The organism is Candidatus Williamhamiltonella defendens (assembly GCF_900699045.1).
Classification (GTDB): Bacteria; Pseudomonadota; Gammaproteobacteria; order Enterobacterales; family Enterobacteriaceae; genus Hamiltonella; species Hamiltonella defensa_A.
In genome coordinates, this window is sequence record NZ_CAADHL010000001.1 from 1 (window position 1) to 115343 (window position 115343).

General features: G+C 37.7%; 107 protein-coding genes and 12 pseudogenes (1 of these 119 running past the window's edge). 41 read left to right on the plus strand and 78 right to left on the minus strand.

What is annotated here, in order from left to right; genetic code table 11:
• Nucleotides 1-249: 249 nt before the first annotated feature.
• The gene (gene grpE, locus CICURV3402_RS00005) at nucleotides 250-906 is read right to left on the minus strand and encodes a nucleotide exchange factor GrpE (protein ID WP_158379354.1); all 657 of its coding nucleotides are present in this window, start codon (nucleotides 904-906) and stop codon (nucleotides 250-252) included.
• A gap of 132 nt (nucleotides 907-1038) precedes the next feature.
• Between grpE and nadK the strand changes: the two genes are divergently transcribed.
• Nucleotides 1039-1956 carry an NAD(+) kinase gene (nadK, locus tag CICURV3402_RS00010; RefSeq protein WP_158379355.1) on the plus strand — a complete coding sequence of 306 codons (918 nt, stop codon included), beginning with the start codon at nucleotides 1039-1041 and terminating at the stop codon, nucleotides 1954-1956.
• A gap of 242 nt (nucleotides 1957-2198) precedes the next feature.
• Here the strand turns inward: nadK and dolP are convergent, their stop codons facing one another.
• Together dolP and CICURV3402_RS00020 are read right to left on the minus strand one after the other, a co-directional pair.
• Entirely contained in the window at nucleotides 2199-2771 is a 573-nt protein-coding gene (gene dolP, locus CICURV3402_RS00015; protein WP_158379356.1) for a division/outer membrane stress-associated lipid-binding lipoprotein, read from the minus strand.
• A pseudogene (locus CICURV3402_RS00020) lies at nucleotides 2768-3384 on the minus strand (SIS domain-containing protein). Before CICURV3402_RS00020 ends, dolP begins: the two are co-directional and overlap by 4 nt.
• 1065 nt (nucleotides 3385-4449) lie before the next feature.
• Here CICURV3402_RS00020 and ispB point away from each other — a divergent pair.
• Nucleotides 4450-5421 (plus strand): octaprenyl diphosphate synthase, encoded by a 972-nt coding sequence (gene ispB / locus CICURV3402_RS00025; RefSeq protein WP_158379357.1) that lies wholly within the window; start codon nucleotides 4450-4452, stop codon nucleotides 5419-5421.
• A 104-nt stretch (nucleotides 5422-5525) separates the two neighbouring features.
• Here the strand turns inward: ispB and CICURV3402_RS06245 are convergent, their stop codons facing one another.
• Nucleotides 5526-5735, minus strand: a complete 210-nt coding sequence (locus tag CICURV3402_RS06245; protein ID WP_235667562.1) for a hypothetical protein — start codon at nucleotides 5733-5735, stop codon at nucleotides 5526-5528.
• A gap of 527 nt (nucleotides 5736-6262) precedes the next feature.
• Between CICURV3402_RS06245 and CICURV3402_RS06250 the strand changes: the two genes are divergently transcribed.
• Entirely contained in the window at nucleotides 6263-6397 is a 135-nt protein-coding gene (locus CICURV3402_RS06250) for a helix-turn-helix domain-containing protein (protein WP_320410055.1), read from the plus strand.
• An 897-nt stretch (nucleotides 6398-7294) separates the two neighbouring features.
• On the opposite strand, the pseudogene CICURV3402_RS00035 reads toward CICURV3402_RS06250, so the two are convergent.
• The 3 genes and pseudogenes from CICURV3402_RS00035 to sohB all read right to left on the minus strand — a co-directional run bounded on the left by CICURV3402_RS00035 (nucleotide 7295) and on the right by sohB (nucleotide 12166).
• Nucleotides 7295-8269, minus strand: a pseudogene (locus CICURV3402_RS00035) (LysR substrate-binding domain-containing protein).
• An 89-nt stretch (nucleotides 8270-8358) separates the two neighbouring features.
• On the minus strand, nucleotides 8359-10980 hold the full coding sequence (topA, locus tag CICURV3402_RS00040; RefSeq protein ID WP_158379358.1) for a type I DNA topoisomerase: 2622 nt from the start codon (nucleotides 10978-10980) through the stop codon (nucleotides 8359-8361).
• Nucleotides 10981-11119: 139 nt separating this feature from the next.
• Nucleotides 11120-12166 (minus strand): protease SohB, encoded by a 1047-nt coding sequence (sohB, locus tag CICURV3402_RS00045; RefSeq protein ID WP_158379359.1) that lies wholly within the window; start codon nucleotides 12164-12166, stop codon nucleotides 11120-11122.
• A gap of 1239 nt (nucleotides 12167-13405) precedes the next feature.
• On the opposite strand from sohB, the gene artP reads away from it, so the two are divergent.
• The 5 genes from artP (at nucleotide 13406) to CICURV3402_RS06255 (ending at nucleotide 17122) form a co-directional block, all read left to right on the plus strand.
• On the plus strand, nucleotides 13406-14134 hold the full coding sequence (artP, locus tag CICURV3402_RS00050; protein ID WP_158379360.1) for an arginine ABC transporter ATP-binding protein ArtP: 729 nt from the start codon (nucleotides 13406-13408) through the stop codon (nucleotides 14132-14134).
• Between the two features lie 104 nt (nucleotides 14135-14238).
• Complete coding sequence (locus CICURV3402_RS00055; protein ID WP_158379361.1) at nucleotides 14239-15003, plus strand: transporter substrate-binding domain-containing protein; 765 nt, start codon at nucleotides 14239-14241, stop codon at nucleotides 15001-15003.
• A complete protein-coding gene (gene artQ / locus CICURV3402_RS00060; protein ID WP_158379362.1) occupies nucleotides 14996-15706 on the plus strand; it encodes an arginine ABC transporter permease ArtQ in 711 nt (236 codons plus the stop codon). The genes CICURV3402_RS00055 and artQ overlap by 8 nt, the downstream gene beginning before the upstream one ends.
• Before the next feature lie 5 nt (nucleotides 15707-15711).
• Nucleotides 15712-16380 (plus strand): arginine ABC transporter permease ArtM, encoded by a 669-nt coding sequence (gene artM, locus CICURV3402_RS00065; protein ID WP_158379363.1) that lies wholly within the window; start codon nucleotides 15712-15714, stop codon nucleotides 16378-16380.
• Between the two features lie 565 nt (nucleotides 16381-16945).
• On the plus strand, nucleotides 16946-17122 hold the full coding sequence (locus CICURV3402_RS06255) for a hypothetical protein (RefSeq protein ID WP_235667563.1): 177 nt from the start codon (nucleotides 16946-16948) through the stop codon (nucleotides 17120-17122).
• A 342-nt stretch (nucleotides 17123-17464) separates the two neighbouring features.
• Here the strand turns inward: CICURV3402_RS06255 and CICURV3402_RS00075 are convergent, their stop codons facing one another.
• From CICURV3402_RS00075 to CICURV3402_RS00170, 20 genes and pseudogenes are all read right to left on the minus strand, one after another.
• Nucleotides 17465-18235 carry an ABC transporter permease gene (locus CICURV3402_RS00075; protein ID WP_158379364.1) on the minus strand — a complete coding sequence of 257 codons (771 nt, stop codon included), beginning with the start codon at nucleotides 18233-18235 and terminating at the stop codon, nucleotides 17465-17467.
• Nucleotides 18232-19155, minus strand: a complete 924-nt coding sequence (locus CICURV3402_RS00080; protein WP_158379365.1) for an ABC transporter ATP-binding protein — start codon at nucleotides 19153-19155, stop codon at nucleotides 18232-18234. The genes CICURV3402_RS00075 and CICURV3402_RS00080 overlap by 4 nt, the downstream gene beginning before the upstream one ends.
• A 345-nt stretch (nucleotides 19156-19500) precedes the next feature.
• Nucleotides 19501-20418, minus strand: a complete 918-nt coding sequence (lpxC, locus tag CICURV3402_RS00085) for a UDP-3-O-acyl-N-acetylglucosamine deacetylase (protein ID WP_158379366.1) — start codon at nucleotides 20416-20418, stop codon at nucleotides 19501-19503.
• Nucleotides 20419-20688: 270 nt separating this feature from the next.
• Nucleotides 20689-21840: a cell division protein FtsZ gene (gene ftsZ / locus CICURV3402_RS00090; RefSeq protein WP_158379367.1), complete on the minus strand. Its 1152-nt coding sequence runs from the start codon at nucleotides 21838-21840 to the stop codon at nucleotides 20689-20691.
• A 146-nt stretch (nucleotides 21841-21986) separates the two neighbouring features.
• Nucleotides 21987-23246 (minus strand): cell division protein FtsA, encoded by a 1260-nt coding sequence (ftsA, locus tag CICURV3402_RS00095; RefSeq protein WP_158379368.1) that lies wholly within the window; start codon nucleotides 23244-23246, stop codon nucleotides 21987-21989.
• Nucleotides 23247-23282: 36 nt separating this feature from the next.
• Complete coding sequence (locus CICURV3402_RS00100) at nucleotides 23283-24089, minus strand: cell division protein FtsQ/DivIB (RefSeq protein ID WP_158379369.1); 807 nt, start codon at nucleotides 24087-24089, stop codon at nucleotides 23283-23285.
• Between the two features lies 1 nt (nucleotide 24090).
• A complete protein-coding gene (locus CICURV3402_RS00105; protein ID WP_158379370.1) occupies nucleotides 24091-25053 on the minus strand; it encodes a D-alanine--D-alanine ligase in 963 nt (320 codons plus the stop codon).
• Nucleotides 25054-25066: 13 nt separating this feature from the next.
• A complete protein-coding gene (gene murC / locus CICURV3402_RS00110) occupies nucleotides 25067-26527 on the minus strand; it encodes a UDP-N-acetylmuramate--L-alanine ligase (protein WP_158379371.1) in 1461 nt (486 codons plus the stop codon).
• A gap of 9 nt (nucleotides 26528-26536) precedes the next feature.
• The gene (gene murG, locus CICURV3402_RS00115) at nucleotides 26537-27616 is read right to left on the minus strand and encodes an undecaprenyldiphospho-muramoylpentapeptide beta-N-acetylglucosaminyltransferase (RefSeq protein ID WP_158379372.1); all 1080 of its coding nucleotides are present in this window, start codon (nucleotides 27614-27616) and stop codon (nucleotides 26537-26539) included.
• Nucleotides 27613-28746 (minus strand): annotated as a pseudogene (gene ftsW, locus CICURV3402_RS00120) (cell division protein FtsW); the annotation flags it as partial. The gene murG and the pseudogene ftsW, both read right to left, overlap by 4 nt.
• A gap of 35 nt (nucleotides 28747-28781) precedes the next feature.
• Entirely contained in the window at nucleotides 28782-30119 is a 1338-nt protein-coding gene (gene murD / locus CICURV3402_RS00125) for a UDP-N-acetylmuramoyl-L-alanine--D-glutamate ligase (RefSeq protein WP_158379374.1), read from the minus strand.
• Complete coding sequence (mraY, locus tag CICURV3402_RS00130) at nucleotides 30119-31201, minus strand: phospho-N-acetylmuramoyl-pentapeptide-transferase (protein ID WP_158379375.1); 1083 nt, start codon at nucleotides 31199-31201, stop codon at nucleotides 30119-30121. The genes murD and mraY overlap by 1 nt, the downstream gene beginning before the upstream one ends.
• A complete protein-coding gene (murF, locus tag CICURV3402_RS00135) occupies nucleotides 31195-32556 on the minus strand; it encodes a UDP-N-acetylmuramoyl-tripeptide--D-alanyl-D-alanine ligase (protein ID WP_158379376.1) in 1362 nt (453 codons plus the stop codon). Before murF ends, mraY begins: the two co-directional genes overlap by 7 nt.
• Nucleotide 32557: 1 nt before the next feature.
• Nucleotides 32558-34066, minus strand: coding sequence for a UDP-N-acetylmuramoyl-L-alanyl-D-glutamate--2,6-diaminopimelate ligase (gene murE, locus CICURV3402_RS00140; protein WP_158379779.1), 1509 nt, complete (start codon nucleotides 34064-34066; stop codon nucleotides 32558-32560).
• Entirely contained in the window at nucleotides 34053-35804 is a 1752-nt protein-coding gene (gene ftsI, locus CICURV3402_RS00145; RefSeq protein WP_158379377.1) for a peptidoglycan glycosyltransferase FtsI, read from the minus strand. Before ftsI ends, murE begins: the two co-directional genes overlap by 14 nt.
• 18 nt (nucleotides 35805-35822) lie before the next feature.
• Complete coding sequence (gene ftsL, locus CICURV3402_RS00150) at nucleotides 35823-36179, minus strand: cell division protein FtsL (RefSeq protein ID WP_158379378.1); 357 nt, start codon at nucleotides 36177-36179, stop codon at nucleotides 35823-35825.
• On the minus strand, nucleotides 36179-37114 hold the full coding sequence (gene rsmH, locus CICURV3402_RS00155) for a 16S rRNA (cytosine(1402)-N(4))-methyltransferase RsmH (RefSeq protein WP_158379379.1): 936 nt from the start codon (nucleotides 37112-37114) through the stop codon (nucleotides 36179-36181). Before rsmH ends, ftsL begins: the two co-directional genes overlap by 1 nt.
• Nucleotides 37107-37595 (minus strand): annotated as a pseudogene (mraZ, locus tag CICURV3402_RS00160) (division/cell wall cluster transcriptional repressor MraZ). Before mraZ ends, rsmH begins: the two are co-directional and overlap by 8 nt.
• 265 nt (nucleotides 37596-37860) lie before the next feature.
• Nucleotides 37861-38813: pseudogene (gene leuO / locus CICURV3402_RS00165) on the minus strand (transcriptional regulator LeuO).
• A 1270-nt stretch (nucleotides 38814-40083) separates the two neighbouring features.
• Nucleotides 40084-40350, minus strand: coding sequence for a hypothetical protein (locus CICURV3402_RS00170; protein WP_158379380.1), 267 nt, complete (start codon nucleotides 40348-40350; stop codon nucleotides 40084-40086).
• A gap of 1117 nt (nucleotides 40351-41467) precedes the next feature.
• Between CICURV3402_RS00170 and CICURV3402_RS06260 the strand changes: the two are divergent.
• Nucleotides 41468-42021 (plus strand): annotated as a pseudogene (locus CICURV3402_RS06260) (TrmH family RNA methyltransferase).
• Between the two features lie 809 nt (nucleotides 42022-42830).
• On the opposite strand, the gene CICURV3402_RS00175 reads toward CICURV3402_RS06260, so the two are convergent.
• Nucleotides 42831-44519, minus strand: a complete 1689-nt coding sequence (locus tag CICURV3402_RS00175) for an NAD-dependent malic enzyme (protein WP_158379381.1) — start codon at nucleotides 44517-44519, stop codon at nucleotides 42831-42833.
• 33 nt (nucleotides 44520-44552) lie between these two features.
• Nucleotides 44553-46181, minus strand: a pseudogene (gene metG / locus CICURV3402_RS00180) (methionine--tRNA ligase); the annotation flags it as partial.
• 269 nt (nucleotides 46182-46450) lie between these two features.
• On the opposite strand from metG, the pseudogene apbC reads away from it, so the two are divergent.
• The 6 genes and pseudogenes from apbC (at nucleotide 46451) to uvrA (ending at nucleotide 54316) form a co-directional block, all read left to right on the plus strand.
• Nucleotides 46451-47452 (plus strand): annotated as a pseudogene (apbC, locus tag CICURV3402_RS00185) (iron-sulfur cluster carrier protein ApbC).
• A gap of 811 nt (nucleotides 47453-48263) precedes the next feature.
• Nucleotides 48264-48434 (plus strand): hypothetical protein, encoded by a 171-nt coding sequence (locus CICURV3402_RS06270; protein ID WP_235667564.1) that lies wholly within the window; start codon nucleotides 48264-48266, stop codon nucleotides 48432-48434.
• Nucleotides 48435-49086: 652 nt separating this feature from the next.
• Entirely contained in the window at nucleotides 49087-50370 is a 1284-nt protein-coding gene (gene waaA / locus CICURV3402_RS00195) for a lipid IV(A) 3-deoxy-D-manno-octulosonic acid transferase (RefSeq protein ID WP_158379383.1), read from the plus strand.
• Nucleotides 50371-51156 carry a glycosyltransferase family 2 protein gene (locus CICURV3402_RS00200; RefSeq protein WP_158379384.1) on the plus strand — a complete coding sequence of 262 codons (786 nt, stop codon included), beginning with the start codon at nucleotides 50371-50373 and terminating at the stop codon, nucleotides 51154-51156.
• 7 nt (nucleotides 51157-51163) lie between these two features.
• Nucleotides 51164-51634: a pantetheine-phosphate adenylyltransferase gene (gene coaD, locus CICURV3402_RS00205; RefSeq protein WP_158379385.1), complete on the plus strand. Its 471-nt coding sequence runs from the start codon at nucleotides 51164-51166 to the stop codon at nucleotides 51632-51634.
• A 417-nt stretch (nucleotides 51635-52051) separates the two neighbouring features.
• Nucleotides 52052-54316 (plus strand): annotated as a pseudogene (gene uvrA / locus CICURV3402_RS00210) (excinuclease ABC subunit UvrA).
• 89 nt (nucleotides 54317-54405) lie between these two features.
• Here uvrA and zapE (CICURV3402_RS07405) read toward each other — a convergent pair.
• From zapE (CICURV3402_RS07405) to zapE (CICURV3402_RS07415), 3 genes and pseudogenes are all read right to left on the minus strand, one after another.
• Nucleotides 54406-54600 (minus strand): AFG1/ZapE family ATPase, encoded by a 195-nt coding sequence (zapE, locus tag CICURV3402_RS07405; protein ID WP_407079040.1) that lies wholly within the window; start codon nucleotides 54598-54600, stop codon nucleotides 54406-54408.
• Nucleotides 54601-54702: 102 nt separating this feature from the next.
• Nucleotides 54703-54831: a hypothetical protein gene (locus tag CICURV3402_RS07410; RefSeq protein ID WP_407079041.1), complete on the minus strand. Its 129-nt coding sequence runs from the start codon at nucleotides 54829-54831 to the stop codon at nucleotides 54703-54705.
• 20 nt (nucleotides 54832-54851) lie between these two features.
• Nucleotides 54852-55310: pseudogene (zapE, locus tag CICURV3402_RS07415) on the minus strand (cell division protein ZapE).
• A 278-nt stretch (nucleotides 55311-55588) separates the two neighbouring features.
• Between zapE (CICURV3402_RS07415) and CICURV3402_RS00220 the strand changes: the two are divergent.
• Nucleotides 55589-55981: a ZapG family protein gene (locus tag CICURV3402_RS00220; protein WP_158379386.1), complete on the plus strand. Its 393-nt coding sequence runs from the start codon at nucleotides 55589-55591 to the stop codon at nucleotides 55979-55981.
• Between the two features lie 50 nt (nucleotides 55982-56031).
• On the plus strand, nucleotides 56032-57087 hold the full coding sequence (gene degS, locus CICURV3402_RS00225; RefSeq protein WP_158379387.1) for an outer membrane-stress sensor serine endopeptidase DegS: 1056 nt from the start codon (nucleotides 56032-56034) through the stop codon (nucleotides 57085-57087).
• 68 nt (nucleotides 57088-57155) lie between these two features.
• Here the strand turns inward: degS and CICURV3402_RS00230 are convergent, their stop codons facing one another.
• Nucleotides 57156-58394, minus strand: a complete 1239-nt coding sequence (locus CICURV3402_RS00230; protein ID WP_158379388.1) for an aromatic amino acid transporter — start codon at nucleotides 58392-58394, stop codon at nucleotides 57156-57158.
• Between the two features lie 228 nt (nucleotides 58395-58622).
• On the opposite strand from CICURV3402_RS00230, the gene fruB reads away from it, so the two are divergent.
• The 15 genes and pseudogenes from fruB (at nucleotide 58623) to ldtD (ending at nucleotide 74401) form a co-directional block, all read left to right on the plus strand.
• The gene (gene fruB / locus CICURV3402_RS00235) at nucleotides 58623-59756 is read left to right on the plus strand and encodes a fused PTS fructose transporter subunit IIA/HPr protein (RefSeq protein ID WP_158379389.1); all 1134 of its coding nucleotides are present in this window, start codon (nucleotides 58623-58625) and stop codon (nucleotides 59754-59756) included.
• Nucleotides 59753-60688 (plus strand): 1-phosphofructokinase, encoded by a 936-nt coding sequence (gene pfkB / locus CICURV3402_RS00240; protein WP_158379390.1) that lies wholly within the window; start codon nucleotides 59753-59755, stop codon nucleotides 60686-60688. Before fruB ends, pfkB begins: the two co-directional genes overlap by 4 nt.
• Before the next feature lie 11 nt (nucleotides 60689-60699).
• On the plus strand, nucleotides 60700-62382 hold the full coding sequence (fruA, locus tag CICURV3402_RS00245) for a PTS fructose transporter subunit IIBC (RefSeq protein ID WP_158379391.1): 1683 nt from the start codon (nucleotides 60700-60702) through the stop codon (nucleotides 62380-62382).
• A gap of 111 nt (nucleotides 62383-62493) precedes the next feature.
• Entirely contained in the window at nucleotides 62494-63723 is a 1230-nt protein-coding gene (locus tag CICURV3402_RS00250; RefSeq protein ID WP_158379392.1) for a pyridoxal phosphate-dependent aminotransferase, read from the plus strand.
• Between the two features lie 122 nt (nucleotides 63724-63845).
• On the plus strand, nucleotides 63846-65762 hold the full coding sequence (thrS, locus tag CICURV3402_RS00255) for a threonine--tRNA ligase (protein ID WP_158379393.1): 1917 nt from the start codon (nucleotides 63846-63848) through the stop codon (nucleotides 65760-65762).
• A gap of 16 nt (nucleotides 65763-65778) precedes the next feature.
• Nucleotides 65779-66339, plus strand: coding sequence for a translation initiation factor IF-3 (gene infC / locus CICURV3402_RS00260; RefSeq protein ID WP_158379780.1), 561 nt, complete (start codon nucleotides 65779-65781; stop codon nucleotides 66337-66339).
• A gap of 91 nt (nucleotides 66340-66430) precedes the next feature.
• Nucleotides 66431-66628 (plus strand): 50S ribosomal protein L35, encoded by a 198-nt coding sequence (rpmI, locus tag CICURV3402_RS00265; RefSeq protein WP_158366392.1) that lies wholly within the window; start codon nucleotides 66431-66433, stop codon nucleotides 66626-66628.
• Nucleotides 66629-66667: 39 nt separating this feature from the next.
• Nucleotides 66668-67024 carry a 50S ribosomal protein L20 gene (rplT, locus tag CICURV3402_RS00270; protein ID WP_158379394.1) on the plus strand — a complete coding sequence of 119 codons (357 nt, stop codon included), beginning with the start codon at nucleotides 66668-66670 and terminating at the stop codon, nucleotides 67022-67024.
• Between the two features lie 140 nt (nucleotides 67025-67164).
• Nucleotides 67165-68148 carry a phenylalanine--tRNA ligase subunit alpha gene (pheS, locus tag CICURV3402_RS00275; protein ID WP_158379395.1) on the plus strand — a complete coding sequence of 328 codons (984 nt, stop codon included), beginning with the start codon at nucleotides 67165-67167 and terminating at the stop codon, nucleotides 68146-68148.
• 13 nt (nucleotides 68149-68161) lie between these two features.
• Nucleotides 68162-70561, plus strand: a complete 2400-nt coding sequence (pheT, locus tag CICURV3402_RS00280; RefSeq protein ID WP_158379781.1) for a phenylalanine--tRNA ligase subunit beta — start codon at nucleotides 68162-68164, stop codon at nucleotides 70559-70561.
• Nucleotides 70562-70566: 5 nt separating this feature from the next.
• A complete protein-coding gene (locus CICURV3402_RS00285; protein WP_158379396.1) occupies nucleotides 70567-70869 on the plus strand; it encodes an integration host factor subunit alpha in 303 nt (100 codons plus the stop codon).
• 30 nt (nucleotides 70870-70899) lie between these two features.
• A pseudogene (gene mukF, locus CICURV3402_RS00290) lies at nucleotides 70900-72226 on the plus strand (chromosome partition protein MukF).
• 173 nt (nucleotides 72227-72399) lie between these two features.
• Nucleotides 72400-72567: a chromosome partition protein MukE gene (locus CICURV3402_RS07420; protein ID WP_407079057.1), complete on the plus strand. Its 168-nt coding sequence runs from the start codon at nucleotides 72400-72402 to the stop codon at nucleotides 72565-72567.
• A complete protein-coding gene (locus CICURV3402_RS07425; RefSeq protein WP_407079042.1) occupies nucleotides 72536-72745 on the plus strand; it encodes a chromosome partition protein MukE in 210 nt (69 codons plus the stop codon). The genes CICURV3402_RS07420 and CICURV3402_RS07425 overlap by 32 nt, the downstream gene beginning before the upstream one ends.
• Nucleotides 72746-72850: 105 nt before the next feature.
• Complete coding sequence (gene ldtD, locus CICURV3402_RS00305; protein WP_235667565.1) at nucleotides 72851-74401, plus strand: L,D-transpeptidase; 1551 nt, start codon at nucleotides 72851-72853, stop codon at nucleotides 74399-74401.
• Between the two features lie 8 nt (nucleotides 74402-74409).
• Here ldtD and prlC read toward each other — a convergent pair whose 3' ends face one another.
• The 41 genes from prlC to CICURV3402_RS00505 form a co-directional block, all read right to left on the minus strand.
• Nucleotides 74410-76458, minus strand: a complete 2049-nt coding sequence (prlC, locus tag CICURV3402_RS00310) for an oligopeptidase A (RefSeq protein ID WP_158379397.1) — start codon at nucleotides 76456-76458, stop codon at nucleotides 74410-74412.
• A 55-nt stretch (nucleotides 76459-76513) separates the two neighbouring features.
• Nucleotides 76514-77230, minus strand: coding sequence for a phosphoribosylaminoimidazolesuccinocarboxamide synthase (gene purC, locus CICURV3402_RS00315; protein WP_158379398.1), 717 nt, complete (start codon nucleotides 77228-77230; stop codon nucleotides 76514-76516).
• A gap of 41 nt (nucleotides 77231-77271) precedes the next feature.
• On the minus strand, nucleotides 77272-78348 hold the full coding sequence (gene bamC, locus CICURV3402_RS00320) for an outer membrane protein assembly factor BamC (protein WP_235667566.1): 1077 nt from the start codon (nucleotides 78346-78348) through the stop codon (nucleotides 77272-77274).
• 19 nt (nucleotides 78349-78367) lie between these two features.
• Nucleotides 78368-79267 (minus strand): 4-hydroxy-tetrahydrodipicolinate synthase, encoded by a 900-nt coding sequence (dapA, locus tag CICURV3402_RS00325; RefSeq protein ID WP_158379399.1) that lies wholly within the window; start codon nucleotides 79265-79267, stop codon nucleotides 78368-78370.
• 138 nt (nucleotides 79268-79405) lie between these two features.
• Nucleotides 79406-79801, minus strand: coding sequence for a 50S ribosomal protein L17 (rplQ, locus tag CICURV3402_RS00330; protein WP_158379400.1), 396 nt, complete (start codon nucleotides 79799-79801; stop codon nucleotides 79406-79408).
• 38 nt (nucleotides 79802-79839) lie between these two features.
• The gene (locus tag CICURV3402_RS00335; protein WP_158379401.1) at nucleotides 79840-80832 is read right to left on the minus strand and encodes a DNA-directed RNA polymerase subunit alpha; all 993 of its coding nucleotides are present in this window, start codon (nucleotides 80830-80832) and stop codon (nucleotides 79840-79842) included.
• 25 nt (nucleotides 80833-80857) lie between these two features.
• Nucleotides 80858-81478 (minus strand): 30S ribosomal protein S4, encoded by a 621-nt coding sequence (gene rpsD, locus CICURV3402_RS00340; protein ID WP_158379402.1) that lies wholly within the window; start codon nucleotides 81476-81478, stop codon nucleotides 80858-80860.
• Between the two features lie 30 nt (nucleotides 81479-81508).
• The gene (gene rpsK, locus CICURV3402_RS00345; protein WP_158379403.1) at nucleotides 81509-81898 is read right to left on the minus strand and encodes a 30S ribosomal protein S11; all 390 of its coding nucleotides are present in this window, start codon (nucleotides 81896-81898) and stop codon (nucleotides 81509-81511) included.
• A gap of 18 nt (nucleotides 81899-81916) precedes the next feature.
• Entirely contained in the window at nucleotides 81917-82273 is a 357-nt protein-coding gene (gene rpsM, locus CICURV3402_RS00350; protein WP_158379404.1) for a 30S ribosomal protein S13, read from the minus strand.
• Nucleotides 82274-82407: 134 nt separating this feature from the next.
• On the minus strand, nucleotides 82408-82524 hold the full coding sequence (gene rpmJ / locus CICURV3402_RS00355) for a 50S ribosomal protein L36 (RefSeq protein WP_158366417.1): 117 nt from the start codon (nucleotides 82522-82524) through the stop codon (nucleotides 82408-82410).
• Nucleotides 82525-82557: 33 nt separating this feature from the next.
• Complete coding sequence (gene secY, locus CICURV3402_RS00360) at nucleotides 82558-83883, minus strand: preprotein translocase subunit SecY (RefSeq protein WP_158379405.1); 1326 nt, start codon at nucleotides 83881-83883, stop codon at nucleotides 82558-82560.
• Between the two features lie 7 nt (nucleotides 83884-83890).
• Complete coding sequence (gene rplO, locus CICURV3402_RS00365; RefSeq protein WP_158379406.1) at nucleotides 83891-84325, minus strand: 50S ribosomal protein L15; 435 nt, start codon at nucleotides 84323-84325, stop codon at nucleotides 83891-83893.
• A complete protein-coding gene (gene rpmD / locus CICURV3402_RS00370) occupies nucleotides 84316-84519 on the minus strand; it encodes a 50S ribosomal protein L30 (protein WP_158379407.1) in 204 nt (67 codons plus the stop codon). Before rpmD ends, rplO begins: the two co-directional genes overlap by 10 nt.
• Before the next feature lie 4 nt (nucleotides 84520-84523).
• On the minus strand, nucleotides 84524-85033 hold the full coding sequence (gene rpsE / locus CICURV3402_RS00375) for a 30S ribosomal protein S5 (protein ID WP_158379408.1): 510 nt from the start codon (nucleotides 85031-85033) through the stop codon (nucleotides 84524-84526).
• A 19-nt stretch (nucleotides 85034-85052) separates the two neighbouring features.
• Nucleotides 85053-85406, minus strand: a complete 354-nt coding sequence (gene rplR / locus CICURV3402_RS00380; protein ID WP_158379409.1) for a 50S ribosomal protein L18 — start codon at nucleotides 85404-85406, stop codon at nucleotides 85053-85055.
• 9 nt (nucleotides 85407-85415) lie between these two features.
• Nucleotides 85416-85949, minus strand: a complete 534-nt coding sequence (rplF, locus tag CICURV3402_RS00385) for a 50S ribosomal protein L6 (RefSeq protein ID WP_158379410.1) — start codon at nucleotides 85947-85949, stop codon at nucleotides 85416-85418.
• Nucleotides 85950-85962: 13 nt separating this feature from the next.
• Nucleotides 85963-86358, minus strand: coding sequence for a 30S ribosomal protein S8 (gene rpsH / locus CICURV3402_RS00390; protein WP_158379411.1), 396 nt, complete (start codon nucleotides 86356-86358; stop codon nucleotides 85963-85965).
• A gap of 34 nt (nucleotides 86359-86392) precedes the next feature.
• Nucleotides 86393-86698, minus strand: a complete 306-nt coding sequence (rpsN, locus tag CICURV3402_RS00395; RefSeq protein ID WP_158379412.1) for a 30S ribosomal protein S14 — start codon at nucleotides 86696-86698, stop codon at nucleotides 86393-86395.
• Between the two features lie 15 nt (nucleotides 86699-86713).
• The gene (gene rplE / locus CICURV3402_RS00400; protein WP_158379413.1) at nucleotides 86714-87253 is read right to left on the minus strand and encodes a 50S ribosomal protein L5; all 540 of its coding nucleotides are present in this window, start codon (nucleotides 87251-87253) and stop codon (nucleotides 86714-86716) included.
• 21 nt (nucleotides 87254-87274) lie between these two features.
• Nucleotides 87275-87604: a 50S ribosomal protein L24 gene (rplX, locus tag CICURV3402_RS00405; RefSeq protein ID WP_158379414.1), complete on the minus strand. Its 330-nt coding sequence runs from the start codon at nucleotides 87602-87604 to the stop codon at nucleotides 87275-87277.
• Nucleotides 87605-87614: 10 nt separating this feature from the next.
• Nucleotides 87615-87986 (minus strand): 50S ribosomal protein L14, encoded by a 372-nt coding sequence (gene rplN / locus CICURV3402_RS00410; protein ID WP_016856748.1) that lies wholly within the window; start codon nucleotides 87984-87986, stop codon nucleotides 87615-87617.
• Nucleotides 87987-88144: 158 nt separating this feature from the next.
• Entirely contained in the window at nucleotides 88145-88399 is a 255-nt protein-coding gene (gene rpsQ, locus CICURV3402_RS00415; RefSeq protein ID WP_158379415.1) for a 30S ribosomal protein S17, read from the minus strand.
• Nucleotides 88392-88592 carry a 50S ribosomal protein L29 gene (gene rpmC / locus CICURV3402_RS00420; protein WP_158379416.1) on the minus strand — a complete coding sequence of 67 codons (201 nt, stop codon included), beginning with the start codon at nucleotides 88590-88592 and terminating at the stop codon, nucleotides 88392-88394. Before rpmC ends, rpsQ begins: the two co-directional genes overlap by 8 nt.
• Nucleotides 88592-89002 carry a 50S ribosomal protein L16 gene (gene rplP, locus CICURV3402_RS00425; protein WP_158366443.1) on the minus strand — a complete coding sequence of 137 codons (411 nt, stop codon included), beginning with the start codon at nucleotides 89000-89002 and terminating at the stop codon, nucleotides 88592-88594. The genes rpmC and rplP overlap by 1 nt, the downstream gene beginning before the upstream one ends.
• Nucleotides 89002-89703, minus strand: coding sequence for a 30S ribosomal protein S3 (gene rpsC / locus CICURV3402_RS00430; RefSeq protein ID WP_158379417.1), 702 nt, complete (start codon nucleotides 89701-89703; stop codon nucleotides 89002-89004). Before rpsC ends, rplP begins: the two co-directional genes overlap by 1 nt.
• Nucleotides 89703-90053, minus strand: a complete 351-nt coding sequence (rplV, locus tag CICURV3402_RS00435) for a 50S ribosomal protein L22 (RefSeq protein WP_158379418.1) — start codon at nucleotides 90051-90053, stop codon at nucleotides 89703-89705. Before rplV ends, rpsC begins: the two co-directional genes overlap by 1 nt.
• A 13-nt stretch (nucleotides 90054-90066) precedes the next feature.
• Nucleotides 90067-90354: a 30S ribosomal protein S19 gene (rpsS, locus tag CICURV3402_RS00440; protein WP_158379419.1), complete on the minus strand. Its 288-nt coding sequence runs from the start codon at nucleotides 90352-90354 to the stop codon at nucleotides 90067-90069.
• Nucleotides 90355-90370: 16 nt separating this feature from the next.
• A complete protein-coding gene (gene rplB, locus CICURV3402_RS00445) occupies nucleotides 90371-91195 on the minus strand; it encodes a 50S ribosomal protein L2 (RefSeq protein ID WP_158379420.1) in 825 nt (274 codons plus the stop codon).
• A gap of 16 nt (nucleotides 91196-91211) precedes the next feature.
• Entirely contained in the window at nucleotides 91212-91514 is a 303-nt protein-coding gene (gene rplW / locus CICURV3402_RS00450; RefSeq protein ID WP_158379421.1) for a 50S ribosomal protein L23, read from the minus strand.
• Nucleotides 91511-92116 carry a 50S ribosomal protein L4 gene (rplD, locus tag CICURV3402_RS00455; protein ID WP_158379422.1) on the minus strand — a complete coding sequence of 202 codons (606 nt, stop codon included), beginning with the start codon at nucleotides 92114-92116 and terminating at the stop codon, nucleotides 91511-91513. The genes rplW and rplD overlap by 4 nt, the downstream gene beginning before the upstream one ends.
• 16 nt (nucleotides 92117-92132) lie before the next feature.
• Nucleotides 92133-92765, minus strand: coding sequence for a 50S ribosomal protein L3 (gene rplC / locus CICURV3402_RS00460; RefSeq protein WP_158379423.1), 633 nt, complete (start codon nucleotides 92763-92765; stop codon nucleotides 92133-92135).
• Between the two features lie 32 nt (nucleotides 92766-92797).
• A complete protein-coding gene (gene rpsJ, locus CICURV3402_RS00465) occupies nucleotides 92798-93118 on the minus strand; it encodes a 30S ribosomal protein S10 (RefSeq protein WP_158379424.1) in 321 nt (106 codons plus the stop codon).
• A gap of 246 nt (nucleotides 93119-93364) precedes the next feature.
• On the minus strand, nucleotides 93365-93574 hold the full coding sequence (locus CICURV3402_RS00470; RefSeq protein WP_158379425.1) for a hypothetical protein: 210 nt from the start codon (nucleotides 93572-93574) through the stop codon (nucleotides 93365-93367).
• Between the two features lie 1130 nt (nucleotides 93575-94704).
• Complete coding sequence (locus CICURV3402_RS06275) at nucleotides 94705-94848, minus strand: hypothetical protein (protein WP_235667567.1); 144 nt, start codon at nucleotides 94846-94848, stop codon at nucleotides 94705-94707.
• Nucleotides 94849-95483: 635 nt separating this feature from the next.
• Complete coding sequence (locus CICURV3402_RS00480; RefSeq protein ID WP_158379426.1) at nucleotides 95484-95810, minus strand: TroA family protein; 327 nt, start codon at nucleotides 95808-95810, stop codon at nucleotides 95484-95486.
• A 655-nt stretch (nucleotides 95811-96465) separates the two neighbouring features.
• Nucleotides 96466-96858: a hypothetical protein gene (locus CICURV3402_RS00485; RefSeq protein WP_222837033.1), complete on the minus strand. Its 393-nt coding sequence runs from the start codon at nucleotides 96856-96858 to the stop codon at nucleotides 96466-96468.
• Nucleotides 96852-97007, minus strand: coding sequence for a hypothetical protein (locus tag CICURV3402_RS00490; RefSeq protein WP_222837034.1), 156 nt, complete (start codon nucleotides 97005-97007; stop codon nucleotides 96852-96854). Before CICURV3402_RS00490 ends, CICURV3402_RS00485 begins: the two co-directional genes overlap by 7 nt.
• Nucleotides 97008-97174: 167 nt before the next feature.
• Nucleotides 97175-97327 (minus strand): hypothetical protein, encoded by a 153-nt coding sequence (locus tag CICURV3402_RS00495; RefSeq protein ID WP_222837035.1) that lies wholly within the window; start codon nucleotides 97325-97327, stop codon nucleotides 97175-97177.
• A 368-nt stretch (nucleotides 97328-97695) separates the two neighbouring features.
• Nucleotides 97696-97821 carry a hypothetical protein gene (locus tag CICURV3402_RS07045; RefSeq protein ID WP_268904276.1) on the minus strand — a complete coding sequence of 42 codons (126 nt, stop codon included), beginning with the start codon at nucleotides 97819-97821 and terminating at the stop codon, nucleotides 97696-97698.
• Nucleotides 97822-97907: 86 nt separating this feature from the next.
• Nucleotides 97908-98162: a hypothetical protein gene (locus CICURV3402_RS00500; RefSeq protein ID WP_187306873.1), complete on the minus strand. Its 255-nt coding sequence runs from the start codon at nucleotides 98160-98162 to the stop codon at nucleotides 97908-97910.
• 959 nt (nucleotides 98163-99121) lie between these two features.
• A complete protein-coding gene (locus CICURV3402_RS00505) occupies nucleotides 99122-99328 on the minus strand; it encodes a hypothetical protein (protein ID WP_158379428.1) in 207 nt (68 codons plus the stop codon).
• Between the two features lie 1209 nt (nucleotides 99329-100537).
• On the opposite strand from CICURV3402_RS00505, the gene feoA reads away from it, so the two are divergent.
• From feoA to CICURV3402_RS00520, 3 genes and pseudogenes are all read left to right on the plus strand, one after another.
• Entirely contained in the window at nucleotides 100538-100753 is a 216-nt protein-coding gene (feoA, locus tag CICURV3402_RS00510; RefSeq protein WP_158379429.1) for a ferrous iron transporter A, read from the plus strand.
• 16 nt (nucleotides 100754-100769) lie between these two features.
• Nucleotides 100770-103022, plus strand: a pseudogene (gene feoB / locus CICURV3402_RS00515) (Fe(2+) transporter permease subunit FeoB); the annotation flags it as partial.
• A 32-nt stretch (nucleotides 103023-103054) separates the two neighbouring features.
• Nucleotides 103055-103303, plus strand: coding sequence for a FeoC-like transcriptional regulator (locus CICURV3402_RS00520; RefSeq protein WP_158379431.1), 249 nt, complete (start codon nucleotides 103055-103057; stop codon nucleotides 103301-103303).
• 1032 nt (nucleotides 103304-104335) lie between these two features.
• Here the strand turns inward: CICURV3402_RS00520 and CICURV3402_RS00525 are convergent.
• The 4 genes from CICURV3402_RS00525 to CICURV3402_RS00540 form a co-directional block, all read right to left on the minus strand.
• Nucleotides 104336-104479 (minus strand): hypothetical protein, encoded by a 144-nt coding sequence (locus CICURV3402_RS00525; RefSeq protein WP_187306874.1) that lies wholly within the window; start codon nucleotides 104477-104479, stop codon nucleotides 104336-104338.
• Nucleotides 104480-104907: 428 nt separating this feature from the next.
• Nucleotides 104908-105252 (minus strand): hypothetical protein, encoded by a 345-nt coding sequence (locus CICURV3402_RS00530; RefSeq protein ID WP_158379432.1) that lies wholly within the window; start codon nucleotides 105250-105252, stop codon nucleotides 104908-104910.
• A gap of 832 nt (nucleotides 105253-106084) precedes the next feature.
• Nucleotides 106085-106381 carry a hypothetical protein gene (locus tag CICURV3402_RS00535; protein ID WP_158379433.1) on the minus strand — a complete coding sequence of 99 codons (297 nt, stop codon included), beginning with the start codon at nucleotides 106379-106381 and terminating at the stop codon, nucleotides 106085-106087.
• 428 nt (nucleotides 106382-106809) lie between these two features.
• Nucleotides 106810-108093, minus strand: coding sequence for a citrate synthase (locus tag CICURV3402_RS00540; protein ID WP_158379434.1), 1284 nt, complete (start codon nucleotides 108091-108093; stop codon nucleotides 106810-106812).
• 375 nt (nucleotides 108094-108468) lie between these two features.
• On the opposite strand from CICURV3402_RS00540, the gene sdhC reads away from it, so the two are divergent.
• The 6 genes from sdhC to odhB all read left to right on the plus strand — a co-directional run.
• Nucleotides 108469-108849, plus strand: a complete 381-nt coding sequence (gene sdhC, locus CICURV3402_RS00545; RefSeq protein ID WP_158379435.1) for a succinate dehydrogenase cytochrome b556 subunit — start codon at nucleotides 108469-108471, stop codon at nucleotides 108847-108849.
• Complete coding sequence (gene sdhD, locus CICURV3402_RS00550; RefSeq protein ID WP_158379436.1) at nucleotides 108843-109190, plus strand: succinate dehydrogenase membrane anchor subunit; 348 nt, start codon at nucleotides 108843-108845, stop codon at nucleotides 109188-109190. The genes sdhC and sdhD overlap by 7 nt, the downstream gene beginning before the upstream one ends.
• Complete coding sequence (gene sdhA / locus CICURV3402_RS00555; RefSeq protein ID WP_158379437.1) at nucleotides 109191-110957, plus strand: succinate dehydrogenase flavoprotein subunit; 1767 nt, start codon at nucleotides 109191-109193, stop codon at nucleotides 110955-110957.
• Nucleotides 110958-111022: 65 nt separating this feature from the next.
• Nucleotides 111023-111739, plus strand: coding sequence for a succinate dehydrogenase iron-sulfur subunit (locus CICURV3402_RS00560; protein ID WP_158379785.1), 717 nt, complete (start codon nucleotides 111023-111025; stop codon nucleotides 111737-111739).
• 36 nt (nucleotides 111740-111775) lie between these two features.
• On the plus strand, nucleotides 111776-114580 hold the full coding sequence (gene sucA / locus CICURV3402_RS00565; protein ID WP_158379438.1) for a 2-oxoglutarate dehydrogenase E1 component: 2805 nt from the start codon (nucleotides 111776-111778) through the stop codon (nucleotides 114578-114580).
• A 41-nt stretch (nucleotides 114581-114621) separates the two neighbouring features.
• On the plus strand, nucleotides 114622-115343 hold the 5' portion of the coding sequence (gene odhB, locus CICURV3402_RS00570) for a 2-oxoglutarate dehydrogenase complex dihydrolipoyllysine-residue succinyltransferase (protein WP_158379439.1). It continues 565 nt past the right edge of the window; the window shows 722 of its 1287 coding nt (coding positions 1-722); it begins with the start codon at nucleotides 114622-114624; its stop codon lies off the right edge, out of view.

Consider the following 115343-nt stretch of genomic DNA (forward strand, 5'->3'; position numbering starts at 1 on the left):
ATTATTCACTCTCACGTCAGTGCACACACACATTATCTGATAAATTTTTAAAGAGCTTCTTCCTAATCCTAATATGACCGCGCATTCTACGTACTTATTCTATCCAGTCAACTCCTTTAGTCCATTTATTTAATTCCAATCAACATCTATATGTTAATTCATTATATTTAGCGTCTCGTATATTTTGAGGGTTATAGTTAATTCTGAAATTCTACAGAAAATCGAGTCAACTGTTGCTAAATAAATTAATTAGGCTTGAGAAATTACATTTTCTGATGTTTTTTTTGATGATACCTTAACCATAACTGGGCGCAATAATCGACCATTTAAAGTATAACCTTTACAGACGATAGAAGTAATATGATTAGGTTCATGCATATCTGATTCAACAACTCCCACGGCTTGATGAATATCCGGATTGAAAGGTAGATTGCATTGAGATTCAACCACTTCTATACCGAATTTATTGACAGTATCTAATAACGATTTTAATGTGAGTTTAATGCCTTCAATTATTGGATTTGCTCCCTTCTCAGATTGCTTCACTGTTTCTAAGGCGCGCTCTAGGTTGTCAATTACAGGCAGTAGGTTATAGGCAAATTTTTGAAGAGCAAATTTATGTGCCTTCTCTATATCTCTTTGAGTACTACGGTGAATATTTTGTTCATTCGCTTTATGCCTTAACAAATTTTCATTCTCACGCTTTAATGCATCCGTTAATTGAGATTCTAATTTTAAAATTCGAGCTTTCATTGTAATAATATCGCTACTGTTTTCACTTTCTTTTTTAATAAGATTAGATTCATCATTTTCTACTGATGTTAAAGTTTGTTGATCTATCTGATTTTTTCCTTGTTTTTCTAAATTTATATCAAAACTTTCTTCTTCAGATTGTTTCTCACTCATCTTAATTTTTCTCCTAATTCAATTTAGCATGCATGTTAAAATTTAAGTTTATTATGGGGATCGCTCGCCATGATTCAAGTGAATTAATTATAATCTACAGTAACGATAATATCGTGTGAGACAATGAAACGAATGAATAAAAAATTTAATAGCATAGGTATTCTTGGTCGCCCTAGAGATTCAGAGGCTTTAGCAACTCATCATATGTTATATCACTGGCTAAAATCTGAAAATTACACAGTTATTGTTGAGCGAGAGATTGCAGATGCTCTTTCTCTAAGAGATGTGACGACAGCTAGCCTAAAAGATATTGGTAATCAATCTGATCTCGCCATAGTAGTAGGGGGAGATGGCAATATGCTAGGTGCAGCTAGAATATTAGCGCAATATGATATCAAAGTAATAGGAGTGAACCGAGGCAACCTCGGTTTTTTAACTGATTTAAGCCCAGATAATGTACAAAAAGAACTTTCCGAAGTGTTAAAAGGTGAATATCTCAACGAACGACGTTTTTTATTAGAAACGCAATTAAAGTCTTCTCTAACATTGATTGAGGCAAACAATTATACGAGCTGCCCCGCAACACCTACTTTAACTGGAACTGCAATTAATGAAATGGTATTACATCCAGAGAAAGTCGCGCATATGATTGAATTTGAAGTATGGATTGATGATCGTTTTGCTTTTTCTCAGCGTTCTGATGGATTGATCATTGCTACTCCTACCGGTTCTACGGCTTATTCGCTCTCTGCTGGCGGACCAATTTTAACTCCTACTTTAGAAGCTATTTTGTTAGTACCTATGTTCCCTCATACCCTTTCTACTAGACCTTTGGTAATCAACAGCAACAGTAAAATTTGTTTAAAATTGAAAAAATCAAATCATGATCTAAAAATAAGTTGTGATAGCCAAACAGTTTTATCGATTGGAAATGATCAAGAAGTGGTCATTTATAAGAGCGCTCATCATCTCGATTTAATTCATCCAAAAGATTACATTTATATTAATAGACTCAATACAAAACTTGGATGGTCAAAAAAATTATTTTAAAAATAAAAAGCTATTTAAAACGCATAGATACAGATATGCTTCTGCTTGTTATCTGTGTGCCTAAACAGTTAATTATATTATATAAAGTGAGAGATAAAGTAAGAGGATAACTATGTTGCAAGCAGTGATAACAAAGCTTGTATGGGTAACGTTAAAAACCTTCTTATCTTATATAAGAGTACCTTACAATTAATTAAAAAATTACTTTATTACAAGTGCCATATCTCATATCTATTTAAATCTTATTTAATATAGCTAAATGCAGTAGTAACGTGTTTAACACCACTTACTTTACTAGCTATTTCTGCTGCAGATGCACCTTCTTTTCTTGTCAGTAAGCCCAATAAAAATACCTCTCCATTTTCGGTCACTACCTTTACTTTTGATGATTTCATCGAAAGTATAGATAAAAGCTGAGAACGAACCTTAGTGGTGATCCATATGTCCGATGAAGTGGTTGCTAAATCAACGGGCCACCCCTGGCGAATTTCATTGTATATTTCACTCACTCCTTCTACAGTAGCAACAATCGCTTTTGCACGTTCCGACAGTTCAGAGGACTGTGCTTCGCCAGTTAGCAAAATTTTGCCCTGATAAGCCGTCACCGATATTTTTACTTCTTTTTTTAATTTCGGATATTTATTAATTGCATTAATAACACGTAACTTTAAGGTATTATCGTCGACCTGTGTTCCTATTGTGCGCGGATCCACCGCTGATTTTGTCGCAATAGCAGCAGCCCCGATCAATACGGCACCTACACAACCCTGTAAAATCACGCTACTTAATACGATAGCCGCCAAATTTATTTTCATTTTTTCTTTAATTCATCATCCTGATGAAGCAATACAGTGTGATCAATTAAATCACATAGACAGTTTACAACTACCATATGTACTTACTCAACACTCACACGACAAGCAGAAGGCACTCGAATCTCAACATTATTTTTTCCTAAAAGACCTTTTAGCTCATCTACATCATCACATGTCAATGCAATAATTTCATATTACGAGTGACTGCAGCTTCAACGTCTTTAATGATAGCAAGATAATTACATTACCTCGAGTCGAAATAGAAAAAAGATATCTCCTGATTGACCTAACGCCTGTACTTGCCGCGTATACATTTTACAATGTAAATGAACGTAATTTATCGCGGAAGCAATATGTTGTCTGAACTTAAAGTGATAGCCGGTAAGCTATGGCGTTCTGTTTCGAACCAATCGATCATATTGCTGGCAAAACGATGAGCATTAGCTGAGGATGAACCGTTACCACAGCAAAGAATTTTATGGCCATTCGTTAATACTGGTACAAGGAGAGTTACAGTATAACACAAGGACTGCAATAAGGATTCTGTAGCAGCAATTTTGGTTTGAATACTTTCAGTAAAGTAATGTTTGTTTTTATCCAAAACGTAATACATACACTCTCATAATAAAAATAACTAGTTAAAAGATCGTATTTAACTAAATGCGTTTTGAAACCATGCAAATTGATTACTAGTAATGGAAAAAAGTCAAAACGATAGGATGTATTAAAATGGCTTCCACGTTTTTATAGCCAGATTTCGGCCGTATCACATAAGCATTTTTGCTTTTTATTATTGATGCTGTCGGCCGCACTTCCAAAAAAAATTCTTTTAAATCAAACCTCAACAAAGACCCATTTTTTTGATCACGCATAATAAGATCGATCTCAGCGCTCCAAAGAGTAACATTATCCTCTTTAAAAACAAAACCCGCTTTTCAAGATCACAAAAGGCGATCATTTCATAGAGAAAACCTATTTCTCTTCGACTTAATGTTTTGTCTATTATTTTTGATAATCCTATTTTACTCTTTATATATTAATTAATTCACGAAACTATGTACTGAGTAAAGTGTCGCGTCAAATTTCAATTTGAGATCAGCATCAGGTTTTTAAAAAACTTTACTATTTAGTTTCTGATAATCATTATTCAGTTTCTAAGAATCATATATGCACTATTAATAAGGATTTTCACTCCCGTCCTCTGGCTGACTTTGAGAAGGCGACGTTTTATTGGGCCATAAAGAATTTTTAAGAAAACCATTTACTTTATGCGCGTTATTTGAAGAATGTTGCTTATTTTATCATCACTAATCCAAAAGAAATAATCTTAGTGCTCAAGTGATCCCTTTGAGCGAAATAAAAAGTGACCTTAAAATAGCCTAGAGGTCTTGTTCTGTTTAGTGCGGTTTATTAAATATAATTTTTTCTAGAATGCTAAAGTATCACCTCAATCTTTAAGAGAATTAAGGTTTTTTCTAAATGCGCTAACGTAGGTTTAACTGGCATACTCTCTGCCTTATCAGACTGAGCGACGGACTAGGGTTGTGTGGTCATCAACTGTCTTCTAGGAAGAAGACTTTTAGCATCATTTTCATCAAATTTAGAGTCATTGACTGATTGTTAAGTACAATAACTTGATTTCTCTTTCTAATTTTTAAGAAAAATTTTTAATAAGACAATGAATTTAAAAGAAATTAAAGTATTAACTAAAGAAGACATGGCAGCGTTAAATGTCATTATCATCGATCAGATGCGTTCTGATATACCACTTGTCAAGCAATTAAGCACTTATATTATTAATGGGGGCGGAAAACGTATTCGCCCCATGATTTCAATTTTATCTGCTCGCGCATTAAATTATAAAGGCGATCAACATATTATTGTAGCCGCATTAATAGAATTTATTCATACCGCAACCTTGTTGCACGATGATGTCGTCGATAAATCTGATCTGCGTCGCGGGAAAAAAACAGCAAATACCGTTTTTGGTAATTCTGCAAGTGTCTTGGTTGGAGATTTTATCTATACCCGAGCATTTCAGATGCTGACTGACTTAGGTTCAATGCGCATCCTAAAAGTGATGTCTTCAGCAACTAATGTTATTTCTGAAGGGGAGGTACAGCAATTAATGTATTGTAATAATGTAAACATTACCGAATATGATTATATGCAAGTCATATATAGCAAAACAGCACGTTTGTTTGAAGCCGCCTCACAATCTGCTGCCATCTTAGCAAAAGCAAGCCCTGAACAAGAATCAGCACTACAAAGTTATGGCTGTTATCTTGGAACAACATATCAATTAATCGATGATCTGCTTGATTACAATTCAAAGAGCAATTTTTTTGGCAAAGACATTGGGGATGACCTTGATGAAGGTAAGGCGACTTTACCACTACTACATGCCATGAATCATGGAACAGAAGAACAAAAGCACATAATTTCATTCGCAATTAAACGAGGAAATGCGCGTCAATCGCTTCCTCAAATACTCAAAATTATGAAACAATGTGGATCATTGGGATATACGTTAAATCGAGCAAAAGAAGAAGCGAATAAAGCTATCTCAGCACTACAAATTTTACCTAAAAATTCTTATCGTACAGCGCTAGAGAGCCTTGCTTATTTCGCTGTGAAACGTTCATTTTAATTTTTGCTTCAATATATCTAAAATCAAAACCATCAAAATCGTTGATTAATCTTTACTTAGTCTTTTTATTAATCCTCGAATACCTGCACGAAAAAGAAACACAATCAGTTTTCACGTTCATAATCTGTTGATTGGCGGTACGATTCTATCCAGATAGTAAATAAATCCTGTTGCTTTAAACTATATTTTTCAGGGTTTTCCGTTAACCTTAACTGTTTTAAAATTGGTTTTAGTAAACTATCAATGTAATATTCAAGTGCCTTCCCCTGAACACCTAACCAATATCGATGTTTCCAACCTTGTTGGCGCGCCATTTGATTAATTCCTTGCGTTGAAAACGGAAGCCAGGGGGAATGAATTAATTCCTTAGCTGAAAGCTATTCCTTATCCATAGAATTGTTTATCTCTAATTTCATTTACATATGTATTGATTTATTGAAAACAACAAAAATCATCATTTTATTTTTCAATTCAGATAAATCTCATCGTTTTTTTAATTCATTTAATTTTGAATGAAAATTCAACATTTTGATTTTTAAAAATTTTTTTAAAAATGTATTTTGTATCATTTTCGTTTATTGAATATATTTAATAAAATACAAATTTTAGAAAAACTCAGTAAATTTTTCCTAAAAATAATGATATGATTTTTAATAAGAATCTTTAATTTCACAAAATAACTAATGAAAGCAAGTTAGTTATCATATTAATTAACCAGTATCTTGCAATACAGAAGGATAAACAATGATTTTAAGGAAATCCAATTAGCATTCATTCAATATCATTACAGCATTGCGTAAAAATAAAATCACATTAGCGGCTTTAATCTAGACAATCAGGCTTGGGCTATTCGATTTTAGCTAATATATTAATAAGACCTTTGCCGAAGGGAGAATGTCTGATTGCCGAATGTTTATGGGTCGGTTTATCCATCGGATATATGGTCTACCGTTATTTCTATTCAGAAACAGATTAACTGATTGAAAAATCAGAAAAAATTCAAGGAGAGTTTAGAAGAGGTGGTACACCTTACAGGAATATAAAAAGATTTATTTAGAATATCGTTTTATGAAACCGCTCACAGATATTCCATGTATCTGAGGGATATTAGCCTTCGTCCCATCTATACTTGATATCTTTTAGAGCGGTGCTCATTTATTTTGATTAATTAAAGAGTAGTTGATATCTATGATTTATTTTTAATTTCATAACGCATTTTTAAACTGAAAATAATCCTAAATCTGCATGGCTCGATTCAATTTACAAAATTGACTGCATTTTGATTGATAAAATTTTGCTAAACAATACCATTTTTATCAATTTTAAATTATTTTTAAAAATTTTTATAAAAATATTAACTTCATTCCAGTCAGCATATTCAACTTTTTTACTGGGATCGGTTTCACTCTGCGTTAAGCTCATAATGAGCTGCATCAGCATTTTATCTCGCTAGAGATAATGCGAATAATGTAACACCACGGGAAATACCTTAGATAACAGGAGCTTCCAAGGTGTTTTTAATAGAAATTGACGGACATCACTATTGGTTTAAGGGGAATACTTCTCTGGTTTTCGAGCTAATAAATTCACGAAAAGAGCCGGTGGCATTTGATTTAAAAGTACAATCTATTCGTTTGATGCACTGATCAAGTTGCGGTTACAACGGCAATAATGTACAGATAAACCGATGATCACCTGTTGATAGGATTTCAAGTGTCTATGGCTACAGAAAGGGCCTTGACCTCAGATGTCATCAAACAGGATGATTTATTTGCAATGAAAGAGGCAATTTTACTTTTGCCATTCCCTAGTCGAATAAAGAATTAATGTTTTTGTTTTCATCCTTTTGCTCCTGATTAAGAAGCAGAATTTTTTATAAAACAGGAAGAGTAATATTTTTAAACAGCTCTTTTATTTCTTGATAGGAGTGCAAGTAACACGCTTTATCTACAAGTGTTCGAGTGAGATGGTGGGCGAAACACTTTTCAAAATCATACATGTAACCACGTAAAAAGTATAGCAATGAAAACCAATATGAGTAATACTGCCATCAAAAATAGTACGAGCGTCAATACAAATTGACTCACTGTCTTGTATAGGATCCATCGCAATATTAGCAATCATGTCTACCTCTAGGCCCAAACGTACATAAGTTTTTATAACATCTGAATCTGTGACTGTAAAAGCAATATTCGGTGTTAAATCGGATGCACAAAACGCTTTATCTAAAGTTGTTCGTCTTGTAAAACCAAAGGTATAAGGTCACGATTGGATGGGCCGCTACTTCTTGAATGTCAAAAGAAGTTCGGTGGGATAAGGGATAATCAGACTTAATAATGATAAGCCACCTCCAGCGATATCTGGGCAACATCACCGCGTCACTATATAAATCTTCATTTTCAGTGGTAATTGACAAATCCACTTTACCTTTTGACAAAGCGTCCTCTATCTGAATTAGCGAACCTTGATGTATATAGTCAGGACACCTGAGGATAATTTTTAATAAACTCATTGATTAATTTAAATAATGTGTATCTGGCCTGAGTATGAGTAGTTGTGATACATAATACTCCTTGATCTAACGATTTATATTTTATTGCTACAGCTTTTGATAAAACTCACTTTCGCTAATATTTCTTGAGCCATCACCATAATTTTTCCCGGACACGGTGATCTCTGTCAAATGTTTTCCATTGCGTGTAAAAATTTATATTCCAAGTTCTTCTTCTAACATTTTAATCGGTTTACTGATTCCTGGTTGAGAGATATGGAAACCTGCTTTAGTAGCAGATAAATTAAGATGATAGTGAACAATTTCAACAATATAACGAAGTTCCTGTAATTTCATCTTTAAAATGTTTTTTATAAATCACAGAGATGTTCTGATTGAGCCAAATCTTTTATTTTTGCCTTTTTGCATTACATTCATCAATCTATTTACGACTTTACAAGAGGTCTTTTGTTACCTTCAACCCATTGCCCATCAATGTAAAATGCACACCAACCTGTTGCTTTTCCTAATTTTTCAGAAGAAATATACTGCTCCTTTGTTTTACGACTAAAACGGATGAATGTTGTATTCCCCTCTGTATCTTTTAGGGGCGCCTCGGCGAGATAATGCCATTTTTCTGGAAGCCTATCTTTAAAACGCTTTAATTCTTCCACTCTGGGAGCTCTGGTTTCACGTGATCGAGGAAAGGTGTTAGCCGCAAGAAACAAACCTGCCACTCCATCACGCAACACAAAATAAGCATCCGATTCTTCACAGAGTACTTCAGGTAAAGGCACGGGATTTTCTTTTGGGGGAGCCACTTCTCCATTACGCAAAATCTTACGAGTGTTTTTACATTCTTCATTCGTACATCCCATATATTTACCAAAACGCCCTACTTTTAAATGCATTTCATAAGCACATTTATCACATTCTACGATCGGGCCTTCATACCCTTTAATACGAAACTCCCCCTGCTCCATTTGATGTCCATCACAGATAGGGTTGTTACCACAAATATGTAATTTCCTCTCTGTATCAAGTAGATAACTGTCCATCGCAGTTTTGCATTTTTCACACCTGCGTCGCAAACGTAATGCATTTGTCTCTGCTTCATCTCCATCAAGAAGATTTAAAATTTCATTTTCTGGAATCAAATTAAGCGTCGTTTTACAACGTTCTTTTGGAGATAATGCGTAACTCGAGCAACCCAAGAAAACACCCGTGCTAGCTGTACGTATCCCCATTTTTTTGCCGCAAGCAGGGCAATTAATATCCATTATCACCATTGAATTTGGACGCATTCCTCCTTCTGAGGGATCTTTTTCAGCGATATTCAGTTGCGCGATAAATTCACTGAAAAATTCATCCAGCACCTTTTTCCATTCTGCTTGATGTTGAGCAATTTGATCTAATGCATTTTCCATACGGGCGGTGAAATCATAATTCATCAATTCCCGAAAATTTTTTTCTAAGCGATTTGTGACGATCTCGCCCATCTTTTCTGCATAGAAACGACGATTTTCAATGCGGACATAGCCTCGCTCCTGCACAGTGGAAATAATACTAGCATAAGTGGAAGGGCGTCCTATGCTGCGTTTTTCTAACTCCTTAACCAAAGAAGCTTCACTATAGCGGCCAGGCGGCTTGGTAAAATGTTGACTAGGAATTAATTTTTCTAAATACATAGAAGTCCCGACGGCTATGATTGGAAAAGTCTTTTCTTCTTCTGCTTTGCGCAAAGCCGGCATCACTTTAGTCCAGCCATCAAACCGCAATGTCCGTCCTTTAGCCCGTAATTGATAGTTTTTTGCCTCTACGATCAAAGTGGTCACATCGTATTGAGCCGGGGTCATTTGGCAGGCTACAAACTGACGCCATATCAGCTGATACAGCTTTCTCGCATCTGGTTCTATGTCTTCTAACTGTTCTGAGAACACGTTAACATTCGAGGGTCTGATAGCTTCGTGCGCTTCTTGGGCATTTTTTTTATTGCCATATTCATAAGCGGGTGAAATTAAATAATGATTGCCAAAATGCTTCTGAATATAATTCCTCACCATGCTTAATGAGTCCTGGCTGAGATGTGTGGAATCAGTACGCATATAAGTGATCTGACCTGCTTCATATAAACTTTGCGCCATCAACATGGTTTTTTTAACGCTAAACCCTAATCGAGTGCTTGCTGCTTGTTGTAACGTGGAGGTAATAAAAGGCGCGCCCGCTTTACTGCTGGTCGGTTTGTCTTTTCGGTCTAAAACAACATATTGTGCATCTTCAAGATCTTTAAGCGCAGCATAAGTTTGCTCTCGATTCACAGGTTTAAAAGGCTCACCTTCAAAATGGCTGACTATCATGTGAATCATGATTTTTTGTTGTGTCAACAGATTTGCCTCTAAATGCCAATATTCTTGAGGCACAAAAGCTTTGATTTCTCTTTCTCTTTCTACGACGAGGCGGACAGCAACAGATTGCACTCGCCCTGCGGATAACCCTCTGGCGATTTTTTTCCACAAAAGTGGAGATACCATATAACCCACAACCCGATCCATAAATCGCCGAGCCTGTTGAGCATGAATACGACTCATATTTAATTCGCCTGGCTTTTTAAAAGCCTGTTGAATCGCATTGTGGGTGATTTCATTAAAAATCACCCGACTGAAACGCTGGGGATCACTACCAATGACTTCACGTAAATGCCACGCAATCGCTTCCCCTTCACGATCTAAGTCTGTCGCCAAATAGATATGATCTGCCTTTTCTGCTAATGCTTTCAATTCGGAAACCACTTTTTCTTTACCAGATAAAATTTCATATTGCGCCTTCCAGCCATGATAGGGATCAATCCCCATACGTTTAATCAGGCTACTTTGATGATCTTGCAATATCTTTTTTTCAGTTTTTTGTTTTTTTATGACTGCTGAAGCATTTTTTTTATTATTAGAGCCACTTTTTGGTAAATCTCGGATATGCCCTACACTCGATTTCACCACATAATGACTGCCTAAATATTTATTAATTGTTTTGGCTTTAGCCGGAGACTCAACTATCACGAGCGATTTACCCATAATTTTTTATTACCTGAATTAAAATTTTTTAAAAAAGGGCAAAATTGATTCCATGCCATAAATTCAAAAAAAGAAAGATTGATTCATCTTTTCTTGAGTCCAAATATATTGATTATTTATAAGCGTCACCAGATTATTTTTAGAGGAATGGTTTTTCTCCTCTCCGCCACCAGAGCAATAATAAACGATCCGCACTTTTTACCATACTGCCTGTTAAGCGCTCTATTAGGCTTTTATGAGTTTGATACGATACACGGATGATTTGATGGTTTTCCATTTTTGAAATCAACCAATCATCACTCGTACCTATACTGTCTACCAGACCTTTCTCTTTGGCTTTAACGCCAAACCAATGCTCACCGGTTGACACGGTGTTGATATCAATCTGAGGGCGTTTTTCCTGTACAAACTGCTTAAACAAAAGATGGGTTTCATTTAATTCTTCACAAAACTTTTCACGACCTTGCTCTGTATTTTCTCCAAATACGGTTAATGTTCTCTTAAACTCACCTGCCGTATGCAATTCAACATCAATATTATTTTTTTGTAAAAAACGATGAAAGTTAGGAATTTGTGCTACGACGCCAATCGAACCTATGATGGCAAAAGGTGCAGACAAAATATGATCTCCGACACAAGCCATCATATAACCTCCACTAGCCGCAATTTTATCAACGGAGACCACTAAAGAAACACCAGCTTGACGAAAACGCGCTAATTGTGATGCGGCCAAGCCATAGCCATGAACAACTCCCCCGGGAGTTTCTAAACGAAGAAAAACACTGTCTTCTGTCCTTATCACACTCAATATAGCGGAGACCTCTTCTCTTAAGGAACTGACCTGATGGGCGTCTATGCTGCCGTTGAAATCAATAACGTAAACACAAGGTTTCTGTGAATGGTGTTCGCCCGATGTCATCTTTTGCTTTTTAAATTTTGCTTTAAGCTTTTTTTGTTTTTTTTTCGTCTGATGAAAAATTTTTTGTTCTGCTTCACACATTTTAAATAAACGAATTTGTTCTTCTATCTCTTTATATTCTTTCCCTAAATTAAAAAATTTTAGTTCACCAGTTTTCTCTGATTTACGTTGTCGTATATGGATTATGAGTACAGCAAATACCGCAAAGGCACCTAATATAGTAATCATTTTTGCTAAAAACAGGCCATACAAAGAAAGTAATTCCACAAATTTTATCCTTATTAAAAACATGATAACGGACGGCTTGCGTAACCCTGCTGCAAGTTTTTCAGAAAGTAGATTTCATAAAATCTGGTCACTCTAGCATCTGCAACAGTTTACGCAAAGGGCGTCTAAAGGCATCTAGTTTTGTCTATGTACCAGAATCTATAATTTCTTATTTTTATGATTTTTTATATTGCTCTTGATATTGATGCATGAATTGATATGCATTTTGAATTGATTTATGTCATATTTTCAAAATTATTATCATATTGTTCTTTGACCTTTGCCAAAAGGGGCCATAGTCCATACTGCATAAATTTAAATAACAGTATTTTTTATTTGGATTCCTCATGGATATTTCCTTCAAAATGATACGTTAAAAATATTTGTTCTTCTTCACTGTGAAACTGATATTATAGAAAATGCGACGCTAAATCCTACATGGGATCATTTATGCCGGAATATTCTCAATCAATTAAATAGATTTTATCTCCACTTTTAACAATATTTTCTGCAACTAAATCAGTATGAAAAGGGCGTCTATCGTTATTCAACCTATCTAAAATTTTTATTGTTTTATAAAAAATTAACCAGCATTTTATTATGATAAATACCATCATGGTGATGTTTAAATTTTAAAATATGTTGATATTTTATATTCAGAAAAGCATTAAATTCATTACAAAATTTAATTTTTAATTGATGCAGTTGACGAAAACAAAGAATGATATTTTCAATATTATTTTTCTTACATGGCACGGGATGAATGTTTCTGAATTAGGAATGTATTGAATTATTTTTATTTTACTTACTAGTATCAAAATAAATTGTTTCTAGATTAATACCTATTTTAAAAACTAATCCGATGTTATTTTTTCATTATGACGATTAATAAAATTCTCAGTAGCAACACCAGGTACACGAAGCACTAATTTCATTTTTTTCATTAATATGAGGTAATTTTTATTTGTTATACCTCCGATAGCGGTAATCTTTATGTTTTCATCTGTATTGAAATTCAGTTCTTTAATTCAAAAGATTTCCATAATTTGATTATTCATTTTTTATTTATATCCATATTTCAGTGTACTAAATCTGAACGGTTTTTATGCGCTGGATACCATGTGATGACGTTGGTAAAGAAACATCTCAAAAATAATAAAATTTTGCCAATAAATATTGCATCCACATTCTATGAAAGCTACTCTCTGGCGCACTTAACATTTCACTAAAATTAGGTCAATGAGCATTCAACTAAATGGCATTAACTGTTATTACGGTTCACAACAAGCACTTTGTAATATCAAATTATATTGTCCTGAAGGGGAGACATTAGTCTTACTTGGGCCCAGCGGTGCAGGCAAAAGCTCTTTATTGCGAGTATTAAATTTGCTTGAAATGCCGGGTTCCGGAATCTTGCAGATTGCAGGGCATTATTTCGATTTCAATGAAAATTTATCAGAAAATATTATTCGTGAATTACGAATAAACGTGGGTATGGTATTTCAGCAATATCATCTTTGGCCACATTTATCGGTGATGCAAAATTTAATAGAAGCACCTTGTTGGTTACTGAGGCTTTCTAAACAGGAAGCGCGTTTTAGGGCTGAAAAGTTGCTGGCTCGTTTACGTTTGCAGAATTTTTCAAATCGTTATCCTTTGCATCTGTCTGGAGGGCAACAGCAGCGAGTTGCTATTGCACGAGCACTTATGATGGAACCTAAGGTCTTATTATTTGACGAGCCCACAGCGGCCTTAGATCCTGAAATTACGGCCCAAGTGGTGGACATTATTCGAGAACTTTCTGAAACAGGTATTACACAAGTGATAGTAACACATGAACTTGAGTTTGCCCGTAAAACAGCAACTCGACTTATTTACATGGAAAATGGAAAAATAATAGAGGAGGGGGATGGCAATCTCTTTAAACACCCCAAAACAAAAGCCTTTGCCCATTATTTATCACATTAGGCGGGAGTTTATTTCTTCAAGTCTATTTTTAAAAATCTACAACATGAATGCTGGAAAACCATGAATCCATGGTGCTCTATTTATAGTAAGAATAGGAGTTTAAAATGAAAAAATTAATCCTTTCTGTATTTTTTTCCCTTATAAGCCTGGCGATCAGTTTATCTGTGTTTGCTGAGAAAAAAATTCTTCATTTTGCAACCGAGGCCTTGTATCCTCCGTTTGAGTTTATGAGTGCTCATAATGAAATCAAAGGATTTGATATAGACCTGGCGAAGGCACTGTGTCAAAAAATGCAGATAGAGTGTGTTTTTGTAAATCAGGCCTTTGATAGCTTAATACCAAGCCTTAAATCACGTCGTATCGATGCTGTTATCGCGGGGCTAGATATCACTCCTGAACGTTCAAAACAAGTGGCTTTCACGATCCCATATTGTAAAAATTCCGCTTTATTTATTATTCAAACTGGTAAATTTTCTGGCATAGGCGATTTAAATGGGAAAAGAGTGGGTATGCAAAATGGCAGCACACATCAAAAATTTTTAATAGACAAACATCCTGAAATGATCCCCATTTCTTATAGTACTTATCAAAATGCTATTTTAGATCTTCAAAATGGTCGCTTGGACGCTGTTTTTGGTGATACAGCGGCAGTCAATCAATGGCTGATAAGAAATCCAACTCTGGGTGCACTGGGAAATAAAATTACAGATTCGGATTATTTTGGAGTAGGTTTGGGCATTGCAGTCAAGCAGAGTGCTGATTCATTACTCAATAAGTTAAATGAAGCAATAAAAAAAATTAAAGATGATGGAAGCTATGACCATATTTACAAAAATTGTTTCCTAAGAGCTGATTTTATCAATGAATGAATTCTTTTCTTTACTCAATGCAACAGGAATGACGCTTTCTTTAGCGCTGTATTCACTTTTAGTTGGGTTGTTTTTAGGAATACTTTTCGCGATCTTCGAATCATTAAAATACAGAGGTCTTCGTTATCTTATTCATGGATGGGGGATCTTATTAAGGGGGCTCCCTGAAATTTTAATCGTTTTTTTTATTTATTTTGGATCTGCAGAACTCTTCATGCTACTGACAGATGGCTTTACCATAAATTTTTATCTATTTGAATTACCTATCAAATATCATTGCAATTTCCTTCAAATTAGCCCATTTTTATGCGCTGTCATCGCATTAGCTTTGCTTTATTCTGCTTATGCCGCTCAAATTTTTCGGGGGGCACTTAAAGCCATTTCTTTTGGACAAAGAGAGTCCGGGGAAGCTTTAGGGCTTTCTTCGTTCTTTATTTTTATTCGGCTTATTATGCCGCAAATGTGGCGACATGCCTTACCAGGTTTGGGGAATCAATGGCTGATTTTATTAAAGGATACGGCGTTAGTGTCTTTAATTAGTGTGAATGATGTGATGTTACAAGCAAAAAATATTGCGATTCGTACTCAAGAACCCTTTACTTGGTACTTTATCGCCGCCTTGATTTATTTGTTTATCACACTGATAAGTCAATATTTGATAAAGTGCCTTGAGATTTATACGACGCGTTTTGAACGGAATTAAAAGGCATGTTTGAATATATATGTAAAATACTTACTGGGCTGCAAATCAGTGTGACCTTAACCGCGTTTTCTCTATTTTTTGCTTTAGGTTTATCTATTGTTTTAACTCTTATTTTAGGTCTAAATAGGCCATTTTTATCGCCAATTGTCAAAATTTATCTGACGCTATTTACCGGTACTCCTTTACTAATACAAATTTTTTTAATTTATTATGGCCCTGGGCAATTCCCCTCTCTACGCAGCTGCGCTTGGTTATGGCACTTTTTATCGCAGCCTTGGTTATGCGCAATGATAGCTTTAATGTTAAACAGTGCCGCTTATACCACGCAGTTATTTTACGGTGCTTTACGGGCACTACCTGTTGGCCAATGGGAAGCCTGCCAGGCTCTCGGGATGTCAAAAACTCAATCTTTGCGGATTTTGTTGCCTTTTGCTTTGAAACGTGCCCTTTCTTCTTATTCAAATGAAGTAGTATTGATTTTTAAAAGTACATCACTCGTATACACGATCACCTTAATGGATCTGATGGGCTACACTCAGTTGATATACGGCAGAACCTACGATATCAAAGCATTTTTAGCAGTCGGTATCATTTATTTCTGTATCAACGGAGTATTGACCTTATTGATGCGTTTTATAGAAAGGAAAGGATTAGCTTTTGAACAACGTCATTAATCTCAAGTTTTTCGTTGACGCGCTTATTTTTTCTTATCTCTTTGAGAAGTGAGTTCACATTCATACGTGAAAAAATCACGTCATTCCCGAAGGGATATTTTATGAAATTTAAACATGGTACTGCTATCACATTCATTTGATTATGTTATACCCTTATTAAGGTAAAGGCAGCTCAAGAATTATCATGAGAAAAAATACAGACTCTCACGTCTTTAAAACACATTACATTAAATAGCTGTTTTAATAACCTTAGTGAAGTGTCAGAGGCCGTGTCACGGCAGCGAGATACACTCTCTGCATATGCTTTTTATGTTCATGACATTCACAGTACTAATCGGGTTTGAAATTGGCGAGTCACAGCAAATCTTTATCATAAGTATGCCATTGTTCTTATAAAGAAAAATGATTATCGAATATTTAATGGCGTGAAAGAATTACCCCAAAAAGAAGTGGAACTATTACTTTCATTTGATACTGTAAATATAACCGATTTCTTTCGTAGTCAATCTGACGTCGATGAATCCATTTCTACAAATAGCCTCAGAAAAAAGCAGATGCTTTTTTTATGATTTGTGAAATAGACGCTAATAGCGAGGGTAATCAAAGTATTACAGCTTATATTTATGAAGCCAATGTGCCTCTAAATTTTATTTCCACTGATGCAGATGATGGTAAATCGGATTTGGCAGCAGGCTGCGGTAGTGGCACTAAGAAAATTTTACCAATTCATGAAGAATCTTAGATGAATCCCTTCAAAAAAGTAGTTCGTCTTTTTGAAAGAGATGCGTCAGTAGGAAGTCGTTACTCGGTAACTTTACCGAATGGAATAAAAATTGAGGAACTAAATAATATCGCTTCAAAAATATGAATCCCTTCGATAGAGTTACTTTTACAGATCATTTTTCCAGCCTGACTAATGTCTCCTATCAGAAGATCAAACGAGCAGCAAAAAAGGGGCAAGTACTATCGTATTACTCGTCAATGACAGAGTAAAATGGTGATAATAAGATAGAGGGGTAATCTCAGAGATCCTTTAACAAGGTCGTTCGTTCAGATTAATCGCATATTCTTTGTCGTTTTAAATTTAGGTGCGTAGCCCAAATCCCTTTTCAATCAGATACCAAACCAAAAGATAAAAAACAACAATAAATGTTGTTATCACCCATATTGTGATACTTAGTGGTACCTCTGTAAAACCTAGAAACCCATAACGAAAGCCACTGATCATATAAACAATAGGATTCACTTTGGAAATCGATTGCCAAAAAGAAGGAAGCAATGTGAGTGAATAAAAAACCCCGCCTAAATAAGTTAAAGGTGTTAATATAAACGTTGGGATCATGCTAATATCATCAAAAGATTTTGCAAAAAGCGCGTTCAGTAAACCTGCCAAAGAAAACAATACACTAGTTAATAATAAGGTGAGCAAGACCATCGGCCAAGAATGAACCTGAAAAGGAACAAAAAAAGACGATACAATACTGACAAGCATTCCAACGCAAATACCGCGCGCCATACCTCCTCCCATATACCCAATAATAATAATATGGGTGGGTACAGGGGCGACTAATAATTCTTCAATATTTCGCTGAAATTTTGCATTAAAAAAAGAGGAGGCAACATTTGAATACGCATTAGTGATCACAGACATCATAATTAAACTTGGAACAATAAATTCGATATAATTGACGCCGTTCATGTGACCAATTTTTGAACCGATTAATTTACCAAAAATAACAAAATAGAGTGACATGGTGATCATAGGAGGGATTAGAGTTTGTAGCCATATTCGCGTAAAACGATTCACTTCTTTCATCCAAATGCTTTTTAAGGCAATCCAATATAAGCGGATCATATTTTTACCTCTTTTCTGTTCACTATGTTTACAAACAATTCTTCTAGGCGATTTGATTTATTCCTCATACTTTGAATCTGGATTCCTTGTGAACTCAGCTGGCTAAATACATTGTTTAACCCCTGTCCACGTTTGACGTCGACCTCAAGGGTGATCTTGTCGATGAAACGATAAAGATAACCTTCCAGATGAGGCAATTGACTTTTTAATGAGATGTCTAAAATAAAGGTTTCTGATTCCAATGTACTTAATAAATTTTTCATGGAAGTATTTTCTATCAGTTTTCCACCTTGGATAATACCAATATGACGGCAAAGAATTTCCGCTTCTTCAAGATAATGTGTCGTCAGAATAATAGTAGTACCATGTGCATTGAGCTCTTGTAAAAAAAGCCACATAGAACGTCTTAGCTCAATGTCCACTCCAGCCGTAGGTTCATCCAGAATAAGCAATTTTGGATGGTGCATTAAAGCTCGTGCAATCATTAAACAGCGTTTCATTCCGCCCGATAAACGAATGGCTGTTTCATTACGTTTCTTCCATAAATCAAGTTGGGTCAGATATTTTTTTGCTCTTATTTGCGCTTCTTTTCGAGATACTCCATAGTAACCTGCTTGAGTCAGCAAAATTTGGAGCACGGTTTCAAAAGAAGCAAAATTAAATTCCTGTGGAACTAAGCCAAGGTAGCGTTTAGCATGAATGCTATTTTTGTCAATATCATCACCACATATCTGTACTTTTCCTTCTGTTTTATTTATCAAAGAGCTGATAATACCGATGATGGTAGATTTCCCTGCCCCGTTTGGGCCCAACAAAGCATAAAAATCACCTTTATTAACACGTAAGTTAATTCCATGAAGCGCTTTTGTTCCAGTAGAATAGGTTTTTTCCAATTGTGATAATTCGAGAGCATAAGTCATAAGTAACATTACCTAAAAAAGAAAAAAGTAGAATACTAACCTCCTCTAAAATCTGAAAACACACAAGATCAGGGATCGAATGAAAAATATCATTGGAGATTATTGTAATCTTCAAGCTAAATCAAAAAATTATTTAGTGCTTTGAATGTGCCGAGAACTGCGAGTCTATTTCGATGAAAAATGATGGATTTTGGCAGCTTCGCTTAGAAGTTGATGGCATGGGTATGTTTGTTTGACCACTGGGTTTAAATGTGACCTTTTGGATATTGTCAGTAGGTGAGCGAGTCAACATGATCAAAAAAAATCGAGGTACCTCGAAGAAGGGGTTAAAATCAGATAACTGTATTAAACAAAGCACATCTCTAACGAATGACCAAATAAGATAGGAGCTTCTTCATGCTCAAAAGTAACATACTCCCAAGCAGATTGATTCTCTAAAACGGCTTTTAATAGCTGATTATTTAATGCATGGCCAGATTTAAAGGCAGAAAAAGCACCAATAATGTTGTGACCACAAATAAATAAATCACCAATAGCATCCAGCATTTTATGACGAACAAGTTCATCTTCAAACCTTAAACCATCTTCATTGAGCACACGATAGTCATCCATCACAATAGCACAGTCAAAGCTGCCACCCAAACAGAGACCTTTTGACTGCAGATATTCAATATCTTTTATAAACCCAAAAGTTCTGGCACGGCTCAGCTCAAGGATAAAAGTTTGTGCAGAAAAATCGAAACCGTAACTTTGAGTATTTTTATGAATAGCAGGATGCTTAAAGTCAATGCTAAAATCCAAACGAAAACCGTCATATGGTGATAATTCTGCCCATTTATCATCTTTTTGAACTCGGATGGTTTCTTTTAATTTTAAAAATTTTTTGGGTGCATTGAGTTCTTTGATGCCTGAATTTAGTAAAAAAAATATAAAAGGGCGGGCGCTACCATCCATAATAGGCACTTCAGGCGCATCAACTTCTATAATGACATTATCGATTCCGAATGCGGCGAGGGCAGAATTAAGATGTTCAATCGTAGAAATACGTATATTATTTTCATTTACTAGGCAGGTACAAAGCTGGGTATCACCTACAGATTTAGGATCTGCAAAAAATTCAACAACAGGGTTTAAATCAACGCGACGATAAATAATCCCATCGTTTACTGATGCAGGGCGCATAGTAAGAGTCACTTTTTTCCCTGTATGCAGGCCAACACCGGTTGTTTTCACAACATGTTTTAATGTTTTTTGTTTTATCATGCGTACTATCTCGCAGTGTTATTTAAGAACAATTATTAATAATCCAAATCTTTATTTCAAATTAGCTTGATTCTAACATAGAGATGCATCATTCTATATTTTCAAATATGAATTTATTAAATTTATTGCAAAATATAAGCCCATCAATCTCGAGGCCTCTACACGTAGACACAGAGGGTATTTTTGTAGATAAAGATACCGGGAGAGAACGGTTTTATAAAAACTGAGCACACAAAAATCGATATTCTTAGTAGGGTGTAAACAATTCTATTAATCTGCCTGCTTACGTAAAAAAGCAGGGATATCAAGATAATCAGGTGCTTTTTTGATTTCCGTATCATCTTCGTTGCTTAAGTGATGATTTGTGTTCTTTGTCTCTTCAAGCAAAGGTGGCAGAACATTTGTTTGATAATGATGTTTTAATCCGGTCTGCATTTTTTTCTTAGCTGAAGTATTTTCTTGATGTTTATTCATTCCAATACCTGTTGCCACCACGGTAACTCGCAATGCATCATTCATTTCTGGGTGTAAAGAAGTCCCGATCACCACAGTAGCATTGTCAGAAGCAAAAGCGCGTATGGTATTACCCACTGTTTCAAATTCATCTAATTTGAGATCAAATCCTGCTGTGATATTCACCAACACACCACGAGCACCCGATAAATCGATATCTTCTAAGAGAGGACTGGAAATAGCCATCTCTGAAGCTTCTTCTGCTCTATCTTCGCCACTAGCTGATCCAGATCCCATCATTGCATATCCCATTTCAGACATGACCGTACGTACATCCGCAAAATCGACATTCATTAAGCCAGGGCGTGTAATTAATTCAGCGATCCCTTGTACTGCCCCTTTTAATACATCATTAGCTGCACTAAACGCATCCAGTAGAGAAATGCCTCGTCCCAATACTTTTAGCAATTTATCATTCGGAATAGTAATTAAAGAGTCCACATGCTTGGAGAGCTCGATAATACCTTGATCGGCAAATAACATACGTTTTTTGCCCTCAAAATTAAAAGGTTTAGTAACCACAGCAACCGTTAAAACATTTAATTCTTTTGCGATTTCAGCTACCACAGGCGCGGCCCCTGTGCCTGTCCCTCCACCCATACCAGCCGCGATAAAGACCATATCAGCTCCTTCAAGAGCAGCCCTCAAAGCCTCCCTATCTTCTTCAGCCGCGTTTCGTCCAACATCAGGATTTGCACCAGCCCCTAAACCTTTAGTAATGGTGTTCCCAATTTGAATTGTTTGACCCACAGTCGTTTTACGCAATACTTGAGCATCCGTATTGACAACAAAAAATTCAACACCTTCAATGTGTTCTTTTACCATGTGCTCGACAGCGTTCCCGCCACCGCCGCCAACACCAATGACTTTAATAATTGCTTCATTGGTTATTTCAACTGGTTCAAACATAGTTTTCTCCGTTTCGCATTTTTGCGGCTACTTAAAATCATTTTTTGATATTTTATGAAAAAAATTAAAAGAGGTTTTTATTATTCTTTATTGATTTTTTCCTAATTTTTATCCATTATTTCAATCTTATGATGATATTTGAATACCTAAAATTCCTTCTTAAGCCATTTATGAATGCGTTTTAGTACACAACCCGTTAGAAAACATTTTTTTATTTCTGATTCGGCACCTAAATGGCATTCTTTACCATAATGTAATAAACCAACCACAGTAGAATAGTCCGGATTATGTACATAATCGGTCAAACCGGTAATATTAAGAGGCGTTGCAACTCGCACCTGATAAGTATTGAAGATTTTTTGGGCACAGTTTACTAGGCCATTCATCTGAGCAGCGCCTCCTGTTAATACAATACCTGCAGCAAGATGGTGCTTTAACCCCTGATGACGTAATTTATTCTGCAGCTGTAGAATTTCATCCTGCACTAACTGTAACAATTCGGCATAGCGAGGCTCTATGACTTCAGCTAATGCCTGCCGCTGCAAGCTACGGGGAGGGCGTCCTCCGACACTCGGCACTTCCACTTTATCATCTTTTGGAATCATCTTTCCTAAAGCACAACCGTATCTCACTTTAATGGCTTCCGCATCACTAGGAGGCGTACCAAAAGCATAGGCAATATCTCTAGTCACTACATTTCCGGCATAAGGGATCACCTTGCTATGACGTAATGCCCCATTATAATAAACGGCCATGTCCATTGTACCTGCACCAATGTCAATTAAGCAGACACCTAATTCACGTTCATCTTCCGCTAATACGGCATAACTTGCCGCTAAACCAGAAAATATCAATTGATCCACTTTCAAACCGCAGCGTTCAACCGCTTTTGCAATATTTTTTGCCATATCGTTATGGCATGTGATCAGGTGCACTTTAGCCTGCATACGAACACCACAAAGGCCAATCGGATTTTTTATCCCTTCTTGATAATCAATCGCATATTCCTGTGGAATCACATGCAAAATACGGTGTTCATCTCTGACTCGTACAGATTTGGCAGTATGCATAACACTATCAACATCTCCTTGAGTGACTTCCTTTTCTAAAATAGGGACCATACCTATTTCATTGTGACAGCTGATATGCTTACCAGATAAGGCTAAATAGATGGAAGAAATCTGACAGTCAGCCATCAATTCAGCTTGATCAACCGCACGTTGAACACATTTTATGACAGACTCAAGATCGTTCACGCCTCCTTTATCCATTCCCTTAGACAGGCAATTACCGATTCCAATAATATTGATTATTCCATCGGGCAATACCTCACCGACTAATACACAGACTTTTGCCGTGCCTATCTCAAGGCCTACCACTAATTTTTTATCTGTTGATTTCATCATTATTATTTTGCCTGTATCTCATATTACTCAGGGCGGTTATTTCTTACTCTGCATCTGTACAGGCTGGGTCTCGACAAATATAGGAGACCAATGAACTGCTGCACCATTTTTATACCGTAAATCAATATAATCGATACGTTGATCAGGATGATTTTCAAAAAATGGATATAATTCAATGAAGCGTTTTAAACGTGATATTATATGAACTTTTCCAATTTCAAGCCGAATCTCGTTATCTAAAATCAATTGCCAAGAGCGTCGTGCACTCATCTCTGCCATTTTTAAATGAAACTTATGTGCGGATAACAACTGATCCATAGCACGATAAGAAGCCAGCGTATCCTCTTGACTGCCTTCAGGGCCATAGAGCAACACTAATCTTTCATGTGTCATACGCTCATGAGGCACGCTGAATATTTTCCCTTCATGATCCAGTAAATGTAAGTCGTTCCAAACAGCTATAGGCACATAATCTGTAACATGAATATCAAGTTTATCAGGCCAGTGTTTTCGCACATACCCCTGTTTTACCCAAGGGAAACGTTTTATTGCCTGTTGAAGCAGGTAAACGTCTTCTTCCATAAAAGAGTGAGCTATGCCTGTTGATAAAATCGCTTGTTGAATATCTTTTTTTGTAGTGAAGCGCCTTTCACCTGTCAACAATAATGTTGAAAGAGGGGATGAATACGTTTGTTTAACCTGCTTAATCGCCCAATAGGATGCTATGCACAAAACAACTAAAAGTATCCAAAAAAAAATGATCCCCAAAAACGGTCGAGAATCGCGCAATATTCTCTTATTTTTTTTGATATTACGCGCTTTTTTTAAAACAGCTTGGGACATATTAATGTGCCAATGACAATATTTTACAAACCAGTTCAGAAAAGCTAAAACCTGCTTGGCGCGCCGCCATCGGAAAAAGGCTATGGTCTGTCATACCAGGGGCAGTATTGATTTCCATTAAATAAAAATAGCCTTCGTCATCTAACATGACGTCTACCCTTCCCCAACCATCACAACCTAATACCCGATAAGCATTCATTGATAATGTCGCCAATTGTTTTTCTTGCTCCTGTTTTAAACCACTTGGACAAAAATACTGTGTTTTATCTGAAACATACTTTGCTTGATAATCATAAAAGATATCGGATACCTGAATTCGAATTGAGGGTAAAACGGTGTCACCTAGTATGGCTACTGTCAATTCTGTTCCAGAATGCCATTTTTCAACGAGTATTTCTTCGTCATAATGCCAAGCTTTTTTCAGTGCATCGTCCATCTGATCAAGATTCTCTACCTTGGTCATACCAAAACTCGAGCCTTCACGACTTGGTTTCACTATTAAGGGTAGACCCAATTGATTGATATTTTTTATTAATTTATTAGAAATGCTATTATTTGATAATAAATCATTTGCTGTATTTTTGGTAAAATTTGGTAAAATCTGACGACGATTAAGAACAACATAAGGGGATACAGGTAAACTAGCGCCCTGAAATATCATTTTGCTGCGATGTTTATCCATCGCCAATGCGGACGCTATCACACCACTTCCAGTATAAGGAATCTTTAAAAATTCCAGCACCGCTTGTATATGACCGTCTTCACCGTCCCTACCATGTAAAGCGATAAAGGCTTTAGTAAAACCCGTCTCTTTCAACTTAGTCAAAAGAAAATTTTTTGTATCGATCGGCCAGGCGTCTATCCCTGCTTCTCTTAAACCAGCCACCACAGCATGCCCGGATTGCAAAGATATCTTCCGCTCAGAAGAGGTTCCGCCAATTAAAACGGCCACTTTCTCAGACATAATGACTCTCTTTTTAAATAAATGGCGGCACTTTTAGCTCACATTCAGCGAGTGTTCTGGCAACTTTACCAATATTGCCCGCACCCTGAACCAGCACCATGTCGTTCTCTTTTAATTGTTTTGCCAGTAAAGATGGTAATTTTTCGTGATCGGTGACCAGAATAGGCCTTCTATGACTGAAATCATGAATGCTGTCGCAGAGCGCATCACTACTGATATCTGGTATAGGTGATTCCCCTGCCGAATAAATCTCTAACATCAATAAAACATCTACTTGAGACAGTACTTTTACAAAGTCATCGTAAAGATCTCGAGTCCGAGTGTAACGGTGAGGTTGAAAAATCATGACAATGCGTTTTTTAGGCCACCCTACCCTCGCCGCCTTAATGGTTGCGGCCACTTCAGTGGGATGATGACCATAATCATCGATTAACATCACTTCCCCCTGCTGCCCATTGATAGGATGTAATGGAAAAATGCCTAAACAATCAAAACGTCTCCCTATACCTTGGAAAAAAGACAATGCTTGTAAAATGTGATCGTCTTTAACGCCTTCTTCTGTCGCGACCGCAATAGCCGACGCCGCATTTAACGCATTATGACGACCAGGCGCATTCAGTTGTATTTTTAAAATAGGTTTATGAGCCCGTTCTAACGTAAAGTAGCTAGTAAATTCTTTTTGTTCATAACCGGTGATCTTAATATCTGCATCTTCACTAAAACCATATGTCGTGATATGTCTAGCAATACGAGGCAGGAGTGTACGAATCACTTGATCATCAAGACAAAGAATGGCTCGGCCATAAAAAGGTAAATTGTGTAAAAAATTAATAAAAGTCTGTTTTAAATGTTCAAAATTACCCTGATAGGTATCCATATGATCGGCTTCAATATTGGTGATAATCGCAACCAAAGGCTGAAGGTGAATAAATGAAGCATCGCTTTCATCTGCTTCAACAATAAGATAACGACTGGAGCCGAGTTGCGCATGTTTTCCTGCGGATTTGATCAACCCCCCATTGACAAAGGTGGGATCTAATCCTGCTTGAGCGTAAATACTGGCAACCATGGCGGTTGTAGTGGTTTTTCCATGAGTCCCGGCGATGGCAATACCATATCGAAAACGCATCAGTTCAGCCAACATTTCTGCTCTTTGAATGACAGGAATGCGGGCCTCATGTGCAGCAAGAATTTCTGGATTATCTTCAGGAATGGCACTAGAAACGACCACGACACTCGCATTTTTTACATTGTCACGATGATGATGCAAAAAAACACAGATCCCTAAATGACTGAGCTGCTGTGTGACCGCATTCTCGGCCAAGTCAGAGCCGGTAATTTTATAGCCCTCGTTTGCTAATACCTCCGCGATACCGCCCATGCCTGCTCCCCCGATTCCAACAAAATGAATATGTCGGACTCGTTTCATTTCAGGCACCATAGTGCGTAATTTGGTTAATTGTTTTTGATTCATTTTTTGACTCTATGAAAAATTATTTGTTTTAATAGCCGATTTTATGGCAGAGACAACCTGCTCGGTGGCATCAGGTTTTCCCACTGTTTTTGCTTTTTCTGCCATTCTGAGCAATGTCGAACGATCCCAACTCTCCAGTAAATTGACGATAGTTTTTATACTGAGTTTATTTTGCTCTACTATTTTTGCTGCCCCTGCTTTCTCTAAAGGCAAAGCATTCCAATATTGCTGACGATCTGTGTGTTGAAAGGGAACAAATATTGCTGGCAAACCTACTACGGCAACTTCGCTGACCGTCAAAGCACCGGAGCGGCAAAAAATAACATCCGCCCAGCAGTAAGCTTTAGCCATACAGTCAATAAATTCGACCACCTTGTAAGGGGACTGCTTTTTGTTCTGATAAGCTAGCAGAACATGTTGTGCCCGATTTTTGCCAACTTGGTGCCAAACAAGGATTTTTTCTCCTAAATGCGTAGTGATAGATGGCATCATTTGATTCAGTATATCTGCGCCCTGACTTCCTCCTAAAACCAAAATCCGCAATGGGCCTGAACGCTCAGAAAAGCGTTCATTTGGAAGAGGTAATTTTAACAGCTCTGCTCTAACAGGGTTCCCAACTATTTCTGCATTTGAAAGAGCCCCAGAAAAAGCCTGTAAGCGTTTTTTGGCCATTTTGCTCAGACAACGATTTGTCAAACCTGCTATCACATTTTGCTCATGAACTACCAGTGGCACGCCTAATAGCCATGCAGCCAAGCCTGCAGGACCAGAAACATAGCCCCCCATACACAGTATGGCATCCGGTTTATAAGCCCTAATAATTTTTTTAGCTTGACATGCCGCCCGAAAAATTTCTAATGAAGACCATACTTGAGATAAAAAGCGTTTATTTTTTAAACCAGAAATTTCAATGAAATCGATTTCAATTCCATGCTGAGGCACTAAAGTGGCTTCCATTCTGTTTTTTGTGCCCATCCAACGAATATGCCATCCCTCTGCCATCAGATGATGAGCGACGCTCAGAGCTGGGAAAATATGGCCCCCTGTACCCCCTGCCAATACCATCAAGTGTTTTTTCTTCTGTGTCATGTTTTACTTCTCGCAAAGGCTTGGCTCATAGCCAAACGAGTCTCAAAATCAATACGTAGCAGCACGGCAATGGCGATCATGGTCATCACTACACTCGATCCTCCGTAACTAATCAATGGCAGAGTTAACCCCTTAGTGGGTAATAATCCCGAGGCGGCGCCTACGTTAATCAAGCTCTGAAAGCTCAGCCAGATCCCGATCGCACAGGCTAAAAAACCAGAGAATTGTTGTTCAAATTTTAATGCTCGATAACCAATAAACAAAGCGCGAAAAGAGATCCCAAATATCAGGGATAAAACTACGATTACTCCCAGATAACCCAGTTCTTCACCGATAATAGAAAAAATAAAATCAGTGTGCGCTTCCGGCAAATATTCTAATTTTTGGATAGAATGGCCTAAGCCTTGACCCCATAATTCACCACGGCCGAATGCCATTAAAGATTGTGTGAGTTGATAGCCGCTGCCGAAAGGATCCGCCCAAGGATCCCAAAATGATGTGACACGCCGCATACGATAAGGTTCTAAAATAATTAATAAAAATACACTCAATAGGCCTGAGATAATTATGGCTAAAAATTGCCAGAGCCTTGCCCCGCTTAAAAAAAGCAACGATAAGGTGGTCATGAACATGACGAGTACAGTGCCTAAATCTGGCTGAGCTAATAACAAAATCGACAGAATCAGCATCACTCCAATAGGTTTACAAAATCCCCAAAAATAACGGCGGACTTCTTTTGCTTTTCGAACAAGGTAGTGAGATAGATATAAAAAAAAAGATAATTTGACACATTCTGCAGGTTGAATCCGAATTATCCCTAAGGCAATCCAGCGTGAGGCACCATTGATAGAATGCCCTATAAATAACACTGTCACCAACATCGAGATGCTGATTAATAAAAACACATAAGCGTAACGCTGCCAATGTGCCATCGAAATTTCTAAGACGCAGAGAGAGAAGAAAAAAGAGAGACTAAAATAAACGGCACTGTGTTTAGAAAATAAGAAGGGATCTCCGTTTAATCTCTGACTGACCGGCATGGAAGCAGAGGTGGACATCACAAATCCTAGTGCCACTAAACATAATGTCATCCAAAGCAAAAAACGATCGTAAAAAGCATCATGAGTCGAATGTTTTTTTAATTTTCTGAAAAAAGAGAAGAGGTTCATGCGCCGAGCTCCTTTGCCAGATGAGAAAATTCTTGCCCACGTTGCTCAAAATCAGAAAATTGATCGAAACTAGCGCAAGCAGGTGAGAGTAAAACCGTATCCCCTTTTTTTAAACGAGATTTTAATAATTTCATCGCTTGTTCTAGAGTTTCTGTGCGTTGCGAAACCTCTGGTCTGAGTGCGGCTAAGGTTTCAGCGCCTTGACCAAAGCAGTAAATTTGAATTCTATTGTGGTTTAAGTCAGGTTGCAGTATCGAAAAATCAGCCGATTTGCCCTGTCCTCCTAACAATAAATGTAACGTGCCTTGACACTGCACACTCTTGATGGCAGCACTGGTACTGCCGACATTCGTCGCTTTTGAATCATTAATCCAGCAAACACCATTTTTTTCAAAAATCTTTTCGAAACGATGGGGGAGCCCTGGATATTCAATTAATGCTTTCAAACTGGCTTCACGAGGTATCTCCGCCGTATCCGCTAATGCCAATGCCGCCAATGCATTGAGGTAATTATGTTTACCGATAAGCTTCATGTCTTTTGTGTTCAATACATTTTGATCTAATGCCTGTAACCAAAAATCATGGCCGTCTTGATGTAACCGATATTGCCCCTGATTTAGGCCAAAAGACACTTCAAATTTAGTAGCTGTTTTTTGTGTTCCATTTCTGGGTAAAGTCAGAGGATCATCGGCATTAATGACAGCCGTGTGGGCATTTTGATAAATACGTAATTTGGCCGCTTGGTATTGGTTTAAACCCAAAGGATAACGATCGGTATGATCTTCGGTGATATTGAGAACGGTGGCGGCTTTGGCAGATAAAGTATGAGTGGTTTCTAATTGAAAGCTGGAAAGCTCCAATACAAAAAGACGGCTTTTTTGTGTTAACAGCTTAAGAGCAGGGATGCCGATATTCCCTCCTATAGAAACGGGCCAACCTGCCGTTTTAGCCATTTGCGTTACTAAAGTAGTGACTGTGCTTTTACCGTTAGATCCGGTTACAGCCACCACAGGAACTGATGGAATTTCACGACAAAATAATTCGATATCCCCAATGATATCGATGCCTTTTTTTGAGGCCGCTTGGAGCATGGGATGTGCTAGTGAAATACCTGGGCTTAACAAGATCACATCTGCCATCATAAGCCATTTTTCATGGAATCCACCAAGATGACAGTCGACACGGGAGGGTACAGCACTCAAGCCAGGAGGACTCGCACGGGTATCCATAACCCGCGGCACTATTCCTCGTGAGAGGAAAAAATCAAGGCACGAAAGACCTGTGGATCCTAATCCAACGATGACAATCTTCTGTCCCTGATAATGGGGTCTCATTACCTGACCTTTAGAGTGGCTAATGCGATCAATACAAACATCAAGGAAACAATCCAAAAACGGACAATCACTCTTGGTTCTGGCCAGCCTTTGAGTTCAAAATGATGATGAATGGGTGCCATGCGAAAAATACGTTCTCCCCTTAATTTGAAAGATCCCACCTGTAGAATGACCGATAAGGTTTCAATAACAAAGACTCCCCCCATAATAATCAATAAAAATTCTTGACGTAAAAGTACAGTAATTGTCCCTAATACACCTCCTAAGGCTAACGACCCGACATCTCCCATAAATACCTGCGCAGGATAAGTGTTAAACCAGAGAAAGCCGAGCCCTGCCCCTACAATAGCCGTGCATACCACAACAAGCTCGCCTGCGTGGCGTAGATAAGGAATGTGTAAATAATGTGCGAAATTAATGTTTCCTGTTGCCCAAGCCACCAGAGCAAGACCTGCCGCGACCAAAACAGTCGGCATGATAGCTAAACCATCTAACCCATCGGTCAGATTAACTGCGTTGCTGGTCCCTACGATGACAAAATAGGCTAATAAAACGTAAAGTAAACCTAATTGAGGCATAATTTCTTTAAAGAAAGGCACCACTAATTGCGTTGCCGGTGTATTTTTTCCGAGGCTATATAGAAAAAAAGACAGCAATAAAGCCAGGATGGATTGCCAAAAATATTTCCAGCGAGGAGATAATCCCCGTGCATTTTTTTTGACCACTTTACTATAATCATCGATAAAACCAATGAAACCATAGCCGACTAAAATAAACAGTACAGACCAAACATAAGGATTTGCAGGATTAGCCCAGATCACTACAGAAATCAAAATAGACAGAAGGATCATTAATCCGCCCATGGTAGGTGTGCCACTTTTAGAAAAATGTGATTGGGGCCCATCATCACGAATGACCTGACCAATTTGTAATTTTTGCGACCAACGAATGAAAGAAGGGCCCGTCCATAAGGCAATGCAGAGTGCTGTTAGCAAGCTAACAATAGCTCGAAAAGTTAAGTACGCAAAGACATGAAACACAGAGTAAAATTTCACCAAATATTCTGCAAACCAGACTAGCATGATGCCTGCTCCTTAATATCTAAAACCAATTTTTCCATGGCTGAGCTCCGTGAGCCTTTCACTAAAATGCTTATTTCTGAATGCCCTAATAGTAAATCTTGCACTCGTTTAATTAATTTTTCTCGTCTAGTAAAATGTTCTCCATGCTCAATGCTATCTGTCATAAATTTACTTAAATATCCAAAACTGAACACTTTATCGATTCCTGCTTGACGCATGACGTTCCCTATTTTTTTGTGACAATTTTTTGATTGTTCCCCTAATTCTGCCATATCTCCAACCACCATAACGCGATAACCCGGCATGTTCGACATCATTTCCGTGGCCGCGATCATAGAGCCGACATTCGCGTTATAAGTGTCATCTAGCAGTAATTTGCCAGGCCCCAAGATAATCGGGAATGCTCGACCAAGCATAGGTTTGAGTTCTGATAGCGCTTTAGATATGGCCGATAAATCTGCTCCTACCGAAATAGCCAGGGCGCTCGCGGCTAGCGCATTCAAAACATTGTGAAGCCCGGGCAATGGTAAATATATTTTTTGGGATCCTAAGGGAGAATGCAAAGTAAAATCTGTAGCCAGTGGCATTTTTGAGATGTGGCTCGCAAAAAAATCGATTTCTTTTCCTTTTTCTAAACAAAAACGCCAGAGTCGCTTTCCACGAAAAACCGACTTCCATTTGGGCCAATCATGGCTGCTGGCATGGATAATCGCAGTCCCTGTTGGTGCAAGCGCTGTTAAAATTTCTCCTTTTGCTTTCGCAACCCCTTTAAAAGAGCCAAAACCGGACAAATGTGCTTGCGCTAAATTCGTAATCAATACATTTTCTGGACGGCTTAATGCGGCAGTATCCGCAATGTCCCCTGGTTGGCTGGCGCCTAATTCTAATACTGCAAAATCATGTTCCGGGGTTAAGCGTAATAGTGTGAGTGGAACCCCAATGCAATTGTTATAATTGCCTTTGGTGTAAAGAACATGTCCAGATTGACGTAAAATCGCGGCCGTCATTTCTTTGACGGAGGTTTTTCCAGAAGAACCGGTTAAGGCAACTAGACGAGGGTTGACCTGTTGGCGAACCCATGCTGCTAATTGCCAGAGCGCTTTTAAAGTATTAGGAACAACAATTTGCGGCAATTTGATGGGTAATAAGCGTTCTACCAATAACCCGACGGCACCATGAGATTGGGCTTCGTCTGTAAAATGGTGACCATCAAATTTTTCTCCCTTCAAGGCAACGAATAAAGCCCCTGGTTTAATAGCACGGCTATCAATCCCTATCTGTGTGATAGGCATGTTATCCCCAATCGAATGAACTTGAAGCACCTCAGCAAGCTCTTTCAAAAAAGTTGGGATCATCTCAACCCTCCATTAAACGCGCGACCGTGGCACGATCCGAATAATCTAATTTCTGATTTTCAATGAATTGATAGACTTCATGTCCCTTTCCTGCGATTAAGATGACATCTTCTGGCATTGCATGATTGAGGATATGGGTAATTGCTTCTGTACGATCTTGGATCACAGAAGCTCGATCTATTTTTAATACCCCTTTGAGAATGTCAGCAGTAATCATTTTATGCGATTCAGTACGGGGATTATCCTCTGTGATGACCATCTGATCAGCCAGTGTTTCTGCGATTTTTCCCATTAATGGCCGCTTGCCTTTGTCACGATCACCGCCACAACCAAATAGACACCACAGCTTTCCTTGACAATGCATTCGAGAAGCAGCTAGTGCCTGTTTCAGTGCATCAGGAGTATGAGCATAATCGACGATAACAGTGGGTCGTCCGACTTTTTTGAAGACCTCCATTCTTCCAGGGATAGGCTGTAATTTTGAGGCGGCTTTTAATAAATCATCAAGGGGATATTTTAATGCTAATAATGTCGCTAAAGTAAGCAATACATTGTTGACATTAAAAGCACCAAGAAATGGGCTTTTAAATTCCCCCTTTCCCCAACTTGAATCAAAAAAAATCAAAACCCCGTTTTCATGATATTGAATTTTTTGAGCAAATAACCAAGCGCCCTGTAATCCAGAATGAATCTGATGAGATGTGCTTACTGCGACCGCGTTTCGTAATTCAGATAACCAACGCTTACCAACTGCATCATCCACGTTAATAATATGATTTTTAGATTCATGATTTAGAAAGAGAGATTTTTTTGCAGCTTCATAGGTCACCATATCGCCATGATAATCGAGATGATCTCGGCTTAAATTAGTGAATACGGTCGCTGCGAAAGGTAGCGCGGCAACTCTATGTTGTACTAATGCGTGAGAAGAAACTTCTATGGCAGCAAAAGTGGCTTTGTGTGTGAGCATATTTGATAAAATTTGTTGTACTTCTATCGCAGAGGCAGTGGTATTTTGATGCGATGACAATTGCCCCAAAAGTCCATTGCCTAAGGTGCCTAAAACAGCGCTTACTTCTCCTAAAGCCCGGGTCCATTGCGCCAGTAATTGAGTATTAGTGGTTTTCCCGTTAGTACCTGTGATGCCTACTAAATTCAATTTAGACGCGGGATGATGGTAAAACTCACCAGCCAATTGTGATAAATATTGATTTAAATTAAAAATGTAAATAATAGGCACACCTTGTATTTTATCAATGCCCATATCATCATTCACTACGCCTTCTGCTTCAGCCAATACGGCGCTGGCACCCTGTAAAATAGCCTGTGTAATATAATGTCGTCCGTCAGTTTCATGGCCGACAATAGCGACAAATAAATCTCCCGTAGTGACTTCATCGCTTTTAAATGTTATTCCCTTTATTATGATAGTGGCCAGCCGCAGTACTTCCTTGATCTGTTGTTTCCAAGGAGTAGAAGCAAATAAATCACATAAATTACGATTTTCCACTTGTGGCTCCTGCATGCTTAATGACTAATGCAGTATCATTTTGAATTAAAGCATCCGGTGCAATGTTCATTATACGTAATACAGCGTTCATAATAGACCCAAAAAGAGGAGCAGAGACCGCCCCACCGTAGTATTTCCCCGTTCTAGGGTTGTTAATCAGCACGACTAGAGCGAATTTTGGGTTACTAGCAGGCGCGACCCCTGCCGTATAAGCAATATATTGATTAATATATTTTCCGTTAGGCCCTACTTTTTTTGCGGTACCGGTTTTAATAGCAATACGATAGCCTTTAATGGCAGCTTTACCCCCCCCTCCCCCTGGCAGGGCGACGCTTTCCATCATCTGTAAAACACTCTTAACGATTTCTTCAGGCAAAATACGTTGACCAGAAACAGGAGTATCAACCTTAGTAATAGATAATGGGCGATAGATCCCGATGCTCCCAATAGTCGCATACACTCGCGCCAGCTGTAGTGGTGTGACCATCAATCCATAACCAAAAGAAAAAGTGGCTCTATCTAAATCTGACCAGCGTTTTTTTTGTAAATATAAGCCTTTGCTTTCTCCTACTAACCCTAACAGGGTCGGTTTACCCAGACCAAATTTTGAATAAATTTCAGACACCCATAACGGAGGCATCGCAAGTGCTAATTTAGACACACCAACATTACTGGATTTTTGTAAAATTTCTGTAATAGATAGTTTTGGGTAGAAACTAATATCATGAATTTTATGACCATTAATATAATAAGGAGTGGTATTCAAAACAGTGTCTTTTTCTATTATACGATGTTGTAATGCTGCCATAACGACCATGGGTTTGACCGTGGAACCGGGCTCAAAAATATCTGTAATAGCGCGATTACGCATCGCTTTTTGAGGCGTATTCATTAAATTATTTGGATTGTAAGAAGGGCTATTAGTCATCGCCAACACTTCACCTGTATTTACATCTAATAAAACCGCTGTGCCAGATTCTGCTTTATGAGCAATAACCACTTGATTTAATTCACGAAACACGTGCCTTTGTAATTTTTCATCTATACTCAGCACAAGATGATCTGCTAAATAATAGTCTACTTTAGAAATATCTTCGATCACTCTACCATCACGATCTTTACGCACCACGCGTTGACCCGGCTGCCCCATCAATAAGGTATTAAAGCTTTTCTCTGCACCTTCAATACCTTGACCATCTATATTCGTTAAGCCAATAATATGAGCTGTTGTTTGACCGGTAGGGTAGTAACGACGAGATTCCTGGCGTAAATAGATCCCAGGCAATTTTAACTTTTGAATATAATGAGCTATATCAGGACTGATTTGTCTCGCCAAATACACAAAACGTGCTTTTGGATGACTATGAATCCGCTCAATTAGTTTGTGAATAGGAAGCTCCAATGCATCTGATAAAGCCCCCCATCGGGGGTTAGGCGTAATACCTCCTTTTTCACTGAGCTCTTTAGGATCAGCCCAAATAGCATTCACCGGAACACTGACCGCTAATGGGCGCCCTGCTCTATCGGTGATCATGCCCCGAGGGTTTGGCATCGTTTGAACTCGTAGTGATCTGAGATCACCTTCCTGGACTAATTTATCGGTTTTAATGATCTGTAGATAAGCCAAGCGAAGCTTTAATCCTAATATCGCTAATAAAATACAACTACAAAGCAACAAAAATCTCCAGCGAATAATAGAGCCAGTTTGTTCTTTTGGTTGTTTTAATTTTTTTCCCATTTGTATCCACTATCTTTCTTAATCTGATAGGTGGTTTTTATATTCAGTGAGATTTTGTTTTTGGATCACTAAATATTCTTTTGATGGCTCAACATGACGCATTTTAAATTTATTGATTGCAATACGTTCAATCCGGCTTTGATCTCCCAGCGCCGTTTCTTCTAAAATGAGATTACGCCATTCAATGTCCAAGGCAGTTCGTTCCAAAATCAATTCTTCACGTTCCGAAATTAGCAAGCGGGTCTGATGGATATTAGCCACCACTAATAAAGCGGATACCAGTACAGCAAAAAGTAATATAAGTGGCATTTTGGCATTTTTAGCCAAATCCGAGCCTATCAGAGACACTAATCTTTTTCTTTGCAGATCTTGCATCAATTGATTCTCTCTGCAAAACGGAGTATCGAGCTACGTGATCTGGGATTGTCGAGAACTTCTTTTTGGGATGGTATGGTTTTTCCTATCAATTTTAGTTTAGGTTGCCAGATAGACTGTATTTGTATTTCTGTTAATGGTAATCCACGAAGAATTTGAGGCCCACGGCTGTTTTGGCGTATAAAATTTTTTACAATCCTGTCTTCTAAAGAATGGAAACTCACCACAGATAAACGTCCCCCTAATGATAAAATTTCAAGAGAGGCATCCAAAGCAGAGGAAATTTCTTGCAATTCATCATTGATATAGATACGAATTGCCTGAAAACTGCGTGTAGCAGGATGTTTGTGATGATTTCTGATGGGTATGACATGACTGATTAAATCAGCTAATTCTTTAGTATTTTTGATAGGATTAAGTTGATTACGTTCTACAATGGCTCTAGCCAAACGCGTTGAAAAGCGTTCCTCTCCAAAATTTTTTAATACCCAAGCCAAGTTTTCGACATTCACTTGCATCAGCCATTCTGCAGCGGATAAACCACAGGAAGGATCCATTCGCATATCCAATGGGCCATCTCGCATAAAAGAAAATCCTCGCTTTGCGTCATCGAGTTGAGGTGATGAAACCCCTAAATCGAATAACAAGCCGTTAATACGGTTCATTAAGTTAAGCTTTTGTATATAGTGGGATAAATTAGAAAAAGAGCCTTGTATAAAAGAAAAACGGGGATCTTTCATCAATTTCGCTTTTTTAAAAGCCTCTGGATCACGATCAATAGAAATTAATTTTCCTTGAGATCCAAGACGAGATAAAATGAGAGAGGAATGACCTCCACGGCCAAAAGTCGCATCAATATAAATGCCATCGTTTTGGATATTTAAACTGTCAACTGCTTCATAAAGTAATACGGTCTTATGTTGATTATCAATCATGATTGATGGTATGACATATCGTTATTTGCAGAGATAAGCCTTTTAATCGTTCAGATAAAGATTCTTGAACGAGTTGTTTAGAGGTGATGTCGTCTTTAATTTGTTGCTGCCAATTTGGCCTACTACAGATTTCAAATTTATTTAATTGCTCTATCAACATCATTTCCTTGCTTAATTGCGCATGTTGACGCAAAGTCATTGAAATCAATAAGCGGCCTGATTTATCCATTTTACACTCACTGGCATAACCTAATAATAAACGCTGAACCCGACGATCTGCTGGATGCATTCTGGAAAAATCAGATAATTTTTTAATGCTTTCCCATTCTAGAAATGGATAAAGTACTCAACAGGTTTGATGAAGATCAATGGTACACATCATTCGAGATTGTTATTTTTCTTTGAGGATATCTCGATATCGAATAGGAATTACTAATCTTCCCTTGTTATCGAGACTAAGCATAGTCGCACCACGAAACACTGCACTGACTCCTTTTATTTTACTCCTCTCAAAATAAAATAATCATTGTTAACTCACTTTACACTACAAATGTCCACTTTTTGCGAGTTTATGGAGAGTCAAAAAACTTTGTCAAGTAAAGAAAAAATGCAGATTAAAGCCGATTAAAATAAAAATGAAGTAATAATCTAAGAAATAGTTTAAAAAAATAAGAAAAATGAATGATATTCAATTCTACTAAAATACTGATATTTCAATAGTAAAAATAAACTGATATAGAAAAATATTAGATTTGTAAACTAAATTCTTTCAATAATGCTTTCATCCATTGATGACCATTATCTCTATTAGTTGATTTATGCCAGTTGAGATCACATGCACGTGTCGCATTTTCCTAAGGCAGTTCGACTAATTTTAAGTTAAGCCTTTTACTCTGTTCCTGTACCAACCAACGAGGCGCAATTGCGAAAAAATAAGTTTGAGATATAATATTGAGCACACTACTCATATCTGTACTTTCTATGCTATTGATTGCGCACATTGCATTAGAAATGTAGTAATGTTCGCTGAAAGATCCTGTTCATTCTATGAAACAATAGCATTCGCTTCATTAAACAGATCATCGGAAAAGATGGTATCGCCAATACGTGGATGATGCTTTGAAACTACTAAAAGAAGTGCATCATTAAATAAAGGTATTTGATGAAAATCTGAACACTCAAATTCAGAATAACTGATCACAAATTCATGTTGCATGATAACGTAGCTGATGTTCAATTTTATCATTTAAAGATGAAATAACCAGCTGCGTAATTAGGTGCTGATTGTTTAATATGCTTGAGTATTTGTGCGGTTAATCAAACATCTAAAAGACTACAAATAAATAAATTAAATAAACGTGTGCGGGTTTTATGTTAAAAACACGCACCCGGCGATTTATTATGTACTAATTGTAACGCTTGACGTACAGGTCAAAAGAGTTGACGGGTCCGCAATGTAGGTTGTATGCCACGCTCATAGCGTAGAAATAATTCATCGTTCAACATCACCTTTAAGCAAGCAACGGCGTTTCTCACTACAGGTTATGAGATACCGAGTAAATTCGCCGCTTTTGTCACATTTTGCATTTTCATGACAGCATAAAACACTGTCAACAAATTGAGATCAAGATTTCTTAAATGGATGTCAAATGATTTTTTTGGCTACTTGATTAACAGTTAATAAGTTATATTCAGACATGCTTAACGGCAATAAGTTTTCATGCAGATGATCCTGTAAAAGAAAGCGTCGCTAATGCCAACATCATAAAATGAATGACACTTTATATATCTTGCAATTAATAGAATCGATGATCTTTCTTTTTCTATTAAAAATAATTGAATCCCATCCGGGTAGAAAGTATGAATTTTTTAATTTCCAATAATTTTTATTAAAATAAATCGTCTATAATATAATAAATAAAATTAAATAATTTTAAAAACCAATCAATAAATTAGGTTATTTTACAAAAAATTATTTGTTAAAAAATAAAAAATGACTTTTCTTTTATTAAAGAAAGTTTATTTAACTTAATGTTATTGATTCATCTTATCTACCTCGTTAAAATCAATAAAATAATAGTAAGATAATTTAAAATTATATGATACATAAAAGCATTGAAGAGATAGTTTTTTAAAATGGATAAAATATAGAAAATTCACTCAGGATAATCAAAAAAATAAAACTTATTCTTATAAGATTGCAATATATAAAAATTTCACTTTACGGTCATTTAAAAAGAAATTTGATTCTTTTATTAATTCTTAATTATTGATAAAATCAATATATCACTTTTATTTTTTATTTAATATCAATTAAACAAAAATTTTTTCTTATTATTTTATATCAAAAAAAATATTTTCAGCCGTCTTTATCATACATAAAGAAATATTCTCTTCTCTTTTTTGCAAAAGATATTATGGTTGAATAAAATTTATTTAAATTTGAGATTACCATTTATTTTTAATAATCTTTGAACAGGCTGTGTGAAAACCGCCGATATCACTTATTATATTCACACTTATTTTCCTTTTCTAATTGTAGACAGCATTATTGAGTCTTCACCATAAGTGTCAGCAATTTTGATGCCGGTATTCACTGAAATCAGCACATCATGATTTGCTATAGGTTAATTTCGTTGGTCTGTGACCATGATAGTAAGAGCGTAAGAATCTTTTCTGTTGGAGACAGGATAAGGACGAACAGTTTTTATGTTGGTGATCTTAGATAGAATCGCTATTTCTGATGTATCATGCCACTCAAATGAGATTTTATTTTTAGAAGGAATTCCCGTGGCGCTAGACACTTCAACGGGCACCAGCACATTGACTCGATATTTTTTATTTTACCGAGCGGTTTCGATTGTTCTTATCTATTTAGCATTTTTCATCTTTATATATCCAAATAATATCGGCTTCATTAACATAAATCGTTCTTCTTAAACTAAAATTATCGTCTTTATCAAAAAAATTTAAGCCCTGTATTCAGGGCTCGATACTTTTAATTTATTTGGAATATCTGATAAATGTAAAAACTCACCTTTTGATATGAGAGTGACTCCATCTAACTGTAATAAATAGAGAGTACCCTGCACATTAGGCGGATGCCCATAAATAGCGCTAGTTTTTCCACTTAATATCATAAAAGCAGATCCATAAAATATTAAAGCGAGATAGCCCGATAAAGAAACATAGATTTTCTTTTCAAAGAACAAAATGATCACAACCAGAATTGTCATATTATTTATTGTTTCGAAAAAATCTGCAGAGCATTTTTATGCTCTTCATTCATTCTTAAAAAACAAAAGCACTTTCAATCTACAGTCAAGTTAAACCCATGTGCCCCATCTGCAGAATTAGTGCTCTTTTTAGCTTCTTTATTATTTAGCATAATGAAATTTCTGTTGAATATTTTCGTTTTAAAAACTTTTGTAGGGAAAGTGATATTATCACTAGCACTCTGTCCTAATAAACGCCACTCATATCATTATTAGAACAAGCGAAATGCTGGAAGCGCCAAATAGACTACCTGATTAAACGCAAATTGAAGTTATTGAAGTGTAAAAATTAAATTTGCACAAATTATGAATGATTTTTCTGTGGAAATAATATGACAATACGTAAAAGTAGATGATAATAAAGAGCTGACTACATTATTAAAATCATTTCTTGAGATAGAATCTTTTGAGTTAATAGTAGCTCATGATGCAAAAGAAGCATTTAGTTTATTAGATAATTTTATTAATGTGGTGTTAATCGATACTACCATAAAAAATGAATGGTATTTATATATTAAAAGCATTAAGAAAAAATTATGAAATGCCAGTCATTTTTAGGTCAAACTGACAGCAATTTAGATTTAATACTTTCTTGAGAGTCAGCTGCTGATGATTATTTGGCTAAGCCATTTAATAATTATAAACTCATTACTCGTATGCGTACTGTTTTACGACATACTGCTTCGAATGAAACAGAAGAAATAAAAATCAAGCCTAAAAGTATCGTCAATATAGATTGATCTACAGCTTAATTTAGGAAAACAAGAGGCTTGTTTTTCAGGACACGTGTTAGATTTAACAGGTACTAAATTTTCTTTATCTTATTTTGTAGAAAAAATATAAGGCAGGTAGTATCAAAAAAGCAAATTAATAGATATTCGGTAAACATTTAGCGCCTTTTAATCATACCATTGATATACATATTTCTCACCTTCGTCGAAAATTGCCTGAACACAAAGACCGTTTCCTCGCTTTAAGACGTTGTGTTGGCGCGGATATTTAATGGTCGCAGACGCGTAACGAGCTTCATAATTTAGTAAATTCATATCTTCGGTATCGTTAGATTTGAATTATAACTATGAAAAATTTATTAAATATTGTTTTATTCGAACCAGAAATCCCTGCTAATATAGGCCATATTATCCGGTTATGTGCTAACAGCAGATGCATCTTTACTTTATGAAGTCGTTAGGTTTTGCTTTAAGTAACCAAAGATTGTATCTTTCGGGGCTTGATTATTACGAATTTACTGCCGTGAAGCAGCTATCTGACTATCAATCTTTTCTTAATAATGAAAGATTTTATAATACATGTGTTGCTTCATTCTTTGCTTTAAAAACCAAGATTGTTCTCTATATAGCGACGTGTATTATCAAAAAATAATTATTTACTGTTTAGTTTAGAAACTCGGGGGTTGCCTTCTAGGCTTATTAATTTTTTGCCGGCCGAAAAGAAAATAAAAATCCATATGCAACCAATAGCCGTAGTATAAATCTTTCTAATGCAGTTTCTATTGTGATTTATGAAGCTTGGCGTCAATTAAATTATATTGGCGCTATTTTGTTTAAAATTCTTTTATTTAAAAATTTGAGTTTTTTAGAAGATACTTTTTTGTCGTGTCAGATGTTGTAGTTATCTTGATTAATGGACCTAAAAAACAAGGATGCCTATCAAAAATATAAAGATCTGTTATGAGATTTATTCTTTCTAATACCTCCCTAAAACGACTCAATAGCATTTTTTAGGAGCAGACAAGACATATAATATGCCGCCTAAATTCTAAAATATAGAGCAATAAATAAAGCTCCATCGCACTGAAAACGCTGAGTAATAATAATAATAATAAAATTATTCGTGTTAAATACTTTATACGTACGCACAATAGAATCTAATGTTCGAAAACCTGCGTAATCCAAGATTATATCTCAAGGAAACACTCTAGGCGCAATGAAATCACTTTTCATGGTTCTGGGCTCATTGTAGTTTGGCCGGGCGTTATCCTCGCTTAATAATAAATAATTAATTTTACCACTTTTATAAAATTGAAGACCACCTTGTAGCCTGTATTGATAAAATTAATTAATGACTCCTGTTTGATAATATTTTGTAGCCTTCATCGCCCAGCTGACAGAAAGAGTGGGACAAAATTGTATTTTTTCGTATATGTGATGATCTGTTTTAAAACGAATCCAACGGTTAATCAATATAGATGACATCACTAAAGAAAACAAGATAAAAAATAATATACTGAAAACAGTTTGCCACATAAAAACCTATAAACGAAGCTAAAAAAAAGAGAAAAAGCATAGCTTATTTTTTAAAAAAATCCTAGGCGCAGTTTTCAGATGGAAGTCAAAATGAATAAAAAATCTGTTTTAATTACAGTTAATGCGTATTTATTATGGTGAAATATCTGACAGAAAAAATGGTTTCAAAAAATTTTATAAGGCAATTCGTTTATAACGACTATACTCTGGCTTCCAATAATTACGTTCAATAGACTGCATTAAATCCGCTTCAGAAATCAATGGCGCTTTATTTTCTGATTGAGCTGTTTTTCCTACCTCAAAAGCAATACTTTTTGATACTTTATGAATATCATCAATATGCGGAAGTATCCCGCCCTTTCCTGTCAGTAATAAGGGCGACTGAGAAGCTAAAGCGCGGCTTGCAGCCATAAACATCGCGTCTGTAATTCGACGAGCGCCTGATGCTAATACGCCTAATCCGATGCCTGGGAAAATATATGCATTATTACATTGTCCAATCGAGTAAATCTGGTCTTTATAATAAACAGGTTTAAATGGACTACCCGTTGCTATCAGAGCACTTCCCGCAGTCCAGTGAATAATTTCTTCCGGTAAGGCCTCCACCTGAGAAGTTGGGTTAGAAAGAGGCAGGATAATAGGATGAGCAGAATAAAGGCACATTTCATGAATCAGCTCTTGAGTAAATAATCCAGGTTGACCTGAAACACCAATTAAAATATCTGGACGAGCATTTCGGATCACATCTAGTAAAGAAATGACCTTTTTATCTAAAGTCCAACTTTGAAGGCACCTGGTTTTTTGTGTCAATTTTTTTTGAAAATCTAATAGATTGGGTAATCTATCTGTCAGCAAACCAAAGCGATCTACCATAAATATTCGCTCTCTAGCCGCTTTTTCCGTTAAACCTTCTAATTGCATCTGTATGATAATTTGCTCTGCAATGCCGCAACCAGCTGAGCCTGCACCCAAAAAAGCAATGGTTTTCTCTTTTAAGTGGCCTCCACTTGCTGCAATTAAAGTGGCCAGCGTGACTGCAGAAGTACCCTGAATGTCATCATTAAAGCAGCAGAGTTGATCACGATAATGATTTAATAAACCTGTGGCACTTTTTTGAGCGAAATCCTCAAATTGTAAAAGTACGTTAGGCCAACGACGTTTCACAGCGTTAATAAATTGATCCACAAAAGTATAATATTCATTACCAGAAATGCGTTCATGACGCCAACCCATATAAAGAGGATCTTTTAATCTTTGAGAATTATTTGTGCCGACATCCAGAACAATCGGTAAGGTGTAAGCAGGGCTTATCCCTCCACAGGCAGTATATAATGCGAGCTTCCCAATCGGGATGCCCATACCGCCAATTCCTTGATCACCCAAACCCAAAATACGTTCACCATCCGTAACCACGATGACCTTCACATTTTGTCTCACGGCGTTCTGAAGAATCCCATCCATATCAGCGCGATGAGGGTAAGAAATAAATAGGCCCCTCCCTCGCCGATAAATATTTGAAAAATGCTGACAGGCCTCGCCTACAGTCGGAGTATAAATAATAGGCATCATTTCAGGGAGGTGGCGACAGAGTAAACAATAAAATAGTGTCTCGTTAGTATCCTGGATATTTCTTAAATAAATATGCTTATCTATATCATTTGTGAATTCCTGATATTGTTGGTAAGCCCGTTCAGTCTGATCTTGAATAGTCTCTATAGACTCTGGCAATAAACCATGGAGATTAAATTGGCTACGTTCTTCTTTTGTAAAGGCACTACCCTTATTCAGTAATGGAAATTCCAACAAAACTGGACCAGCGTACGGAATATATAGAGGAGGTTTATTTTCATATTCAAATTTCATAAAAATTATCCTGACTGATTACTCTCAACATTTCAGCATCGCGACTATTTTATCGTTGTCTATACGGTTAAAAAGAGCTTTAAAAGGCTTAATTTCATGATTTAATAAAGGAGAATTGATTGAATCCCAAGTTAATTCGGTATTCAAGAATACTTCGCTTCTCTCTGACAACGCAGGCAGAACAGGTTTAAGATAAGTCATTAATATACGGAACAAATGGATTCCCATTGAGCAAATAGACTGAATTTTTGCTGCATCAACTTCTTTTTTTGCAAGCACCCAAGGGGCTTGTTCATCTACATACCGATTGGCTAAATCTGCCAGTGCCATGATTTCACGAATCGCTTTACTGGTTTCACGAGTATGATAGGCCTCCGCTATGCGGAGACCTGCTTGAACAAAAGTGAAATACAACTCTGAATCTGCTAATTCTTTCGATAAAATACCAGAAAATTTTTTATTGATAAAACTGGCATTTCGGGCTGCTATATTCACCACTTTATTGACTAAATCAGCATTCACGCGATGAACAAAATCTTCAAGATTTAAATCGATATCATCGATATGAGAAGATAATTTGGCTGCATAATAGTAACGCAAACAATCAGGATCTAAATGCTTTAAGTAATTACTTGCTTCAATAAAAGTACCACGAGATTTAGACATCTTTTCGCCATTAACCGTGATGTATCCATGTACAAATAGATTGGTTGGTTTGCGAAAATCACTCCCTTCTAGTACAGCAGGCCAAAATAAACTGTGAAAATACACAATGTCTTTGCCAATAAAATGATACAACTCAGTTTTAGTATCCACCTGCCAAAATTCATCAAAACTAACATCTTCTTTTTTATCACAAAATTTTTTGAAAGATCCCATATAACCAATCGGAGCATCCAACCAAACATAAAAATATTTATCGGGTGCATCAGGGATTTTAAATCCAAAATAAGGGGTATCACGTGTGATATCCCATTGACGAAGACCAGATGTAAGCCAAGTCTGCATTTTATTGGCCACCTGTTGCTGCAGTGTACCAGAATGAATCCATTTTTTTAGCATTCCAGTGAATGCCGGCAAATCAAAAAATAAATGTTCAGACTCGCGTATTACAGGCGTTTCGCCAGAAACCTCTGATTTAGGATCAATCAATTCAGTGGAACGATAAGTAGCACCACAAGCTTCACAATTATCCCCATATTGATGGGGAGCTTGGCATTTAGGGCAGGTACCTTTTACAAAACGATCAGGTAAAAAAAGCTTTTTTTCAGGATCATATAATTGTGAGATAACCCGTTTTTTAATGTGTCCTTTCGCTTTGAGCCGCTGATAAATGGCCACGGAAAGCTCACGATTTTCATCACTGTGAGTAGAGTAATAATGATCATAACTGATTAGAAACCCAGAAAAATCATTCTGATGCTGCTGATTTATTTCTTCGATCATTTTCTCTGGATGAATACCTAATTTTTCTGCTTTGAGCATAATGGCAGTACCGTGAGCATCATCTGCACAAATGAAATAAACCTCATGGCCTCTCATTCGTTGATAACGAACCCAAATATCTGCTTGAATATGTTCTAACATATGCCCTAAGTGAATGGGACCATTGGCATAGGGAAATGCACAGGTGACCAATATTTTTTTGATAGATTCAGTCATAATAAAAATGGCTTATTTAAATAATAAAGTTGAATATTAACTGATCAGACTTCCGCCCGCCAGGGATTCATACACGAAGTTTTACCATCCTGATCTCAATTAAGTTACAAAGTTTTTCTATTAGTTTTTCAAATGAATTTTATTTTTATGTAGGAAGATAAAATATGAAGAGATATTCAAATTAAAATAGCGCCGAGATGCTTAAAACACAGGTGTCAGACATTATCGCGATTTTTACTCATCCCACTCTAAAAAAAGATTTATGATCCTTGAATGCGCTTCATCGTTGCACTTTTTTAGATCAAGTGCTTCATATAGAAATCATCATCCCGTTTCCATGGGCCTCGGTTTGTGAACAATTAAAATTAAAAACCACTGCAACACTTTTGGCTTGCACTGGCGCTCAAGCCGTTGAATAGAAATTCATTCAGCATATTCGCCCATTACACAGAGAGAATGGGCAGGCAGCGGTACAGGGAATCAGTAATATTTTAGCGGTCAGCTCAGGAAAATGAGGCGTCGGAAAATCCTCTATCGCAGTGAATTTAGCCTTGTCTTTGATTCAAGAAGGTGCAAAGTGGGTATTTTATATGCAGATATTACGGCCCATCTGTACCTCATATTTTAGGCAATACTGATCTACGACCCACGTCACCGGACGGTCAACATATGGTTCCTATTATTATGCATGGTATGGCGAGTAATTCTATTGGTTATCTCGTGACAGGTGACAATGCGATGATCTGGCGTGGGCCCATGGCCAGCAAAGCGCTATTACAAATGTTAAACGATACTTTGTGGCCTGAATTAGACTATTTGATAGGGATATGCCACCAGGGACAGGTGACATTCGATTAACATTGGCTCAAAAAATCCCTGTGACCGCGGCAATTGTGATCACGACTCTACAAGATCTTGCATTAATTGATGCTGCTAAAGGAATTGTGATGTTCAGCAAGGTGAAGGTACCATTATTGGGTGTGATTGAAAACATAACGGAGCATCTGTGCGCTCAGTGTGGTTCTATTGATCCTATTTTTGGGCGTGGTGGGACAGAAAAATTAATCAAAAAGTATCAAATAAAATTACTGGGAAAAATTCCGCTACACTCTTTTTTAAGTGAAGATGCTGATTCTTGGTATCCAACCGTCGTCAGGCAACCTGATAGCTGATTGAGCGATATTTTTAGGCAATTAGCTTCTTGTGTGGCCGCTGAAATGTATTGGAAAATTAGCGCCATTCCTAATGAAATGCGCAGTCGCCATCTGTGAATAATGATGCTAATCGTATCAATCGATCTTATATAAACTGCGATTTTTTGTCTATTCTGTGAAAATCATCTGTGTCAAACATAACTTAAGCAGAATAGAAAACTCCTATTTTTAAAATCATCGTGCCCGAATTTTATAGGCACACGCGTGTTACCAGCGCTTACTAAAAGTAAGGCCCAACTCATCTTGAGCACTACCATAGAGAGCAGCCAACAAAGTCATATTGATTTTTTTAAGGTTTGCCTGTATCTAAGCTTGCATAAATGCACTCACTTTCTCAGTCTCTTGAGAAGGAACTTCTAGTTTTAATCAACTCAAAAACCATTTAGTCCAGGCATATTAGCAGTGCCGCCGCTTGTTTTTTAGAAAGCACGAGATCAGCACCAGCTTAGCTCCTGTGCCTACAGAACACACCAGATTCAGTTGCTTATTGAGCTTAATACCGGCTCGGGCAATATATTTTTTACTTTTGAGTTCATCGTATGCAGTTTTAAAGATCGTGTCTTCCGAATAAGTGTTTCTCTTAAAGTGGCTGTAGCGTAATTCTCCATATAGAGTGAGATCTAGACTCCGGTCTATTTGAAAAGTATAACGTGCTTGAGTGATAAACGAGAAACCTCTTCAATTGGCATAACCACGACCTTTTTCTATGTTGGGCTTATAAACTCGTTAGAATATCCAGGAGATCTCTCATATACTCAAGGCCAGTCATTAGCCCCCAACTATGACCATTGTCGTTTTGATCTTTATTGTATATAAAAAGCCATAGTAGGGACTATATTTTTTACAACAATCTATTTGGAACCCTGTTATGAAGATTCCGGTTTTAAAAGACGCCGAAATACATATCATTCGTCAGAGATTAAGTAAAATTAAGATTAATGGAAGAACCTTTGGTGTCTTTAAATCGACACCAGATCCCTCCTTGAATACAGCTTTGCCCTTGGCTTATTTCACAGCGGCGTTTAAAAAGACCAGTTAAACGATAGCCTACCAAATTGATCACATACCATTGTTGACTGATCGTTTCAGATAAACCTTCCTATGTATTATTCAAATCTATAGAAGTTACCTTTGCTCCTGTAACTGCTTCTAAAAAATTCTTAAAAAGATTAACCGAAATTTTTTCTAAAAATTAGAGCTAGAGTAATTAGCAAAAGCAGACTCGCTGATCCATAGTAAAACACTAAATAAAGTAGACATGAAAATAAAATGATTGAATTTTTTTAAAAATCATTTTTTCCTTAGTCATTTTTAAATTAAAAATTAAATTTTTAACAACTGTTTAATAACATATATTTTTTAGTTGATTTTAAATATTAATTTCAAATAAAAATAAATATGTGTGTATATTACAGAATAAATACATAGATTTATTCTTAATAAGATTTAAAATATCAATTTATTTTATAAATTAAAATTTATTAATTTTTAAATAAATTTATCAATGTTATTCAACCTTTATTTTTTATTTATTAATAAGACTAGCAAATAAAACTTCCTGAGAGGGGACTCGATTACACTTGAGAAAAATAGACAGTTTTCAATTTTTTCATGTACAAATCTTACATACCCGCTCTCAAAACCATATCTAGTGATATGATTCGCCATTTTTTACAAAAATAAGGGATACAATGTGGCTTAAACTCTATCAAGGAGTATTTTATTTGATCCAACCGGTAATTTGGTTGCGCTTATTGTTACGCGCACGTTTAACACCGGCTTATCGAAAGCGATGGTCAGAACGTTACGGATTTTGCAAAAAAAAAATCACGCCAGGCGGTCTTGTAATTCACTCAGTCTCAGTCGGTGAAACCGTCGCTGCCACTCCATTTGTGAAAGCTTTGCGGCAAGCTTATCCTTCATTACCCATCACGATGACTACTATGACCCCGACGGGCTCTGAACGCATTCTTTCCGAACTCGGCTCTCAGGTTGATCATGTTTACTTGCCTTACGATCTTCCCTGTGCTATCCATCGTTTTCTGGACACCCTGAATCCTAAATTATTTATTATTCTGGAAACAGAACTTTGGCCCACCCTAATCACTTTACTTTATCAAAGAAAAATTCCTCTGATCATCGCTAATGCGCGTTTATCAGCGCATTCTGCAGCAGGTTATAAAAAAATAGCGCCCTTCATGAAAAGCCTCCTGGAGCGCTTAACATTAGTGGCAGTACAAAATGAAGAAGATGGAAAACGATTCATAGAATTAGGGCTAAAGCCATCTCAAATGGTAGTGACGGGGAGCATTAAGTTTGATATTCACCTGACACCAGAACTAAAAATGAAAGCCGTTAATTTACGCAAACAATGGGCCCCAGATCGTTTGATTTGGATAGCCAGCAGTACTCATACAGGTGAAGAAATTTTATTATTAGAAGCGCAACGGCAGTTGTTACAAAAACATCCTGATTTATTGCTGATTTTGGTGCCCAGACATCAAGAACGTTTTTCTAAAGTGGTATCTCTGGTTAAAAAATCTCATTTCAACTATATAAAACGCAGCTCAGGTCATGTTCCTTCAAGTCAAGATCAAGTGATCATCGGTGATACTATGGGCGAATTAATGTTGCTGTACGGTATCGCTGATCTGGCTTTTGTCGGTGGTAGTCTCGTCAATCATGGTGGACATAATCCATTGGAACCTGCAGCTCACGCGGTTCCAATCATTATGGGCCCATATACATTTAATTTTAAGGATATTTGTACTAAGTTAGTACTTGCTCAGGGTCTGATTCAAATCGCTGATGTGGCCTCATTAGTAAAAAGAGTCGATCTATGGCTGATAGATCAAAATTGTCGCCATCAATATGGGAGAAATGCCATCAAGGTGGTTCATGAAAATCAAGGTGCCTTAAAATGTCTGTTGTCTTTATTGAAACCTTATTTAGCGCCACCGACACGAGATCCATAAATGAAAGCAAAAAACCGCCTATCTGTAGTCATTTTAACCAAAAATTCATCCGATTTACTAAATGAATGCCTTATCAGCGCTTCTTGGGCTGATGAAATCATCGTTCTTGACTCAGGGAGTCAAGACGACACCCAAACCATCGCAAAACGACATAATGTAAAATTTTACACTCAAACAGATTGGCGAGGGTTTGGACAACAAAGACAATTAGCACAACAATATGCGCAAGGACAATATATTTTTATGTTAGACGCAGATGAACGAATCACGCCAGAACTCAAAACAGCTATTCAAATTATTTTAACGAAAACGCATACTGAAAAAAAATCGCCAACGGTGTACAGCTGTTGTCGTCGAAATTTTTTTTTAGGACGATTAATACGACATAGCGGTTGGTATCCTGATCCTGTGATTCGATTATATCCTCGATTACAGTATCAATACGGTGATGAAGATGTTCACGAATCGCTCAATTACGGCTCTGCAAAAGTCGTGTGCTTACAAGGAGATTTATTGCATCTCACTTATCGAGATTTTTTCTCTTTTCAAAAAAAACAGCTTGATTACGCGAAAGCTTGGGCCTCAGAGCGCCATAAAAAAGGCAAACGCGTTTCTTTTTTATCCATTTTTATTCACTCTATCGGAGCCTTTATAAAAACTTTTTTACTCAGACTCGGTTTTTTGGATGCTCAAGAAGGACTATTACTTTCTTTGTTAAACACACAATACACTTTTAATAAATATGCAATTTTATGGTCATTTCAACGTTCAAAAAATAGGGATTAAAAACACGATGAGTATTCGAGTAATTTATCCAGGTACATTTGATCCCATCACTAATGGTCATGTAGATTTGGTGAGCAGAGCCTGTTCCTTATTTGATCACGTGATACTCGCTATAGCAGACAGCGCCAATAAAAAAACGCTTTTTAGCTTGAATGAGCGTGTAGATTTCGCAACGGACGCGACGGCCCACCTTAACAATATTGAAGTCACTTCATTTCATGGATTATTGATTCATTTTGCGCAACAAAAAAATACCCCTATTTTACTTAGGGGCATCCGTTCTATTTCAGATTTTGAACAAGAATGGCAACTCTGCCATATGAATCATCGCATCATGCCTGAGCTAGAGACGTTATTTTTGATGCCTGCAGAAAAATGGGATTTTATCTCCTCCTCATTAGTCAAAGAAATTGCCCAATATCGAGGGGATCTCACGCCTTTTGTTCCAGATTGTGTTAAAAAAGCGTTATTACGTTAGGGATTTTTTAACGCCATTCACAAGACTTAAAAGGAAAAATTAGAACCACGCTAATTATATTTTAGCCCGCGCTTTAAAATATTTCACTCAAAAAATTGAAAATTTAGATGGGATGAAGGCTATCTGTAAATTATATTATTTTGAAAATGAAGTTGATTATTTTAATTTAATCATTAATCAAGAATAAAAATCGGATAGGAATACCGGTGTTACGTATGATATTCATTTCTTAGCTGACAAGAATAGTTGCACGAAAATAAACTGTATACTGACTGAACTAAATAGTTTAGATTCAGTTTTACTTGAAGCTTTTTCGAGTAATGAAGCAATTTATTCATACCAGTTACGCTATAAATCCAGCCGTACATCTTCTATTTTTCCATGATCTTACAGTAACTTTCAACTAGGAAGTTTTGAATGAAAAATATCAAAATTCTAGGCGCTTGTACTCACAATCTAAACAATATAACATTGACTATTCCTAGAGATAAATTGATTGTGCTTAAAGAATTATCTGGCTCTGGCAAATCTTCGTTAGCTTTCGATACTTTATATTCTGAGGGGCAGCGCCGTTATGTGGAATCTCTTTCGTCTTATGCACATAAATTTTTTCATTAATGGAAAAACCTGATGTCAAATACATGAAAGGATATCGCCCTCTATTTCTATCGAACAAAAATCAACTTCACATAATCCTCATTCTACTGTGGGTACAATTACTGAAATTCATATCCAAGCTGTGATAAGTTAGGCATTCAGAAATTTTCTGATCACAAAAAATTAATTGAGAACGAGGAACTTTCCTTACCCGGTAGAGCAATTATAGGTTGGGATCTCCGTCATTCTTATTATTTTCAAATACTCAATTCTTTGGTAAATTATTATCAATGTGATATTCAAACATCGTTTCTGATTTTAAAAAGTCATATAAAAGCAATTTTATAGGGTTCTGGAAACGAAATTATTAGTTTCAAATACGCGAATGATCGAGGTGATAATACAGTAAAATGTTATCTATTTAAGGGTATTCTCAATAACATAGAGCGTCGATATAAAGAAACTGAATCAATTACCGTCCGTGAACAATTGGGGAAATTTATTAGTCATCGTTGATGTACTTTCTGCCATGGCACTCGTCTACGTAAAGAAGCGCCTTATATTTTTATAGAAGAGAAGACTATTTCAGAGCTTTCTGATTTCAGTATTGCGGCAGTATTGCTGTTTTTAAAGGCATTGAGTTAATTGAGCAGAGCGCTTAAATTGCAGAAAAATTTTACAAGAAATCATCGCTAAACTAAAATTTTTAGTCAGTGTGGGATTGAATTATCTTTCACTTTCACGAGCTCTTTAAACCTTATCTGGGGGAGAAGCCCAACGTACTCGTTTGGCAAGCCAAATCGGGGCAGGTTTGATTGTGGTCACATACGTATCGGATGAACCTTCGGTGTACATAAAAGAGATAATAAACGATTAATCAATACATTGATTTATTTATGTAATATAGGAAATACAGCGATTGTGGTGGAGCATGATGAAGACGCCGTTTGTACCGCCGATAATCTGATTAACATCGGTCCTGGTGCTGGCGTTCATGGAGGAAAAGTAGTAACTAAAGGAACAATGGAAGATATTATAGCGACGGCTGAATCTGTAACGGGGTAATTTCTCAGTGGGCGATTAAAATTATCATTCCATCTCAGCGTATTTCAGCAGATCACAAGAAAGTGCTTAAATTAACATGTGCATAAAGAAATCATTTCAAAAATATTACTTTAATATTGCCTGTAGACTTATTGATTTGTGTGACAGAAGTGTATAGTTTGGGTAAATCAACCCCGATTAATGACACCCTTTATCCTATTGCTCATGGTGAATTTAATGGTGCCACTGAGACTCGACCTTCTCTTTATTATAAAATTGAAGGATTAGAACATTTTGATAAATTAATCGATATTGATTAAAGCCTAATTGGCCGCACACCTCTATCGAATCCAGCCACTTATACGGGTGTTTCACACCTATGCGTAAGTTATTTACGGCGGTTCATGAATCACGGAGTAGAGGTTATAAGCGGGAAGTTTTAGTTTTAATGTCAAATGTGGCCGTTGCGAAGCACGTCAAGGAGCAAGGTAAAGATGCATTTTTTTGCCTGATATTTATGTGCAATATGATCCTTCTAAAGGAAAACACTATAATCATAAAACTTTGGAGATCAAATATAAAGGAAAAATATACATCAAGTATTGCATATGACGGTTGAAGAATCTTGAATTTTTTCAAGCCGTCCCTGTATTAACAAGCAAATTACAGACGTTAACAGAAGTGGATTTATTTTATATGCGGCGGGGCTAATCAGCGGCGGCGCTTCCTGAGGAGAAGCCAAATGGATAAAATTATCGCGCGAGGTGTCAAAAGGTGCCACAGGAAAGACGCTATATATATTGGATTAGCCAATAACGGGATTACATTTTGCGGACATAGAGCCATTATTATCAGTATTACAGAGACTCCGAGATCAGGAAAATACGATTTTAGTGATTGAACATAATTCAGATGTGATTAAAACAGCAGATTTGATTGTAGATTTAGGTCCTGAAAGTGGTAATGGGGTGGCATATTTTGGTTTCAGGCACGCCAGAAGAAATTGTAGAATGTACAGATTCTCATACCACTCGTTTTTAAAAGTTTTTATTACATAATAAATAAATCATACTTTCATTTTTACCTACATAATATAGACAAATATTGATCTCACTTTTTTATGGAGATATTTAAGACAAATGGGGTTGGCTTAAATACGATTTAATCTGCATGTCCTTCAGCCTTGATACACAACGCCGATATTCAAATGTAAAATATTTCCCCCTGAAAAACTCAGATATAGACACTTGAGCAGAAATGATTAAGTTCACCTTTCTTGCATAAAATTCATCAATTAAAACTAAAACGTCGTGCAGTATTGTCATCGGTTTTTGCTGACGGACCTATCCCCATGACGACTACATTATGGAGTAGAAATGTGTGATATAAGCGGGATGATAAAACGTAATCAGAGGAACTGCGAGGCTCTATTCATAAAACAAAAAATCAATCGCTAATAGACCTGCTGTGACACGAATCACTTTCAAAAAACGGTGATTGATACTAAGTAAACACACCTTATCTTTTTTTGCCAATTTTATAAATAAATTGGCCATGGCCTCTTCTGTTTTTTAATTTAATGGCGTGAAATATCAATAAGCGTTTTTAAGCGCTTGTTGTCGATAATCGATGTCTGAATCAAAATGAATGACATGGCAATTGTATGCATAAAGAGTGCACGCTGTACTCCATGAGAAGAAAGCTGATCTGGAGGAATATTTGAAATGGCAATCAAGGTGATCCCACGAGAAAATAAGGCTTTTAATACTGTTGCTAATAACATGACGTCAGTAATATCAGAAAAAAATTCATCGAAACAGAGAAGATCAGTTTGTGCTTTCAACCTGTCTGCTAGTATTTCTAAAGGGTTGAGATGTCCAGCTAATTGCATGAGCATATCATGAATGATTAACATAAAATGGTGAAACTAGAGTCTCAATTTACATTCAGCTTCTAAATGATGAAAAAATAGATCCATGAAGTAGGTTTTACCTCCACCAACTCCTCCCCAAAGATACAAACCTTGTGGTGTCATCACCGTATTTTTTTCTTTACGAGAGAAACGATTTAATAGTTTCTGGAATCAAGTATATTGAGTGGGTAATACAACATGTCGATTGATCAGTTGATAAGCAATGCTCGCTAGCTGAGAAATCGCTTTCAATTTTTTTATCAACCTGAAAGTGTTGATTTGCTATCTCTTTTTGATAGTGGAATGTAAAATTATTTTTTTGCATGAAAATTCTATTAAAAGCCATCAGCAATATCATTAATCAACATATTTGATTAAACAGTAAGATAAAAGAGGCCATCATGACTTGGGAATACGGATTAATTAGTTTCATTCTAGGTGTCGTTGTCGGTGCCTTAGGAATACGTTTTTTACACCCAAAACTACGTGAACAAAAAATACTACAAACGCAATTAGAAAGAAATAAAGCTGATTTAGAACAATATCGTCAAGAATTAATAGATTATTTTTCACACAGTTCTGAATTGCTCGATAATATGTCACAAGAATATCGTAAGTTATATCAGCATATCGCAAAAAATTCGAACCAATTATTACCTGATTTGCCATTAAAAAATAATTTATCACATCCGCCTTTAACAGAAGTTGATTTCATTAATAACGCAGAGAAAATAAAAATCCCCCCGCGAGATTATTCTGATGGATCATCCGCTTTTACAGAAAGTTCTAAATAATAAATTATTTATTGTCCGATTTGTTCTTCAATTTTCTTGATATCTAACTAATGTTTAAAACAATATGCTTGAAAAAATTACTCTCTTCTGCTATTGTAGGAGTGATTATTGGTAGTATATTTTTAATATTCACCTCCACGTCTCCTTTTTCTTTTTTTAAAGAGATCCCCTTTTTAAATTTTACTAAAAATCAAACCCCTATTAGTTATGCACAAAGTGTGCAGACCGCCGCACCGGCAGTAGTGAATGTATATAACAGTAATATCAATCGGGCTCCAGAACTGGGATCCGGTGTTATTATAAGTCACAAGGGTTACATTATTACTAATAAACATGTGATTAATCATGCAGATAAAATTATTGTGGCTTTACAGAACGGGCAAATTTACGAAGCTTCGCTGATAGGTTCAGATAGCTTAACAGATTTGGCGGTATTAAAAATTGATGCAGACAACCTTCACGTTATTCCAATGAATCAAAATCGTATCACTCGTGTTGGTGACGTCGTCCTGGCGATAGGAAATCCTTATAATTTAGGCCAAACAATCACCCAGGGTATTATCAGCGCGACAGGTCGTGTGGGTTTGAGTGGCTCAGGGCGTCAAAATTTTTTACAAACCGATGCCCCAATTAATCAAGGTAATTCCGGGGGAGCCTTAGTGAATACCTTAGGTGAGCTGGTAGGTATCAATACATTATCTGTTGATACCGCTAAAAGCTATGGACAAGTACCAGAAGGAATAGGATTTGCCATTCCAGCCGCTTTGGCCATTAAAGTGATGCATAAGTTGATCCTACATGGGCGTGTTATTCGTGGTTATATTGGTATCGCAGGGAGCGATTATCCCCTATTTTATGAGGATAAGCAAAATCATTTCCGTGGGATTAAAGTCAATCATGTTTCACCTAATGGGCCTGCTGTTCTATCCGGAGTACAGAAAGGCGATATTATTTTAAGTTTGAATAATAAACGCAGCCATTCTACTATTGAGACCATGGATCAAGTAGCAGAAATCCCGCCTGGTAGCCAGATCCCTATTGTTGTTCTACGTAATGGTAAAAATATCAATTTAAACATCACTATTATTGAAAACCCCTATAATTAAGCCTATTTAATCTATCTGCTTGATCAAATCTACCCAAAAATATTTAGCGGCTCGATTTTGAAAAAGGGCTATTGATAAATTGGCAACACGCCAGCTAATGACAAAATCTGTGACACAGCATTGATCAAACCAAAAAAAATAATAAAATAAATCATTATTTTACCTCCCGGCGCTTGGTAAAGCGATTTCTTAAAACGCAGACGGCTAGCTCTGACCATTAATGCTGGAATGATCACCGCCCATAAAGTAGCGGCCAAACCAGCAAAACCAATGGCATATAAAAATCCGTTAGGAAAAAAGAAAGCAGCAACGGTAGGAGGTAAAAATGTCACTACAGCAGATTGCGTGCGGCCCCAGCTGTCATCAGAAAATAAGAAAAAATCAGAGATATAATCAAACAAACCTAAAGAAACGCCTAAAAATGAGCTCACCAATGCCATATAAAAAAAAGTATTTAATAATTTACGAGTGATATCGGTATCAGAAAAGCTATCTATTTGTTTGAGCAAACTACTGATATTCCCACCTTCTGTGATCACCTTTTTAAAAGATTCTCTCGGAATATTTCCCTGTATGACGTATTGCCAAATTAAATAAATGATTAGTGCTATCAAGGTGCCAAAAAATAGACTTTTTACGACACAATTGCTGTTTTTATGATAATACTTAACCAGACCAGGCACATTGCCATGGTAACCGAAAGAACTTAATAAATAAGGTAAGCTGATCAGTGCATAAGGTAAGTATTGCGTGAACTCAATATTCTGAGGAAAGAGTATAGCTGTCTCTACACGAAAAAATAGCTGGCCAACAGAGAAAATAAAAGTAATCACCATAGCTCCTATTAAAAAGGTGCTTAAGCGATCGACCATGCGAGTCGATAACCACACGATAAAAGCCACGACGACAGAGAAACACATACCTGCAGAAGATTGGCTAACATTAAAGATCCTAGAAAAAGTATGAAAAATAATGGAACTACCCGCAGAAATATAAGCGTAAATCAGAATATAAAGAACAAAAGCCATAGAAAGCCCGTTAATGTAGCTCCATATTCGACCTAATAGATCTTTTGTCATACGATAAAAACTCACCCCGACAGAATAATGAAGACTCACCTCTAGAATCATCAAACCAGAAATGAGCATGCATGCCCAAGTATAAATCAGCAAAAAGATAGATCCATTGAACCAGACACCCGCCGTCACAATAGGAATAGAAAACATGCCTGCTCCGATTGCAGTTCCGGCAATAATCGTACTGCCTCCTAATAGGGACGGTATTTTTTTTATTGGATTGATATACATGCTTTGCTCCAGAAAAATCAGTTTTTGATTATCTCCTTTTTATTTCGTTGTACTATTTAATAGTGTGTCTTTAAATAAACATTGTAAATCAAAAAATAGGTTAGACTTACTTGAAAAACCGTAGTAAAGGCAAGTCAGTTATTCGTAGATTTTGAAATAAAGGTCTCTTGTATTAATTGATACCTGTACTAGTAATATCATTTTTACCTTCCAGAGTAGGGAGAGTCTATGTTCCAGTTGTTAATAGAAAACATTCATTTAGATTGCCATGCTTCAAATAAAATTGAAGCAATAAAACAAGTGGCAAAAGCATTAGCAAAAGCAGGACAAGTTGACGAGAGTTATGTCAAAGATATGATGCAACGCGAAGAACAAATTTCAACCTATCTTGGCAATGGAATTGCTATCCCACACGGCACAACTGAAAGCCGTGCTTTAATAAAAAAAACAGGGGTACAAGTATTTCAATTCCCCAAAGGAATTGAGTGGGATGTCGATCACATTGCTTATATTGTGATTGGGATTGCCGCTCATTCTGATGAGCATCTATCTTTACTAAGACAACTAACTTACGTACTAAATGACAATACAGTCGCTAAAAAATTAGCTCAAACTAAATCAGCAATAGAATTTAAATCGCTATTAATAGGAGAAACAAAAAATCCTGATCTTTTATTTGATATTTCACTGATTGCTTTAGATGTGCCCGCAGAAAATATGACCACACTAAAAGCATTAAATGCAGGTCGTTTAAAAGAAATCTCCTCAGTGGATGAACACTTTGTCAGTGAAGTGATTCTTCAATCGCCCGTCCATCTTGGAGAAGGTATTTGGTTAAGTGATACCCCAAAAGGTAACCTTATCAGTGCTATCGTAATCAGCCGTCCATTAACTCCTTTTAAACATGACGATCAAGAGGTGAGATTGCTGCTGACTGTATCTGCATCCGACGACAAACCCAAGAGGGTTTTATCTTACCTAGGTCAATTATTGTTAACAAAAAAAGCCGGCTTATTGTTAAAATCGGATGCTAGCACTTTGCTATCTTTATTAACGAGCGATTATATAGACTCTACTCAAGCGGTCAGTGCAGAATTTGTGATTCATAATAAACATGGGTTACATACACGCCCTGCCACCTTGCTAGTAAATTTAATCAAAAAATTTAACAGTGAGATCAACGTTGCCAATCTAAATGGCACAGGTAAAAAAGTGAATGCTTGCAGTTTAATGAAAGTGGTCGGATTAGGGTGTAAGCAAGGTAATCGCTTACAGTTTACTGCTCAGGGTGAGGATGCTTCTACGGCATTAAAGGAAATAGGCAAAGCGATTACATCTGGTTTAGGGGAGACTTTGGATTGAAAAAAAATCACATTCTTACTTTTACATTGAACCCTGCTTACGATTTGATGGGCTCCTGCAAAAAAATAGAATATGGCGAAGTGAATCGTATTAAAACCCACGGCTTATATGCTGCAGGAAAAGGCATCAATGTTGCTAAAGTACTCAGAGACCTTGGTATGCCAGTCACTGTTAGTGGTTTTTTAGGGGAAGAAAATAAAGAAGGATTTTCTTCAAAAATATTAGAGATGCCCGCACAGTTTCACACTGTGCCAGGTAGAACACGTATCAACATGAAATTAACTGATGCAGAGAACATCAGCACGGATTTTAATTTTTCTGGTTTTGAAATCAATCCCAAAAATTGGGAGGATTTTTATTCTCATTCAATGAATATCTTAAATAATGTCAATCTCGTCGTGGTGAGTGGCAGTTTACCTATAGGAATTGATATTCATGATTTTAGTCTATGGATAAAGTCAGTTAAAGAAAAGTGCCCTCGTCTGGTATTTGATAGCAGTGGAGAAACATTAAAAATCGGTTTAAAAGTATTACCTTGGCTTGTAAAACCGAATCTCCCTGAATTAAAAATATGGGCGGGCGTTGATTTATCTCATTTTTCAGATGTTGTGGAAGCAGCTAAAAAATTGCATCAAGAGGGCATCGCACATGTCATCGTGTCTCTGGGAGACAAAGGCGCTATTTGGATTTATAAAGATGGAGGGTATTTTGCCTCTTCTCCTGCCTGTAAAGTGGTCAGTACCGTAGGAGCTGGGGATTCGATGGTTGCGGGTTTAATTTATGGGTTGCTTACAGGTAAAACTTATGCACATAGCTTACGTTTAGCCACAGCCATATCCTGTATCACTGTCAGTCAAAGCGGTGTCGGTATTGATGATATTGATAAGCTCGATGCCATGATGGCTCGAGTCAATCTACAACCCTTGAGTTAATTGGAGATATCATGAAAACATTATTAATTATAGATAACTATTACGGGCCAGCCAGCCAATATCTGGCTGAATGGATGTTAAAAACCAGCGCAGATAAATTACAATTGCATTTTGTAGAAAAGCCAGACGATGCAGAATTGATTATTGCAATTGGTGCAGTTAGAGACGAATTTGGTGTATTTAAAAATAAAAAATTATTTACAGGCTCATTAGAATCAGCACTAAATAATCCTAATATTTTTTTAAAACAGGCTCTATCTGAAGCAAAAATCTATCAAGCCTCTGCAAAAAAACCCGACCTTTCTCACCACAGAAAACGTATTGTTGCAATCACAGCCTGTCCTACTGGTGTTGCTCATACCTTTATGGCTGCAGAAGCGATTGAATCAGAAGCCCACAAACGAAATTTTTGGGTCAAAGTGGAAACAAGAGGTTCGGTCGGTGTCACTAATACTCTCACGGCCGAAGACATTAAAGCCGCTGATTTGGTTATTGTTGCTGCGGATATCGAAGCCAATTTGGATAAATTTCAAGGCAAGCAGTTGTACCGTACTTCTACATCTTTAGCATTAAAAAAAACCGCTCAAGAGTTCGATAATGCTTTAGCCACATCAGAGATTTACCATTCTCCTTCCCAGCACGCAAAGCCATCTCACAGCCGGACAGATCAAGGTCAGGGTATATATAGTCATTTGCTGACCGGAGTGTCTTATATGCTGCCCATGGTAGTTGCTGGTGGGTTGTGTATCGCGCTTTCTTTTATATTTGGTATAAAAGCATTTGAAACGCCAGGGACATTTGCAGCCGCCTTAATGCAAATCGGGGGCGCTTCTGCTTTTGCTTTGATGGTGCCCGTGTTAGCCGGTTTTATTGCTTTTTCTATTGCTGATCGTCCCGGTTTAACACCGGGATTGATTGGTGGCATGTTAGCAGTCAGTACAGGCGCTGGATTCTTAGGGGGCATCATTGCCGGGTTTCTTGCAGGTTATGTCTCAAAAATCATCAGCACGAAATTATATCTCCCTTCTAGCATGAACGCGTTAAAACCTATTCTTATCATCCCATTAATAAGCAGCCTTGTTGTTGGCCTGATCATGATCTATCTAATCGGCGAACCTGTTGCTCAAATCATGGCAGCACTGACAAACTGGTTAAAATCCATAGAAACTGCTAATGCGATTCTGCTAGGTGCAATTTTGGGGGGGATGATGTGTTCAGACATGGGAGGACCGGTAAATAAAGCGGCTTATTCTTTTGGGGTTGCTCTCTTAAGTTCCTCTGTTTATGCGCCGATGGCGGCGATTATGTCCGCAGGGATGGTACCCTCACTGGCGATGGGGTTAGCCACATTTTTGGCTAAACAAAAATTTGAAACCAGCGAACGAGAAGCAGGGAAAGCTGCTTTGGTGTTGGGTTTGTGTTTTGTTTCTGAAGGTGCGATTCCCTTTGCAGCCAGAGATCCAATGAGAGTCTTGCCCTGCTGTATCGCAGGGGGCGCTTTAACCGGCGCGCTCTCTATGATGTTTGACGCAAAATTAATGGCACCACATGGTGGATTATTTGTTTTAATTATTCCAGGTGCGATTCATCCTGCAATCCTTTATTTAGTGGCTATTTTGGCTGGCACAGTATTGACTGGAATACTTTATTCTATTTTAAAATCGCGGAATGCACCTCTAGTCCCAGATGCTTAATTTTAAAAAATTTTTAAAAATGATTTTTTAAAGTACTGAGATTGTTTTCATCGATCTTTAACAGAGACATTTTTAGTTATCCCTTCTACAGAACAAGATAAAGAACCTTCAATGTTTTCAGAAAAGCGCTTTAATATTAAAAAATCTCATAAATTAGATAAGGTTTGTTACGATATTCGTGGCCCTGTCTTAAAAGCTGCGAAACGTCTTGAAGAAGAAGGGCATCATATTTTCAAGCTTAATATCGGCAACCCAGCGCCTTTTGGTTTCAATGCGCCCGAAGAAATTTTGGTCGATGTGATTTGTAATTTGCCGACGGCTCAAGGTTACTGTGATTCCAAAGGGCTGTATTCCGCTCGTAAAGCCATCATGCAACATTATCAATCCCGAAATATGCACCATCTCACAGTAGAAGACATCTACATTGGAAATGGCGTCTCAGAGCTGATTATTCAATCTATGCAGGCGTTATTAAATACTGGGGATGAAATGTTGATCCCTGCGCCAGATTATCCCTTGTGGACAGCAGCGGTTTCTCTTGCAAATGGAAAAGCGGTTCATTACCTCTGTGATGAAGGCGCTGATTGGTTTCCAGATCTGTGCGATATTCGTCGTAAAATTACGTCTTCTACGAAAGGGATTGTTATTATTAATCCTAATAATCCAACAGGATCAGTATATAGTAAAGCTTTATTATCAGAGATTGTAGAGATCGCCCGTCAGCATGATTTAATCATTTTTTCAGATGAAATTTATGACAAAATTCTTTACGATGGCGCGCGGCATCATTCTATTTCAGCTTTAGCGCCTGATTTGTTTACAGTGACCTTTAACGGATTATCGAAAACCTACAGAGTAGCTGGATTTCGACAAGGTTGGATGGTATTACATGGGCCTAAAAAACACGCAAAGGGCTATATTGAAGGTTTGGAGATGTTAGCCTCGATGCGTTTGTGTGCCAATGTACCGATGCAACATGCGATTCAGACGGCCATAGGGGGCCATCAAAGCATTAACGAATTGATTCAACCTACGGGCCGTTTGTACGAACAAAGAGAAATGGCATGGCATCTGATCAATGAAATTCCTGGATTATCTTGTACTAAACCCGCTGGCGCACTTTATATGTTCCCCAAATTGGATACAAAACGGTTTCATTTATACGATGATCAAAAAATGGTCTTAGATCTGCTTTTACAAGAGAAAGTCTTATTAGTGCATGGTGGGGCTTTTCATTGGCCCGAGCCCGATCATATGCGTATCGTTATTTTACCCGCCGTTAATGAATTAGCTCAGGCTATTAAAAAAATAAAACAATTTTTATCTTCTTATCGTCAATAAATAAAACTTTTTTAAAAACTGTAGACTAGTAAAACTGTCACTAAAACGCGCAATAAATCAATCACACTCCAGTTGTGGTTTTTTAACGAGGTCTATTATTTTTTCTCACTAAGGAACAGAGAATGCCGGTTATTACCCTGCCTGATGGCAATACACGTCATTATGAACAAGCGCTTTCTGTACTTGATGTCGCCTTCGACATTCATCCTCATTTAGCTAAATCCTGCGTTGCGGGTCGTTTTAATGGTCAATTGATCGATGCCTGTGATTTGCTCAGTGTCGATGGAAAACTTAAAATTATTACTCCTTCAGATGACGAGGCGGTCGAAATTATTCGCCATTCTTGTGCGCATTTATTAGGTCATGCGGTAAAGCAACTCTGGCCAGAGACAAAAATGGCCATAGGCCCTGTGATAGAAAATGGCTTTTATTACGATTTAGACATTGAAAGCCCTTTGAAACAGGAAGATTTAGAGCTTTTAGAAAAACGAATGCACGAACTGGCGCATAAAAATTACACAGTGATCAAAAAAAAAGTCAGCTGGCAAAAAGCGCGAAATACTTTTTCTAAACGAGGTGAATCTTACAAAATCGCCATTTTAGATGAAAATATTGATAGCCGCGATCAGCCAAACTTGTATTTTCATGAAGAATATATCGACATGTGTCTTGGCCCTCATGTTCCAAATATGAGCTTTTGCCATTACTTCAAATTACAAAAAATCTCTGGTGCCTATTGGAGAGGCAATAGAAAAAATAAAACATTACAACGCATTTACGGCACAGCTTGGAGCAATAAAAAACAACTGGATGCTTATTTAAATAGATTAGAAGAAGCCACCAAACGTGATCATCGAAAAATCGGTAAGATACAGGATCTATATCATTTCCAAGAAGAAGCGCCAGGCATGGCGTTTTGGCATGAAAACGGTTGGATAGTGTTTCGTGAATTGGAAATTTTAATACGTGAAAAACTAAAAGAGTACGAATATCAAGAAGTGAAAGGCCCATTCATGATGGATCGCGTGCTCTGGGAAAAAACAGGGCATTGGGAAAATTACAGCGAACATATGTTTACTACCTTGTCTGAAAATAGAGAATACTGCATCAAACCTATGAACTGCCCAGGACATCTCGAAATATTTAAGCAAGGCCTGAAATCCTATCGTGATTTACCCTTGCGAATGGCTGAATTCGGCAGTTGTCATCGTAATGAACCTTCTGGAGCCTTGCACGGTCTAATGCGCGTCAGAGGATTTACTCAAGATGATGCGCATATTTTTTGTACAGAGAAACAAGTACGCAAAGAAGTCAGCAATTGCATCAAAATGACTTATGATATCTACCAGACCTTTGGCTTTCAAAAAATCGCTGTAAAGCTATCGACCCGTCCAGAAAAACGGATTGGTTCAGACAAAATTTGGATGAAAGCAGAAGAAGATTTAGCATCTGTGTTAAAAGAGCAAGGAATGACCTTTGAATTACAGCTAGGAGAAGGCGCTTTTTATGGTCCAAAAATTGAGTTTACGCTCTATGATTGTTTGGATCGTGCTTGGCAGTGTGGTACTGTGCAGCTCGATTTTTCATTACCTGTTCGATTAAATGCATTTTATATTGATGCAAACAGTGAACGTCAGGTACCGGTGATGATTCATCGTGCAATTCTCGGTTCAATAGAGCGTTTTATAGGGATCTTGACAGAAGAGTATGCTGGTTTTTTTCCAGTTTGGCTGGCGCCAATACAGGTAATACTGATCAATATTACGGAAAAACAGTCTGATTATGTCAGAAAAGTATCAAAAAACTTGCAACAGTTGGGCATTCGGGCAAAAGTAGACTTGAGAAACGAGAAGATTGGCTTTAAAATCCGCCAGCATAGTTTATATAGAATTCCATATATATTAGTTTGTGGTGATAAAGAGGTTGAATCAAATCAGATTGCCGTTCGTACTCACAGTGGCAAAGATTTAGGATCTTTTTCTGTTAACGTATTCGCAGACAAGCTACTGGAAGAAATCAGTAGCCGTTGTCTTCATTAACTTGGAGGAAAAAAGTATTAAACCCGGAAAAAGAGTTCCATTAGCGCGTCCTAATCGTATTAATAAAGAGATTCGCGTCTCAGAAGTCCGTGTAACGGGCATAGAGGGAGAGCAAATTGGCATTGTCAGTATTGCTGTTGCTCTACAAAAAGCGGAAGAAGCCGGCGTCGACTTAGTAGAAATCAGTCCGAACGCAGATCCACCTGTTTGTCGCATTATGGATTACGGCAAATTTCTTTATGAAAAAAGCAAATCAATTAAAGAGCAGAAAAAAAAGCAACGTGTCATTCAGGTGAAGGAAGTCAAGTTTCGTCCTAGCACCGATGAAGGGGATTATCAGGTTAAATTACGCAACCTGACTCGATTTTTAGAAGAGGGCGATAAAGCAAAAATCACTTTACGTTTTCGTGGACGCGAAATGGCGCATCAACAAATTGGGATGGCCATGCTGGAACGTATTCGTGTAGATTTATGTGAATCTGTAAATAGTATTGCTCTTGTTGAATCTTTTCCTGCGAGAATTGAAGGCCGGCAAATTAGTATGGTGCTTGCGCCAAAAAAAAAGCAGCAGGGCTAAAATCGAAGTGACGGGTTATGAGGTCATAGCCTGTTTGCCTGGTCTGTTAACATAAAAATTGACTAAAAGTCATCAAAAGTGAGTGATATTAATGCCAAAGATTAAAACAGTGCGCGCAGCGGCGAAGCGCTTTAAAAAAACAGCCAGCGGTGGCTTCAAACGTAAGCACGCGTATCTTCGTCATATTCTGACTAAAAAATCTACCAAACGTAAACGTCAGTTACGTCCTAAAGGGTTGATATCTCAAAATGATATCACTTCAGTCGTAGCCTGTTTGCCTTACGCATAACCTATTTTTTATGTTAAATATATAGACTAGGAGAAGCCAATGGCTCGAGTCAAACGCGGCGTGGTTGCACGTGCACGCCACAAAAAAATATTAAAACAGGCAAAAGGCTACTACGGTGCACGCTCTCGTGTATATCGTGTTGCTGTTCAGGCTGTAACAAAAGCAGGGCAATATGCCTACCGTGACCGTCGTCAACGCAAGCGTCAATTTCGTCAACTGTGGATCACACGTATTAATGCAGCCGCTCGTGAGCACGGTCTATCTTATAGCTGCTTGATTAATGGTTTAAAGAAATCCTTTATTGACATTGATCGTAAAATGCTAGCAGATATCGCGGTTTTTGATAAACCCATCTTCTCTGCCTTGGCTAAAAAAGCAAAAAAGACTTTAGTGTAATTTGAGATTAACAAATCGTTTCAAAAAGGGAGCTGGTCTCCCTTTTTCCGTTGAACCATTTTAAAATAAATGGCGTTTTTTAAATAACCTTCTACTTGCAGGCCCTGCTTTCTGCATACTCGCAATATCAAGAGAAAATAATGACAGATCTTTCAGATTTTACGGCGAATGCTCAAAAAGAAATAAAAAACGCTCAAAATACAGAGGCATTAGATCTAATACGAGTCTCTTATTTCGGCAAAAAAGGATATTTTAATATTCATATGGCTTCTTTGAGTCAGTTATCGGTTGAAGATAAGCCTGCCGCAGGCCGTGTCATTAATCAAGCCAAAAAGCAAATACAACAATGGCTTGATATTCGAAAAAAAACACTACAATCTGAGTTGTTAGCTCTGCGTTTATCTTCTGAAATCCTTGACGTCTCATTGCCAGGTCGCCGATTACAACATGGCGGGCTCCATCCCGTGACACTGACAATTCAACGCATTGAACATTTTTTTAAAAAATGGGGATTTTCCGTCGAATCAGGACCAGAGATCGAAGACAGCGAACATAATTTCGATGCCCTCAACATTCCTCATCACCATCCGGCTCGCACAGAGCAGGATACCTTTTGGTTTGATAGTGAGCGACTATTAAGAACTCAGACTTCTGGTGTCCAAATTCGTACCATGAAAAAAAAAGGCCCTCCCATTAGAATCATCTCGCCTGGACGCGTTTATCGTCATGATTACGATCAAACACACACCCCCATGTTTCATCAAATGGAAGGATTAATCCTCGATTCAGACATCAGTTTTGCAAATTTAAAAAACACCTTGCAGTGTTTTTTACAGTATTTTTTTCAAAAAGATCTTCCGACTCGTTTTCGTCCTTCTTATTTTCCATTTACTGAGCCTTCCGCAGAAGTTGATATCATGACCCAAAATAGTCAATGGCTTGAAGTATTAGGCTGTGGCATGGTGCATCCGAATATACTAACCAACCTGCATATTGATCCTGAACATTATTCAGGTTTTGCATTTGGAATTGGGATAGAACGTTTAGCTATGATAGCTTACGGTGTGACGGATTTAAGGGCTTTTTTTGAAAACGATGTCCGTTTCCTTAAACAGTTTAAATAAGGCATTGATTTTTATGAAATTCAGCGAATTTTGGTTACGGGAATGGGTGCAGCCTGAAATTAATACAGAAATATTAATCGAACAACTCACTATGGTCGGTTTAGAAGTAGAAACCGTTGAACCTGCCGCGCCTCCTTTTTCTGGTGTGCTGATTGGTCATGTGCTGGAATGCCATCCTCATCCGAATGCTGACAAATTAAAAGTCACTAAAATTCATCTGGGACAAGATAGATTATACGATGTTGTCTGTGGTGCCCAAAATTGCCGGCCAGGCTTAAAGGTCGCGATTGCCACAGTAGGCGCTGTGTTACCCGGATCCTTCAAAATAAAAAAAACAAAACTCAGAGGTATAATCTCTGAGGGCATGCTGTGTGCTTTTGATGAACTTGGGATCCCATCAGATGAAACAGGCATTATTGAGTTGCCTGAGAACGCGCCAATTGGGATAAGTTTTCGCGAATGGCTGCATCTTGATGACAATATTTTTCAAATCAATGTGACCCCGAACCGTTCTGATTGTTTAAGTATTTTAGGAGTGGCACGTGAAATCGCCACAATCAACCGCTTACCTTTGCTTGAACCCAATATCAATAAGGTCACAGAAAAGATTCAGGAAAAAAGATGGATTAGGGTAGAAGCCCCTGAGGCTTGTCCTCGTTATCTGGGACGAGTGATAAAAGGGATCTGTGTTAAAGCAAAAACGCCTTTCTGGATGCAAAAAAAACTTAAGCGTAGTGGCTTACGTTTGATTGACCCCGTTATAGATGTCACTAATTACGTACTTTTAGAACTTGGACAACCGCTCCATGCGTTTGATTTAGAAAAAATCGAACACGAAATTATTGTGCGTTGGGCAAAAAAAGGGGAAGAACTCACTTTACTTGATGGCCGTACCCTACATCTGAATCCGAAAACACTGGTGATTACAGATCACACCAAAGTCTTAGCATTAGCAGGCATTTTTGGCGGTCAGAATTCTGGGATCACTGAACAAACCGAACACCTTTTTTTGGAATCCGCCTTTTTTCACCCGACAGCGATTGTGGCTCAGGCTCGTCAGTATGGATTGCAAACAGAGGCGGCTCATCGTTATGAACGAGGTGTTGATCCTCAGTTACAATATAAAGCGATTGAGCGTGCAACTCAGTTATTGATAGAGATTTGTGGAGGTGAAGTCGGGCCAATTATTGATGTCAGCAGCCCAGCCATACTCTCTAAAACACAACATATCACCCTGCGCAGCACAAAATTAGATCGTTTACTGGGCTATCAGATTAAGTTTGATCAGGCACTAGATATTTTGCAGCATCTTGGTTTTCAAATTCAAGAAAAAGAACATACGCAAGGGGCCTATCGTTTGCAATTGAGGCCACCTAGTTGGCGTTTTGATATCACTCTCGAAGAAGATGTGATAGAAGAAATCGCCCGTATTTATGGGTATCACCGTATTCCGGAGACACCCATAAAATCGGAGCTATCTATCGGGTCATCTTCTCAAAACGAATGCGCCCTCACTCGATTTAAAACATTGTTAACAGATAGAGGGTACCAAGAGGCCATCACTTACAGTTTTGTTGATCCTAAAATTCAATTGCTCTTGCATCCTGATGAAGACGCTCTTTTTTTACCTAATCCGATTTCTGCTGATATGTCTGTCATGCGATTATCGCTCTTAACTGGCCTGCTTTGTGCCGTCGTTTACAACAAAAACCGACAACAAACCACTCTACGCCTTTTTGAAAGCGGGTTACGTTTTATTCCGGATAGCTCTCAACCTTTAGGAGTTAAGCAGGAGCAAGTACTTTCAGGCATAATCACGGGGAAACGTTTTCCAGAACATTGGGATTTTTCAAGCCAGCCTCTTGATTTTTACGATATGAAAGGGGATTTGGAAGCGCTTGTAGATCTGAGCGGAAAATTACCTCTGATCCAATTTAAAGCGGAACCTCATTGCGCTTTACATACAGGGCAAAGCGCCGCTTTGTATCTCAACGAAGAAAAAATAGGATGGATGGGACTCATCCATCCGAAATGTGCTCAAGCGTTAAGTCTCAAAGAGAGCCCACTCGTGTTTGAAATAGAATGGAGAAAATTAACAGATTCTGTGACACCATATGTTAAAAAAATCTCGTGTTTCCCTTCTAATCGCCGAGATATTGCGATCATTGTTGATGAGAAGATCCCTGCGGAAGAAATATTAAAAGAATGTAGAAAAGTTACCGTAAATCAGATAGTTGATGTAAACTTATTTGACCTTTATCAAGGTGAAGGGGTAAGTAAGGGCTATAAAAGTCTTGCTATCAGTTTAGTGGTGCAAGATGCAGAGCACACGCTAAAGGAAGATGAGATCGCTGCTACCGTTGCGACATGTGTATCGGCTTTAAAAAAGAAATTTCAAGCATCCTTGAGGTAATTAAGATGACCATTACTAAAGCTGATATTTTAAATGATGTATCTGAAAAATTTGGTTTAGAGCCGAAAGAGAGTAAAGATCTTTTAGAATTATTTTTAGAAGAAATACGTTGTATTCTAGGGGATGAAGAGTGCTCTGAGCTTAAATTTTCTGGTTTCGGTAATTTTAATTTAAGAGATAAAAAAGCACGACCGGGCCGTAATCCAAAAACCGGCGAAGATGTTCTTATTAAAAAACGCAGAGTCGTTACTTTTCATGCAGGGTTAAAATTAAAAACGTTGATTGAGTACAGTAATAAAATGCAGTAAGTTAAAAAATAACCAATAAATTGGTTGAACATAAGTGAAATTTTTCAAAGCATAACCGAGAGGGTCAGCTTAATACGACAAAATCATTTTTCTATTATATTGCTACCTGATTGCTTTGCTCTTCTTGTAGCGATTGCGACTTTAAATATCGAGCGATTGGATGGAGAAATCAGCGCAGGTGATCTGATAGACATTTTTATCTAGCCAATAAAGACGTCGCACAAACTCATTAAAATCCGTTAATTCGTGCCAATAATGCTATTAATGATATGGTTCACCAGCGTTTACTCAGTCGTTTTACAACTCTACAGGCAGAAGATTATGCAATTTATCGCTTAACCATTTTGGGTATTAGCATCACAGATTATGATATTCGTCAAAAAGAATTTTTGACATTACGTCTTTCGATACAACTGTTAGTAATGGCCAAAGAAATAGAGCAAGCAGCGAATGTTTCATAAAAAATGCGACGGAAAGAAGATTACTGGCGCCAGTATGATTTCGCTACTTTGAAATACTCTGTATTAGACATGCTTGACTATATTGATATGACCCAACGAGCGATGGATGAGCATAAAATAGTATCAAAAAAGAGGGGGCTGCCTACATCAAGGCTAGCGTACGGCAATTGCCAGCTGCGAGATACTGCTGTCCGAAACGTCTATCATCTTACTCGAGTTACAAGATACTTTAGAGGAAGCGGGAGATCAGATTCAAACACACTTGTTACGGATTCAATCTGCTGCGATGAATCGCTCTGAATTAGAGTACATTGATAAACTTATTTTTACTTTGCAACCCAAACCAGATCGCACCATCAGTTGGGGTCAATAATCTATTGATTTATGGATTGGCTATGTATGATTGTCATGTGTATAAATTTATTCGAACTGCGATTGATATTAATAAAAATCAAGTCTTTGCGCAAATATTGCGTCGTTCGATACAGAAATATTTTTATCATCCTTTGGCATTAACCTTTTCTGATGCTCTGCGTTTATTAAATATACGTGATCAACAATCATCCAGACTCTCTAATATAGAGTCCATAGGAGAGCTTCCCTCGGAACTCAAATTTGAAGTATGTCATCTGATCAGAAGCAAGCTGATCTGGCTCATTGAAAAGGCCTTGATGGTGTATCAACAAAAATCGATTCCTCTTCATTTAGGGAAAATACTAAGAGATTATCTTGCAAAATATCTAGTTTCTCAACATTTTGAGGTGGCTCTGATCTTGGTTGATCGCGCCCTACAACTTAGCGTGGCTTCAGAAGATTTTTCTGGATTATCAGTTTAATGATTGCCCATTAATGATTATGGAGCACAAGTGCAGGCACATGTCATCGATCAATATTGAACACATTATGCCAGTGAAACTGGCACAGGATTTATCGAACTCATTATTCCCGAATGTAGACAGCTAACTACGTTTAGGAAGACATGTAGGAATGGATGAATTAGAAAATTACTGTTTTTGATAGATTTTCAAGAGCCATAGAGACATTTTACTGTCGATATCACATTGAATTAATTCGCGCACCTGAAGGTTTTTTATTTACGGCCTCGTTTCAGTACCCTGATCCCCGCTCCGTGTTGCCAGCATCAGATATGATCTTGGGTAAAATTTTATGTTATCTATATCTCAGTCCTGAGCGTTTAAACAATCATGGCATCTTTAGTGATGCAAGAGCCTTATAAAGAATTAATTACCCTTTCTGATAAAAACTGTTCAAATTTAGATAAACAAAAATTACAAGAAAGAGTCAGCACTTCTCTTAACCATTTGAGGTGGCTCGCATTGGTTAGAAAAATTTTTCAAAATAATAAACACGTTCATCTCTTTGGTCTAACAGGTTTTTCCGGAGAACTGTCCTAATGCTTTTGAGTATTCAGAAAAAATAAAAATAGATTGATGAGTATAAAAAATCTCTTACAGTCAATGCTGTTGTGTTGGTCATTATATAGCTGCTCGGTGATTTTAATGTTGACACCTCAATTGAGCTCAGCAGAGCATCCGTTGAAAGTCGTCGATTCTATCGATGAGCGTGAACGTGCCTTATTCAGTCAATTACCTGAACGAATCAAACTCTATTCTTTATCAATATTATCTGAGTTTTATCAAAAAAATGCGCAGGAACCCCTATGGCAAGACCCGATGGCTATCCAAGATTTTAAGCAACAACTTTTGGAAGTGGCCCTATTAAGGATAAATCCGCAGTTTTCAACATGGCTGGAATATCTATCCGATCCAAACATCACAGGAATAGCACGTGACATCATTTTATCTGATGCGATGTTAGGGTATTTGTATTTTATCTCCTCCCTCACTTCTGAAGAAAAAGTTTTGTTATATAGACCTCCCTTAAATTCAGACAAACAGGGCTACCAGATTATGCAGGCTCCTGAAAATAAAATTACCTTATGGAAAAAAGCTATTTATAAAAAAGAGACATATCATTATGTAAAATCATTAGCACCACAGCATCCTCAGTATCGTAAAATGCAGGCGGAATTACTTAAATTACTTTCGGATAACTCCCCTTGGCCAAAATTGACTGAACGGGTTTATTGGAGAGAGGGGTACAGAAGTCAAGATATCTCTAATGTGAAAAAAATATTATACCGTTTAGGTATAGGAAATATGTTACTCACAAACATAGATTCACAGGTCTATAGTCATGATCTCGTCATGGTAATCAAACAATTTCAAAAAAATAGAGGCTTACCTTCTGATGGTATAATTGGCATTAAGACCAAAAATTGGCTCAATGTATCACCCAAAATATTGGCGAGATTACTGGCGCTCAATATGCAAAGATTGCGTTTCACTCCGGCTGATATCCAAACAGGGATTTTAGTCAATATCCCTGATTATTCACTCAATTACTACGAAGAAGGAAAGATAAAATTATTCTCAAAAATAATAGTTGGTCGTCCTAATAGAAAAACACCTGTGATGCAAAGCGCGATCAAGCAAATTGTGATTAATCCTGATTGGAATGTGCCTCACTCCCTAGCAAGAGAGGATATTCTCCCCCAAGTCATCAAAAATGTCGATTATCTTAAAGAGCACAATTATCGCATACTCTCGAGTTGGAGCCAAAATGCAGAGGTCATCGATCCAGAAAGTATCGACTGGGAAAAAATTTCAATAGAAAATTTTCCCTATTATCTCCGTCAAACCTTAGGACCAAACAATCCTTTGGGGCATTATAAATTTAATATGCCGAATCAATATTCTATTTTTTTACATGATACTCCTAATAAAGCGATGTTTCGACGATACAGACGAGCAGGCAGCTCAGGGTGTATGCGTGTACAAAAAGCCTCCGAACTGGCTCGCATATTACTTAAAAAGACAGGTTTAACCGACGCAGATATATTGAATTTTCTTAAAGAAAATAAAAGTATCTACCGGAATACGCTTCCGCGTATTCCGGTTTGGTCGTATTATCTCACTGCTTGGGTTTCAGAAGACGGAGCCACTCAATTTCGTACCGATATTTATCATTATGATCAAAGTGTTTTATAAGTTTCCTGTTATTTGTCGCATATCCCATAGCTGCGTAGCATAGCCTCCAATCTGGGTTCACGACCGAGAAAACGTTTAAAGAGCACCATAGGTTCTTCTGAACCGCCTTTAGAGAGGATTTCTTCAAGAAAAGATTGACCCGTTTTAGAGTTAAATATACCTTCTTTTTCAAAACGAGAAAATGCATCTGCTGCTAATACTTCTGCCCATAAATAGCCATAATAACCTACCGCGTAACCTCCCGAAAATATATGCGTAAAGGAATGTGGAAAACGGGTCCAAGGAGGCGTAGGTATGACAGAAATTCTTTTTTTTACTTCGCGCAATTGAGCCAGAACCTGTGTTCTTTTGATAGGATCATATTCATGATGTACACAAAAATCGAATAAGGCGAATTCTAATTGACGAATGATAAACAAGGCCGATTGATAATTTTTTGTGGCCAAGAGTTTATTTAACATTTTTTCTGGTAGGGGTTCAGTCGTTTCATAATGCCCTGAAATAAACGTCAATGCTTCTGATTGCCAGCACCAATTTTCCATAAATTGACTAGGTAATTCTACCGCATCTCTCGGTACACCATGTATCCCAGAGACGCCTGGTGTTTCTATTGTGGTGAGCATATGGTGTAACCCATGACCAAACTCATGAAAAAGGACAGTGACTTCATCATGAGTGAACAGGGCCGGCCTGTCTTCGATAGGACGACTAAAGTTACAGACTAAGTAGGTGACTGGCTTTTGTAAATGACCATCACTAAAACGTAGTCTATCAATACATCCATCCATCCAAGCACCAGCACGTTTATGTTCTCGTGCATAAAGATCTAAATAGAAACTGCCATAGTGCTCGTTATTTTTTTCATTCAATACTTTAAAAAAACGCACATCGGGATGCCAAGTATCAATATCATAGCATTCTTTTATCTGAATACCATAAATACGTCGTGTGACTTCAAATAACCCCTCTAAAACACGTTGCTCTGGAAAATAGGGCTTTAATTCTTCATCACTGATAGTGTATAAATGCTGCTTTTGTTTTTCAGAGTAATAAGCAATATCCCAAGCTTGTAATTCATCCACACTATAATGCGCTTTTGCAAAAGTACATAATTGTGCTAGCTCTTTTTCCGCTTTCGGACAAGCAAGTTTGGCGAGATCCTCTAAGAAATTGCGTACCTGTTCTGGCTTGTCTGCCATTTTAGTACTTAAAGATTTTTCAGCGTAATTTGCAAAACCCAATAAATGCGCCAATTCATGACGGAGGGCCAGTATTTTTTCCATGATTTCGCTATTATCCCATTGACCAGCATGAGGCCCTTGATCTGATGCTCGAGTCGAATAAGCCTCGTAGATTTCTTGCCGGAGTTGACGGTTATCTGCATAGGTAATAACAGGCAAATAGCATGGCATATCTAAGGTTAATAATGCCCCTTTTTTTTGTTTTTCTTCCGCTTGTATTTTGACCAGACTTAAAGCACTTTGAGGTAATCCACTTAATGAGGCAAGATCGTCAATTTGTTTTGTCCAACCCATACTTGCATCCAAAACATGGTTACTGTAGGCAGAACTTAATTTGGACAAACTAGCGACTATTTCAGCATAGCGTTTTTTGGCCTCAGGTTCTAAACCAATACCTGATAACCGAAAATCACGTAACTGATTTTCAACTGATTTACGTTTAGGAGCACTGAGCTCAGAAAAATGTGCACCTGATTGTAAATTGAGATAAGCCTCATACAATTGTTCGTTTTGCCCTATCCAAGTACTGTACTCAGATAATAATAATACGCATTGCTCATAGGCGGCTCTGAAATCTCTGCTATTTTTAACAGAATTGAGATGGCTGATAGGCGACCAAACACGGGACAACCGATTATCTAATTCTGATAAAGGCTGGCAAAGATTATCCCAAGTAAACATTTTTTTTTTGGCAATCAAATTTTCTACCTGTTCACGACATTCATTGATCACTGTTTTTATTGCAGGCACAATATCTTCCACACGAATTTTTGAAAAAGGGGTAAGATAAAAATGCGTTAAAAGTGGATTTTGCATAAAATGCTCTAATAATTTGATATTGATGATGCTTGTTGAAAAGAGAGCATCGATTTTATTGATTTAATGGAACCCCAATACGTTTAGCCACTTCTTCGTAGGCCCCAATAAGGCCGCCTAAATTTTGTCGAAAGCGATCTTTGTCCAGTTTATTTAAGGTTGTCTTATCCCATATACGGCAGCCATCCGGTGAAAACTCATCCCCCAAAATGATCTCTCCTTTGAACAAACCAAACTCTAATTTAAAATCAACCAAAATTAAATCCGCGGCATCAAATAAGGGACTTAATACGTCGTTTACCTTGTAGCTTAATTCTTTCATTTTGACTAAATGAGCGGTGCTGGCCCAACCGAAAGTCTCGCAGTAAGATGCAGTTATCATTGGATCGTGCAGGCTGTCATTTTTTAAAAACAGCTCATAGATAGGAGAATCGAGTAAAAGACCTTCTTGAAGAGCTAACCGTTTTGCTAAAGAACCTGCAGCGCGATTTCTTATGACAGATTCGAGAGGAAACATATCCAATTTTTTAACCAGCAGTTCATTCTCTGATAGTAAATGTTCGAGTTGTGTTGAAATACCCGCCTCTTCCAGTTTTAGCATAATAAAATGGTTAAATTGATTATTAATAATTCCCTTTCGATAAAATTGTTCTATACGTTTTCCATCCAGTGCGGAAGTATCATTGCGAAATTCTAACACAAGAAAGTCAGGGTTTTCGGTGGCGTAGACTGTTTTTGCTTTTCCACGGTAGACTTCAGACAATTTTTGCACTTTTATCGCCCTATGAAAAAAAGGGGGGTAGATGATATGATTTATTTTTCTGTTTCTGTTTCACTAAAAACCGCCTTAAAAACCGGTACCAAATCATTATTATCAGATTGCATTAAAGTCTGTCCGTTAGAATTTATAAACTGTAAACTGCTATAATTTTTTAAATCTACCAACTGTAATTTATACTCACCTGGTTTTAAACCCGGTTTTTTGATACCCATTTTTTCCCACTGTTCATTGCTGACAGGTTTATAGATCACTGAGAAAGTTCCTTTTGAACGACGGCTTTCTGTTATTACCATGCCTATTTTCTTTATCGCTACAGGTAAACGGTCCAAAACGGTTAAATAAGATGCACCTATCAAGATATTAGGCAACCCATTTTCATTACTACTTAATTGTACGTCTAAACTTCCTGCTTTATGTATGACTCGTGTGTTTTCTGTATCTACTTGAGTTTGGTACAAACCTTCGATAATAGTGTTTAATACTGTGTTGTTATAACGTTGGATATAATTAGAATCAGTGATTTTTTTCTCTCCCTGATGTAGTTCAAGGGTCCTTAGTATTAATCTTTTTGGGCATTCATTTTGTTTCACACTGATTTCATAACGCCCTGAAAATAGAGGATTTTCATTCATATTTTTCCATATAATCCAATCGGTTGTTAGTGTTTGATCGTGATTATTCTGATTAACAATAGGAAGGTTTTTTTTCTTTATTATATTGAGAACTTCTAACCATAAATTACCGGGGCTATCCTCTAAAAATAACGTGCTAATTCCATTAGCAGATTGACTCTGGGAAGCCTTAATTAAGGCCAAAATTTGTACAGGCGGACGAATATCGACTTGTTTTCCAACAGGCTCTTTTTGTGTCACATCAGGAACATAATAATTGCTTTGTTTTAGAGGTAACATCAGACCTTCAGGTGATTTAAGTAATATCAGTTTTGGAGTATTAAGATAATATTCTTCTCCTTTTATAGCTGATTTTGTCTCAGATTCCATCTCATGTTTAGCATTTAATTTTTTTGCACAGACCGTTAACAATAAACTTAAAAAAATAATCAGCATTTTGGGGTTTAATTTTATTTTCATAAGTTTTTGTAAAAACATTCGCAATTTCCTTAAAAAATTAAAGTAAACCAGTACTTTTTAATGCCGCCATTACTTGAGGTTTAGCCGATTCAACTAAACGAGTCATAGGTAAGCGTAGAGTATCAGTCTTGATTAATTGTAACTTGTAACAAGCCCATTTCACTGGAATTGGATTTGACTCAATAAATAAATAATGGTGTAAGGGAGACAGCTTTTGGTTTAAAATTCGAGCTTGAGAAAAAAGCCCCTCTTGAGCCAACGCACAGAGCTTATTCATTTTGGCAGCTGCGACATTCGCTGTCACTGAAATAATACCTTTTCCACCCAGTTCCATAAAGTCTAAACCAGTTGCATCATCACCGCTTAGAAGAATAAATTCTTCATCGTCAATCAAAGATTGGATCTCACTGACACGATTTAAATCACCACTGGCTTCTTTAATACCAATTATATGCTTAATTTTAGAGAGTCTTGCAACCGTTGAAGGCAGGAGGTCACAACCAGTACGTGAAGGAACATTATAAAGAATCTGTGGGAGCTCGGTGCTTTCTGCAATCGCTTTAAAATGCTGGTATAACCCTTCTTGGGTAGGCCGATTATAATAGGGCGTCACCGTTAAACAAGCAGAGACAGCTGTATTATGGAAACGTTGTGTCAAAGAAATGGCTTCTTCTGTCGAATTAGCCCCTGTACCAGCAATGACGGGGATTCGACCTGATGCAAATTCCAAGGTTTTTAATACAACATACACGTGTTCATCATAATTTAAAGTTGCAGATTCGCCCGTTGTAGCAACGGAAACAATCGCTTGCGTTTTTCTCTCGACATGATGCTCCACTAATTTTTTTAGACTGATTTCATCCAAACGGCCTTTGTTGTCCATAGGAGTAACTAATGCCACAATACATCCGCTAAAAACACCTGTTTTAGTTAACATTAGTCGTCCTCTAAAAAGGTAAATGTAGACAGGAAACTGTCTTTAAAACTTGAGCAATAATTTAGATCTTCTATTGCTATTTTTAGAAGCAAAAAATATAAAAACCGTGCTTCCTCGATTTTTTATCTATAGATACATTTATGCATTTGTATGTGTGGTAGGCTCTGGCTCTGATACAGATCGATCAAGTAATTCAATATAAGCCACAGGTGCATTATCTCCTGCCCTGGAACCGCATTTTAAAATACGGGTATAACCACCCGCTCTGCTCACAAAACGCGGCCCAAGTTCATTAAATAATTTCACTACAATGTAGTTATCACGAATACGGGCGAATGCCAATCGACGATTAGCAACGCTATCCGTCTTGGCAAGAGTAATTAATGGTTCAACAACACGACGCAATTCTTTAGCTTTTGGTACAGTTGTTTTGATTCTTTCATGAAGAACCAAAGAACTAACCATATTACGAAGCATAGCACGACGATGGCTACTATTACGATTGAGTTGACGACCACTTTTACGATGTCGCATGGAACCTTATCCTTCTCAGTAAAACATTATCTTGTATATCATTGCTCATCAAAAAAATTTGCCGGTGGCCAATTTTCTAGGCGCATATCTAAAGATAGAGCTCGTGAAGCCAATACATCTTTAATTTCAGTAAGAGATTTTTTACCCAAGTTAGGCGTCTTAAGTAACTCAACTTCGGTACGCTGTACTAAATCACCAATATAGTGAATGGCTTCTGCCTTCAGACAGTTAGCAGAGCGAACAGTTAATTCTAAATCATCGACAGGACGCAACAAGATAGGATCAAATTCTGGCTTTTCTTCTTTCAGCTCTGGTTGACTAACATGATGTAGGTCAATGAACGCCTCTAGTTGCTTAGCTAATATGGTGGCAGAAAAACGAATCGCTTCTTCAGGATTGATCGTACCATTAGTTTCCATATCAATAACTAGTTTGTCTAAATCGGTTCTTTGTTCTACACGTGCTGCTTCGACAACATAAGAAATCCGCTCTACAGGACTATAACATGCATCTACCAGTAGACGACCTATTGGACGCTCATCTTCTTCTAGATTCATTCTAGAAGAAGCTGGAACATAACCGCGGCCCCGTTGAATTTTTATTTTCATGCTAATAGAAGCATTTTCATCGGTCAAATAGCATATGACATGCTGCGGCTTTACTATTTCCACATCACCATTATGAATAATATCAGCAGCAAGCACAGGGCCTATGCCAGACTTACTCAAGGTAACCGTAACCTCTTTTTTACCTTTAACTTTCACCTTCAAGCCTTTCAGGTTAAGCAGAACTTCTAAAATATCTTCCTGCACACCTTCTTTAGTGCTGTATTCATGAAGCACACCATCAATTTCAACTTCAGTGACGGCATAACCCTGCATAGATGAAAGCAAAATACGACGTAGCGCGTTACCGAGAGTATGGCCGAAACCACGTTCTAAAGGTTCAAGGGTTATTTTAGCGTGACTCGGACTGATTTGCTCGATATTTACCAAGCGCGGTTTTAGAAATTCTATCTCAGAACCCTGCATTGTGTCCTCTCTTTGATACTAAACTTTACTTCGAGTAAAGTTCGACGATCAAGTGTTCATCGATACCACCAGATATAACGGCACGTTCAGGAATAAACTTAAACGTACCGATCATTTCAGAAGAATCTATCTCCAACCAACTCAGCTCTTCACGTTGTGCAGCCAGCTGAAGTGATTCTTTAATACGAGATTGTTTTTTTGCTTTCCGTCTAACACTGACTCTATCATTAGGAGAGACTAAAAAAGAAGGTATGTTAACAACACGATCGTTAACTAGGATAGCTTTATGTGTAACCAGCTGGCGCGCCTCAGCACGCGTTGCTCCGAAGCCGATACGATAAACGACATTGTCCAAACGACGTTCTAGTAGTTGTAACAAATTTTCACCTGTATTACCCTTTAAACGTGCAGATTCTTTATAATAACTATGAAATTGATGTTCTAAAATACCATAAATACGACGAACTTTCTGTTTTTCACGTAGCTGCAGCCCATAATCAGACATCCGAGGTTTACGCGTTCCATGTTGCCCAGGTGGTTGATCAATTTTACACTTAGTTTCAATCGCACGAACTCCGGACTTAAGAAATAAGTCCGTGCCTTCGCGACGGCTCAGTTTGAGCTTAGGACCCAAATATCTAGCCATTTTTTTCTCCAACAAAACTAAAAATCGGCTCTATACCCGACGCCTTTTGGGCGGACGACAACCGTTATGAGGAATAGGGGTCATATCAGTAATACTAGTAATTCGATAACCCGATGCATTAAATGCGCGAACAGTAGATTCACGCCCAGGTCCTGGGCCTTTCACTATAACTTCCAAAGTTTTTATACCATAATCTTTTACCGCCTCAGCACAGCGTTCTGCTGCAACCTGTGCCGCAAATGGCGTAGATTTACGAGAACCCCTAAAACCAGATCCTCCTGCTGTTGCCCAAGCTAAAACGTTTCCCTGACCATCTGTGATGGTAACGATAGTGTTATTAAAAGAAGCATGAACGTGAGCGATACAATTAGGGATTTGCCTCTTTATACGTTTATGCGCACGAATAGGTGCCTTTACCATTATGAATCCTCCCTCCGATTATTTCTTGATGGGTTTACGTGGCCCCTTTCGGGTACGTGCGTTGGTCTTGGTACGCTGGCCCCGAACTGGGAGACCACGTCTATGACGCAAACCACGATACGTTCCAATATCCATCAAACGTTTTATTTTCAGGGTTACTTCACGACGTAGATCACCCTCGACAGTATATTTTGCAACCTGTTCACGTAGGTCTTCGATTTGTTTTTCAGACAACTCACTGATCTTAACAGCCGCAGCAACACCTGTTTTAGCACAGATATCTAATGCAGTAGGTCTACCTATCCCGTAAATTGAGGTTAAAGCAATCACGGTATGTTTTTGATCAGGGATGTTAATCCCTGCTATACGGGCCACTATGCACTCCTACTATTTATAATTAATACTGTATTGAAGGCCCATTTCAGGATACTCAAACGGCATTAAACGATTCACTTAAGAATGAGAGATAAAGCTTACTTACTTAGTTTTTGAAAAATAAAAAGCATTGATCAACCTTGACGTTGTTTATGCTTTGGCTCATCACTACAAATTATTCTAACGATACCATGACGTTTTATAATCTTACAGTTCCGACACATTTTTTTAACGGAAGCACGCACTTTCATTTTAATTCTCCGAAATTTTCTCAAACGGCGATTTTAGCTTTTCAGGTTTGCTTTTTTCAAAGCAGACTCATACTGACTTGACATCATTAGAGTCTGCAACTGAGCCATGAAATCTATGATAACTACAACCACAATAAGTAAAGAAGTACCGCCAAAATAAAATGGAACTTTCATCGCATCACGCATGAATTCTGGTATAAGACAAATAAAAGCAATATAAATTGAACCGATTAATGTAAGACGTGACATTACTTTATCTATATATTTTGATGTTTGTTCTCCTGGACGAACACCTGCAATAAATGCACCTGATTTTTTAAGATTATCAGCAGTTTCGCGAGGATTAAACACTAAAGCAGTATAAAAAAAACAGAAAAAAATGATAGCCGATGCATAAAGCAATACATAAAGGGGTTGACCAGGTTGCAAGTACATAGAAATAGCGGTGAGAAAGCTCCAACCTGTTCCATTACCAAACCAAGATGCTAAAGTAGCAGGAAACAATATGATACTCGAAGCAAAAATAGCGGGGATCACGCCCGCCATGTTTACCTTTAATGGTAAGTGCGTACTTTGCGCCGCGTAAATACGACGACCTTGTTGACGTTGAGCATAGTTAACTACGATACGGCGTTGACCCCGCTCTATAAAAACAACAAAAAAAGTTACTGAAAATACTAATACTATAACAATCAGTAACAGTAAAAAATGTAAATCACCTTCTCTAGCTTGCTCAATAGTATGACTAACAGCAGAAGGTAATCCTGCAACGATACCAGCAAATATGATAATTGAAATACCATTACCTATACCGCGTTCAGTAATTTGTTCACCCAGCCACATAAGAAAAATAGTTCCAGTAACTAAGCTAACAACCGCAGTAAAGTAAAAAGAAAAACCAGGCGACAATACTAAGCTTTTCATTCCAGGCATATTAGGTAAACCGGTTGCAATACCAATAGATTGAATAATGGCCAATAATAAAGTGGCATAACGAGTATATTGACTTATTTTTCTACGACCCAACTCACCTTCTTTTTTCATTTCTGCTAGTATTGGATTAATCACTGTTAGCAACTGAATAATAATAGAAGCAGAAATATAAGGCATAATACCCAAGGCTAATATAGAGGCACGACTTAAAGCACCACCCGAAAACATATTGAACATTTCAATAATCGTGCCCTTTTGCTGCTCAAGCAATTTAGAAAGCACGGCGGAATCAATACCAGGAATTGGAATAAATGAACCAATACGAAAAACAATAAGAGCGCCAACAACAAATAAAAGACGACGTTTAAGTTCACCTAGACCGCCTTTAGTACTTTGAAAATCTAGTGTTGGTTTTTTTTTGGTCATCTGCTACTTATTCCTCTATTTTACCAGCAGCAGCTTCTATAGCAGCACGGGCACCTTTAGTGACGACTAATCCACGAATAGTAACAGGGATTTCTATAGTGCCTGAAAGAATAATTTTTGCATATTGAGACTTATGAGGAATAATTTTACATGCCTTCAAAATATTGATATCGACAATATCTGTTTCGAGTGAAGCAAGTTGAAATAAACGAACCTCTGCTGTTACCATCGCTTTACGAGAGATAAAGCCAAATTTCGGTAATCGGCGATATAGAGGCATCTGACCGCCTTCAAAACCCCGACGTACACCGCCTCCAGTACGAGAATTTTGTCCTTTATGACCACGTCCGCCTGTTTTACCCAGACCGGATCCGATACCACGACCTACGCGTTTTGGAGCCTGCCTAGCACCCTGAGCAGGCGATAAAGTATTTAAACGCATTGGTTACCTTCCTCGAGTAGTTCGACTTTAATCATATAAGAAACCAAGTTAAGCATACCACGAATGGCAGGAGTATTATTAAGCTCTACGTGATGATTAATACGTCGTAAACCTAAACCATCTAGAGTCGCTTTATGCTTTGGTAAACGTCCAATTCTACTGCGAATAAGAGTCACTTTAATAGTTTTTCTCATGGTTTTATTTACCTAAAATCTCTTCGAGTGATTTACCACGCTTAGCTGCGATCATTTCTGGGGATTTCATATCTTTTAAAGCCTTAATAGTAGCACGTACCACATTAATTGAATTCGTAGAACCATAAATCTTCGCTAATACGTCGTGAATACCTGCAACCTCTAGCAAAGAACGCATTGCGCCGCCAGCAATAATACCTGTACCTTCAGAAGCAGGCTGCATAAATACTTGAGAACCAGTATGAGAACCTTTAATAGAATATTGTAAGGTATCAGCATTTAGAGAAATGCTGATCATGTTACGGCGGGCTTTTTCTATTGCTTTCTGAATTGCCGCAGGCACTTCGCGAGCTTTAGCATACCCAAAACCTACTCGTCCTTTACCGTCTCCTACGACTGTCAGTGCAGTAAAACTGAAAATACGACCACCTTTTACCGTTTTAGATACACGGTTTACGTCGATTAATTTTTCCTGTAGTTCACCAGCATGTTTTACTTTTTCGATGAGAGCCATTTTCACTAACCTCTAAAACTTAAAAATTAAGGCCAGCTTCACGAGCATTATCTGCCAGCGCCTGGACTCTGCCATGATATTGAAAACCAGATCGGTCAAAAGATACTTTTATAATACCTTTTTCTAATGCTCTCTCGGCAATAATTTTACCAACAAACGCGGCGGCTTCTTTATTTCCGGAGTATTTAAGTCCCTGACGGATCGCTTTTTCTACAGTAGAAGCAGCAACCAAAACATTAGAACCAGTTGGTGAAATAATTTGTGCATATATATGACGTGAAGTCCGGTGTATAACTAAACGAGTTGCACCTAATTCTTTAATCTTTTGTCGTGTACGGGTCGCACGACGGATGCGGGCTAATTTCTTATCCATAGTGTTACCTTACTTCTTTTTAGCCTCTTTGAGACGCACGCTTTCATCGGCGTAACGAACACCTTTGCCCTTATAGGGTTCAGGACGACGGTAATTTCTAATATCAGCGGCAACCTGAGAAATAAGCTTTTTATCAGAACTTTTAAGTATAATTTCAGTTTGAGTTGGGCACTCAGCAAAAACACCTAACGGCAGTTGATGATCAATCGAATGAGAATACCCTAAAGCAAGCTTTAAGGTATTCCCCTGTATTGCCGCACGATAACCTACACCTGCTAATGAAAGCTTTTTAATGAAACCTTCAGTTACCCCTATAACCATGGAGTTAAGTAAAGCACGAGTGGTACCCGCTTGAGCCCAACCGTCTGTAGTCCTTTCTCTTGCTGACAGAGTTAATATATTTCCTGTATGATTAATATTCACAGCTTTATGAACTGAAATAGTTAATTCGCCATTTTTACCTTTAATCGAAATTACCTGATTGTTGAGTTTCACCTCTACACCAGCAGGAATGACGATGGGAGTTTTTGCAACACGAGACATTCTATTCCTCGAATTAAGCTACGTAGCAGATAACTTCACCACCAAGACCAGCTTGGCGCGCTGCGCGATCAGTGATAACACCTTTAGAGGTAGAAATAATAGCGATCCCCAGACCACCCATGACCTTAAGCAGCGCATCTCTTTTTTTATAAATACGGAGACCGGGACGGCTAATACGCTCAATTCTTTCTACTACCGGTTTTTCTTTATAATACTTAAGTATTATTACCAAGGCTGGATTAGTTTTTTCACCTTCAACAGTAAAACTGTTGATAAAACCTTCTTCCTTTAAAACTTCAGCTATAGCGACCTTTAATTTAGATGAAGGCATGGTAATTCCAACTTTGTTTGCGGCCTGACCATTACGGATACGAGTTAACATGTCCGCAATAGGATCTTGCATACTCATTTTATATTTAACTCCCGTGATTCAATTAATAAAATTACCAAGATGCCTTTTTTAGGCCTGGTATTAGACCTTGTACCGCGGCCTTACGAATTTTACTACGGCACAATTTAAATTTTCTAAGTACACCGTGTGCTCGTCCGGTCTGAGAACAACGGTTACTTTGTCGGCATCGACTAGAATCACGCGGTAAACTTTGCAACATGATCATGGCAGCCCAGCGCTCTTTATCTGATGAAGATTTACTAGAAACAATAGTCTTCAAATTTTGACGTTTATCACGATATTTCTTTTCTAATTGAATACGAACATATTCTCTAGCGATGATTGATTTCTTAGCCATATTAGTAATCCGCTTTTATTTACGGAATGGAAATTTAAAAGCAGCCAATAATGCAAGCCCTTCATCGTCAGATTTTGCAGTAGTGGTAATGCTAATATCCAAACCAAAGATTTTAACAATCGCATCGTAATTAATTTCAGGGAAAATAATTTGTTCTGACACACCCATATTATAATTACCACGACCGTCGAAAGACTTTTTAGATAAGCCCCGAAAATCACGAATACGTGGTATGGCAATAGAAAGCAGACGCTCTAAAAATTCCCACATACGTTTGCCACGTAAAGTCACTTTACATCCTATGGGATAACCTTGACGTATGCTAAAACCCGAAACTGATTTTCGGGCTTTAGTCACTAAAGGTTTTTGAGCGGCAATTGCTGCTAAATCCGACATTGCATTATCAAGCATTTTTTTATCAGAAACAGCCTCGCCAACGCCCATATTCAAGGTAATTTTTATTACCCGAGGGACTTGCATGATAGAAGCATAGGAAAATTTACACATCATCTCTTTAATTATTATATCTTTATAGTAATCATGCAATCTTGCCATCAAGTTACTCCAAATGAATTTCTAACTTTTATTTATATTAGAAATAGCCTTACCGCTCGATTTAAAAAATCGAACTTTTTTACCGTTTTCATATTTAAAACCTATTTTATCAGGTTTACCGGTATCTTCATTGAAGATAGCAACGTTAGAAAAGTCGATCGGCGCCTCTTTTTCAATAATACCACCTGGTTTATTCTGAGAAGGAACTGGTTTTTGATGTTTTTTAACCAAATTTACGCCTTCGAGAATGACCTTCCCATTTTTCAAAATTTTTTTTATTTTAGTTTGCTTCCCTTTATCTTTTCCGGTAAGCACGATAATTTGATCGTTACAACGAATTTTCATTGCCATAGCTCGCCTCTTAAAGTACTTCTGGCGCTAAAGAAATAATTTTCATAAACTTTTCATTACGTAATTCGCGGGTTACGGGCCCAAAAATACGAGTACCAATAGGCTGTTCGGTATTCTTATTTAAGATAACACAAGCATTAGTATCAAACCGAATAATGGAACCGTCTGGACGACGTACACCCTTGCTTGTTCGCACTACAACTGCCTTTAAAACATCACCTTTTTTCACCTTGCCACGAGGAATTGCTTCCTTAATTGAGATAACAATAATATCTCCAACACACGCGTAGCGGCGACGAGAGCCACCTAGAACCTTAATACACTTTACGCTACGCGCACCTGAATTGTCGGCTACGTTGAGCATACTTTCTTGTTGTATCATGTTAGTGCTCCAATAACATTAACTAATTTAATACCTCAAATCTTATTAACATCTTTCAAAATACAGTTAGGAGTTTAAGGCCGTTACTAAGCTATGATCTTAAGAAAAACTTCAAAATCAAAATTGTTATTCATTTCAAATTTATTTTATTGATCGAATCAATTAATCGCTTTTTTTATAACGCCAATAAAAGTCCAAGCCTTTGTCTTTGATATCGGCCGACATTCACGAATAGACACAATATCACCTACGTTACACTCATTATTCTCGTCATGTATATGTAATTTAGTGGTGCGCCTGATAAACTTTCCATAAATAGGATGCTTAACAAAACGTTCGAAAGCAACTACCGCTGATTTTTGCATTTTACTACTGACAACACGGCACTGAAGGGTACGAGTATTATTATTCATGACACCCACTCCCTTTTTCAGTCAATAAAGTCTTAATGCGAGCAATATCACGACGCATCTTTTTAAAGAGATGCGTTTGTTTTAGCTGACTTGATGCGGCCTGCATACGCAAATTAAATTGTTCACGTAGAAGATTCAAAATCTCTCTCTCTAACTCTTCTATACTTTTTTTACGCAGCTCTTGTAATTTCATTACATCACCGTTTTAGTTACAAAAGTAGTTCCAACAGGAAGCTTTGCTGCAGCTAGTTTAAAAGCTTCACGAGCAATTTCTTCAGAAACATCACCCATTTCAAATAAAACTTTTCCTGGTTGAATTAAGTCGACCCAATATTCTACATTACCCTTTCCTTTGCCCATGCGTACTTCCAAAGGTTTTTGAGTAATCGGCTTATCTGTGAAAACACGGATCCAAATTTTACCTTGACGCTTAATACAACGTGTCATTGCTCGACGAGCAGATTCAATCTGCCGGGCTGTTAACCGGCAACGACCAGAGGCTTTCAAGCCAAAGTGGCCAAAAACAACATTAGTCCCATTAGCCAGGCCACGATTACGGCCTTTATGCATTTTTCGAAATTTTGTTTGTTTTGGTTGCAACATCAGCGATTCTCCTTGCTTCGGCCTTTGCGCTGCTGTTGTTTAGGTTGTTCAGCCTGTTTAAACGGAAGCACGGTACCCAAAATTTCACCTTTAAAAATCCACACTTTAACTCCAATAACACCATAAGTAGTATGTGCTTCGGAAGTATCGTAATCAATGTCTGCTCTTAAAGTATGTAGAGGCACACGACCTTCACGATACCATTCAGTGCGAGCAATTTCGGCACCACCTAAACGACCACTAACTTCTACTTTAATACCTTTAGCTCCAGCTCGCATTGTATTTTGTACTGCACGCTTCATAGCTCGACGAAACATTACTCTACGTTCTAGCTGTGAAGTAATACCATCTGCAACTAATTTTGGATCTAATTCTGGTTTCCGAATTTCATAGGTGTTAATTTGAGCAGGAACACCGGCAATAACAGAAACACGCTTACGCAATTTTTCGACGTCCTCACCTTTTTTACCAATAACAATACCGGGTCGTGCTGTGTAAATAGTGACTCGAATACTTTTTGGTGGACGCTCAATAACAACATGAGAAAGTGAAGCTTTTGATAATTCCTTAGTCAAAAACTGACGAACTTTAAAATCTCCCTGCAAATTTTCAGAAAATTCTTTCGTGTTGGCATACCAATTAGAGAGCCAATACTTAATAATACCTAGCCGAATAATTTTCGGATGTACTTTTTGACCCATTATTCGTCTCCAGAGTCTCTGCCATCAGACACAACAACAGTAATGTGGCTGGTGCGCTTCAATATGCGATCTGCACGGCCTTTGGCACGTGGCATGGTACGTTTCATAGCAGGGCCTTCATCTACGAAAATTCGCGTAATTTTCAGATCATCAATGTCAGCACCATCGTTGTTTTCTGCATTAGCAACAGCAGATTCTAATACTTTTTTAACTAAAACTGCAGCTTTTTTATTAGTGTAACTTAAAATTTCCAAAGCTCTCGGTATTTGCTTACCGCGAATCAAATCCACTACGAGGCGTACTTTTTGCGCAGAAGAGCGAGCGTGGCAATGTTTAGCGATAGTTTCCATCTCTTTCCTTATCTTAGAGTTTTTTTGCCTTTCTATCAGCGGCAACGTGGCCACGATAAGTACGGGTAGGTGCAAATTCTCCCAGTTTGTGGCCAACCATCTCGTCAGAAATAAACACAGGGACATGGAGACGACCATTGTGGATAGCAATGGTTAAACCTATCATTTTTGGAAAAATCGTTGAACGACGAGACCAAGTTCTAATTGGTTTTCTATCTTTATTTTCTGCCGATTTTTCTAATTTCACTTTCTTCAGCAAATGTAGGTCAACGAAAAAACTTTTCTTGAGAGAACGTGGCATACGGTTTACCCTCTGGTTATTTTTTACTACGGCGACGTACAATAGATTTATCAGTACGCTTATTGTTACGGGTTTTTTTGCCCTTCGTTTGAACCCCCCAAGGGGTGACGGGGTGCTTACCGAAATTGCGGCCTTCACCGCCACCATGCGGGTGATCTACAGGGTTCATTGCTGTACCGCGCACTGTAGGACGAATTCCTCTCCAACGCTTAGCGCCTGCTTTACCTAAAGCACGTAACATATGTTCAGCATTACCTACTTCGCCAAGAGTTGCTCTACAATCTGAATGGATTTTGCGAATTTCACCTGAACGAAGACGAAGGGTGACGTAAAAACCCTCCCGCGCAATAATTTGAACATACGCACCTGCAGAACGTGCTATCTGAGCACCTTTACCAGGTTTCATTTCTACGTTATGGATCGTGGATCCAATTGGAATGTTACTCATAGGCAAGGTATTTCCTGCTTTAATTACAACATCAACACCCGATTGAACTCGGTCACCTTTTTTTAAATTTTTTGTAGCCAAAATATAACGCCGCTCACCGTCTGAATATAAAAGCAATGCGATGTTGGCGGAACGACACGGATCATATTCTAGGCGTTCAACCAAAGCAGGAATTCCATCTTTATTGCGTTTAAAATCAATCAGACGGTAATGCTGTTTGTGGCCACCACCAATATGACGAGTAGTAATACAGCCCCTGTTGTTACGCCCGCCGGTTTTGCTTAACTTTGTAAGCAAAGGACGATATGGTTTGCCATTATGCAGCTTAGAAGTGACCACTTTAACAACATGGCGACGGCCTGGAGATGTAGGTTTACATTTAACGACTGCCATTATTAACTCCTCCAGCTTATTCTTGACCCGTGACTAAGTCCAAGTTTTGGTCTTTTTTCAAGGTAACATAAGCTTTTTTCCAATCGATACAGCGACCAATACGCTGACCTCTACGTTTGGTTTTTCCTTTAACTATTAAGGTGTTAACAGCAATAACATCAACTTTTAAGAGACATTTTACTGCAGCCTTAATTTGTGCTTTAGTGGAATTTATTAGCACTTTAAATACAAAGGTATTCTTTTTTTCTGTTAAAAAAGTAGATTTTTCTGATATATGTGTCGCTCGTAATATTTTTAATAGATATTCTTCAGAACTCATGCCAACATCTCCTCGAGTTGTTTAACCGCACTCCCCGTCATAACCACTGTATTGAAAGAGATTAAACTCACTGGATCAATGCCTGCGGCATCACGAACATCAACTTTATAAAGGTTACGAGACGCTAAAAATAAATTTTCATCCACTTTTTCTGTTACAATTAAAACGTCTCTAAGAGACATTTCTTTTAATTTTTGAATCAATAATTTAGTTTTAGGTTTTTCAACAGAAAATGTCTCAACAACGATTAAGCGGTTTTGACGCACCAATTCAGATAAAATACTTTTGAGTGCGCCTTGATACATTTTTTTATTTACTTTTTGGCTATGATCCTGAGGTTTTGCAGAAAAAGTAATGCCTCCAGATCGCCAAATTGGGCTTTTTACAGATCCTGCGCGCGCACGTCCTGTCCCTTTTTGACGCCAAGGCTTTTTACCTGAAGCTTTTACTTCAGCTCTGCTCTTTTGAGCACGAGTACCTTGGCGGGCACCTGCCGCATACGCAACAACCACCTGATGGACAAGTGCTTCATTAAAATCACGCCCGAAGGTAGTTTCAGAAACAGTTAGCGCGCATGCCGCGCCTTTTATTACTAATTCCATTCCTATCTCCTCGATGTTACGCTTTGACAGCCACTTTCACGATCACATCTCTCCCTACTGCCCCAGGAACACCCCCTTTGATTAAAAGTATTTCGCGTACGACGTCTACGCGCACTACTTCTAAATTCTGGATTGTGACTCGTTCATTACCTAACTGGCCGGACATTTTTTTGCCTTTAAATACTTTTCCGGGCGTTTGGTTTTGACCAATAGAACCAGGAACACGATGAGACAATGAATTACCATGACTAGTATCTTGTGTACGAAAGTTCCAGCGTTTCACAGTACCTGAAAAACCTTTACCTTTTGATTTTCCAGTAACATCGACTATATCGCCTGGTTTAAACATTGATACTTCAAAAGTGTCACCTAAAAAAACAGTTGTATCTTGTTCGGAGATACGAAATTCCCACAAACCACGACCGGCTTCTACATTTGCTTTAACAAAATGCCCTGCTTTTGGTTTGTTAACTCTACTTGCTTTTTTAGTGCCCGTAGTTATTTGTAAAGCCAAATATCCATCGCTATCCAAATTTTTTATTTGGGTCACTCGATTCGCTTTTATTTCAATTACGGTAACAGGAATTGAAATACCATCTTTGGTAAAGATACGAGTCATACCCAATTTTTTACCAACTAAACCCTTCATCCTTTCAACCTCTTTGTTGCTCAATGACTTGACTAATCTAGTTCGATATAAACGTCTACGCCTGCAGAAAGATCTAAGCGCATTAAAGCATCAACTGTTTTTGATGTGGGCTCGATGATGTCGACGATGCGTTTGTGAGTCCGTATTTCATATTGATCACGCGCGTCTTTATTAGCGTGTGGAGAAACTAAAATAGTAAAGCGTTCTTTATGAGTTGGTAATGGAATGGGACCACTCACTTGAGCACCTGTGCGCTTCGCTGTCTCTACAATTTCGGTAGTCGACTTATCTATTAAACGATGATCAAATGCTTTTAAGCGGATACGAATTCTTTGTTGTGTGTGGGTCTGCATTAGACCAGAACTCCGATTTTTATAAAAAATATTGGCTGCGCTCGCGTATAAAAATTATCAAAAACGAGCGTAACTCTTTGTCGTATAACCTTCGAATTGAAGGTATTGTTCTTGGACTGATCCTGAATTTTTTTAAGGAAGTACATTATACATAACTGTTTTTAGAAAACAACAGAATTCAAATTTATCAAAATAAATTTTGATTATTTCGTAAATATGTCCTTGATTTTGGAAAAAATTGAAATTTTATACCGGCATAAGGCTTTGATTCAAACCAGATACAATAACGTGGGGTTGCTGCCGAGCAACATTTTCAATAGGCACATTAATCCCATAAATCTCCCATAATATTTCTTTTGTCAGAACTTCTTCAGAGGGGCCACTCGCTTTTACGACGCTGTTCGCGACAACAATTACTTGATCGGAAAAACGTAACGCATGATTAAGATCATGCAATGCAATAAAACAATAATGTTTTTTGTTGAGCTAGGCTACGAATAAAATTCCGTACGCGTAATTGATGATACAAGTGCACTGGTCAACTCATTCATTAGTAATATCTCTGGATCACGTGTTAAAGTTTACGTAATAAAAACCAGCTGGCATTACCACCGCTTAATTCAGTGAGATGACGAAAAGAAAATCCATTAATAAATCATAACGACATTAAGATATCAATAAAGATCAACTCATCATTATGCACACCCTATGAAGAGGTAAATTATTTACGTACCAAAAACAACGATTCATAAACCGACGGAGGTGTTGATTTTGCTCAACACTTGACGAGTCTCATAAGCTACCCCTACTTCTTCTAACCGTAATTTCACCATCTAGTGCGCCTAGTATGTAAAATTAACGTAACAAAAAAGGGATGCTAATTAATGAAGTGACGACCCCACTAGGTACTACTATTCCTGGTATTAGTAGTTTGCTCACAACATAGCTAATAGAGACCAATGAAGCGACTGCCAGCAATAAAGACGGTATAAAAATCGTTGATTTTTATCTATCAACATACGAGCAATCTGAGACCAGATTAAACCAACAAATCTAATAGCACCCACAAAAGAATATAGATATCAAAGTCACAAAACTCACTAATAATAAAATTTCAAGACGTATATGTTAACATTGATACCTAGACTCTATGCCTTTTTATCACCCAGCCTAAGTGCTATTAATGCCCAAACCCACTTGATTAATAAAGGAAGAGTCAGTATGAATATTAAAAATATCACGGCGACTTTTAGCTAAGTAGCTTTCATTAAGCTCTTCATAATCTAAAAAAACAACGGCAGCAACGACTTACTCATGAGAAAAATATTGAACTAACGACAATAATAGAGTTGAAGGTAAAGACCATTGCAATACCGAGTAATACCAAATTTTCCGTACGCACACCCCGTCTTAAACTTAATAAGTCAATCATACAATCAGAGAAGAACGCCATGATAAAAGTATTAATAAAAATTATATATTCATTTAATATTAGAAATAGTCGTAGGTCAAATAAAAACCTAAAAGCAGCACCAAAATTGACAGATGCGGCAATCCCTAATGTAAAAGTACTCCCTAAGGGAATATTAAAATGATTTACATCTGTGCTTAAGAAAGCGATAAATCAGCCTGATCAGTAATACCATTAATGCCATTAGCATTCGAATATTCCATAACACAACTCGTAATTGCACCGGCACTGTGTTAGGCATGATAAGGACTTTTGTCATATCCTATAAATTATAATTGGCTGGACCCAAAACCAAATTCAATATCATAAGTAGGGCAAAAAAATAATAAACATATTGTTTGACCAAAATTTGATAGACATCAAATTAAAAGAGATCTTTTTTAATAATATTTAAATTCATATTTTTAATTATTTAAGGCAATAAAATCATAAGGGCTATTATAAAATTGATGCCAGATAGCATAAAACTAGCGATTTTTTAACGCCTGAGTATCAAAATAGATAGGACGATGAATAAAAATTTTAATTTTTTCTGCAATTTTTAAATCTTCATTTAGGGCCCTAAACCAATCTAATCTCCATTAGTCACAAAAGTTTACAAACCACCACTGGTGGTCACCATTTTATCATACCATAACCTGTTAAGATGCATCTGTATAAGCGTGCCCACTGAAAGTTCATCCGAAATATTATCTCCCCCTGCAAAGGTCACAAAACCGCCAAAATTATCTTTACCAAAACTTAAACAATATTCATCAGTCTATCTGCCGCACGCTCAATAAAGACTTTTTGGGAAGGTGGACGTTCGGCAGCAAGTACTGCCGTCACCCTTTTCATTTATTCCCTTCGAAAATGAATAAATTCTTTGGCTCTTTTTTCTTGTTTAAGAGTTTTCTAAAAATCTGAAATGTAGTTTTTGTGTTCTATAATAAGATCATGACGAAAATCAACATATACTATCAGAATAGCTACTACTAAAAGCTTTTCATGATATTTCGCCTCTTCGGATGCCCGTGATGATTTAATATTTATGATGATCATATCAGGCCTTAGCACGACAGCTTGCTCAATGTTAAAAGTCCCTTCTTCAAAACCTTCAAAAATAGGAATATTTGCCAGATGAAGATTTTTTAAATATAGACGATACGTGGCAAGATCGGATTCCATCAAATCTTTACGCCAAGCGACAATGTGCTGTAATAGATTTTCTTTATGCAACAAGCCGCTGCCCTTCTGACAACATCATTCTTTTGACGGAAATACGAATCTTAATTTTTCGTCCTAATAAATTAGTTAAAGTGGTCAGTTTTCCTATTTCTTCTTGATGCAAGAATCTTTTTCAGCTTAAGAGTCACTGGCTATGATCAAAAGAAAAAGAAGATTGTTGGATCATTTGGCTGACCAGTAATAAACCCATAATGATCAGTAATCCAAAAATATAGGAACGAGGATATTCGTCAAAATTGGGGTAAGACTTTTATCCAAACAGGATTTTTCTTTTAAGAAAGATAAAACACCGGGGATTTCGGCAAAAAAATCAAGATGATGATAGCAGAAAGCAAACTGTGTCAAAGAAAAGCCTAAAAGCGCGCGCATCATCATTTTATTCCCAAGCGGGAACACATAAATCAGCTGTGCTGAAAAAACGCAACTCGGATGCTAATCTGAGGCTTTTAAAATGTACGGGCTAAAAAGGGCTGCTCATTTCCGTGACTCCCATGGAAACTAATTATACGACAAACAAAAAATACATTAAGCAAGATACACTGCCTATAAATTTAGGCATATCAGAGCTATTATTTTTTGCTATTTATTGGGGCAGTGTTCAGGACAATAATCTAAAGTACTCTGACACGAAGAAAAAGATCTCATATCATCAAGAATTCAAGAATATATTTCTTAAATATAAGGTAAATAAATATTTAAGCGTTTTGCCATCGCCACTAATAAAGACAAATTTATTGTTCACGTCTTCATGAAAAGTGCGATGAGTTTTATCAAAAACGTATCCTTTTTGGTCAACGGGGATCAATGGCAGATGGATCCTTCGATAAGCTTGATGCGCACGTAGCACGGATAATAAAGTGTACTTTTCAATGCTCTGCTCCGTATAAGCTTCCCTGATTTCTTCTAATAACGAGTGAATAGAAGACACATCAATATTAAAAACAGTGTTGAGATATTTTTCTCTACTATTGGCCACCGCGATCACAATATTGCCAAAAATTTGATTTTGATAAATCCGCGCCAACGCTTTATAGATCACCACCCTGTTGAACCGCCTACCAAAAGGCCATATTCTTTAGCTATGTAACAGGCGGTTTCAAACGCTTGAGCGTCGGAAACCTGTTCACCCATATTAATCGTACTATAATCAAAGACCCAACCTACGTTATCTCCGTTTGATGTACCCGCCATGATTGATAATAAGGATATCCTGGTTTTCCGAAAACAATATAACCTACAGGCTCAACCGCAATGATCGTTATATTTTGGTTATAGACCTTTAAACCATGAGAAATCCCCGTCATCAATACACCTGTTTTAGACAACACCAATAAACATCCACTTTTCACCTTTCTGCACTATTTCTCTTTCTCTGATAAAATCAAGATACCACCTGTATTGGCAACGTTATCTGATTGATGCATAAAAACATCGCCGGGGATTTCTTTTGCTAAAGCGGCGGCAAAATATTGTCTCTCCACCACGGCGACTTCATTTTCTTTATAGTTCACTGTTACATAACAGATTTCATCTCCTCAGGCACGCATAATAAAAATTTTATCCGGAGAAGCGTGATGATCAACAATAGCAATAAAAAGAAAATCAAATTCGATCACCGTCAAAGCAAGTCTAATACCGGTGTTACTTGAGGAGGATTTCACAATAGTCCCTCCTGGTTTTATTTTGCCTGATTTTAACCCCCGCTAAAATCATATTTCGTGCCATACGATCTTGCATCTTTCCTCCTGGATTGTTTTTTCAATCTTAAGAAAGAGTTGCGCATTTTTATTTTTAAGAGAAAGATTGAGTATGGAGTATTTCCAATCAAAATCAGTTACTTTATTAAAAATTAACGATTTTTCTCCCTGTCGTGCTTTCGTTATGCCTGTTGATCTTTCAATAGAGAAATATGTTGAGGAATAGGATACCAATGAAAGCGATTTTCTAATAAATTCATTAAATAAGCCGCTGTATTCGAATAAACAAGAAAATCGCAGGCTTTCATTACTTGGAAAGCCCTGCAGAGACAATGAATCCAGTAATCTCCCTTCTTACCTGGTCAATCTGACCGAAAGACCTGATTGATGGCATCTAACAACGTAATCGCTTGCGATTCTTCCATGTACTTAGAGGTATAGTTACTGACAATAAAAAGCGTCTCCATCTAATCTTGTTGCCTAATAATACGAGATTCGCATGACGTGCTTTTCCACCTGAGATCAATCCTTTTTTCTCATCAAACGAATATTCTTGAACAATCATGCTCTCTTCTTTTTCTTGATTGATGATTTTTCTAGATACCGTTTCAGAAATAAGACTGCTTTGAGCCAAGGCATCAATAGTCATCACAAAAATGAGAGACGTGCTTTTATAAAAGCCACTAAATAATGCTAAGCATTTTTTAATATACTATGTAATGAAATTTCATCGGTTAGTTAATTCATGTTGAAGACGATAGTTGTGATATTGAGATAAATGCATGCTCAATAATGAGCGGGTAGATCAAGGCTCAGAAAGAAACATTTTTCGTTCTCTTTGCCATAAAGAATTCGATACTCGTTTTTTAAAGGCATTAAAAACCTAAACTGTGACCTCTCTGAGAATTTTCCAAAGAACCGGGGTATCTAGATTATAATAAGATGTCAAACAGAGCCCTAATTCATATAAATGAGTTAAAAAGTAAGCATATACGAAAAAGTATGCACTGGTTAGATATCATTTAAAAATACGATGGGCAATATCTCTGGATATAGGAATCAGGCTGTAATGCATAACCTCGTTTATACAATAAAGGTGTATAAGTGCTTCCATTGCCACAATAACGGATTAAAAAATGATGTGCCATCCCCTTATGAGAAAAAAAGAATTTGAGTGTTTTATTGATGTGCTTCTAAAGAAATGCTATAAAAAAGATAAAAGATGATGACAGGATAGATTAGAACCTGAATATATTGCTTAAACTAGTCTCTAACGCTTTGTTCAGCAGAAGCAATTAACTCAGTAATCAAGGGATTATTATTTTGAAATAAAGAAATCAATAAAGTCGCCACCGTAATCGGAAGATATTTTTATAACATTTTGGGGAACTGTAAGCTTGACAAAAAACCACTGATAAACATTTCCTCTTAGCATCGTCCTACCTTTCTTTATGAATAATGCTGGTAATGAAAAGCTATCTGTTCCTCTAAAATAGACACACTTTGATTAAAGCCATATTCGTTATGTTAAATTTCTTTCATCAGCTGACTAATCCAAGGCCTCATATGTATTAATTTGGCCTGTATACTTCGCATTTCACTGGTCATTTATATAGCAACAGGTAATTTAATAAAAGGAGCGTTTTCGAGTGTTAGATAACACATAGTACGAAAAAACATAGTGGGTCTCGTTTGAGGATCCAGGCCTTCAAGAATCAAAATACCTGCGGCGATGTTATCCAGCATAATTTTGCTAAACACAAGCGGCAAGATATTAATAATAAATAGGTAAGGACAAGCATTCTTTTGCATCATGTTTTGATGCGTAAGTTGTTGTTACTATTCCTGCCACAAAATAAGAAATTGCTCAGTATACCAGCCTTGGTAATTTGTTTTTATCTGGCATTGTTTGGATATAAGCCATGTCTGCTCGTAAAGCGGTGATACGTACAGGAACTATGTCATCAAATTCTAGTGATAATAAATCAACAGATTCAGGGCTTAAACTAGATCTATATTTCCATGTGAAATAATCAAGGATGACCTTCTAATAACTACTACTCCCACTGATCCAGTAAAATATCGGCATCTGAAAGAGACATCTGATGAGCTAACTAACCTGTCAAAGTGGTTTCACCACTGAGGGCGATTTTTTGTTATAATATGGCATTCCATTTTTGCTGATACTGTCGAGCTGGAATATCGTTATGAATGCTGTTTGTAATATCAGACTTCATCCCTTCAATACCTTCTGTTGTGTGTCTGAAATCTAGTTCATTTTTATTAAAGCAATTAATTTATTATGATCTGTGATATTGCCCCCCTATTACTCTCCAAATTATTTGCCCACAATTACTAAAGATCTTTATTAGTGCAATTTGTCAATGTTCAAAAAATAACTGTACCTGCTTTAACGGATAACATACTTAATCTGACGTAAAAATTAGTCGCGATAGACCTAAAGGGCCTTCTGAAAAAGGCAATGCACCAAGCATTTTAACGCATTATTTATTGAAAAGGTTTTTTCTAATGAAGTTGCGTTTACAAAAATATTATTTTTCCTAGATCCCACAAAATATCTCCTTTATATGAAAAATAGAACAGATAAATGACTGGCTTGAAAGAGCCTTTTTCGTATGCTTCAAATCATATATTGAATGAGAATCATTATTAAATATAATTTATAACAAATTTTAAAATAAAGTAGTCTGCTTTAAACGTAGATAAGAAGAGGAGTATTGATGATGTTTGATAAGTGAGATTACAATCGCGGCTGACTCGTTTACCAGCAAGCTGCTTGTACTCCTATAAAAGAATTCAGATACTTAAAAAATTGTATTGCTTTAGAGAACCGCTAAACGCTTTCAACTTGTTTCGTTTTGTGTTCTTAGCTTCATCATAATTTTCAACTTTTTTTATTAAAAAAAATAAATATATCATTGTATTGATACTTAAATTACATATGATAACGATTATCATTCTTCTATTGTATATCGCATATTATTGCGTTAAGTATTAGGTTATATGCATTTTGTTTCAGGTCATTCTTATCGTATTATCGGTTTTTCAAAAGACATCAGCCCCGCTTATCGGCAAAAATTACTGTCACTGGGCGTGCTTCCGGGTTTATTTTTCACTGTGATTAGAGAAGCCCCGATGGGGGATCCTCTTCATATCAAGATCAATCAAATCAATTTGATATTACGTAAATCCGATTTACATTTTTTAAACTTTACATAAATTCCCTTAAAATTTCATGAAAAAACTCACCATCGGTTTAATCGGCAATCCAAATACAGGAAAAACAACCCTTTTTAATGAATTAACTGGCGCTCATCAACGTGTGGGTAATTGGGCAGGTGTCACAGTAGAGCGTAAAGAAGGTGAATTTAATACGTCTGAGTATCAGGTGACTCTGGTTGATTTGCCAGGTATTTATTCGTTAACCACGATTTCAGAGCAGACTTCACTAGATGAAAAAATTGCCTCTGAATACATTCTATATAATAAAGCAGATTTACTGATCAATGTGATCGATGCATCTAATCTAGAACGCAACCTTTATTTGACACTACAATTATTGGAATGGGTAATGCCCTGTATTCTCGCGCTTAATATGTTGGATATCGCTCAAAATCAAAATATCGATATTGATATCGCAACGCTTTCGACTCAATTAGGCTGCCCTGTGGTCCCCTTAACATCAACACAAGCAAAGGGTATCAAAGAGTTAAAACACACAATAAATTCTTTTCAAAGCAACGTTAGGCAGATCAAGAAAAAAGATGATTTAGTGGAATATCCTTCTTGTTTAAGAAACGAACTTAATCAATTGATTGAAATGATTCCTCACGACAAAATACCCAAACAAAAACGTCGATGGTTAGCATTACAAATGCTTGAAGGGGATATTTATAGTATCTCACAGGCCAAAAAATTCGGCACCTTGGAAGCCGAATTAAACAAAATATTAGAGCAAAATAGATGTAACGATTCTGATGTTGTGATTGCAAACGCCCGTTATCAATCTATCAAGAGTATCACTGATGTAGTAATCCGGACTGAACAGCTCTCTGGGGATCGCACTACGGAAGTGTTGGATTGCTTTATTCTGCACCGTTGGCTTGGGGTACCCCTTTTTTTATTTGTCATGTATGTGATGTTTATTCTAGCAATTAATGTGGGAGGCGCATTTCAACCGCTCTTTGATATCAGCTCCTCTGCCTTTTTTATTAAAGGCACTCAGTGGTTGGGCTATCAGCTTCATTTTCCTGACTGGTTGACCGTTTTTTTTGCTCAAGGCATAGGAGGAGGTATTAATACTATGCTGCCATTAGTACCTCAGATTACCATGATGTATCTTTTTCTTTCTTTTTTAGAAGATTCAGGCTACATGGCACGAGCTGCTTTCGTGATGGATCGATTCATGCAGCTGATCGGATTACCTGGGAAGTCGTTTATACCATTGATTGTCGGTTTTGGATGTAATGTGCCTTCAATTATGGGCGCGCGCACTTTAGAAGCGCCTCGTGAACGATTGATCACTATTATGATGGCCCCTTTTATGTCTTGCAGTGCTCGGCTTGCCATCTTTGCCGTTTTTTCTGCCGCATTTTTTGGGAAATCAGGTGCCAGTGTCGTTTTTTCACTTTATTTACTTGGGATTGCGGCCGCAATTTTGACCGGATTACTCTTAAAATATACCTTGATGCAAGGTGAAGCCTCCCCCTTTATTATGGAATTGCCGATCTATCATGTTCCCCATCTCAAGACCTTACTTTTACAGACTTGGCAGCGCTTAAAAGGATTTATGATCCGCGCGGGAAAGGTCATTATTATGGCCAGTATTCTAATTGGAGGACTAAACAGTTTTTCTCTTTCGGGTAGAACAGTGGATAATATCAATGACTCTGCTTTAGCTTCTGTCAGTAAAGAGTTGACACCTCTCTTGGAGCCGTTAGGAATCAAACCAGATCATTGGCAAGCGACGGTCGGTTTAATTGCGGGCGCGATAGCCAAAGAAGTGGTAATAGGTACATTAAATACATTGTACACCGCTGAGCAGATCCACAATGAACCCTTTGATCCGAACGATTTTCATTTGTTAGATGAATTGGCTGGTGCCATAGATGAAACTTTGGAAGAACTGCGACACAGTATTAACAGCACCGTACTGTCTAACCCTATCAAAGCAAGCCAAGGGGATGGAGAAATGACTCAAGGATCAATGGGCGTCATGAGCCAAAAATTCGGATCCGATATTGCCGCTTATAGCTATCTGATTTTTGTGCTTTTATATGTACCCTGTGCTTCCGTGATGGGTGCCATTGCTCGAGAAACTCATCGAGGGTGGATGATTTTTTCGATTTTATGGAGCTTGAATTTAGCTTGGTTTTTCTCTACCTTGTTTTATCAAATCGCCACTTTTTCTCAAGATCCAGAACGAAGTACACTTACGATGACAGCACTTTTTGTGATCAATGGGCTGATCATCTTGGGTCTAAGACGTTACCCTCTTTTTGCAAAACCAACGAATATTTTATGACGGATTTATTTCAAATACGCAATGCGATTGCGCTAAACGGCATGATGGATGCAGATCAGCTAAGTCGACTGCTTCACACACCTTTGCCTTTCATGGAAGCCATGTTATCGCAGCTTACTATCATGGGTAAGATAGAATCTGTCGAAGAAGAACAGAATGGCTGTAACAGCCGCTATTGTAAAAGTTGTTTACATAATCCGGGCTGTCATAAGCGATATTATAAAATGAGCGGGGTGTTAAAGTAATTTAAGTTTAATCTGAAGGCAGTATATTCTCTTTTTATATGAACATTTTTAAGGTTGTGTTGCATTAAGAACGACAAGTCCGAAAAAATCCTCTGCTATTCTTTAGGCATATAAAAGATAAAATTGAGCGGTTTATAACAACCTCTCCCGATGCGGATGTTGAAGTTTTCTATTTTTTAAAATACATAATCTCGATGTCTGTGCAGATTTGTAATTGCCAGAATGATTTCAATCCTATCGTAGGGCGTATTCGTCGAGTGATATTTCGATGGTCCTACTTCATCTGATTGGTCAGATATTTACGCTGACAGATGTGCTAAGGCTAAAAGTCAAAGAAGCGCATCGAGTACGATATCGATTTCTTGTTTAAGGTAGAAATTATTGTGATTTTAGCACCTCTTTGTTTAAGAGGTTTTTGAAACCTGGCTTCATTGTCTGATTCCGAAAGACCCGCTATCGCTTGTGCTAATTGTTTAACTTTTAATATCTTCACTCCCACTTTAATAAAATAATTATAAGAATTTAAGGTTTCTTGCACTTCGATAGATGCTTTTTTTGTGTGGTATTTTATAAAATACGATAGCTATCTATGCCATCGCCCCCTGTAGCAGTTTCTGAACTTAGGCTTAAAATATTATTACCGATTATTCTTAAAATCAGTAACATATTCTGAACTCAAGGTGACTTCTTTCGGGGTTTTATCAAACCTGTCTTTGTCCGAAGCATCACCATGGTACAGGCATAATTTATTCCCTGAAAACTGGACCAAATCCAACTGGTTATCTTCATTATTGATCTCCATCAATAACGGGACTGGTTTTATGTCAACATAGAGGATTCATCGGATACCCCTGTTGCTTTTCTCAAAACTACCTTTTCGCTTGAAAACAAAATCGTTAACATCAAATTGAGTGATAACACAATCTCGTCTCTTAAACATCTTAGTTGATGTTTCCCATAACATGATAAACTGCATCTTTATCTTCGGCATGATAACAAGTCTTTATCTCTGTGTCTGTCTTGATCATGTACTCATTCACTGCCTTGCACAACAGTAGGACAGAGACGCCCCGATCGTTGAAGTAAGCGATGTCCCCACTTATCTGCTCCATTAAAGTCCCCGACAGGGGTCGGAGTCCCGTGCCGATTTCCAATGGCGAGTCTCTCCTTCTGCATCAATATTTTTAGTTTTCATCTACGAACTGCCTCCATAATTTTCGATGCCATTTGGACAAGGTCATCATGATATCGTCATTACTCTTATCGTCTCTCGATATCAACACGGAGGTATAGTTTTTATAATCACTATCCACACCCTCACGTTCGCTGATGTATTTAATCTATAAATTTTTTGATACCTCTTCAGGCCGCACGCGGCCTACTACACTATAACTATGAGAAGGTCCGTCCTATATGAGATCTTCATACAACCCGCTAGCTAATGTAATACAACGGTCATTCGCAACAATTTTTGTTGTGTTGAGATTTTAGTGAGATGTTCACTCGACTACTATAAATTCTCTCTATTTAGCCTTGCCTGAGTAGTAGGGCCTGGGCTTGCTTGGTGAAAAGTTGCTGATACCCTTTCTTGCCGGCGCTAAAGTCTATTGATAAATGGCTACATTTTCTACATCTGGCGCTAAATCGTGATATGAGAAGTAACTCCAGCGCGCATCAAGTTCTTCAGCATCACTCAATGCAACCCATTTTTTTAGTTCTTGTACCTGGCGTATGGCCGAATAAATTTCACCAGAGCCTAACAATGCCAACCTAACTAGCAACTCAAAAGACCCCGCTGATGAAACATCGCTGTCTTTGACGAGGGCATCTTGACGTAATTTTGGATCCGTCATTTTTCTCAGTGTATCAAACGCTTGAAAAGATTCGTATAGCTCAAATCCACTGGATAATGCCCCTAATACCGGCCTACCAAAACGAACCACTTTCAATTGATTATCTGCTGTAATGCCCCGTGTTATTAAAACTTTTCCGTATTGATCTAATCCAGAGTAGAGCGCGGCAATCCCAATATTCGAGATAAAAGAAGCGATGACTAAATGACGTTGAAAAATGAATTATTTTTTCTTCTGTTAGACCGCTCTTATGCAAGAGCTCGTTATAGCTTTTAAAATCCCGAACCCCCCGTAGGTAACCGTACCCTTGCATGCCTAAAGCAGCTCGAGCAGAGAATTGATTCATTCACACCCGCTCATCCGTTTCGAACCGGGACAGTTTTCTCGGCGTTCAAATCGGTTATCCCAGTAACCGCTTTAGGCCCATGAATTTTTCAGACTAATTTCTCTTCTAGTGTCAACTGAGCACTACTCTAATCTGATTTATCTCTTTCTTTCAAAACCCTACCAGACTATATAGTCTGGTATTACTTACTGGCCTAATTCTTTTTGAAATGCCTGATGGAACTGAAATAATTGCTTGGTAAATACTCAGAGACTGCATCACTTAAGGTTGATTAGCGCCATCTTCCCTATCACGTCTATGTCCTACTATATTCCAACGCAATAGCACTCCTGTATGTAATTTTCAGGCAGACCTTTTATCCACTTCCTTGTATCATTGAGATGCCATATTTAATAATTTTTTATCAACCTGTACCAAGACTAATTCCTCTAAATTTTTTGAGACTATCTTCAGGTACCGATATATGTACTTCTGAGGCAGCTTCAAGGAAATTCAGAAAATAATTATTTATTAACGGTACGACCTGCATCTCATTAGTTTGAATTAAATAGACAAATCCATATTACTATTTCAGACAAATCGCTAGTCTTTCATTTTTTTGACATAACTGCTATCTTCGGGACTAGTATCTTCAAAACTATTATGTATAGGGCTTTCATCTGTTTTATAATTAAATATTAAATAATTTGTATCAAGCTTAAGGTATTCTTTCGAATAGTCTTCAGAGTTGGAGAGCCTATCCTGCGACTTATAAAATTTATTTCCACGCTTATTTTGGTGAAATTTAATAATCGGATCGCTTTTTTCTTTAATATCACGATAATTTTTTTCTTCTAGCAAAAGTGATTTATGCAAGGTTGGATATCCATTGTGATTCAAGCTTATGATTGTTTTTTCTTAAAAAATGGTTTCTATTAAAATGTAATTTAAATAGAGACTGCTAAAGCGTCCATATCAATAATGGGTGAAATGTTTAATGTTAAAACAATAATTTATTAAAAAATAAAAAGCCAAAAATTGGCTTAATACATTTTTAATTAAATTTCCAGGCTAGATGATGGGTTTTATATGCGTTGAACTGAGTGAATGCTAAAGCGTTACATCAACTTTTGTCGGAGTTCACTCCCTCTGATTTCCCGTTATGGCAAACGATCTTTCGAAAAAACGTAATAATGCTTGAGATAATGCAGACGTTTGAAATCCCTTCGGCTGATAAACATACACAGGTAATTTTCAATGGCAAACTTACGTTATATTTTAAAGCAATTAATAAAAAATAACTTTTTAATACTTATTCGAAACTAGATTTAATGAAAATTTTGGCTCTTAAATGCACGCTGAGTGTATCCCAGATACAGCTGACGGGGTCGAGCAATTTTAAGTCCTTCATCATGCATTTCTTTCCAGTGTGAAATCCAGCCAATCGTTCTGGCCACAGTAAATATCACAGTAAACATCGAAGTAGGAATACCTATTGCTTTCAGGATAAGCCCGGAATAAAAATCGACATTAGGATAGAGTTTTTTCTCAATAAAGTAATAATCGTTGAGCGCAATGTGTTCTAATTCCCTTGCTACTTCGAACAAATGATCTTGTATATTGAGCTCATTTAACACTTCATCACAGGTTTCTTTCATCACTTTTGCTCTGGGATCATAATTTTTGTACACTCTATGACCAAATCCCATCAATCGAAAACCATCATTTTTATCTTTAGCCCTCGCTATAAATTTAGGAATATTTTCAGCTTTACCTATTTCCTCTAACATTTTTAAGCAAGCTTCATTGGCTCCTCCATGAGAAGGGCCCCATAAAGACGCGATCCCAGCAGCAATACAAGCAAAAGGATTGGAGCCAGAAGAACCTGCTGTACGTACTGTGGACGTAGATGCATTTTGCTCATGATCTGCATGCAAAATTAAAATGCGATCCATCGCACGCTCTAAAACAGGGGTAATTTGATATTCTTCACAAGGAGTCGAAAACATCATATTTAAAAAATTAGCCGCATAGGAGAGATTATTTCGAGGAAAAACAAAAGGCTGACCGATAGAATATCTATAGCACATGGCCGCCATTGTCGGCATCTTGGACAATAAACGAAAAGCACTGAGTTCGCGATGATTTTGATCATGCACATCTAAACCATTATGATAAAAAGCCGCCAGAGCACCTGTAACGCCACAAAGTACCGCCATTGGATGTGAATCACGACGAAATCCACGAAATAAATGTGTAATTTGATCATCGATCATCGTATGGCGGGTGATGGTTGTTTTGAATGTTGCATATTGTGCTGGGGTAGGAGGCTCACCATACAATAAGATGTAACACACTTCTAAATAAGTGGAATGATTTGCGAGTTCTTTAATAGGGAAACCACGATGTAATAACACACCTTTTTCACCGTCGATAAAGGTAATTTTTGATTCGCATGAAGCCGTTGAAGTAAATCCTGGATCAAAAGTAAAATACTTTTTAGAAATCAAAGGGCGCACATCGATGACTTGGATCCCTAAAGTAGGTGAAAATCGATCAAGTTCAATCAAAGTTTCTCCATCAATAATGAGCTTTGCTTTTTTATCAGACATTCCTATCTCCTTAACATATTTACTTTCATATTTAAGATAAACTTCTTTTAAACACCTTTCATGTTACTTCTTTTCACGGTTTTACAAATAGTTTCAGTGTAGACAATTTTTATATGATTTATAATCACATTAGTATCAAAAGATACCATTAAATATAGCAGTGAATTTATTTTTTGATGAATATCAAATAGTTATGTAATTTATTCATTTTCATTTTGAATATTTTGAAATAAAACACTATTTTCATATAAAATGCAGATAAATTGACTGAAAATGATTCCAATCAAAATATGCCAATCAGATACTGATCTTAGATCTGCGTTATCATCTTCTATGTGGATAACGAAGCTCAGAAATGATAAAAATGGGGTGAAAATGACAAAAAAACAAAGACCGATCAATTTAGATTTAATGACATTTTGGTTTCCTCTAACGGCAATTGCTTCGATTTTGCATCGAATATCGGGCGTGATTATTTTTTTTGCGGTCGGTTTCTTTGTTTGGCTTTTAGGTCTTTCTCTTTCTTCACCAGAAGGCTTTATAGAAACTTCTACTATTGTCGATCATTTTTTGATGAAATTGATACTATGGGGTTTTCTCACGGCCTTATTTTATCATCTTTTAGGGGGCATTCGTCATTTGTTAATGGATTTTAGTTATATTGAAGAAAACCTAAAAATGGGTATCCGCTCTGCTCAAGTAGTAATGGTTATCACAGTTTTACTGTCGATTTTAGTGGGAATCATCATATGGTAAGCAACGCTTCTGCTTTAGGGCGTAATGGAATTCAAGATTGGTTACTACTGCGTGCCTCTGCGATTATTATTGCGCTATATGTTTTTTATCTTTTTGGTTTTTTTGCGATTACCCCGAATATAACTTATGAAATTTGGCAACATTTTTTTGGCTCTGCTTTCACTAAAATTTTTACCCTCCTCACTTTATTCTCGATTCTACTTCATGCTTGGATTGGCCTATGGCAAGTATTCACCGATTATGTCAAATCATTACCTTTGAGACTATTACTACAACTGCTGGTGTTGGTCGTATTGATGGTTTATGTATTTTACGGAACGATGGTAGTTTGGAGTGTTTAAATGAAATTACCTGTAAGAACATTTGATGCTGTCGTCATTGGTGCTGGAGGTGCTGGTATGCGTGCAGCCCTGCAAATTTCTCAGATGGGGCTTTCCTGTTCATTGGTTTCAAAAGTGTTCCCGACCCGATCTCATACCGTATCTGCCCAAGGGGGGATCACCGTCGCATTAGGTAATCATCATGAAGATAACTGGGAATGGCACATGTATGACACCGTCAAAGGCTCGGATTATATTGGCGATCAGGATGCAATCGAATATATGTGTCAAAACGGCCCTGAAGCTATCATTGAATTAGAACACATGGGGTTACCCTTTTCTCGGCAAGCTGATGGGCGTATTTATCAGCGCTCTTTCGGCGGGCAATCTCTGAATTTTGGCGGAGCTCAAGCTGCTCGCACCGCGGCGGCGGCCGATCGAACCGGACATGCTTTGCTGCATACTCTCTATCAACAAAATTTAAAAAACAACACCACTATTTTTTCTGAATGGTATGCATTAGATCTGGTCAAAAACCAGGATGGCGTTTTTGTTGGATGCACCGCAATCTCTATTGAAACTGGCGAAATCGTTTATTTTAAAGCGCGTGCCACCATTCTTGCGACGGGGGGGGCAGGTCGAATTTATCAATCGACAACGAATGCACATATTAATACGGGAGATGGTATTGGTATGGCGTTGCGTGCTGGGGTCCCCGTGCAAGATATGGAAATGTGGCAATTTCATCCAACAGGCATTGCAGGGGCTGGCGTTTTAGTGACTGAGGGTTGTCGGGGTGAAGGCGGATATTTACTCAACCGTCATGGCGAACGTTTTATGGAACGCTATGCGCCTAACGCAAAAGATCTCGCGGGGCGTGACGTGGTCGCACGTTCTATCATGATTGAAATTCGTGCAGGCAGGGGCTATGAAGGGCCTTGGGGGCCACACGTGAAATTAAAATTAGATCATTTAGGCAAAGAAGTTCTCGAATCACGTTTACCCGGTATCCTGGAATTATCTCGGACCTTCGCTCATGTCGACCCTATTAAAGAGCCTATTCCTGTGATCCCAACCTGTCATTATATGATGGGCGGGATCCCTACTAAATTCACAGGACAAGCCATTACTGTCAATCCAAATGGGGAAGATGAAGTAATACGCGGCTTATTTGCTGTAGGTGAAGTTGCCTGTGTTTCTGTGCATGGTGCTAACCGATTAGGGGGTAATTCTTTACTTGATTTGGTGGTGTTTGGTCGAGCGGTTGGGCTTCATTTATCAGAATCCTTAAAAGAGCAAGGCGAAAGTCGCGATGCTAGTGATGCTGACCTTGACGCTGCTCTAGAACGCATTCATCGTTGGAATAATACACAATCAGGTGAAGATCCCGTTGAAATTCGTCACGCATTGCAAACCTGCATGCAAAATCATTTTTCTGTTTTCCGTGAAGGTGAATCGATAGCTGAGGGATTAAAAAAGCTTAACGTTATCCGAGAGAGACTCAACTATGCACGCCTAGAAGATACTTCGACTGAATTTAACACACAGCGTATTGAATGCTTGGAATTGGATAATTTGATGGAAACCGCCTTTTCAACGGCCGTTTCTGCCAATTTCCGTACAGAAAGTCGAGGTGCGCATAGCCGGCTTGATTTCACAGAACGCAATGACATCAACTGGTTATCTCACTCATTATTTTTACCACAGACACAGAGTATGACACGTCGTAAAGTGAATATGAAGCCCAAACTCAGACCCGCATTTCCACCTAAAGTACGTTCTTACTGATGATTGGCATGTTTCGATTTTTAGCATAATAAAAATATAAGAGAGCTGTAAAAATGAAAAAACGCATGACGCTCGAATTTTCAATCTATCGTTATAATCCTGATGTCGATGATAAGCCACGAATGCAAGATTATAGCCTACCCTTCGAAGAAGGCGGGGATATGATGTTGCTCGATGCGCTCATTGCATTAAAAGAAAAAGATCCCACCCTGACTTTTCGTCGATCTTGTCGTGAAGGTGTTTGTGGTTCAGATGGTATGAACATGAATGGCAAAAATTGGTTGGCTTGTATTACACCGGTGTCGAGGCTGATTAAAGCCAATCAAAAAATGGTCATTCGCCCTCTCCCTGGCCTGCCTGTGGTGCGTGATCTCGTAGTTGATATGACCCAATTTTATGCCCAGTATGAAAAAATCAAGCCTTATCTATTAAATGACGGGAAAACCCCGCCTGCCAGAGAACATTTACAATCTCCTGAAGAAAGAGCTAAATTAAACGGCTTATATGAATGTATTTTATGTGCTTGTTGTTCTACTGCTTGCCCTTCATTTTGGTGGAACCCCGATAAATTTGTGGGCCCCGCAGGGTTGTTAGCCGTATATCGTTTTTTAATCGACAGCAGGGATACACAAACGCAAACTCGTTTAGAGGGTTTAGATGATGCATTCAGTGTTTTTCGTTGTCATGGCATTATGAATTGTGTCAGTGTTTGCCCTAAAAGCCTCAACCCAACACGCGCTATCGGGCACATCAAATCCATGTTATTAAAACATGGTGCTTAATTATCAAAATAAAAGCTTTCAGCTTTAAGGATCATCATGCAGAACGGGCTAATGCAGGCTTGGTTGAATTCTTCCTATCTGGCAGGGGCTAATCAATCCTATATAGAACAACTCTACGAAGATTTTTTAATCAATCCCAATTCAGTAGAACAAAGCTGGCGAACTATTTTTAAGCAATTTTCATCCGCCGAAACAGCTATACAATTACATTCAGAAGTTCGTCAACATTGTCGAGATTTAGCAAAAAATAAAGCGAGTTTATTATCTTCATGTAACGGTTTAGATCTCGATTCCAAGCAAATTAAAGTATTTAATCTGATGAATGCTTTTCGCTTCCAAGGCCATCAAAACGCTCATTTAGATCCTCTCGATTTATGGAAGCGCGAACCCGTTCCTGATCTTCATCCAGCCTATCATGATTTAACTGAAAGTGATTTTGAAAACAGTTTCAACATTGGTTTCTTTGCTATTCCAAAAAAAACAATAACATTGACAGATTTATACACTGCATTAAAGAAGACGTATTGCGGCTCAATAGGCGCCGAGTATATGCATACTAATAATACTGAAGAAAGGATCTGGATACAGCAACGCTTCGAACCTATCATGGGAAAGCCTCAATTTAAGGCTGAGGAAAAGCGGCGTTTTTTAAGTGAATTGACCGCTGCCGAGGGATTAGAACGTTATTTAGGGGCCAAATTTCCAGGAGCCAAACGCTTTTCACTCGAGGGCGGAGATGCTTTGGTTATCTTGCTGAAAGAACTGATTCGTCACGCAGGTCAGCAGGGTATGAAAGAAGTCGTTCTGGGTATGGCACACCGTGGTCGTTTGAATGTGTTGATCAATGTATTAGGTAAAATGCCTCAAGATCTTTTTGATGAATTTGCAGGCAAACATAAAAAACATCTCGGCACAGGAGATGTTAAATATCATCAAGGTTTTTCCTCTGATATTGAAACAGAAGGGGGCCTGATTCATTTAGCGTTGGCGTTTAATCCGTCTCATTTGGAAATTGTCAGCCCCGTTGTCATCGGCTCTGTACGAGCGCGTCGTGATCGCCTCAGTGATAAAGCAAGCAATAAAGTATTCCCCGTCACGATCCACGGGGATGCAGCAATCACTGGGCAAGGCGTGGTGCAAGAAACCTTAAATATGTCTCGAGCCCGAGGTTATGAAGTGGGCGGAACAGTGCGCATTGTGATTAACAATCAAATCGGTTTTACCACCTCAAATCCCAAAGATGCCCGCTCCACCGAATATTGCACTGATGTCGCCAAAATGGTACAAGCACCGATTTTTCACGTCAATGCGGATGACCCAGAAGCCGTAGCTTTTGTCGCTCGTTTGGCCCTAGATTTTCGTAACACTTTTAAGCGCGATTTTATGATCGATTTGGTATGCTACCGACGACATGGCCACAATGAAGCGGATGAACCGAGCGCGACTCAACCCGTCATGTACCAAAAAATCAAAAAACATCCAACGACTCGGGAAATCTACGTACAAAAATTAATTCAAGAAAATATCGTTACTCAAGAAGACGCGACCGAAATGGTCAATCATTATCGAGATGCTTTAGATCAGGGTAAAGGAGTGGTGAAGGAATGGCGTCCCATGCAGCCCCATGCTTTTAATTGGCAGCCTTACCTTAATCATGAATGGGATACTCAATACCCTAATACAGTTAAAATGGCCTCTTTAATAGAGTTGGCAAAAAAAATTAGTCGTATCCCTAAAAAAATCGACATGCAATCTCGAGTCGCTAAAATTTATGCAGATCGTGCAGAAATGGCCGTAGGGAAGAAACCCCTCGATTGGGGTGCCGCCGAAACATTAGCCTACGCCACCTTGCTAGATAAAGGTATTTCCATTCGTTTATCCGGTGAAGATTCAGGGCGTGGCACCTTTTTTCATCGGAATGCTGTGATTTATGATCAAAAAAATGGCTCAACATATGTACCTTTAGAAAACATTCACCAAAACCAAGGTGACTTTAAGGTCTGGGATTCGGTTTTATCTGAGGAAGCAGTACTGGCTTTTGAATACGGTTATTCGACAGCGGAACCTCGTACTTTAACTATTTGGGAAGCCCAGTTTGGTGATTTTGCCAATGGTGCTCAAGTAGTTATCGATCAATTTATCGGTTCTGGAGAGCAAAAATGGGGTCGTATGTGTGGTCTTGTGATGTTATTACCACACGGCTATGAAGGACAAGGCCCAGAGCACTCTTCAGCACGTTTAGAACGCTATTTGCAACTTTGTGCTGAGAAAAATATCCAGGTCTGCATTCCTTCTACACCTGCACAGGTTTACCATATGTTGCGTCGTCAATCATTAAGACCTATGAGACGCCCGTTGGTGGTGATGTCCCCGAAATCGTTGCTTCGCCATCCTTTAGCAATTTCATCTCTTAAAGAATTAGCAGAAGGCACTTTTTTGCCGGCCATCGCTGAAATTGATGAGATAAACAGCGATTCTATTAAACGTGTTGTGATCTGTGCCGGAAAAGTGTATTACGATCTGTTAGAACAACGTCGTAAAAATCAGCAAGATAATGTAGCGATTATTCGTATCGAGCAACTGTACCCTTTTCCCCATCAAGCAATAAAAATGCTTTTTGAACCCTATGCGCATGTGCAAGATTTTGTTTGGTGTCAAGAAGAACCTCTGAATCAAGGAGCTTGGTATTGTAGTCAACATCATTTCCGAGAGGTGATCCCTTTTGCTGCTTCCTTACGTTATGCGGGCCGGATGGCCTCAGCCTCTCCCTCTGTGGGTTATCTCTCACTGCATCAAAAACAACAAAAAGATTTGCTTAACGACGCTTTAACCATCGAATAACGCTTTTCTCGTGCAAAATCGTCACTACATAGGAATGAATAATGAATAATACAGATATTCTGGTGCCTGATTTACCTGAGTCTGTGGTAGATGCCATTGTAGCCACTTGGCATAAAAAACCAGGCGAAAGGGTTCAACGCGATGAGGTTTTAGTGGAAATTGAAACTGATAAAGTGGTTTTAGAAGTCCCAGCAAGCACTTCTGGTATCCTCGATTCGATAGCAGAGGATGAAGGCGCTACCGTCGTTTCACGCCAGAAATTGGGTCAAATGCGGCTAGAAAATGTCTGTTCTGAATCTACGTCTCAAAAAATACAGAAAATCATATCGACCGCTGCCAATGAAATAAAATCCAGCGAGAAGCCAGCGTCAGATGTCACTAACAAATCACAAACAATAGAGAATTTAAGCCCAGCTATTCGTCGCCTGATTGCTGAGCATGAGCTTGATGCTCGCCTGATCAAAGCCACGGGCCCGGGGGTACGTATGACTCGTGAAGATGTCGAACAATATTTATCCGATCAAAACGATTCAAAAAAGATCCCATCTCAACCTATCTCCCAGAGCGCGGTTTCTGATATTTCAAAAAATCCCGATTTTTCTGCTGCTTCAGAGCAGATGGGCATACATCGTAGTGAAAAACGTCTCCCCATGACGCGCCTACGTAAAAAAATCTCTGAACGCTTGCTGCAAGCAAAAAATAACACGGCCATGTTAACCACTTTTAACGAAGTGAATATGAAGCCCATCATGGATTTACGTAA

Excerpts from the sequence above, each read along its gene's own strand:
- murC (WP_158379371.1), bottom strand. The coding sequence starts at position 26,527 with ATGAATCAAAAACAATTAACCAAATTACGCACTATGGTGCCTGAAATG.
- ispB (WP_158379357.1), top strand. The coding sequence starts at position 4,450 with ATGAATTTAAAAGAAATTAAAGTATTAACTAAAGAAGACATGGCAGCG.
- rpsK (WP_158379403.1), bottom strand. The coding sequence starts at position 81,898 with ATGGTAAAGGCACCTATTCGTGCGCATAAACGTATAAAGAGGCAAATC.
- artP (WP_158379360.1), top strand. The coding sequence starts at position 13,406 with ATGAGCATTCAACTAAATGGCATTAACTGTTATTACGGTTCACAACAA.
- rpsQ (WP_158379415.1), bottom strand. The coding sequence starts at position 88,399 with ATGAATAATAATACTCGTACCCTTCAGTGCCGTGTTGTCAGTAGTAAA.
- CICURV3402_RS00525 (WP_187306874.1), bottom strand. The coding sequence starts at position 104,479 with ATGCAGAAGGAGAGACTCGCCATTGGAAATCGGCACGGGACTCCGACC.
- topA (WP_158379358.1), bottom strand. The coding sequence starts at position 10,980 with ATGGGTAAATCGCTCGTGATAGTTGAGTCTCCGGCTAAAGCCAAAACA.
- rplR (WP_158379409.1), bottom strand. The coding sequence starts at position 85,406 with ATGGATAAGAAATTAGCCCGCATCCGTCGTGCGACCCGTACACGACAA.
- rsmH (WP_158379379.1), bottom strand. The coding sequence starts at position 37,114 with ATGATTGATAATCAACATAAGACCGTATTACTTTATGAAGCAGTTGAC.
- ftsI (WP_158379377.1), bottom strand. The coding sequence starts at position 35,804 with ATGGGAAAAAAATTAAAACAACCAAAAGAACAAACTGGCTCTATTATT.
- thrS (WP_158379393.1), top strand. The coding sequence starts at position 63,846 with ATGCCGGTTATTACCCTGCCTGATGGCAATACACGTCATTATGAACAA.
- CICURV3402_RS06245 (WP_235667562.1), bottom strand. The coding sequence starts at position 5,735 with ATGGCGCGCCAACAAGGTTGGAAACATCGATATTGGTTAGGTGTTCAG.
- grpE (WP_158379354.1), bottom strand. The coding sequence starts at position 906 with ATGAGTGAGAAACAATCTGAAGAAGAAAGTTTTGATATAAATTTAGAA.
- CICURV3402_RS00560 (WP_158379785.1), top strand. The coding sequence starts at position 111,023 with ATGACGCTCGAATTTTCAATCTATCGTTATAATCCTGATGTCGATGAT.
- rplO (WP_158379406.1), bottom strand. The coding sequence starts at position 84,325 with ATGCGTTTAAATACTTTATCGCCTGCTCAGGGTGCTAGGCAGGCTCCA.
- CICURV3402_RS00175 (WP_158379381.1), bottom strand. The coding sequence starts at position 44,519 with ATGAAATTTGAATATGAAAATAAACCTCCTCTATATATTCCGTACGCT.
- pheT (WP_158379781.1), top strand. The coding sequence starts at position 68,162 with ATGAAATTCAGCGAATTTTGGTTACGGGAATGGGTGCAGCCTGAAATT.
- rpsH (WP_158379411.1), bottom strand. The coding sequence starts at position 86,358 with ATGAGTATGCAAGATCCTATTGCGGACATGTTAACTCGTATCCGTAAT.
- rplX (WP_158379414.1), bottom strand. The coding sequence starts at position 87,604 with ATGGCAATGAAAATTCGTTGTAACGATCAAATTATCGTGCTTACCGGA.
- CICURV3402_RS07045 (WP_268904276.1), bottom strand. The coding sequence starts at position 97,821 with ATGAAAGCCTGCGATTTTCTTGTTTATTCGAATACAGCGGCTTATTTA.
- degS (WP_158379387.1), top strand. The coding sequence starts at position 56,032 with ATGTTTAAAACAATATGCTTGAAAAAATTACTCTCTTCTGCTATTGTA.
- zapE (WP_407079040.1), bottom strand. The coding sequence starts at position 54,600 with ATGACAATACTGCACGACGTTTTAGTTTTAATTGATGAATTTTATGCA.
- ftsA (WP_158379368.1), bottom strand. The coding sequence starts at position 23,246 with ATGATGAAATCAACAGATAAAAAATTAGTGGTAGGCCTTGAGATAGGC.
- CICURV3402_RS00170 (WP_158379380.1), bottom strand. The coding sequence starts at position 40,350 with ATGACAATTCTGGTTGTGATCATTTTGTTCTTTGAAAAGAAAATCTAT.
- rpmC (WP_158379416.1), bottom strand. The coding sequence starts at position 88,592 with ATGAAATTACAAGAGCTGCGTAAAAAAAGTATAGAAGAGTTAGAGAGA.
- rplQ (WP_158379400.1), bottom strand. The coding sequence starts at position 79,801 with ATGCGACATCGTAAAAGTGGTCGTCAACTCAATCGTAATAGTAGCCAT.
- sucA (WP_158379438.1), top strand. The coding sequence starts at position 111,776 with ATGCAGAACGGGCTAATGCAGGCTTGGTTGAATTCTTCCTATCTGGCA.
- lpxC (WP_158379366.1), bottom strand. The coding sequence starts at position 20,418 with ATGATAAAACAAAAAACATTAAAACATGTTGTGAAAACAACCGGTGTT.
- CICURV3402_RS00075 (WP_158379364.1), bottom strand. The coding sequence starts at position 18,235 with ATGATCCGCTTATATTGGATTGCCTTAAAAAGCATTTGGATGAAAGAA.
- rpmI (WP_158366392.1), top strand. The coding sequence starts at position 66,431 with ATGCCAAAGATTAAAACAGTGCGCGCAGCGGCGAAGCGCTTTAAAAAA.
- rplW (WP_158379421.1), bottom strand. The coding sequence starts at position 91,514 with ATGAGTTCTGAAGAATATCTATTAAAAATATTACGAGCGACACATATA.
- CICURV3402_RS06275 (WP_235667567.1), bottom strand. The coding sequence starts at position 94,848 with ATGACAAAAGTCCTTATCATGCCTAACACAGTGCCGGTGCAATTACGA.
- coaD (WP_158379385.1), top strand. The coding sequence starts at position 51,164 with ATGAGTATTCGAGTAATTTATCCAGGTACATTTGATCCCATCACTAAT.
- rpsE (WP_158379408.1), bottom strand. The coding sequence starts at position 85,033 with ATGGCTCTCATCGAAAAAGTAAAACATGCTGGTGAACTACAGGAAAAA.
- CICURV3402_RS00250 (WP_158379392.1), top strand. The coding sequence starts at position 62,494 with ATGTTTTCAGAAAAGCGCTTTAATATTAAAAAATCTCATAAATTAGAT.
- CICURV3402_RS00505 (WP_158379428.1), bottom strand. The coding sequence starts at position 99,328 with ATGATGCAAAAGAATGCTTGTCCTTACCTATTTATTATTAATATCTTG.
- rpmJ (WP_158366417.1), bottom strand. The coding sequence starts at position 82,524 with ATGAAAGTGCGTGCTTCCGTTAAAAAAATGTGTCGGAACTGTAAGATT.
- CICURV3402_RS00285 (WP_158379396.1), top strand. The coding sequence starts at position 70,567 with ATGACCATTACTAAAGCTGATATTTTAAATGATGTATCTGAAAAATTT.
- feoA (WP_158379429.1), top strand. The coding sequence starts at position 100,538 with ATGCATTTTGTTTCAGGTCATTCTTATCGTATTATCGGTTTTTCAAAA.
- pheS (WP_158379395.1), top strand. The coding sequence starts at position 67,165 with ATGACAGATCTTTCAGATTTTACGGCGAATGCTCAAAAAGAAATAAAA.
- CICURV3402_RS00520 (WP_158379431.1), top strand. The coding sequence starts at position 103,055 with ATGACGGATTTATTTCAAATACGCAATGCGATTGCGCTAAACGGCATG.
- murG (WP_158379372.1), bottom strand. The coding sequence starts at position 27,616 with ATGACACAGAAGAAAAAACACTTGATGGTATTGGCAGGGGGTACAGGG.
- CICURV3402_RS00335 (WP_158379401.1), bottom strand. The coding sequence starts at position 80,832 with ATGCAGGGTTCTGAGATAGAATTTCTAAAACCGCGCTTGGTAAATATC.
- rplC (WP_158379423.1), bottom strand. The coding sequence starts at position 92,765 with ATGAAGGGTTTAGTTGGTAAAAAATTGGGTATGACTCGTATCTTTACC.
- CICURV3402_RS00080 (WP_158379365.1), bottom strand. The coding sequence starts at position 19,155 with ATGACTTATGCTCTCGAATTATCACAATTGGAAAAAACCTATTCTACT.
- CICURV3402_RS00230 (WP_158379388.1), bottom strand. The coding sequence starts at position 58,394 with ATGTATATCAATCCAATAAAAAAAATACCGTCCCTATTAGGAGGCAGT.
- fruA (WP_158379391.1), top strand. The coding sequence starts at position 60,700 with ATGAAAACATTATTAATTATAGATAACTATTACGGGCCAGCCAGCCAA.
- rplF (WP_158379410.1), bottom strand. The coding sequence starts at position 85,949 with ATGTCTCGTGTTGCAAAAACTCCCATCGTCATTCCTGCTGGTGTAGAG.
- rpmD (WP_158379407.1), bottom strand. The coding sequence starts at position 84,519 with ATGAGAAAAACTATTAAAGTGACTCTTATTCGCAGTAGAATTGGACGT.
- rplE (WP_158379413.1), bottom strand. The coding sequence starts at position 87,253 with ATGGCAAGATTGCATGATTACTATAAAGATATAATAATTAAAGAGATG.
- ftsZ (WP_158379367.1), bottom strand. The coding sequence starts at position 21,840 with ATGTTTGAACCAGTTGAAATAACCAATGAAGCAATTATTAAAGTCATT.
- CICURV3402_RS00100 (WP_158379369.1), bottom strand. The coding sequence starts at position 24,089 with ATGTCCCAAGCTGTTTTAAAAAAAGCGCGTAATATCAAAAAAAATAAG.
- artM (WP_158379363.1), top strand. The coding sequence starts at position 15,712 with ATGTTTGAATATATATGTAAAATACTTACTGGGCTGCAAATCAGTGTG.
- CICURV3402_RS00220 (WP_158379386.1), top strand. The coding sequence starts at position 55,589 with ATGACTTGGGAATACGGATTAATTAGTTTCATTCTAGGTGTCGTTGTC.
- mraY (WP_158379375.1), bottom strand. The coding sequence starts at position 31,201 with ATGCTAGTCTGGTTTGCAGAATATTTGGTGAAATTTTACTCTGTGTTT.
- dapA (WP_158379399.1), bottom strand. The coding sequence starts at position 79,267 with ATGTTAACTAAAACAGGTGTTTTTAGCGGATGTATTGTGGCATTAGTT.
- CICURV3402_RS07410 (WP_407079041.1), bottom strand. The coding sequence starts at position 54,831 with ATGGCCAATTTATTTATAAAATTGGCAAAAAAAGATAAGGTGTGTTTA.
- rplT (WP_158379394.1), top strand. The coding sequence starts at position 66,668 with ATGGCTCGAGTCAAACGCGGCGTGGTTGCACGTGCACGCCACAAAAAA.
- murD (WP_158379374.1), bottom strand. The coding sequence starts at position 30,119 with ATGAGACCCCATTATCAGGGACAGAAGATTGTCATCGTTGGATTAGGA.
- ftsL (WP_158379378.1), bottom strand. The coding sequence starts at position 36,179 with ATGCAAGATCTGCAAAGAAAAAGATTAGTGTCTCTGATAGGCTCGGAT.
- rplD (WP_158379422.1), bottom strand. The coding sequence starts at position 92,116 with ATGGAATTAGTAATAAAAGGCGCGGCATGCGCGCTAACTGTTTCTGAA.
- bamC (WP_235667566.1), bottom strand. The coding sequence starts at position 78,348 with ATGTTTTTACAAAAACTTATGAAAATAAAATTAAACCCCAAAATGCTG.
- sdhD (WP_158379436.1), top strand. The coding sequence starts at position 108,843 with ATGGTAAGCAACGCTTCTGCTTTAGGGCGTAATGGAATTCAAGATTGG.
- CICURV3402_RS00105 (WP_158379370.1), bottom strand. The coding sequence starts at position 25,053 with ATGTCTGAGAAAGTGGCCGTTTTAATTGGCGGAACCTCTTCTGAGCGG.
- CICURV3402_RS00540 (WP_158379434.1), bottom strand. The coding sequence starts at position 108,093 with ATGTCTGATAAAAAAGCAAAGCTCATTATTGATGGAGAAACTTTGATT.
- sdhC (WP_158379435.1), top strand. The coding sequence starts at position 108,469 with ATGACAAAAAAACAAAGACCGATCAATTTAGATTTAATGACATTTTGG.
- rpsS (WP_158379419.1), bottom strand. The coding sequence starts at position 90,354 with ATGCCACGTTCTCTCAAGAAAAGTTTTTTCGTTGACCTACATTTGCTG.
- rplN (WP_016856748.1), bottom strand. The coding sequence starts at position 87,986 with ATGATACAACAAGAAAGTATGCTCAACGTAGCCGACAATTCAGGTGCG.
- waaA (WP_158379383.1), top strand. The coding sequence starts at position 49,087 with ATGTGGCTTAAACTCTATCAAGGAGTATTTTATTTGATCCAACCGGTA.
- artQ (WP_158379362.1), top strand. The coding sequence starts at position 14,996 with ATGAATGAATTCTTTTCTTTACTCAATGCAACAGGAATGACGCTTTCT.
- sdhA (WP_158379437.1), top strand. The coding sequence starts at position 109,191 with ATGAAATTACCTGTAAGAACATTTGATGCTGTCGTCATTGGTGCTGGA.
- CICURV3402_RS00500 (WP_187306873.1), bottom strand. The coding sequence starts at position 98,162 with ATGACTATTGATGCCTTGGCTCAAAGCAGTCTTATTTCTGAAACGGTA.
- CICURV3402_RS06270 (WP_235667564.1), top strand. The coding sequence starts at position 48,264 with ATGAAGATTCCGGTTTTAAAAGACGCCGAAATACATATCATTCGTCAG.
- dolP (WP_158379356.1), bottom strand. The coding sequence starts at position 2,771 with ATGAAAATAAATTTGGCGGCTATCGTATTAAGTAGCGTGATTTTACAG.
- fruB (WP_158379389.1), top strand. The coding sequence starts at position 58,623 with ATGTTCCAGTTGTTAATAGAAAACATTCATTTAGATTGCCATGCTTCA.
- CICURV3402_RS00055 (WP_158379361.1), top strand. The coding sequence starts at position 14,239 with ATGAAAAAATTAATCCTTTCTGTATTTTTTTCCCTTATAAGCCTGGCG.
- rplB (WP_158379420.1), bottom strand. The coding sequence starts at position 91,195 with ATGGCAGTCGTTAAATGTAAACCTACATCTCCAGGCCGTCGCCATGTT.
- CICURV3402_RS00200 (WP_158379384.1), top strand. The coding sequence starts at position 50,371 with ATGAAAGCAAAAAACCGCCTATCTGTAGTCATTTTAACCAAAAATTCA.
- rplV (WP_158379418.1), bottom strand. The coding sequence starts at position 90,053 with ATGGAAACTATCGCTAAACATTGCCACGCTCGCTCTTCTGCGCAAAAA.
- rpsC (WP_158379417.1), bottom strand. The coding sequence starts at position 89,703 with ATGGGTCAAAAAGTACATCCGAAAATTATTCGGCTAGGTATTATTAAG.
- murF (WP_158379376.1), bottom strand. The coding sequence starts at position 32,556 with ATGATCCCAACTTTTTTGAAAGAGCTTGCTGAGGTGCTTCAAGTTCAT.
- rplP (WP_158366443.1), bottom strand. The coding sequence starts at position 89,002 with ATGTTGCAACCAAAACAAACAAAATTTCGAAAAATGCATAAAGGCCGT.
- secY (WP_158379405.1), bottom strand. The coding sequence starts at position 83,883 with ATGACCAAAAAAAAACCAACACTAGATTTTCAAAGTACTAAAGGCGGT.
- CICURV3402_RS06255 (WP_235667563.1), top strand. The coding sequence starts at position 16,946 with ATGATTTGTGAAATAGACGCTAATAGCGAGGGTAATCAAAGTATTACA.
- prlC (WP_158379397.1), bottom strand. The coding sequence starts at position 76,458 with ATGCAAAATCCACTTTTAACGCATTTTTATCTTACCCCTTTTTCAAAA.
- rpsJ (WP_158379424.1), bottom strand. The coding sequence starts at position 93,118 with ATGCAGACCCACACACAACAAAGAATTCGTATCCGCTTAAAAGCATTT.
- rpsN (WP_158379412.1), bottom strand. The coding sequence starts at position 86,698 with ATGGCTAAGAAATCAATCATCGCTAGAGAATATGTTCGTATTCAATTA.
- CICURV3402_RS07425 (WP_407079042.1), top strand. The coding sequence starts at position 72,536 with ATGGCATCTTTAGTGATGCAAGAGCCTTATAAAGAATTAATTACCCTT.
- CICURV3402_RS00490 (WP_222837034.1), bottom strand. The coding sequence starts at position 97,007 with ATGGCGGGTACATCAAACGGAGATAACGTAGGTTGGGTCTTTGATTAT.
- ldtD (WP_235667565.1), top strand. The coding sequence starts at position 72,851 with ATGTTGACACCTCAATTGAGCTCAGCAGAGCATCCGTTGAAAGTCGTC.
- nadK (WP_158379355.1), top strand. The coding sequence starts at position 1,039 with ATGAATAAAAAATTTAATAGCATAGGTATTCTTGGTCGCCCTAGAGAT.
- rpsD (WP_158379402.1), bottom strand. The coding sequence starts at position 81,478 with ATGGCTAGATATTTGGGTCCTAAGCTCAAACTGAGCCGTCGCGAAGGC.